The sequence below is a fragment of the Thermodesulfobacterium geofontis OPF15 genome (assembly GCF_000215975.1).
In the GTDB taxonomy this organism is placed as follows: domain Bacteria; phylum Desulfobacterota; class Thermodesulfobacteria; order Thermodesulfobacteriales; family Thermodesulfobacteriaceae; genus Thermodesulfobacterium; species Thermodesulfobacterium geofontis.
Window position 1 is genome coordinate 1201918 of the sequence record NC_015682.1, and the last position, 115343, is coordinate 1317260.

104 protein-coding genes, 1 tRNA gene, 2 pseudogenes and 1 CRISPR repeat array (2 of these 108 only partly in view) are annotated in these 115343 nt (G+C 30.7%); of the genes and pseudogenes, 63 read left to right on the top strand and 44 right to left on the bottom strand.

Annotated features, from left to right (window positions below; all coding sequences use genetic code 11):
- Positions 1-1147, bottom strand: the 5' portion of a protein-coding gene (locus TOPB45_RS06245) for a hypothetical protein (RefSeq protein WP_041430357.1). It extends 293 nt beyond the left edge of the window; only the first 1147 of its 1440 coding nucleotides appear in the window; the start codon lies at positions 1145-1147; its stop codon lies beyond the left edge, outside the window.
- A gap of 255 nt (positions 1148-1402) precedes the next feature.
- On the opposite strand from TOPB45_RS06245, the gene TOPB45_RS06250 reads away from it, so the two are divergent.
- From TOPB45_RS06250 to trmFO, 5 genes are read left to right on the top strand one after another with little or no spacing between them, the layout of a single operon-like run.
- Complete coding sequence (locus tag TOPB45_RS06250; RefSeq protein ID WP_013909994.1) at positions 1403-1942, top strand: PilN domain-containing protein; 540 nt, start codon at positions 1403-1405, stop codon at positions 1940-1942.
- Positions 1943-1944: 2 nt separating this feature from the next.
- Positions 1945-2583 (top strand): type IV pilus inner membrane component PilO, encoded by a 639-nt coding sequence (locus TOPB45_RS06255; RefSeq protein ID WP_013909995.1) that lies wholly within the window; start codon positions 1945-1947, stop codon positions 2581-2583.
- A complete protein-coding gene (locus TOPB45_RS06260) occupies positions 2584-3051 on the top strand; it encodes a hypothetical protein (RefSeq protein WP_013909996.1) in 468 nt (155 codons plus the stop codon).
- Entirely contained in the window at positions 3048-5009 is a 1962-nt protein-coding gene (pilQ, locus tag TOPB45_RS06265) for a type IV pilus secretin PilQ (RefSeq protein WP_013909997.1), read from the top strand. Before TOPB45_RS06260 ends, pilQ begins: the two co-directional genes overlap by 4 nt.
- Complete coding sequence (trmFO, locus tag TOPB45_RS06270; RefSeq protein WP_013909998.1) at positions 5010-6323, top strand: methylenetetrahydrofolate--tRNA-(uracil(54)-C(5))-methyltransferase (FADH(2)-oxidizing) TrmFO; 1314 nt, start codon at positions 5010-5012, stop codon at positions 6321-6323.
- Here trmFO and yajC read toward each other — a convergent pair.
- From yajC to TOPB45_RS06300, 6 genes are all read right to left on the bottom strand, one after another.
- Positions 6313-6660, bottom strand: coding sequence for a preprotein translocase subunit YajC (yajC, locus tag TOPB45_RS06275; protein ID WP_013909999.1), 348 nt, complete (start codon positions 6658-6660; stop codon positions 6313-6315). The two genes, trmFO and yajC, sit on opposite strands and share 11 nt — an antisense overlap.
- An 11-nt stretch (positions 6661-6671) precedes the next feature.
- The gene (tgt, locus tag TOPB45_RS06280) at positions 6672-7811 is read right to left on the bottom strand and encodes a tRNA guanosine(34) transglycosylase Tgt (protein ID WP_144011495.1); all 1140 of its coding nucleotides are present in this window, start codon (positions 7809-7811) and stop codon (positions 6672-6674) included.
- On the bottom strand, positions 7798-8985 hold the full coding sequence (locus TOPB45_RS06285) for a pyridoxal phosphate-dependent aminotransferase (protein WP_013910001.1): 1188 nt from the start codon (positions 8983-8985) through the stop codon (positions 7798-7800). Before TOPB45_RS06285 ends, tgt begins: the two co-directional genes overlap by 14 nt.
- A gap of 24 nt (positions 8986-9009) precedes the next feature.
- Positions 9010-9327, bottom strand: coding sequence for a hypothetical protein (locus TOPB45_RS06290; RefSeq protein ID WP_144011496.1), 318 nt, complete (start codon positions 9325-9327; stop codon positions 9010-9012).
- Between the two features lie 244 nt (positions 9328-9571).
- Entirely contained in the window at positions 9572-10567 is a 996-nt protein-coding gene (locus TOPB45_RS06295; protein WP_013910003.1) for a M20/M25/M40 family metallo-hydrolase, read from the bottom strand.
- On the bottom strand, positions 10534-10995 hold the full coding sequence (locus TOPB45_RS06300; RefSeq protein ID WP_013910004.1) for a GNAT family N-acetyltransferase: 462 nt from the start codon (positions 10993-10995) through the stop codon (positions 10534-10536). Before TOPB45_RS06300 ends, TOPB45_RS06295 begins: the two co-directional genes overlap by 34 nt.
- 156 nt (positions 10996-11151) lie before the next feature.
- On the opposite strand from TOPB45_RS06300, the gene cas6 reads away from it, so the two are divergent.
- From cas6 to TOPB45_RS08635, 10 genes and pseudogenes are all read left to right on the top strand, one after another.
- Positions 11152-11883 carry a CRISPR-associated endoribonuclease Cas6 gene (gene cas6, locus TOPB45_RS06305; protein WP_013910005.1) on the top strand — a complete coding sequence of 244 codons (732 nt, stop codon included), beginning with the start codon at positions 11152-11154 and terminating at the stop codon, positions 11881-11883.
- A 2-nt stretch (positions 11884-11885) separates the two neighbouring features.
- Positions 11886-12956 (top strand): hypothetical protein, encoded by a 1071-nt coding sequence (locus TOPB45_RS06310; RefSeq protein ID WP_041430358.1) that lies wholly within the window; start codon positions 11886-11888, stop codon positions 12954-12956.
- A 2-nt stretch (positions 12957-12958) separates the two neighbouring features.
- The gene (locus tag TOPB45_RS06315; RefSeq protein ID WP_041430359.1) at positions 12959-13327 is read left to right on the top strand and encodes a hypothetical protein; all 369 of its coding nucleotides are present in this window, start codon (positions 12959-12961) and stop codon (positions 13325-13327) included.
- A gap of 17 nt (positions 13328-13344) precedes the next feature.
- A pseudogene (cas7i, locus tag TOPB45_RS06320) lies at positions 13345-14415 on the top strand (type I-B CRISPR-associated protein Cas7/Cst2/DevR).
- A complete protein-coding gene (cas5b, locus tag TOPB45_RS06325; protein WP_013910006.1) occupies positions 14402-15235 on the top strand; it encodes a type I-B CRISPR-associated protein Cas5b in 834 nt (277 codons plus the stop codon). The pseudogene cas7i and the gene cas5b overlap by 14 nt, the downstream one beginning before the upstream one ends.
- Before the next feature lies 1 nt (position 15236).
- On the top strand, positions 15237-17765 hold the full coding sequence (locus TOPB45_RS06330) for a CRISPR-associated helicase/endonuclease Cas3 (protein ID WP_013910007.1): 2529 nt from the start codon (positions 15237-15239) through the stop codon (positions 17763-17765).
- Positions 17758-18267: a CRISPR-associated protein Cas4 gene (gene cas4 / locus TOPB45_RS06335; RefSeq protein ID WP_013910008.1), complete on the top strand. Its 510-nt coding sequence runs from the start codon at positions 17758-17760 to the stop codon at positions 18265-18267. Before TOPB45_RS06330 ends, cas4 begins: the two co-directional genes overlap by 8 nt.
- The gene (gene cas1b / locus TOPB45_RS06340; RefSeq protein ID WP_013910009.1) at positions 18264-19238 is read left to right on the top strand and encodes a type I-B CRISPR-associated endonuclease Cas1b; all 975 of its coding nucleotides are present in this window, start codon (positions 18264-18266) and stop codon (positions 19236-19238) included. The genes cas4 and cas1b overlap by 4 nt, the downstream gene beginning before the upstream one ends.
- Before the next feature lies 1 nt (position 19239).
- Complete coding sequence (cas2, locus tag TOPB45_RS06345; protein ID WP_013910010.1) at positions 19240-19521, top strand: CRISPR-associated endonuclease Cas2; 282 nt, start codon at positions 19240-19242, stop codon at positions 19519-19521.
- A gap of 133 nt (positions 19522-19654) precedes the next feature.
- Positions 19655-23211: direct repeats of the CRISPR family, unit length 29 nt; unit sequence GTTTCAATCCACCAAAGAGGAATTTAAAC.
- 234 nt (positions 23212-23445) lie between these two features.
- Complete coding sequence (locus TOPB45_RS08635) at positions 23446-23796, top strand: hypothetical protein (protein ID WP_013910011.1); 351 nt, start codon at positions 23446-23448, stop codon at positions 23794-23796.
- Positions 23797-23990: 194 nt separating this feature from the next.
- Here the strand turns inward: TOPB45_RS08635 and TOPB45_RS09290 are convergent.
- The 5 genes and pseudogenes from TOPB45_RS09290 to TOPB45_RS06385 form a co-directional block, all read right to left on the bottom strand.
- Positions 23991-24919, bottom strand: a pseudogene (locus TOPB45_RS09290) (transposase).
- Positions 24920-25268: 349 nt separating this feature from the next.
- Complete coding sequence (locus TOPB45_RS06370; protein ID WP_013910012.1) at positions 25269-25679, bottom strand: HEPN domain-containing protein; 411 nt, start codon at positions 25677-25679, stop codon at positions 25269-25271.
- The gene (locus tag TOPB45_RS06375; RefSeq protein ID WP_013910013.1) at positions 25676-25993 is read right to left on the bottom strand and encodes a nucleotidyltransferase domain-containing protein; all 318 of its coding nucleotides are present in this window, start codon (positions 25991-25993) and stop codon (positions 25676-25678) included. The genes TOPB45_RS06370 and TOPB45_RS06375 overlap by 4 nt, the downstream gene beginning before the upstream one ends.
- 51 nt (positions 25994-26044) lie before the next feature.
- Entirely contained in the window at positions 26045-27190 is a 1146-nt protein-coding gene (gene chrA, locus TOPB45_RS06380; RefSeq protein ID WP_013910014.1) for a chromate efflux transporter, read from the bottom strand.
- 82 nt (positions 27191-27272) lie between these two features.
- Complete coding sequence (locus TOPB45_RS06385; RefSeq protein WP_013910015.1) at positions 27273-28646, bottom strand: ArnT family glycosyltransferase; 1374 nt, start codon at positions 28644-28646, stop codon at positions 27273-27275.
- A 63-nt stretch (positions 28647-28709) separates the two neighbouring features.
- Between TOPB45_RS06385 and TOPB45_RS06390 the strand changes: the two genes are divergently transcribed.
- Both TOPB45_RS06390 and TOPB45_RS06395 read left to right on the top strand, forming a co-directional pair.
- Positions 28710-29783, top strand: coding sequence for a Gfo/Idh/MocA family protein (locus TOPB45_RS06390; protein ID WP_013910016.1), 1074 nt, complete (start codon positions 28710-28712; stop codon positions 29781-29783).
- A gap of 25 nt (positions 29784-29808) precedes the next feature.
- Complete coding sequence (locus TOPB45_RS06395) at positions 29809-30933, top strand: DegT/DnrJ/EryC1/StrS family aminotransferase (protein WP_013910017.1); 1125 nt, start codon at positions 29809-29811, stop codon at positions 30931-30933.
- On the opposite strand, the gene TOPB45_RS06400 is transcribed toward TOPB45_RS06395, so the two are convergent.
- The 9 genes from TOPB45_RS06400 to TOPB45_RS06440 all read right to left on the bottom strand — a co-directional run bounded on the left by TOPB45_RS06400 (position 30930) and on the right by TOPB45_RS06440 (position 37145).
- Positions 30930-31784: an NAD(P)H-hydrate dehydratase gene (locus TOPB45_RS06400; protein WP_013910018.1), complete on the bottom strand. Its 855-nt coding sequence runs from the start codon at positions 31782-31784 to the stop codon at positions 30930-30932. The two genes, TOPB45_RS06395 and TOPB45_RS06400, sit on opposite strands and share 4 nt — an antisense overlap.
- Entirely contained in the window at positions 31772-32326 is a 555-nt protein-coding gene (locus TOPB45_RS06405) for a DUF3343 domain-containing protein (RefSeq protein WP_013910019.1), read from the bottom strand. The genes TOPB45_RS06400 and TOPB45_RS06405 overlap by 13 nt, the downstream gene beginning before the upstream one ends.
- Complete coding sequence (locus tag TOPB45_RS06410) at positions 32323-32541, bottom strand: sulfurtransferase TusA family protein (RefSeq protein ID WP_013910020.1); 219 nt, start codon at positions 32539-32541, stop codon at positions 32323-32325. Before TOPB45_RS06410 ends, TOPB45_RS06405 begins: the two co-directional genes overlap by 4 nt.
- Before the next feature lie 21 nt (positions 32542-32562).
- A complete protein-coding gene (yedE, locus tag TOPB45_RS06415; protein ID WP_013910021.1) occupies positions 32563-33660 on the bottom strand; it encodes a YedE family putative selenium transporter in 1098 nt (365 codons plus the stop codon).
- Between the two features lie 143 nt (positions 33661-33803).
- Complete coding sequence (locus TOPB45_RS06420; protein ID WP_013910022.1) at positions 33804-34655, bottom strand: universal stress protein; 852 nt, start codon at positions 34653-34655, stop codon at positions 33804-33806.
- Positions 34656-34788: 133 nt separating this feature from the next.
- Positions 34789-35913, bottom strand: coding sequence for a sulfite exporter TauE/SafE family protein (locus TOPB45_RS06425; protein ID WP_013910023.1), 1125 nt, complete (start codon positions 35911-35913; stop codon positions 34789-34791).
- Positions 35914-35915: 2 nt separating this feature from the next.
- Entirely contained in the window at positions 35916-36161 is a 246-nt protein-coding gene (locus TOPB45_RS06430) for a hypothetical protein (RefSeq protein WP_013910024.1), read from the bottom strand.
- A 22-nt stretch (positions 36162-36183) separates the two neighbouring features.
- Positions 36184-36816 (bottom strand): hypothetical protein, encoded by a 633-nt coding sequence (locus TOPB45_RS06435; RefSeq protein ID WP_013910025.1) that lies wholly within the window; start codon positions 36814-36816, stop codon positions 36184-36186.
- Positions 36817-36899: 83 nt separating this feature from the next.
- Complete coding sequence (locus tag TOPB45_RS06440) at positions 36900-37145, bottom strand: hypothetical protein (RefSeq protein WP_013910026.1); 246 nt, start codon at positions 37143-37145, stop codon at positions 36900-36902.
- A gap of 233 nt (positions 37146-37378) precedes the next feature.
- On the opposite strand from TOPB45_RS06440, the gene TOPB45_RS06445 reads away from it, so the two are divergent.
- From TOPB45_RS06445 to TOPB45_RS06465, 5 genes are all read left to right on the top strand, one after another.
- Positions 37379-38785: a sensor histidine kinase gene (locus TOPB45_RS06445; protein WP_013910027.1), complete on the top strand. Its 1407-nt coding sequence runs from the start codon at positions 37379-37381 to the stop codon at positions 38783-38785.
- Positions 38786-38788: 3 nt separating this feature from the next.
- Positions 38789-40153 (top strand): sigma-54-dependent transcriptional regulator, encoded by a 1365-nt coding sequence (locus TOPB45_RS06450; RefSeq protein ID WP_013910028.1) that lies wholly within the window; start codon positions 38789-38791, stop codon positions 40151-40153.
- Between the two features lie 192 nt (positions 40154-40345).
- Complete coding sequence (tsaA, locus tag TOPB45_RS06455) at positions 40346-40771, top strand: tRNA (N6-threonylcarbamoyladenosine(37)-N6)-methyltransferase TrmO (protein WP_013910029.1); 426 nt, start codon at positions 40346-40348, stop codon at positions 40769-40771.
- Complete coding sequence (locus TOPB45_RS06460) at positions 40752-41111, top strand: DUF169 domain-containing protein (RefSeq protein ID WP_201763793.1); 360 nt, start codon at positions 40752-40754, stop codon at positions 41109-41111. Before tsaA ends, TOPB45_RS06460 begins: the two co-directional genes overlap by 20 nt.
- Positions 41112-41202: 91 nt before the next feature.
- Positions 41203-42570 carry a TrpB-like pyridoxal phosphate-dependent enzyme gene (locus TOPB45_RS06465; protein ID WP_013910030.1) on the top strand — a complete coding sequence of 456 codons (1368 nt, stop codon included), beginning with the start codon at positions 41203-41205 and terminating at the stop codon, positions 42568-42570.
- Between the two features lie 6 nt (positions 42571-42576).
- On the opposite strand, the gene TOPB45_RS06470 is transcribed toward TOPB45_RS06465, so the two are convergent.
- The gene (locus TOPB45_RS06470; RefSeq protein WP_013910031.1) at positions 42577-43380 is read right to left on the bottom strand and encodes a ZIP family metal transporter; all 804 of its coding nucleotides are present in this window, start codon (positions 43378-43380) and stop codon (positions 42577-42579) included.
- A 180-nt stretch (positions 43381-43560) separates the two neighbouring features.
- On the opposite strand from TOPB45_RS06470, the gene TOPB45_RS06475 reads away from it, so the two are divergent.
- Complete coding sequence (locus TOPB45_RS06475; protein WP_013910032.1) at positions 43561-43914, top strand: 4Fe-4S cluster-binding domain-containing protein; 354 nt, start codon at positions 43561-43563, stop codon at positions 43912-43914.
- A gap of 186 nt (positions 43915-44100) precedes the next feature.
- Here the strand turns inward: TOPB45_RS06475 and TOPB45_RS06480 are convergent, their stop codons facing one another.
- The 3 genes from TOPB45_RS06480 to TOPB45_RS06490 form a co-directional block, all read right to left on the bottom strand.
- Positions 44101-44376, bottom strand: coding sequence for a ketopantoate reductase family protein (locus TOPB45_RS06480; protein WP_013910033.1), 276 nt, complete (start codon positions 44374-44376; stop codon positions 44101-44103).
- A gap of 207 nt (positions 44377-44583) precedes the next feature.
- A complete protein-coding gene (gene gltB / locus TOPB45_RS06485; protein WP_013910034.1) occupies positions 44584-48984 on the bottom strand; it encodes a glutamate synthase large subunit in 4401 nt (1466 codons plus the stop codon).
- 84 nt (positions 48985-49068) lie between these two features.
- The gene (locus tag TOPB45_RS06490) at positions 49069-49833 is read right to left on the bottom strand and encodes an NAD+ synthase (protein ID WP_013910035.1); all 765 of its coding nucleotides are present in this window, start codon (positions 49831-49833) and stop codon (positions 49069-49071) included.
- Between the two features lie 319 nt (positions 49834-50152).
- Here TOPB45_RS06490 and TOPB45_RS06495 point away from each other — a divergent pair, with 319 nt between their 5' ends.
- Positions 50153-51490, top strand: a complete 1338-nt coding sequence (locus tag TOPB45_RS06495; RefSeq protein ID WP_013910036.1) for a glutamine synthetase family protein — start codon at positions 50153-50155, stop codon at positions 51488-51490.
- Positions 51491-51567: 77 nt separating this feature from the next.
- Positions 51568-53121 (top strand): nif-specific transcriptional activator NifA, encoded by a 1554-nt coding sequence (gene nifA / locus TOPB45_RS06500; protein ID WP_013910037.1) that lies wholly within the window; start codon positions 51568-51570, stop codon positions 53119-53121.
- Here the strand turns inward: nifA and TOPB45_RS06505 are convergent.
- Together TOPB45_RS06505 and TOPB45_RS06510 are read right to left on the bottom strand one after the other, a co-directional pair.
- Positions 53114-53782 (bottom strand): type 1 glutamine amidotransferase, encoded by a 669-nt coding sequence (locus TOPB45_RS06505; RefSeq protein WP_013910038.1) that lies wholly within the window; start codon positions 53780-53782, stop codon positions 53114-53116. The genes nifA and TOPB45_RS06505 overlap by 8 nt on opposite strands.
- Positions 53783-53834: 52 nt before the next feature.
- The gene (locus TOPB45_RS06510; protein ID WP_013910039.1) at positions 53835-54176 is read right to left on the bottom strand and encodes a P-II family nitrogen regulator; all 342 of its coding nucleotides are present in this window, start codon (positions 54174-54176) and stop codon (positions 53835-53837) included.
- 241 nt (positions 54177-54417) lie between these two features.
- On the opposite strand from TOPB45_RS06510, the gene TOPB45_RS06515 reads away from it, so the two are divergent.
- The 3 genes from TOPB45_RS06515 (at position 54418) to TOPB45_RS06525 (ending at position 58792) form a co-directional block, all read left to right on the top strand.
- Complete coding sequence (locus TOPB45_RS06515) at positions 54418-55614, top strand: IS110 family RNA-guided transposase (protein WP_013910040.1); 1197 nt, start codon at positions 54418-54420, stop codon at positions 55612-55614.
- A gap of 316 nt (positions 55615-55930) precedes the next feature.
- Positions 55931-57241 (top strand): OmpP1/FadL family transporter, encoded by a 1311-nt coding sequence (locus TOPB45_RS06520; RefSeq protein WP_013910041.1) that lies wholly within the window; start codon positions 55931-55933, stop codon positions 57239-57241.
- A gap of 24 nt (positions 57242-57265) precedes the next feature.
- Positions 57266-58792: an AMP-binding protein gene (locus TOPB45_RS06525; RefSeq protein WP_013910042.1), complete on the top strand. Its 1527-nt coding sequence runs from the start codon at positions 57266-57268 to the stop codon at positions 58790-58792.
- 5 nt (positions 58793-58797) lie between these two features.
- Here the strand turns inward: TOPB45_RS06525 and TOPB45_RS06530 are convergent, their stop codons facing one another.
- The 3 genes from TOPB45_RS06530 to TOPB45_RS06540 form a co-directional block, all read right to left on the bottom strand.
- Positions 58798-58995: a ferredoxin gene (locus tag TOPB45_RS06530; protein ID WP_013910043.1), complete on the bottom strand. Its 198-nt coding sequence runs from the start codon at positions 58993-58995 to the stop codon at positions 58798-58800.
- Positions 58996-59079: 84 nt separating this feature from the next.
- The gene (locus tag TOPB45_RS06535) at positions 59080-59505 is read right to left on the bottom strand and encodes a hypothetical protein (protein WP_013910044.1); all 426 of its coding nucleotides are present in this window, start codon (positions 59503-59505) and stop codon (positions 59080-59082) included.
- Between the two features lie 17 nt (positions 59506-59522).
- The gene (locus TOPB45_RS06540; RefSeq protein WP_013910045.1) at positions 59523-60689 is read right to left on the bottom strand and encodes a P-loop NTPase; all 1167 of its coding nucleotides are present in this window, start codon (positions 60687-60689) and stop codon (positions 59523-59525) included.
- A 179-nt stretch (positions 60690-60868) separates the two neighbouring features.
- Here TOPB45_RS06540 and TOPB45_RS06545 point away from each other — a divergent pair, with 179 nt between their 5' ends.
- The 9 genes from TOPB45_RS06545 (at position 60869) to TOPB45_RS06585 (ending at position 69799) form a co-directional block, all read left to right on the top strand.
- Positions 60869-61858, top strand: coding sequence for a PhoH family protein (locus tag TOPB45_RS06545; RefSeq protein WP_013910046.1), 990 nt, complete (start codon positions 60869-60871; stop codon positions 61856-61858).
- Positions 61859-61861: 3 nt separating this feature from the next.
- Positions 61862-62143: a YggT family protein gene (locus TOPB45_RS06550; protein ID WP_013910047.1), complete on the top strand. Its 282-nt coding sequence runs from the start codon at positions 61862-61864 to the stop codon at positions 62141-62143.
- Positions 62144-62419 carry a DUF167 domain-containing protein gene (locus tag TOPB45_RS06555; RefSeq protein WP_013910048.1) on the top strand — a complete coding sequence of 92 codons (276 nt, stop codon included), beginning with the start codon at positions 62144-62146 and terminating at the stop codon, positions 62417-62419.
- Entirely contained in the window at positions 62419-63369 is a 951-nt protein-coding gene (locus tag TOPB45_RS06560; RefSeq protein WP_013910049.1) for an NOL1/NOP2/sun family putative RNA methylase, read from the top strand. Before TOPB45_RS06555 ends, TOPB45_RS06560 begins: the two co-directional genes overlap by 1 nt.
- A gap of 64 nt (positions 63370-63433) precedes the next feature.
- Positions 63434-64726 (top strand): adenylosuccinate synthase, encoded by a 1293-nt coding sequence (locus tag TOPB45_RS06565; RefSeq protein ID WP_013910050.1) that lies wholly within the window; start codon positions 63434-63436, stop codon positions 64724-64726.
- A gap of 4 nt (positions 64727-64730) precedes the next feature.
- Positions 64731-66122: a biotin carboxylase N-terminal domain-containing protein gene (locus TOPB45_RS06570; RefSeq protein ID WP_013910051.1), complete on the top strand. Its 1392-nt coding sequence runs from the start codon at positions 64731-64733 to the stop codon at positions 66120-66122.
- A 6-nt stretch (positions 66123-66128) separates the two neighbouring features.
- The gene (locus tag TOPB45_RS06575; RefSeq protein WP_013910052.1) at positions 66129-68345 is read left to right on the top strand and encodes an acetyl-CoA carboxylase carboxyl transferase subunit alpha/beta; all 2217 of its coding nucleotides are present in this window, start codon (positions 66129-66131) and stop codon (positions 68343-68345) included.
- A gap of 6 nt (positions 68346-68351) precedes the next feature.
- Complete coding sequence (locus TOPB45_RS06580) at positions 68352-69014, top strand: hypothetical protein (RefSeq protein WP_013910053.1); 663 nt, start codon at positions 68352-68354, stop codon at positions 69012-69014.
- 2 nt (positions 69015-69016) lie between these two features.
- Positions 69017-69799 carry a biotin--[acetyl-CoA-carboxylase] ligase gene (locus tag TOPB45_RS06585; protein ID WP_013910054.1) on the top strand — a complete coding sequence of 261 codons (783 nt, stop codon included), beginning with the start codon at positions 69017-69019 and terminating at the stop codon, positions 69797-69799.
- Here TOPB45_RS06585 and carB read toward each other — a convergent pair.
- Both carB and TOPB45_RS06595 read right to left on the bottom strand, forming a co-directional pair.
- Positions 69787-73050 (bottom strand): carbamoyl-phosphate synthase large subunit, encoded by a 3264-nt coding sequence (gene carB / locus TOPB45_RS06590; protein ID WP_013910055.1) that lies wholly within the window; start codon positions 73048-73050, stop codon positions 69787-69789. The genes TOPB45_RS06585 and carB overlap by 13 nt on opposite strands.
- Before the next feature lie 55 nt (positions 73051-73105).
- A complete protein-coding gene (locus tag TOPB45_RS06595; RefSeq protein WP_013910056.1) occupies positions 73106-74926 on the bottom strand; it encodes a SurA N-terminal domain-containing protein in 1821 nt (606 codons plus the stop codon).
- A 95-nt stretch (positions 74927-75021) separates the two neighbouring features.
- Here TOPB45_RS06595 and TOPB45_RS06600 point away from each other — a divergent pair, with 95 nt between their 5' ends.
- Genes TOPB45_RS06600 through TOPB45_RS06610 form a run of 3 tightly spaced genes read left to right on the top strand, consistent with a single transcriptional unit; the run spans position 75022 to position 77240 of the window.
- Positions 75022-75687 (top strand): cell division ATP-binding protein FtsE, encoded by a 666-nt coding sequence (locus TOPB45_RS06600; protein ID WP_013910057.1) that lies wholly within the window; start codon positions 75022-75024, stop codon positions 75685-75687.
- Positions 75680-76546, top strand: a complete 867-nt coding sequence (locus TOPB45_RS06605; RefSeq protein WP_013910058.1) for a hypothetical protein — start codon at positions 75680-75682, stop codon at positions 76544-76546. The genes TOPB45_RS06600 and TOPB45_RS06605 overlap by 8 nt, the downstream gene beginning before the upstream one ends.
- Positions 76536-77240 (top strand): M23 family metallopeptidase, encoded by a 705-nt coding sequence (locus TOPB45_RS06610; RefSeq protein ID WP_041430370.1) that lies wholly within the window; start codon positions 76536-76538, stop codon positions 77238-77240. Before TOPB45_RS06605 ends, TOPB45_RS06610 begins: the two co-directional genes overlap by 11 nt.
- 6 nt (positions 77241-77246) lie before the next feature.
- Here the strand turns inward: TOPB45_RS06610 and TOPB45_RS06615 are convergent, their stop codons facing one another.
- The gene (locus tag TOPB45_RS06615; protein ID WP_013910060.1) at positions 77247-77708 is read right to left on the bottom strand and encodes a hypothetical protein; all 462 of its coding nucleotides are present in this window, start codon (positions 77706-77708) and stop codon (positions 77247-77249) included.
- A gap of 98 nt (positions 77709-77806) precedes the next feature.
- Between TOPB45_RS06615 and purM the strand changes: the two genes are divergently transcribed.
- Genes purM through selB form a run of 4 tightly spaced genes read left to right on the top strand, consistent with a single transcriptional unit; the run spans position 77807 to position 83709 of the window.
- A complete protein-coding gene (gene purM / locus TOPB45_RS06620) occupies positions 77807-78862 on the top strand; it encodes a phosphoribosylformylglycinamidine cyclo-ligase (RefSeq protein WP_013910061.1) in 1056 nt (351 codons plus the stop codon).
- Positions 78863-79708, top strand: a complete 846-nt coding sequence (locus tag TOPB45_RS06625; RefSeq protein ID WP_013910062.1) for a glycine--tRNA ligase subunit alpha — start codon at positions 78863-78865, stop codon at positions 79706-79708.
- Positions 79709-81781, top strand: coding sequence for a glycine--tRNA ligase subunit beta (gene glyS / locus TOPB45_RS06630; protein ID WP_013910063.1), 2073 nt, complete (start codon positions 79709-79711; stop codon positions 81779-81781). It begins immediately after the preceding gene.
- Positions 81782-81792: 11 nt separating this feature from the next.
- Complete coding sequence (gene selB / locus TOPB45_RS06635; protein ID WP_013910064.1) at positions 81793-83709, top strand: selenocysteine-specific translation elongation factor; 1917 nt, start codon at positions 81793-81795, stop codon at positions 83707-83709.
- On the opposite strand, the gene TOPB45_RS06640 is transcribed toward selB, so the two are convergent.
- Complete coding sequence (locus tag TOPB45_RS06640; protein ID WP_013910065.1) at positions 83706-86075, bottom strand: Lon protease family protein; 2370 nt, start codon at positions 86073-86075, stop codon at positions 83706-83708. The genes selB and TOPB45_RS06640 overlap by 4 nt on opposite strands.
- 114 nt (positions 86076-86189) lie before the next feature.
- On the opposite strand from TOPB45_RS06640, the gene leuC reads away from it, so the two are divergent.
- Genes leuC through TOPB45_RS06685 form a run of 9 tightly spaced genes read left to right on the top strand, consistent with a single transcriptional unit; the run spans position 86190 to position 93909 of the window.
- On the top strand, positions 86190-87479 hold the full coding sequence (gene leuC / locus TOPB45_RS06645) for a 3-isopropylmalate dehydratase large subunit (protein ID WP_013910066.1): 1290 nt from the start codon (positions 86190-86192) through the stop codon (positions 87477-87479).
- Positions 87480-87481: 2 nt separating this feature from the next.
- Complete coding sequence (gene leuD, locus TOPB45_RS06650) at positions 87482-87979, top strand: 3-isopropylmalate dehydratase small subunit (RefSeq protein ID WP_013910067.1); 498 nt, start codon at positions 87482-87484, stop codon at positions 87977-87979.
- A 5-nt stretch (positions 87980-87984) separates the two neighbouring features.
- Positions 87985-88782: a nucleoside triphosphate pyrophosphohydrolase gene (gene mazG, locus TOPB45_RS06655; RefSeq protein ID WP_013910068.1), complete on the top strand. Its 798-nt coding sequence runs from the start codon at positions 87985-87987 to the stop codon at positions 88780-88782.
- Entirely contained in the window at positions 88763-89494 is a 732-nt protein-coding gene (locus TOPB45_RS06660; RefSeq protein WP_013910069.1) for a metal ABC transporter ATP-binding protein, read from the top strand. Before mazG ends, TOPB45_RS06660 begins: the two co-directional genes overlap by 20 nt.
- A gap of 4 nt (positions 89495-89498) precedes the next feature.
- The gene (locus TOPB45_RS06665) at positions 89499-90308 is read left to right on the top strand and encodes a metal ABC transporter permease (protein WP_013910070.1); all 810 of its coding nucleotides are present in this window, start codon (positions 89499-89501) and stop codon (positions 90306-90308) included.
- A complete protein-coding gene (locus tag TOPB45_RS06670) occupies positions 90305-91081 on the top strand; it encodes a TatD family hydrolase (protein WP_013910071.1) in 777 nt (258 codons plus the stop codon). Before TOPB45_RS06665 ends, TOPB45_RS06670 begins: the two co-directional genes overlap by 4 nt.
- Positions 91082-91100: 19 nt before the next feature.
- Entirely contained in the window at positions 91101-92897 is a 1797-nt protein-coding gene (gene aspS, locus TOPB45_RS06675; RefSeq protein ID WP_013910072.1) for an aspartate--tRNA ligase, read from the top strand.
- A gap of 5 nt (positions 92898-92902) precedes the next feature.
- Complete coding sequence (locus TOPB45_RS06680; protein ID WP_013910073.1) at positions 92903-93355, top strand: Mut7-C RNAse domain-containing protein; 453 nt, start codon at positions 92903-92905, stop codon at positions 93353-93355.
- Positions 93356-93357: 2 nt separating this feature from the next.
- Positions 93358-93909, top strand: a complete 552-nt coding sequence (locus TOPB45_RS06685) for a uracil-DNA glycosylase (protein ID WP_013910074.1) — start codon at positions 93358-93360, stop codon at positions 93907-93909.
- Here the strand turns inward: TOPB45_RS06685 and TOPB45_RS06690 are convergent.
- Genes TOPB45_RS06690 through TOPB45_RS06700 form a run of 3 tightly spaced genes read right to left on the bottom strand, consistent with a single transcriptional unit; the run spans position 93898 to position 96868 of the window.
- Complete coding sequence (locus TOPB45_RS06690) at positions 93898-94905, bottom strand: electron transfer flavoprotein subunit alpha/FixB family protein (protein ID WP_013910075.1); 1008 nt, start codon at positions 94903-94905, stop codon at positions 93898-93900. The genes TOPB45_RS06685 and TOPB45_RS06690 overlap by 12 nt on opposite strands.
- Positions 94906-94914: 9 nt before the next feature.
- Positions 94915-95709 (bottom strand): electron transfer flavoprotein subunit beta/FixA family protein, encoded by a 795-nt coding sequence (locus TOPB45_RS06695; protein WP_013910076.1) that lies wholly within the window; start codon positions 95707-95709, stop codon positions 94915-94917.
- A gap of 10 nt (positions 95710-95719) precedes the next feature.
- A complete protein-coding gene (locus TOPB45_RS06700) occupies positions 95720-96868 on the bottom strand; it encodes an acyl-CoA dehydrogenase family protein (RefSeq protein WP_041430708.1) in 1149 nt (382 codons plus the stop codon).
- A 102-nt stretch (positions 96869-96970) separates the two neighbouring features.
- Between TOPB45_RS06700 and TOPB45_RS06705 the strand changes: the two genes are divergently transcribed.
- The 8 genes from TOPB45_RS06705 (at position 96971) to TOPB45_RS06740 (ending at position 110158) form a co-directional block, all read left to right on the top strand.
- Positions 96971-98227, top strand: coding sequence for a beta-ketoacyl-[acyl-carrier-protein] synthase family protein (locus TOPB45_RS06705; protein WP_172632671.1), 1257 nt, complete (start codon positions 96971-96973; stop codon positions 98225-98227).
- Positions 98227-99864, top strand: coding sequence for a class I adenylate-forming enzyme family protein (locus TOPB45_RS06710; RefSeq protein ID WP_013910079.1), 1638 nt, complete (start codon positions 98227-98229; stop codon positions 99862-99864). The genes TOPB45_RS06705 and TOPB45_RS06710 overlap by 1 nt, the downstream gene beginning before the upstream one ends.
- A gap of 21 nt (positions 99865-99885) precedes the next feature.
- A complete protein-coding gene (locus TOPB45_RS06715; protein WP_013910080.1) occupies positions 99886-101337 on the top strand; it encodes an alginate export family protein in 1452 nt (483 codons plus the stop codon).
- Positions 101338-101386: 49 nt separating this feature from the next.
- Complete coding sequence (locus tag TOPB45_RS06720) at positions 101387-102649, top strand: class II fructose-bisphosphate aldolase (protein WP_013910081.1); 1263 nt, start codon at positions 101387-101389, stop codon at positions 102647-102649.
- An 80-nt stretch (positions 102650-102729) separates the two neighbouring features.
- Positions 102730-105798: an AIR synthase-related protein gene (locus TOPB45_RS06725; RefSeq protein ID WP_013910082.1), complete on the top strand. Its 3069-nt coding sequence runs from the start codon at positions 102730-102732 to the stop codon at positions 105796-105798.
- A 14-nt stretch (positions 105799-105812) separates the two neighbouring features.
- On the top strand, positions 105813-107111 hold the full coding sequence (gene hisD / locus TOPB45_RS06730; RefSeq protein WP_013910083.1) for a histidinol dehydrogenase: 1299 nt from the start codon (positions 105813-105815) through the stop codon (positions 107109-107111).
- 8 nt (positions 107112-107119) lie between these two features.
- Positions 107120-108466, top strand: a complete 1347-nt coding sequence (locus TOPB45_RS06735) for an ATP-dependent 6-phosphofructokinase (protein ID WP_013910084.1) — start codon at positions 107120-107122, stop codon at positions 108464-108466.
- A 24-nt stretch (positions 108467-108490) separates the two neighbouring features.
- Positions 108491-110158 carry a hypothetical protein gene (locus TOPB45_RS06740; RefSeq protein WP_013910085.1) on the top strand — a complete coding sequence of 556 codons (1668 nt, stop codon included), beginning with the start codon at positions 108491-108493 and terminating at the stop codon, positions 110156-110158.
- A gap of 2 nt (positions 110159-110160) precedes the next feature.
- Here the strand turns inward: TOPB45_RS06740 and queF are convergent, their stop codons facing one another.
- Complete coding sequence (gene queF, locus TOPB45_RS06745; protein WP_013910086.1) at positions 110161-110529, bottom strand: preQ(1) synthase; 369 nt, start codon at positions 110527-110529, stop codon at positions 110161-110163.
- 401 nt (positions 110530-110930) lie between these two features.
- Between queF and TOPB45_RS06750 the strand changes: the two genes are divergently transcribed.
- Positions 110931-111446: a ferritin gene (locus tag TOPB45_RS06750; protein WP_013910088.1), complete on the top strand. Its 516-nt coding sequence runs from the start codon at positions 110931-110933 to the stop codon at positions 111444-111446.
- Positions 111447-111449: 3 nt separating this feature from the next.
- Here TOPB45_RS06750 and TOPB45_RS06755 read toward each other — a convergent pair whose 3' ends face one another.
- The 6 genes from TOPB45_RS06755 to TOPB45_RS06780 form a co-directional block, all read right to left on the bottom strand.
- The gene (locus TOPB45_RS06755; protein WP_013910089.1) at positions 111450-112112 is read right to left on the bottom strand and encodes an energy-coupling factor ABC transporter ATP-binding protein; all 663 of its coding nucleotides are present in this window, start codon (positions 112110-112112) and stop codon (positions 111450-111452) included.
- Between the two features lie 3 nt (positions 112113-112115).
- Positions 112116-112868, bottom strand: coding sequence for a cobalt ECF transporter T component CbiQ (cbiQ, locus tag TOPB45_RS06760; RefSeq protein WP_013910090.1), 753 nt, complete (start codon positions 112866-112868; stop codon positions 112116-112118).
- A gap of 16 nt (positions 112869-112884) precedes the next feature.
- A complete protein-coding gene (locus tag TOPB45_RS06765; RefSeq protein ID WP_144011498.1) occupies positions 112885-113424 on the bottom strand; it encodes a hypothetical protein in 540 nt (179 codons plus the stop codon).
- A 50-nt stretch (positions 113425-113474) separates the two neighbouring features.
- Positions 113475-114071 (bottom strand): cobalt transporter CbiM, encoded by a 597-nt coding sequence (gene cbiM / locus TOPB45_RS06770; protein ID WP_013910092.1) that lies wholly within the window; start codon positions 114069-114071, stop codon positions 113475-113477.
- Between the two features lie 4 nt (positions 114072-114075).
- Positions 114076-114870 (bottom strand): DUF4198 domain-containing protein, encoded by a 795-nt coding sequence (locus tag TOPB45_RS06775; RefSeq protein WP_013910093.1) that lies wholly within the window; start codon positions 114868-114870, stop codon positions 114076-114078.
- A 134-nt stretch (positions 114871-115004) separates the two neighbouring features.
- A tRNA-Arg gene (locus TOPB45_RS06780) sits at positions 115005-115078 on the bottom strand.
- A 124-nt stretch (positions 115079-115202) separates the two neighbouring features.
- On the opposite strand from TOPB45_RS06780, the gene TOPB45_RS06785 reads away from it, so the two are divergent.
- Positions 115203-115343: the 5' end (the start) of a uroporphyrinogen decarboxylase/cobalamine-independent methonine synthase family protein gene (locus tag TOPB45_RS06785; protein ID WP_013910094.1), read on the top strand. It continues 912 nt past the right edge of the window; the window shows 141 of its 1053 coding nt (coding positions 1-141); it begins with the start codon at positions 115203-115205; its stop codon lies off the right edge, out of view.

Here is a 115343-nt window from a genome sequence, read left to right on the forward strand (position 1 = left end):
GTAAAATTGCTGGAAAATAATAAAATTGGGTGTCAGACTCAGTTTTATATTCATATCCATAGACTAAAGGCCAAATACGATATTCTTTTTGCAAAGGTTGATTAGTCTCTTTAGTATATCTGTATTTAGAAAAGATAAGAAATTTATATTCTCTTTCTTCGAATTCATAACTTTTGTGAGTAATGTGATCCTCTTTATAAAAATATAAAGGCCAAATAATAAAATAGTCTAAGCTATCTTTTCTTTTTATATACCCATAAAAAGGCCAATATCTCAAACCTTTTACATTTTCACCTTCTATTTTTTGATAAAAGGGCCATGGTGCATCAATTTGTTTATAATAATATTCCTTTGCATAAACCTTCTGGAAAAAGGGCCAAAGAATAATTTTTTTATTATAACTTTCCGTATCTTCCTTTATATAAAAAGGAAACACTATTAATTTATCCGAATAACCTTCTTCAGGGTCTTCGAAATGGGTTCTTATATAAAATGGCCAAAGGACAAACTTTCTTTCTGTATTAGCCTCTTTAAAATGTCCAAACAAAGGCCATATCTTAAATCCAGAATACTCTGGAGGTTGAGTTCGTTCTTTTTCTTTTATAGTTCTTATGAAAGGCCAAAGATAATTATAAGCTGTGTATTTTTCATATTCGATTTTACTATAAATGGGCCAGAGAACGAAAATTATTTCTTTTTTTCCGAATCTGTTTTTAAATTTTCCATAAATAGGAAAGAAACCTCCATATGTTTCATTTTGTGAGGTTTGACCCCAAAACACAGGAAAGAAATCAAAATGCCTTTCTTCTTGTCTTTCTTCAGGAGTTTTGACCCAGGTTTTATTTATTAAAGGAACAAATTTTAAAGATTCAGTTTCATTATCAGATTTATAAACTCCTAAAGGAGAAATAAAATAAATCCTTTTTTCTTTTGGATTTTTTACAGAAGAATAAATTGGTCTAACAGAAGTGCCATTTTCATCAGGAAAAGAATACTTATAAATAAATGGGCCAGCAATTTCTAAACGTTTAGATTTACTGATTTTGTTTTCACTATAAACTACTAAGGGCCAAAGATTTAAGCGTTTTTCTGAACTGTCTTCATAGGAATAGGCTATTTGAAAACTAAAAACTAAGAAAAAAAACATCAAAAAAAATAAAAGAAAAGAACTTTTAATGAGGTTGTACATTGGACTAAATTATATTTTATTATTTTTTTAAAGTCAATATTTAAAGCTTAATTAATTTAAAATTAAAAACTTCACAAATAGTAAAAATTCAAGGATTGGAATTTTATTTAATAATTTTGCAAAATAGACCGATAATATTTTTAAAATAATTTTTAAAAAAAATTTAAAAAAAATCCTTGACTTGTTCTGATTTATAAGTATAAATAAAATTTTATGATAATAAAGTTCAATTTACTTCCTAAAAAAGAACTTATAAGGGTTGAAGAAGAGAAAGAGAGGTTTGTATTTTTAAAAACTTTTCTGATTATTTTTATAGCTGTAATTTTAACTATTTTTGCAGAAGGCTTTCGTTTGCAATACACTTTGAAAACTTTAAAAAATGAAAAAGTAGAAAAAGAAAAAAGATTAGTAGAGTATAAAAAAATTGCAGAAAAGTTAAAAGGATTAGAAAAGGAAAATGAAGAACTAAAAAAACGAATTTCAACTATTATCACCCTTAAAGAAAATCAAGGTAAAGGGCTTCAAAGGATAGAGACTTTAATAGGAAATATAGGTAAAAATAGAATTGTTTTTACAGAACTTTTAGTAAGTATTTCCAATGCTACTATGAATGGTACCAGTTCAGATTTAAGAGATATAGCTGAATATTTAAAAAATTTGGAAAATGTTAAAGAAATAGTTAAAGAGGTCACTTTAAACAAAACCGAAAAAAAAGAGGGTTATATAGAATTTAGAGCAGAGGTTTTATTTTAATTATGAAAGCTCTATGGGAAAAACTTAAAGATTGGGAAAAAACAGCTACTAATAGAGAAAAATTTTTAATTATTTTTGTCTCTATTTTAGCTCCTTTGTTTTTATTCTACAAATTTTATTATGTCCCCACAAAAGAAAAAATAAATATTTTAGAAGAAGAAGTTAAAAAATTGGATTTAGAAATTCAAAAATATGAAAATATGGCAAAAAAAACGGCAATTTTAGAAGCTCAGATGAGGCAAAGACAAGAATTTTTAGAAAAAGTTAAAGAAATTCTTCCTTCTGCAAAAGAAATTCCAAATATTTTAAAACAAATTTCCGACCTCGCTAAAATGAATAATTTAGAAGTTATAACTTTTGAACCAGAAAAAGAAATTCCTCAAGACTATTATAATATAATACCTATAAAAATGGTAATCCAAGGTAGATTTAGTAACGTTATGAATTTCTTAAATTCTATAGAAGATTTACAACGTTTAATAGCATTAAATAGTATAAGATTTCAGGTTAAAAAAAATCAATTAAATGCTGAAGTGATTTTTCATACTTACAAATATACAGGGGCTCCTTTAGAGAAAAAAGAGGAAAAGAAAAAAGAAGAAAAAGCTAAAGAAGAAGTAAAAAAGGAGAAGGAAGTATAAATGAAGTATTTAGTAATATTTTTATCTATTATAATTTTAGTTAGCTGTTCTCATAAGGAAGAAAAAAAAGAAACCGTTCCTAAAGCTTTACCTGAAAAAACCGAAATAGAAGATATAGAATTAAAAAATTGGGCAAAATCATTGGAAGAAAAACCCTATAAAATTAATATAAGTAAACTTAAAAATCCATTTATAGCCCCGGAAGTTCTAAAATCAACTATAGAAAAAAGAGGGAAAATACCCTTGGATTTGGTAGGTATTTTAGAAAAAAGAGGAGAAAGAATAGCTTTATTACAAGATAATAACAAAAAAGGATACATAGTGAAAGTAGGTACTAAGGTGGGAAATATTAAGGTATTAGAAATAGGAAAAGATTATGTAATAATTGAAGAGGAAGAAACTAATATTTATGGAGAAAAAGAAAGAAATAAAAGAATATTACCTTTGAAAAAGGAGAAAACGTCATGAAGATAAAGAGGATAGGTATATTTATTTTTTTTATGATTTCATTTTTATTATTAAGTCTAAATTGTTTTGCTACTGAAAAAATATACTTAGAAGATGTACTATTTTTAAGAGAACCTGTAGATAGACTGGTTTTTGAATTTAGTAATAAACCTAAGTATGAAATTTCTAAAGAAGAAAATAAAATAAAATTAACCCTTTATAATGTAGTTCCTAAAACCTCTAATTGGATGAAAAATCTTCCTAAGGAGATATTTAAAGAAATTAATGCCTCTTATGAAAAAGAAAAACTTTATTTAGAATTTCTTTTAAGTGAACCTTTTAATTTTCAAATAGTTCCTTTTGCAAATAAAGTAATAGTAGATCTTATATGGGAAAAACCTGAAAAACCTGTAAGTGTAGTTATTAAAAAAGAAAAAATTGAATATTTAGAGAGAAAACCAGCAAAACCTTTTGAATCCTTAGTTCCTAAAGTATCAGAATTTCCTGAATATGAGATCTATTTAGGTGAATATAGAATGAAGATGCCTTTAACAGCCAAAGAATATAAAGGCTTACCTGTTACTGTAGATTTTCAAGAAGCAGATATACATGCGGTTTTAAGATTTTTAGCAGAGGTAGGAGAAATTAATATTATTGCCAGCGAACAAGTAAAAGGTCTTGTAACTTTAAGGGCAAAACAGGTTCCTTGGGATTTGTTATTAGATGTAGTTCTTGCTAATAAGGGGTTAGCTAAAATTACTATTGGTAATATAACAAGAGTTGGGACTTTAGAAGAAATTAAAAAGGAAGCAGAACTTTATAGAGATTATATGAGAGCCCTTGGTGAAAGTACAGAAGGAATTAGAAGAGAAATAGAAAACCAAAGAGATATTCTAAGAGCTATTCAAGAAACAGAAGAGATGACAAATAGACTTATTACTAAAACTTTTGAACTTAAGCATATTAGAGCAAGCAAAGTAGTAGATTTAATGAAAAATCAGAGAATTTCAGAAAAACTTTCAGAAATTCTTAAAGATCCTAATAAAATCACCTTTGACCCTTTTACTAATATTCTTATTGTGAAAGCAACTCCCAAAGTGCTTGAAGAAATAGAAGAAATAATAAAAAGAATAGATAAACCAAGACCTCAGTTTTTAATTGAAGCAAGGATTGCAGAAATAAGTGATACCTATGTGCATGAACTTGGAGTAAAATGGGGAGGTGCTACTTGGAGAGCAACTGAGCATAGTATTTGGGGTATTTCTCCTCGTCCATCTTCTTCTACAGGTAGTATAACTTATACCTATCCCGGAGGCGGTGGACCACCTACTACCAATGCTACCATTTCACTTCCTACCCCAACTATTGTAGATTTAGGTGCAACTCCTACTCAAAGAACTTCACCTAGTGCCTTGGGAATAGTTTTAGGCTACTTTGGCAAAAATGCAGCCTTACTTGATTTTCAGTTATCTGCACTTGAAGAAAAAGGTGTTGCAAGGATTCTTTCTAAACCGAGTATACTTACCTTAAATAGAGAGCCAGCAACTATTAAACAAGGCTATAGAATTCCATATTTAAGATGGGTACCAGAGGTTCCGGTTCCCACAGTAGAATTTATTGATGCAGGAGTTAAATTTGATGTAATTCCTTCCCTTACACCTGAAGGTAAAATCCTTTTAGACATTACTATAGAAAAATCTACACCAGATTGGTCTCATACTGTTCAAGGAGGAGTTCCTGCCTTATTTACTAATTCTATTCAAACAAGTGCACTTGTTGATAATGGAGAAACATTAGTTATAGGAGGAATTAAAATAAGTGACATTAGTGAAACATTGGATCAAGTACCTGGATTAGGGAACATTCCTGGTGTTGGAGAAGCCTTTAAAAGAAGAGGTAAACAATTAACCAAAACCGAACTTATAGTCTTTATAACACCCAAAATTGCCTACATTCCTATTGCAGGAATTGATTATTAAGTGTTTGAAGTTGTTGTCATAGGCGCTGGACTTGCTGGTTCAGAAGCCTCTTGGCAAATTGCTCAAAGAGGAGTTAAGGTTATTCTCTACGAAATGAGACCATTTAAAATGACCCCAGCCCATAAAACTGATAAATTCGCTGAATTGGTTTGTTCAAATTCTTTACGTTCAAAAGAACTTCATAAAGCAGTAGGATTATTAAAAGAAGAATTAAAAATGCTTAAATCTCTCATAATGGAATCTGCCATAAATTGTGAAATAGAAGGTGGAAAAGCTCTCGTAGTAGATAGAGAATGTTTTGCTAATTACATTACCCAAGAAATATTTAATCATCCCTTAATTAAAATAAAGAGAGAAGAGGTTACAGAAATTCCTAAGGATAAAATAGTAATTGTAGCTACAGGTCCCCTTACATCAGAAAGTTTAGCTAAAAATCTTTCTGAGCTTATAGAAATTCCTTATTTGCATTTTTATGATGCTATCTCTCCTATTGTTTATGCTGATTCTATAAATTGGGAGAAAGTCTTTGTTGCTGATAGATATGGGGAAGGAGAGGGAAGTTATGTAAATTGTCCTTTAACTAAAGAGGAATATGAAAAATTTGTTGAAGAGTTACTCAAAGCTGAAAAAGTTCCTCTTCATCCTTTTGAGGATCCTAAATATTTCGAAGGATGTTTACCTATTGAAGTTATGGCTGAAAGAGGAAAAGATACCTTACGTTATGGTCCTATGAAACCTACCGGTCTCATAGATCCAAAAACAGGTAAAGAACCTTATGCAGTAGTTCAGCTTCGCCCAGAAAATAAAGAAAAAACACTTTATAACATGGTTGGATTTCAAACTAAATTGAAATATCAAGAACAAATAAGAATTTTTAGAATGATACCTGGATTAGAAAAAGCTGAGTTTGCAAGATTAGGCTCAATTCATAGAAATACTTTCGTGAACGCACCTTTAGTTTTAGAACCAACTCTTCAACTTAAAAAATTTCCCAATATTTTTCTTGCAGGACAAATTACAGGTGTTGAAGGTTATGTAGAATCGACAGCTATGGGACTAATTGCAGGTATTAATGCAGAAAGATTAGCAAAAGGAAAGCCTCTTGTTATTCCACCTAAAGAAACTGCTATAGGAGCCCTGATTAATTATTTACAAACTGCAAATCCTAAATATTTTCAACCTATGAATATAAATTGGGGACTTTTCCCTCCTTTGGAAGAAAAAATTCCTAAAAAATTAAGGTATTTTAAATTAGCAGAACGAGCTTTAAAAGCTTTACAGAATTGGATTAAAGAAAACTCAATTATTGAGTAAAAGGTCCGCTTATATATCCTTTTATTACAGGAATATTTATATCTTTATCAACTTCTAACCATACTATATTATCTTCGATCTTAATTATTCTTCCTACTATTCCTCCTACAGTAAAAACTTTTTGTCCCACTCTTAATTCTGAAATAAATTTTTGATGTTCTTTCATTTTTTTCTGCTGGGGTCTAATTAAAAGAAGGTAGAAAATAATAAAAATCAGTATCAAAGGAAGTAAAGTAAAGAGAAAACCGATCAGTCCCCCTCCTTGAGGAGCTTGCCCTTGTTGAGGAGGGGTTCCCATAGCAAAGACGAAATTTACAAAAGGGTTTAATAGATCCATAAAAAAACCTCCTATTTAGAGTCGTTAAAATTCTTTAAATAATATTGAGCTACTTCCTCTCTTAGATTTTCTAAAGTCTCAGTTTTAATAGCATTTTTAATATGTTTCATTAGTTTAGCATAATAAAATAAATTGTGAAGTGTTAAAAGAAAATAAACTAATAATTCTTTCGCATGAAAAAGGTGTCTTAAATATCCGCGAGAAAAATTTCTACAAGTATAACATTCACATTCTGGATCTAAAGGTAAAGAATCACTTTTAAAAGAGGCATTTTTAATAGATAAAAAACCTTTAGAAGTAAATACAGTTCCTCTCCTTGCGTTTCTTGTAGGCAAAACGCAATCAAACATATCTATACCTCTAATAACTGCATCTATTATATCTAAAGGAGTTCCGATTCCCATTACATATCTTGGCTTGTGATAGGGCATATATTCTAAACTTGTTTCTATCATTTGGTTTCTTGTTTCTAAGGGTTCTCCAACTGAAAGCCCTCCTATAGCGTATCCATCAAATTCCAATGAAGTAATAAATTTGGCACTATATCTTCTTAGATCTTCATACATTCCTCCTTGGATTATACCAAAAACTGCCTGTTTTTCATTTTTATGTCTTTGCCAATATTCAAAAGATTCAACAGCCCACTTATGAGTAAGTTCTGTAAGATTTTTTGTTTCTTCATAGGATAAGGGATAGGGAATGCAAGTATCAAGAACCATCAAAATGTCAGAACCAAGTTTTTTCTGAATTTCCAATACCATAATAGGAGAAAAAAAATGCTCGGTTCCATTTATATGAGATTTGAAAAGTATTCCTTCTTCAGTAATTTTTCTAAATTGGGAAAGGCTATATACTTGGAAACCTCCACTATCTGTAAGTATAAGTTTTTTCCAATTCATAAATTTGTGAATCCCTCCAAGTTCTTGAATAATATCTGGCCCAGGTCTTAAATAAAGATGATACGTATTAGAAAGAATAATATTATAACCTAAAGAACTAACAATTTCAGGAGGCATAGTTTTAATAGTTCCTTGAGTTCCAACTGGCATAAAAACTGGAGTTTCAATAACACCTCTATGAGTTATAATTGCTCCTATCCGAGCTTGGTTTTTTCGGCTTTGATATAGAATTTGAAATTTAAACATATTTATAAATTTTTTTACATGCTTCTATAAATTTAGGTTTCATATTTAATAAAGTGTCTTCAGAAACGCAAAAAGAAAGTCTCACATGATTTGAACTTCCAAATGCTCTTCCTGGAACTGCAAGAATAAGCTCCTTTTTTAATAGTTCGCAAAATTTTAAATCCTCTATAGGAACCTTAGGAAAAATAAAAAATCCGCCTTTAGGTTTAATAAAAGAAAGGCCGGATTCTTCTAAAATTTTACAAATTATATCTCTTCTTTTTTGATAAATTTTTACATCAACCTTTGAAAAAGCACAATTAGCAACAATTCTCTGAGCTAAAGCTGGAGCATTAACAAAACCAAGAATACGATTACATATAATTAATCCATCAAGAAGCATTTTTTTGTTTTCAATTTCTGGATGTACTGCTATAAAACCTATCCTTTCTCCTGCTAAAGAGAGTTCCTTAGAAAAACTATAGGCAATAATGCTATTTGAATAGTATTGAAAAATCGAAGGAACTTTTTCATTATCAAAGACTAAGTTTCTATATGGTTCATCAGATACAAGATAGATAGGTCTACCAATGTTTCGGCTTTTTTTATCAAGAAGTTCGCAAAGTTCTTCAATTTCCTTTTCTGAATAAATTTGACCTGTAGGATTATTAGGAGAATTTATCAAAAAAATTTTAGTTTTTTCAGAAATTGAGGCTTCAATTTTTTCCATATCTAAGCTAAAATCTTCTTTTGTAGGAACTGCTTTAGGAACTCCTTGATGATTTTCTATATAAAAAAAATATTCTACAAAATAAGGAGAAGGAAAAAGAACCTCTTCTCCTGGATTTAATAAAGTTTTAAAAATTACATTTAACGCACCTGCTGCTCCACAAGTCATTATGATTTCTTCAAAGTTCACTTTAATCCCCTGCTCTTTAGTAATTTTTTTTGCCATCGCTTCTCTAACAAAAGGGAATCCTGCATTAGGCATATAGCGATGATAAGAGGGATCATAATTTTCTAAGATCTTTTCAAGTGCCTCTTTTACTTCTGGAGGCGCAGGTAAATCAGGATTACCTAAACTCAAATCAAAAACTTTGTCTTCTCCATATTCCTTTTTAAGTTTTAAGCCTTCTTCAAACATTTTTCTTATCCAAGAACTTCTTTCTATATAATTTTCTACCTGTTTTGACATATACATTGCTTATACCTCCTCTTATAAAAATTATTCGCATTCAATTTCTTTTGTTATAATCCAAACATAAGGATTTGAACAAATAACCTTTCCATCTTTAATCACATTCCAACTCCATAAATAATATCCAAAAGAACCATATTTTTTCATTTTTTGAGTTAAAGAGGTAGAATAAGGTTTATAGTATTTTAGCTGAATTAAATCCTTTCCTATAGTGAAAATAAAAAGTAAAGTTAAAAATGCCCCAATAAATATTCCTAATAAAAAAGTCAGGATTAATCTAAAATCAGGTTGATAACCTTTTACATTTTTTATGGAAAATCTCTGAAACACCTTCTTAATTATCAAGGCTTATACGCACCCCCCCTTATTACTAATAAATACTAAATATTATTAGGTTGTTTGTTATTGTCAATCACAACTTTAAAACAAGAAATAGATTTATAAAAAGTTGGAAAATTTTTCATTTTGGTTTAAATTTTAAATTAAAAAAGGGAAGAATATGAAAAAGAAAAAATTATTACCAATTTTAGCCCTTGGTTCTTTTGCATCTGCTATATTTTTAAGGATTTTAATAAAAACTCCTTTATATTTATCTTGGTTTGTTTTTAGAAGAAAAAAGAAAGTTTAGAGAAGCTAAAACCTCTATAGCTTTTTTAATCTCCTCTATTTTTACTTTTTCTTCTTTAGTATGACAAAATTCTAAATTCCCTGGTCCCCAGACTACTACATCAAATCTTTCTTTTAGATTTAAAGCATCTGTCCAGGACTTCATTTCAGTATAAGAAATGGGTAATTTAGCTAATTTAATAGCTTCTTCAAGATATTTTACTACTTCACCACTTATATACCCTTCATAAACATGGTCAATTTCATATTTGCCAAAATTTTCTACAAATTTAATTTTTTCTAAATAGTCAGAAATCTTTTCTTTGGGTTTAAGAAAAATTTCAAACTTTATTTCACAAATATCTGGTATTATGTATTTTTCAGACCCTCCGTTAATTCTTAAGGGATTAAGTTTTAGATTTAGTTTTTTAAGTTTTTTATAAAGTTCAAAAGTTTTTTCTATAGCATTAATTCCCTTTTCAGGGAAAGCTCCATGTGCTTCCTTACCTTCAACCTTTATTATAAGTTCAAAACTTCCCCAATGTTTGGAAGCTATTTCTAAATTAGTAGGTTCCATTACTATAGCAAATTTCCCATTTTCCCAAGTTTTTACAAATTCTTTAGAGCCAAGACCATCTTCTTCTTCATCACAAAAAAAAGCAAGAGTATAGTTTAATTTATTTTCAGCTGCGACAAGCATAGCTGTAATACTTGCTTTAGCATCACATACCCCTGTTCCATAGGCATAAATTCCATCATAAAAAAATTTGTAATCTAAAGGAAGAGTGTCTAAATGGGTAGCTACTATTAGATCTGAAGTAGTTTTAGTAGCTATATAATTTTCGCTCTCAAAAACTTCATATCCTAAATTTTTCAAATAATTTTTCACAAATTCTTTAATTTGGTCTTCCTTTTTACTTGGAGATTCAATTTCTACTAAAGTTTTTAAGAGGTTAATGATTTTGTCATTCTCAACCATTTCCCCCATTCTCCAGCTTCTTTAAAACCAAATTTTTTGTAAAAATTTATGGCTTTGTAATTAGTTTTTCCAACCCAAAGTTCAGCAAGTTTTCTATCTTTTTTAATTCCATAAGATAAAAGATGTTTCAAAAGCTGAGAGCCTATACCCCTTTTTCTAAATTCTGGGAGAACAAAAATTTCATGAATTTCTAAAACCTTTTCTCCCTCAAAATTTATCCAATTAGTATCTCCTCCTGCAAATCCTACAGATTTGCCATTTTCTTCTGCCACTATAAAGCCCTCTTTATCTCTATTATAAAGCCATTTAAAATAGTTCTTAATTTCTTTCCTTGTTCTATATTTATAATTTTCTAATTCTTCATAAGCCTTAATATAAGTTTCTATAAAATCATTTATATCATTTGGTTTTACTTGTCTTATTCTCATAACAAAGATTACAAATTTTTATTATCAAGAAAATTCCCCAAAGTCAAGTTTCCTGTAATTAATTAAAATTTTAACTGCTCTAATATACTGAAGTTAATCTATTTGAATTACAAGTTATTGCATAAATTTAAAATTTTGAATATAATATTCGATATTATGAAGATAAAAATAATATTTGAAAGCAAAGAAAAATTAAGTTTAGATAAAGATTATCGATGCCATTTTATTTCATTTTTAAAAAAGGTTTTTGAAAAAGCTAATTTAGAGAGGATTTACCAAAGAAAAGAATATAGACCATATACATTTTCAGTATGGCTTGGAGAAACTTTTAAGATTGATGAAAAACTCCATACCGATACGAAAATTTCTTTTTTATTTTCAAGTGGTGATCCAGTAGTTATCACAAATTTCTATAACGGTGTGCTTAAACTAAAAAATGAGAGATTTAAAATAATTGGTGAAAATTTTGAAATAAAAGATATAAATTTACTTCCATACAAAAAAATTAAAACTAATAAAGCAATTTTTAAAACTATTGGGGTCTGTGTTTTAAACAACCCTCAAGTTCAGAAGAAGGATTTTAAGAGTTGGTATATTACGCCTTACGACGATTTAGATAAGTTTAACGAAATTCTTTATCAAAGAACAAACGATAGGTTTAAGTATTTAACGGGAAGGAAGGATGCACATCCTATTAGACTTAATTTGCTTGAAAATTATCCAATCAAAGAGGTTATGGTTAAGCATTATAATGGGTATGTCCGAGGGTTTAAGGGAGTTTTCGAACTTTCTGGCTCTCCTGAAATTCTTCAGTTTGTATATGATTACGGATTTGGGATAAGAACAGGGCAGGGGTTTGGATTGTTAGAGCTGGTTAAGGAGTTATAAAAATGGAAGACAAGATAATTCTATATCCTTCAAACTGGCTTTATAATGCTGGGGTTGTTGGATTTCTAAAGGTCTTGCAATATAATGGGATAAATTTTGAAATAGATGGGAAATTAATTATAGATCGATTTGCCATAAAGGAAAGTTATAAAGGAATTTTTAGGTATCATGAAGATGTTTTGAACGAAAGGTTTTCAATTTGGGGTAAAAACAAAAGGTATCCAAATTATATTCAATCTAGTCAGAAAGAATTTTTTGAAAATTATTATGTAAAAGCATTACAAAGAATAGAAAGAAACAAACATAAAACATGTAGTTGGTGCGAGGGTTATTTTATTCCTCAAATTTTGATAGATGACATAAAAAGTAAATTTAAGAGAAATTTTTCGTCCTTTTTAGAACAAAGAGAAAAGTTTCAAGGAATACATTTTGCTGGTTTAGGGGCAGCAATAACTGAAGTCCCTAATTCTTTTTGGAATTTAAATTTTTCGACACCAATTTGTCATCTATGTTCATATTTAATAATTTTTCACCATCTTGCTTTTATTAAAACTCCTGAAGGTGAAATTTTCATAAATGCTCCTGATTTTTACCTAATTTGGGACCTAAACAACTTTGCTGAAAAGATTTTAGCGAAATCAAAAGAATATGAAGTAAGAAAAATTCTTGGCTCCTCGCTTTTGCAATGGGCAATAAAGAGAAGGACATTACTTGGTGCTTGGACGATGATGAATATTGAAGTGATTGTGAAAAAAGGAAGTATTATTGATTACTTTGACCTTCCACCGAATATAACTAAAATTTTACTTGATTATGATATAGCCAATTTAATTGAAGAAATAAATGAGGAAAAGATATTCGATTTAATATTAGCAGGAAAATTTTCAGAGCTTGAAAAAGCAAACTACTTTGTGCTGAAGACGATTTTGAAGTTGAAAAAGAACGATGAAATAAGCAAAAATGATCCAATAACAAAATACTTTACTAAGTATAATGATTTACAGTATCTTAGAAGGGTTTCACAAATTTTGCCTAAACTTTACGGGAAAATTTTAGAAAAAATAGGGAGGTAAGTATGGAAAGAAAAATTGACTTTTTAATAGAAATTGACTCTTTAATAAAGAAATTACAGCAAAAAGGGCAGAGCATTAGTTATAGTAATAATTTAAAAAACCTTGCAAAAGCCATAAATGACTTAGGTTTTAGACTTCTTGAGCAAACTCGTCTTGGAAACAAAGATAATGTCTATTACATGCTTTTAAGATGCTTCCATGCTAATAAACAAGAGTTTCCAACTGAGCTTGTAGAAGCTTTTAAACCAGAAAACGAAAAGTATTTCAAAACCCTTATCTTCTCTTTTTTAGCCCCAATTTTAGGTAGAGAAGATAAAGAAGCCCAAAAATCACAGGAAACAGAAGCAGAAACTGAAGGAGGTGAAGCATGAAGAACATAACCTTAACCATGATTTTTGAAGGGTCAGCCCTAAACAGGGATGAAAAAATAGGAGGAAACATCCTCTCCATCAAAAAGCTTCAGGTAGGAGGTAGAACGGTTAGTTTTATCGGAAAAACTGCCTTAAGACATTATTTGTTTACTACGCTTCACCGGGCATTTAGATGGAAAGAAACAAAGGTGACAGCAGGAGGAGAAGTTGTTCAGTTTGATATTACCCAAGAAGACATTTTGACTTCTCCGGAACTTGATGCCTTTGGATATATGTATACTATCGGAAACCAGATGTCAATTACAAGAAAAGCTCCTGTAGGAATTACAAAAGCGGTTGCCTTAACAGAGTGAAATGGAGACATGGCTTTTTATTGCAACCACGATTTAGTAAATAGAGCAATAAACCAGGGGGAAAATGCTTTTCCTAATCCTTTTAGCAAAGAAGAGCATTTATCTCTTTATAAGGTAAGTCTTACGATTGATGCTGAAAGATTGGGAAAGGACGAGTGGATATTTCCTAAAAAAGTTGAAAAGAACAGAAAAATCTATGTAAGAGAACTTGTTGAATATGGTAATAAAATTGAAGTAAAGGAAAAATCATCAGATAGTCGAGAAGAAAAAATCATATTTGAACATACTTTTCCAGAAAATATTTCTGACCTAAAGAGTAAAGGGAAATTAGTTATTGTGAACGATGAAAAGAAAATAGAGTTTGAGTTTATCCTTCCTTTAGAGGAGAAAAGAAAAAGAATAAAAGACCTTTTAACAGCTATTAAAGACGGTTTATACGCTCAATCTTCGGGCGAAGCAAACACGATAGTTCCTTTATTCATGATAGCAGCTCCTGTTAAGGTTCCCTCGCCAATTTTTCACCCTTTTATTCAATTAGAAGAAATAGAAAAAGGAAAAATTTTTAGAGTTTTAGGAATTTCTGATTGTCTTAAAAACAGTTGGCTTGATGGAAAAGTGTTTATAATGGAAAGTGAAAGAATAAAATGTGAAATCAAAGAAGACCAAAAATCAAACGTAACTAACGATTGGGATGAATTTCTTAAGGAGTGTTGGATAAATAATGAAAGTTCTTAAATTAAAAATCTATCAACCTACAGCTCATTATAGGATACTCTTTACCTTTGCAAGAAGACATACTTATCCTATTCCACCATATTCAACAGTTATCGGTTTTATTTGCAATGTATTAGGAATAAGAGACCAATGGGACGAGAACTTTGAAAAGCTAAAAGAAGGGTTATCTCTTGCCATCTATGGCAATTACGAATATCTAAACAGGGAATATGTGTGGTTTAGAACTTTAGATAAAGATTCTCACATTGGTAGATTTGGGTGGCAAGAAAACAGATTTATCGACCAATTGCCAGAACACCCTGGAGGGCAAATTCCAACAAGAGTAGATGTTTTAGAAAATGTAAAATTAGTGATTTACATAAGACATGAGGACGAAAATTTTATTGAGATATTAAAAAACGCTTTTGAAAATCCTTCAAACAGGATTTATCCCATCCATCTGGGAAGGGCAGAAGACTTAGTTGTGTTTGAAGAGATAAAAACTCTAAACATTAAAGAAGAAAAGAAACCATTATACGGAAGTCTTAAGGAATACAATTTTACTTGGCTTGTCGACCCAGGAAGAGGTGAAAAATATTTAGACTTTAAATTTTATCCTGAAAATTATAGCGAATTTTTTAACAAAATCCAAGGAAGCTATCATTTAATCACCTCTTTTTATAGAATTGTGGAAGGATTTAGGGTTTTCGAGCAAATACCTGTTAAGCTATTTGAAGGTGGTTCTTTTCCGCTTTCTTTTGGAAAACCATTTAGATTTATTTTTGATGAAGAAGAAAATCTCCCTTTATTTTTCACCAAAATGATTTATCCAGAGGAGTAAAATGATAGAAATATGGGCAAAAAGACCCAAAGATGGAAGCATAATAACCTTAAGAGAACATACGAAGGACCTATTAGACAATCTTGGGAAATTATACGAAAAATTGCCCGAGAGATTAGGAAATATATCTAAAAACGACTTATTCAGGCTACTAAAATATGCCTGTTTTTTTCATGACCTTGGGAAGGTCTCACCAATCTTTCAAAAAACTTTAGGAAATGTCGATTACTATAATGAGTATAATAAACAGTTATCAACAGAAATAAGGCATAACATTCTTTCTTTGTTCTTTATTAACAAAGAAAAAGTAAAAGAAATCTGTAAATCTGATGAAGCTTTATATTCAACATTACTTTCAGCTGTAGCCTTTCATCATTGGAGGGAAGATGAAAAGGAGTATTTGTTAGGTTTAAATGAAGATTTAAAAACTACTTGTGAAAAATTACTTAAGGATAGCAATGGCATAAAATTAGAAGTAATCTTAAAAGAACATTTCGATGGTTTTTCGATAGAAGGTTTTGATGCCAAAGATTTAATAGCTTTTGATAAAGACCTTGCTGAACATATTAAAAAAGCTGGAAATCTAATTAGTGCAGGTATTATCCCTCCCTACACTCTTTATTTTCTTCCAGAAAGACTAAGATTAGAAAGAGCATTAGAAATTGATTTAAATCTGTGGATATTTCTTTCTGGTTTTCTTATGAGGATTGATCACTTTTCTTCATTTTGTGAGAAAGAAGCTGAAATTTTTGAGATAGAAAAGGAATATCCTAAATTAGACTTAGAAGCTAAATTTAATGAAAAGTTTAAAGAAAGCTTCTGGCAAAAAGAAGTAATGAAAGCTATAGATGATTTTAAAAACAAAAATGTTGTCTTAATAGCACCAACAGGGCTTGGTAAAACAGAATTTGCTTTTTTATGGGCAGAAGGTGAAAAATTCTTCTATACATTACCTTTAAGGGTTGCTACCAATCAGATATTTGAAAGGGCTTGTAGTTATTTTAACATAACCATTCATACTGATGACGACCCGTTTATTAATGGAAATGTAGGGCTTTTGCACTCAGACGCTGATCTATATATTGTTGATAAATGGGAAACCTCAAGATATACAAACTGGGATGGGGAAACGCCCAAAATTATTGAAATTTCAAAACATTTTTCCTTACCAGTAAATATATCAACAGGAGACCAAATTTTCCCTTCTGCTTTAAAATATCCAGGTTATGAAAAAATTTATGCAACCTTAGGATATTCAAAACTGATAATTGATGAGGTTCAGGCATACGACCCAAGAGCTTGTGCGATCATTGTTAAAATGATAGAAGATATTGTTTCCCTTGGTGGAAAATTTCTACTTATGACCGCTACTTTACCAAATTTTGTAAGAAGTGAATTAGAAAATAAGGGAATAGAGTTTACAGAAATTAATCTATACGAAGGAGAAATAAAAGAGTGTGAAGAAAAAAGAGGAACTTGCAAAATAGAAGACATAACAAGACACAAGCTTGAGCTAATAGAAAAGGATATAGAAGAAGATATTGATGAGATAATTGAATTAGCATGTAAGGGGAAAAGGGTTCTTATTGTTTTAAACACTGTAAAAAAAGCAATTAGTGTTCATGGAAAGATTGAGAATAGCAAGTATGACGGATTTTTGGGATTACTGCATTCTGAAATGACTTTAAATGAAAGGAAGCGAAGAGAAAAAGAATTAGAGAAAGAGTTTAGTAATCCTAAACCAGAAGATGAGAAGGAGCCAAAAATCCTTGTTGCGACGCAAGTCGTAGAAGCATCACTTGATATTGATGCCGACTATTTATTTACGGAAATTGCCCCTATTGACTCATTAATCCAAAGAATGGGAAGGGTAATGAGAAGGGTTGATTTGATGAATGGGAGAATAAAGGGGAGTAATAAAGAGTTTAGTTATGAGGATTTTTATGAAAAAGAGGAGGCGAATGTTATAGTGTATTATCAAAAAGATAAGAATAAAATTGTAGAGTCAAGTAAAGGTAAAGTTTATGAAAGTGAATTAATTCAAAAAGCCTATAAAGTTTTAAAAGATAAAAAAGAGATTAAAGAAAAGGAAAAACAAAATTTGGTTGTTGAATTTTATGAAAATGTTGAAGATGAAAAAAATTCGAAATATCTAAAAAAATTTTATGAAACAGTGAGAATTCTTAATTCAGGTTATGTTTCCGAAAACAAAAATGATGCACACGAATTATTTAGAGAAATCTATACGATTTCTATAGTGGAGGAAGATAAAATTGAGGAGATAATTCGAAAAATCAATGAAGCGCCTAAGATAACTTGGCTTTGGTTTAAAAAGGAAATAATAGCTGAATATGTGATTAATGTAAATATCTGGAAATATAAAGACTATCCGCCTAAACCTCTATGGAATGAAGAAGTTGAAAAAAAGTTTGAAGATGAGACTACAAGAGAGAGGTTAAAGAGATATTTTTCTGGAATATATGTAGTTCCTAAAGCCTCTCCAGTAAACAAGGGAAACATAATTGATTGACGAAGAGTTAACCATAAAAGGGATTGAGGTATCTTATTACATTGTTTGTAAAAGAAAATTATGGCTATTTTCTCATGGAATTGATTTTGAAAGATTTTCGGATGATGTCGAGGTTGGCAAAATTATAAGTGAATCTTTTTTTAAAAAAGAAAAACTAAAAGAAGTAGAAATAGGTAGCGCTAAAATTGATTTTATTAAGGTGAAAGATGAAATTATCGTAAATGAAATAAAAAAGTCCAAGAAACTTGAAGAAGCCCATATTTGGCAAACAAAATTTTATATTTATACTTTAGAAAAATTAGGAATTCACGCCAAAAGAGGAATAATTCACTACCCGAAACTGTTAAAAAAGGTTGAAGTGGAACTATTTGAAGATGATAAAATAAAGCTGAAAGAAGCTTTTTTAAAAATAGAAGAAATAAAGCATCTTGAGAAACCACCCGCTGTTCAAGAAAAACCATATTGTAGAAATTGTGCTTATTATGAATTCTGCTTTTCATGATGGGAAGAAATTATTACATATTTAAAGAAGGAAGAATTAAAAGAAGTCAAAATACGATCTTTATAGAAACAAAAGATGGTAAAAGACCTTTACCAATTCATGATATAGATCAAATATTTGTATTTGGAGAGATGGATTTAAATACTTCTTTTTTAAATTTCATAGGCAAAAATAAAATTGTTATCCACTTTTTTAATTACTATGGATACTACACAGGAAGTTTCATACCAAGAGAGGGAAATATTTCAGGAATCCTTACTGTTAAGCAAGTAGAACACTATTTAGACCACAACCGAAGAATTTATCTTGCTAAAAAATTTGTAGAGTCGGCTTTTCATAATATAAAGAGAAATTTCGAAAAAAGAGAAAGATTTGATGAAGAAATTGAAAAAATGAAGGAATTAGCAAAGGATATTTCTAATTGTACTACTATAAATGAATTGATGAGTTTAGAAGCACATATTAAAAAGATTAATTATAAATGCATAGAAAAAGATACAAATTGGGAATTTGAAAGAAGAAGCATCAGACCTCCGCATAATCCTCTTAACGCTATGATTTCATTTGGGAACTCTTTAGTTTATGCTCATATTTTAAAAGAAATATATGAGACACCGCTTAACCCTACAATCAGTTATTTACATGAACCTTTTGAAAGAAGATATTCCCTTGCCCTTGATATAGCAGAAATTTTTAAGCCTATTTTATGCGACAGGTTAGTTTTGAAACTTATTAACTTAAATATTATAAAAGAAGAACATTTTGAAAGATCGCTTAACTTTGTTTATTTAAAAGAGGAAGGAAGAAAGATATTTGTAAAACATTTTGACGATCTTTTAGAAGAAAGAATTCTGCATAGAAAACTAAAAAGAAAAATAAGATATAAAAGTCTAATAAAATTAGAACTTTATAAACTTGTAAAACATTTCTTAGGTGAAAAACATTATAATCCGTTAAAGGTTTGGTGGTAGTATGAAAATCATATTGATCTATGATATATCTTTGATAGAAAAGGAAGATCAAAAAAGATTAATAAAGGTAATGAAAATAGCAAGAAAATATCTTCATCATATTCAAAAATCAGTTTTTGAAGGTGACTTGACTTATGGCAAGCTAAAAAGACTTGAAAATGAAATACTTAATGTGGTGGACAAAAAAAGAGACAGTGTAATAATTTATACATTTCCTGACGGAGTTAATTTTGAAAGGCATATTTTAACCGATGTCGAAGACCTAACAGCTAATATTTTATAGATCTTTGAAAAGTGAATATTGGCGGGTAACTTTACAAATAGGGTTTTTGAACTTATTTAAAAGGTTGAGCTTTGACGCAAAATTTTGATAGGTTCATTTAGAAAATGCTTGATATTTCTTATAATCAAATGCGGTTTCAATCCACCAAAGAGGAATTTAAACACAAACAGGTCCTGCATAATAACTACTTTCAACCCAGTTTCAATCCACCAAAGAGGAATTTAAACTTTGATAGAAAACAAAACAAAAAAGAGGTAAATGGGTTTCAATCCACCAAAGAGGAATTTAAACGCAAAAAGGGTGAAGGTGATACCGAAAAGTAAAAGTGTTTCAATCCACCAAAGAGGAATTTAAACTTAAAACTTGAACCTTTAAAAGAACTTTCACAGGAAGTTTCAATCCACCAAAGAGGAATTTAAACATGTTTTTGGGGGACTGTGTTGTTATTTATGGATGAGTTTCAATCCACCAAAGAGGAATTTAAACCCACCTGCAAAAACAACACTTCCTACATCTCTAAAATCGTTTCAATCCACCAAAGAGGAATTTAAACTCTTCATTTTCAAGAACATATATAATAGGCATACTGTTTCAATCCACCAAAGAGGAATTTAAACCTGAAGATTTTTATAATAATACACCATTCTAAGCAAGTTTCAATCCACCAAAGAGGAATTTAAACGTGCTGGCAGTTCTAATGTATATGTGAATGGGAGGCGTTTCAATCCACCAAAGAGGAATTTAAACCGTTGTTTTATCTGCAGGTGAGGAATTGAAGCTTGATACGTTTCAATCCACCAAAGAGGAATTTAAACATTATTTAATGACCCAGCATTTTTTATTCTATACCTTCGTTTCAATCCACCAAAGAGGAATTTAAACCTATTCCTTGCTCAAATTCAACCGTCTTACTTTCAGTGTTTCAATCCACCAAAGAGGAATTTAAACGATTTTGATATGGATTATTTTTGGACTTTTGTTGGGTTTCAATCCACCAAAGAGGAATTTAAACTTTATATCATCAACTATCCTTCCTACATCTCCTACCGTTTCAATCCACCAAAGAGGAATTTAAACTCTCCCTCATCTCCTGAAATACACCAAGCCCCAACCAGTTTCAATCCACCAAAGAGGAATTTAAACGCCTTAGATCTTCAACAAAATTCATTAATTGACTGGAGTTTCAATCCACCAAAGAGGAATTTAAACTTGTATTTGCTTATAAAATTTTTCAAATGAGGATATTTGTTTCAATCCACCAAAGAGGAATTTAAACCTCGTGAAATTTCTCACATTCTCACATCACCCATCCGTTTCAATCCACCAAAGAGGAATTTAAACAATAGATACAGAAACTATACGTTAATCATGAGAGACGTTTCAATCCACCAAAGAGGAATTTAAACAGACGTAGCCGCTATCATTCTTGCAGTATCTTCCGAAGTTTCAATCCACCAAAGAGGAATTTAAACTTTGCAGATTTTTGTAGTAATATATCATTCGAAGCAGTTTCAATCCACCAAAGAGGAATTTAAACACTTCTTCTCAACTTTCTGTTTCTATTGTTGATGCTGTTTCAATCCACCAAAGAGGAATTTAAACATCTCCTTTCTTTTTTTTCTTTTTTCTGTTCATGTGGTTTCAATCCACCAAAGAGGAATTTAAACATCTCACTCACACCTTCAAATCCTACGCCAAATAGGTTTCAATCCACCAAAGAGGAATTTAAACGTGCTGGCAGTTCTAATGTATATGTGAATGGGAGGCGTTTCAATCCACCAAAGAGGAATTTAAACATCAAACGGCACAAATACCTCGTCCAAAATAAGCAAGTTTCAATCCACCAAAGAGGAATTTAAACAGGGCGTGGGATGTTATAAATGCTCTTTCGTATCTTGTTTCAATCCACCAAAGAGGAATTTAAACGTAGTGCAATTTTTTCTTGTTATATCTTCTTAACTCGTTTCAATCCACCAAAGAGGAATTTAAACGAAGGGGTTAAGAGTTATGATGAAGAGAAGAAATTTGTTTCAATCCACCAAAGAGGAATTTAAACGAGGAAGTAAAGAAAGAGTATAGGAGGAGGGCAAAGGTTTCAATCCACCAAAGAGGAATTTAAACTATAGTGCACAGCATTTTGAGGCGTTTGCGTATTATGGTTTCAATCCACCAAAGAGGAATTTAAACCCTGCCACTCAGGAGTTCTCACAATCGCCTCCTCCAGTTTCAATCCACCAAAGAGGAATTTAAACGTGGTTCTGTCTGTGTCTGTTCTTTTTTCTGTTCAAGTTTCAATCCACCAAAGAGGAATTTAAACCTCCAGTATCGTGGCATTTCAAAAAAACGATTTAAAGGTTTCAATCCACCAAAGAGGAATTTAAACAAATACTAGCTCCACTACCGGCTGAAGTTTGACATTGTTTCAATCCACCAAAGAGGAATTTAAACCTACTTCTAAATTAAACCAGACAGGAAACTGAACTGGTTTCAATCCACCAAAGAGGAATTTAAACTCAGGTAATCTCTTTTTCAAAAAGAAATGTAACCCCGTTTCAATCCACCAAAGAGGAATTTAAACCCGAGGAGATAAGTGAAAACGAACTAGCTCTTCTCACGTTTCAATCCACCAAAGAGGAATTTAAACAATGATTGCTTTAACAGAAAACGGGGATTTTGTTTTTGTTTCAATCCACCAAAGAGGAATTTAAACCTTCATAGCCTTCTTAAAATCAACCAAATTCTTGCCCCGTTTCAATCCACCAAAGAGGAATTTAAACTTCTTTTATATCATTTCTATTCCGTGCACTACTAACGTGTTTCAATCCACCAAAGAGGAATTTAAACATTTCCCCGAGTTATAGCAACTTTTAGAGACAAAAGTTTCAATCCACCAAAGAGGAATTTAAACATATATAGCAAAACATTCTAAAAACTCTTCTAAAAAGTTTCAATCCACCAAAGAGGAATTTAAACTACAATTTCCTTCTCTTATAAGGGAGAGAGTTCCACGTTTCAATCCACCAAAGAGGAATTTAAACCAAGACTTTTTGCCTCTTTTTACTCCGCTTTCAGTTCGTTTCAATCCACCAAAGAGGAATTTAAACTTAACCAGACCTCAAAAAATCTTGTAAACATAGATTGTTTCAATCCACCAAAGAGGAATTTAAACCTTATACAACTTCCATCCTTTATCTCTTACCTCCACTGTTTCAATCCACCAAAGAGGAATTTAAACTTCTTAGAAGAGTGGATAAGGAGTGATGGGTGTATTGTTTCAATCCACCAAAGAGGAATTTAAACTCTATTTTCATTTGTCAATTTTTTGACTGTGTTTTTGTTTCAATCCACCAAAGAGGAATTTAAACATCTACATCTACTTCTATCACCTTACCCTCAGCTACGTTTCAATCCACCAAAGAGGAATTTAAACTTTTTTTCAGAGTAAGCACACCAGTGAGAATTAAAAGTTTCAATCCACCAAAGAGGAATTTAAACACTTTAGAGTTTGCTTTAGCTAGCTAATAGTTAATTTGTTTCAATCCACCAAAGAGGAATTTAAACAGTGATCACAATATTAGAAGAAGAGTCATAATAAGTGTTTCAATCCACCAAAGAGGAATTTAAACGTGTTAAAACTTTTTAGGTTCAGCTATTCAAGAAGGTTTCAATCTACCAAAGAGGAAATTTAAACTTTAAAACACGGGCATGAATTTGGTTTTAAAACCCCTAAAGAATATTATCACTCAGCCTATGAGGTGATAAAAAAGCCGGATGAAGTATACATTGAAAGGGTTAAAGATAAAACCTTTTACATTTTTCGAAAAGGTGATAAAGTAGTAATATCAAGTGATGATGATCTTGCAATAAAAACTTATTTTAAGTTGAATAAGCCATTTGAAACCTTTTTAAAAGAGAGGAAAAGAGATGGACTTATCAAGGTTCTCTGATGAAGAATTAATTGAAGAATGGGCATTTAGTTTAGCATCTCAAGAAGCTATAGAAACTTTTTTTGATGATTATTCAGCAGAAGCAACCTTACCCTATCGCACTGAAATTCATAAAAGAGGTCTTGACAACCACCCAAAAGTTATAGAAGCAGATAAAAAGCTAATTCAATATGCTTTAAAAGAAAAGCCTTATCCTCCTGTTATAACCGATGATTATGAGCCACCTTTAGAATACTGGTGGTGGCACATAGATAAAATTGGAGAAAGAACCTATCCAGCCGAGCTTCTTCCTGAACACTTAAGAGAACTTTATTTACAAGGGTTTTAAATAGCCTTTTATTTTGGCTTTAAAGCCCCTCTTTTTAGGGGGTAAGTATTAAACCCTTACCCCTTTCATTTACAAGCGTTTACACATTATTTACATAGCGCTTACTGGCATCAGTTCTTATCTATAAGGAATTAATGTAAACAAATACCCGTTTACTTTGTTTATTTCTTGTTTACGAGCACATAGTGTCTCTTTTATTGTGTAAAAATTTCTCCGGGAAGGGCATGGTAGTTCTCCAATTCAATCTCGTTAAACCCCCTTAACCTCTTTGAGTTTAACCTCTCATTCATCTCTATAATCTTTCAGCTGATACTTCATCTTAAAATACTTCTATTACCTTTATCCTCCTTTTTATCTCCTTTGCTAATCTTTTAAGCTGATTAGTTGTATAAATAAACTGCCTTAGGGGATACTTTACCCCATCTTTCCTTTAATCTTAATATCCCCTCCTTAGCTTTTTCTTCTGTTTCTGCTCTGTATATCCTTTTTAAATCTTCTGCAAATAAACTTCTATCTTTTACCCGCACCTTATTTAAAGAATTCCTTACAGTATGTAATACACAAAGTTGCCATTCTGAAGACGGATAAACCATCTTTATGGCATTTTCTATCTCAGGTAAATCATTCCCCTTCAGACCCAAATAACCCAAAATCCAAGTATTTCCCTTCTTCCATCAAGCTTTATCCCCAAAGCTAAATAAACTGGTTCCTTTGCTACCTCATTTCGACGAATAGGTAAATAAGTTCCATCTAAAAATATTGCCAAATATTCCTCTGAAAGTGCTCTTTCTTTCCAACTCCTTACTTCATCTTCAGTCACCTTTATTAACCGAGAAATCTTTGAGGTAAATACATAAAGGGTAATAACAGCAGATGTAAGATCTAATTCAGCCCTCCTTCTTTCAGGAAGTATAGCAGGACGAAAACCACCATTCCTGACCCGAGGCACTTTTAAATTTTGAACCTTCCCATACTTTGTAAGTAAATCTCTGGTATAAAAACCGTTTGCATAATCTTCTATCTCTTCTAAATAAATTCTTCTTTCTTCAAGCATAAGCTTTTCTAAAAGGTTTTTAATAAGATTATTGACTTCCTGCTGAAAAAAGTTTAAAATTTCTTCCATAGGTTGTTTGTTAAAGTTTTAGTTTTTTCTTTCATGGTAGCTTCCCCTCTTTTCTGGTAGTTTTGAGTTATTAAGCATTGGGGAAGCTACCATGCCCATTTTACTTTTCAAGTTTTTACCAATTAATGAGACACTACCGACGGATGAAAGTAGGCCTATACCTTATTGAATATACTTTTTACTTTATAATTTTGTTGAAACCTGCCCTAGATCAAAAGGGATTGCGACTACTTATTTTTAAATAAAGGGGAATTTGAATGAAGGGGAAAGTTCAAGTAGAAGACCATGTTTTAGAGTATGGCAGTTTTGAGGGTGTTATTCCTGAAGGACAATACGGAGCAGGGGAGGGTTATTTTAAATCCTTTTCGTTTATTTTTAACTTTTTTAAGACGAATTCTTTTACTTTTGTTGCTGCATCAAAAGCTTCTTTAGCTTCTTCTATAGATGGAATATAAAATTCCTCAGGATATCTTACATCTACAGCATATTCTGTTAGACCTTCAGTAATTTCGTATAATCTTTCAAAATCTTTATCAATTTTACTACAAAGTTTAATCAAATATTCAATGGAATGGGTTCTACCAAATTCAATATCATGATTAATTAAAAAGGCTTTTAACATTTTTTCTACTGCTTGTTGACAGTGAAAGCATGCGGTATCAGTAATTATTTCTTCCTCAGGTTGAGATAAAAGTTTTTGAGCACTTTTATAATCATTTATAGCCTTAATTAACCATTTTTTAGCCTCTTCATTTATCATAATATTACTCCCTCTTTTACTGCACTTTTTATTATACTTCCGATTACATCTTTTCTTTTTTGAATTTCTTCTTCAGATTTAATTATAATATCCCCATCAATAAAATATTCTGCAAGTTCTTTTCTAATTAAATGAGCTAATTTCTGTCTCTCTTTTCTTGAAAGTCCCTTTTTAGTAACAATTAATAAATCCCAATCACTATATTTTTTATAATCTCCTCTTGCTCTTGAACCAAAAAGAATCAGTTTATCAATTTCAACACCAGCGGATTTTAAAACCCTTTCTATAACCTCTTTTATAATCTTCCTCTCCATTTCTTTTCTCAAAAAGAATAAATTTTAATTTTAATTATATATTAAAAATAGTTATTTAAAAATAATAGCCGAAATAAGTGCACCAACGAGGACTACATGAAGAATATTTATTTTTTTATAAAGAGCTAAAAAACTTGTTAAAGCTATTGTTAGTTTTAAAAAATCCCATTCTACTGAAGTAGCAAACTTAAAAGTTGCAAAAAGAAGTAAACCTGAAAAAGAGGCTAAAAGACCCTTTTTTGCTCTTAAAAAGATTTGTGAATTTCTTATTTTCTCAGAAATTTCAGAAGCAAAAGCCATTATTATAAAAGAGGGTGTGAAGACTGAGATTGTTGCTAAAGTAGCGCCTAAAAGACCTTTTAATAAATATCCTACGAAGGTTGCTGTTATTACAATCGGTCCTGGGGTTATCTGCCCAAGGGCAATTCCATTCATAAAAGTTTTACTATCAAGCCAATGTAGTCTATCTACAATTTCATGTAACATCAGAGGTACAGAGGCATATCCTCCTCCAAAGGCAAAAAGATCTATTTTCATCATGATCAAAGAAAGTTTGAAAAGAATTTTGTCCCAGAAATAAAGAAAAATTAAACCTGTAAATAGAATTAAAATAAGAATTAAAATACCTACAAAATTAAAATTTTTTGAGTTTTGGACTTTATGGTCAGAGGTACCTTTAAAAATTATTTGGGAAATAAGAAAGCAAGCTATAATTATCAAGAAAGGGCTAATTTTAAAAAGAAAAAGCAAAAAAGAAAAAATAGCTATAACTATCTCACCTACTGATTTAATTATAGGTTTTGCAAAACTTAAAAAAGCATTAGCAACAATGGCAACAACTATTACTTGTAGACCAGCAAAAATAGATATAGCCTCAGGAAGGTTATGAGTTTTGGCATAAATATATGATAAAAAAAGCATAAGCAGAAAAGCGGGAAGTCCAAAGGCTATAAAGCTAACAAGCCCACCTATAATTCCTTTGGTTTTAAATCCAACATAAGCTACAACTTGCATAACAGTTGCACCTGGAATTGCCTGAGCAAGTGCAATACCTTCCTGAAAGGTTTTATTATCAAGCCATTTTCTTTTTTCAACAACAAGTTCTCTAACATAGGCAACCATTGCTGGACCACCAAAAGCAGTAAGCCCAAGTTTTAAAAAGGAAAAGAACAGGGTTCTAATTTTAATAGATTTCATTTTAAAACTCCAGCTTTATCTATTGTATAGATAAATATAAATGAAAATTGAAGCAATCTAAAATTTTATTAAAACTAACCTGTTACCAAGAAGAATATACATACCAAGTTACTTTTTTATAGGGATCTAAAAAACTCTTGTTCAATCTACCTTTATTTAATCTTTCCTCAGAAATAATCTTATATCCCTGATTTAAAAAGATCAAAAGTTCTTCCTCCTTCGTTAAAACTTTAATGGGAGTTGGAGCATAAAAGACAATTATAGGGTTTTCTTTTTGCCAAAAAACTAAATGATCGCTTATTATTTCTTTTTTAATATTTTGAAGCTTATCAGAAAAGGTGGTTGAGTTTTTATAAGCTATCACCCCAAAAATTATTAAATTTGCCAAAAAGGGAATTAAAAAAAGCCTTCCTAAAAGGGGTGATGTAGGAAAATTTTTGATTAATATTTTAGAAATAAGTATAGCAAAGAATGGATAAATCCAAAGCAAATATTTATCATATTTTTTCCCAGTAAAGCTTAGCAAGATTATAGGAGCAAGAGAAATAGTTAGTAAAAATAGAAGCTCTTTATCTTCTCTAAGTTTAGAAAAAAGATTGAGAACTCGTTCTTTTAAATAAATTTTTTCTTTCCAAAAAAGATAAAAAAGAATAAGGAAGCAAAACCAGAAATTAAGCAAAAAGTGGTTAAAATAAAAATACCAAGGATCCTTAGCCTCTGAAACCAAACGAGCTTTGATATCTATGTTAAAAAACTCTTGAAAGACCCCTTTTCCAAAAGCAAAATATCCATAACCATACCAACTAAGACATATTACTATAAAAATAGACCAACCTAAAGGATTTAAGATTAGTTTAAGACCCCGTTTATTTTTGGTAAAAAGGCTATAGATCAAAAGTCCAGGAAGATAAAAAAGATTTAAAGGACCCCTAATAAAGATTCCTGCAGTCAAAAAAAGATAAAAAAGGTATTGGTAAAGTCTTTTTGGAGATTTAAATAAATAAAGATAAGAAAACCAAAACATCAAGAAAGAAAAAAGTACAAACAAAGGCTCTAAATCTATCCTATTAATAAAAGAAAAAAACCGAAAATTAGTAAGTAAAACTATTATAGAAAAAAAAGCACCTTGCCAATCTTTTTGATGAAACTCAATAAGGCTTAAAAAAAGCAAAGTATAACAAAGGATTGAAAAAACTCTTAAAGGAAATATTATACCTTCAGGATCAGAAGAGAAGGGTTTAACAAAAATAGAAGCTAACCAGGTATAAAGAGGTGGTTTAGTAAAATAGGGTTCTCCATTGTAAGTTTGAAAAAACTTAAAATTTTCTATATTTTCCTTTACTAATATAGCCCTTCTTAATTCTTGATAGGAAGAAGGGGGTTCAAAAAAAGAAAAAATTAAAGTAGCTAAAATGAGTAAACTTAGTACTAAAAAAATCCAAATTTTAAAATTCATAACACCTTTACAAGAAATTTTTTAGGTATATTTTAGTATAGGTTTAAACATTTTAAAAGAGTGATGAGTACTGCGAAGCTTAAAATAGCTATAATTGGCTGTGGTAAAGCAGCTGAAAGACATAAAAAAATTTATCAGGCTCTAAAAGATGAAGTAGAGGTAGTTTGTGTTTCTGATTTAGAAGAGGAAAAGGCTCAAAAATTTGCAGAAGCTCTTTCTGCAAAGTCATACACTGATTATAAAGAGATGCTTACTAAAGAAGATGTAGAAGTAGTTGATCTTTGCCTTCCCTCAGGACTACATGCCGAGGTAGGAGAAATAATACTTAAAGATTTTAAAAGACATCTTCTTGTAGAAAAGCCTCTTGCTCTTACTTTAAAAGAAGCTAAAAACTTGGTAATCCTTGCACAAAAATATCAGTTAAAGTTAGTTACTGTTTTTCAAAATAGAGCTAATCCTCCTGTAATAAAACTAAAAGAGGCCTTATCTCAAAATCTTTTAGGAAATCCAATTTTATTTTCAGCAAAATTTTATTGGAGTAGAGATCAAAAGTATTATAATTCAGCTTCTTGGAGGGGAACTTGGGCTTTAGATGGAGGTGCCTTAGCACAGCAAGGATGTCATTTTGTCGATATGCTTTATTATTTAGGTGGACCTGTTGAGAGCGTCTTTGCTAAAATGGGCACATATCTTGCGAACATAGAAGCAGAAGACCTCTTGGTTGGTATATTAAAGTTTAAAAACGGGGCTTTAGGAACAATAGAAGCTACAACGTGTTCCCGCCCTAAAGATTTAAAAGCTGAACTTGTAGTGTTGGGAGAAAAGGGATCTGCTATTCTTGGTGGTTTTGCAATGAATAAATTAGACTATTTAGCCATAGAAGGAATTGAAAATATAAATGAATTTATCTCTGGATTTGAAAAAAATCCTGATCATCCCTTAGGATATTCTCATTATACCTATCTAAGATCTGCAATAAAATATTTTAAAACTTCAGAGAAAGATCCGTGGCTTGTGGTTGGAGAAGAAGCTATCCCCTCTTTAGAGATTATTATAGGACTTTATGAGTCAGCAGAGACAGGAAAAGAAATAAAATTTCCCTTTAAGCCAAAAGCCTGTAGATTAGGTAAAAGATAAAATTTCTTAGGAAAGGAGCTCAAAAATGAAAAAAATTCCGCTTTTAGATCTAAAAAGATCTTGGGAAGAAATTAAAGAGGAGGTATATAAAGGTTGGGAAGAAGTATTTAGCACCATGAAGGTTTTAAACGGAAAATATCTACAGGAGTTTGAAAAAAATTGGGCTGAATATTTAGGGGTTAAATATGCTTTTGGTTGTAGTTGTGGAACAAGTGCTTTACTTATGGCACTTATAGCTTGCGGAATAGAGAAGGGGGATGAAGTATTACTTCAAACTAATGCTTTTATTGCTGATTTAGAAGCGATTCATTGGGTAGGAGCAACTCCCGTATTAGTAGAAGTAGATCCTAATACCTTTGGACCCCACTTAGAGGATCTTTATCAAAAAGTAACTCCTAAAACTAAAGCCCTTTTGCTTGTTCATATGTATGGACATCCTGCAGAAATGGATGAAATAATTAAATTTTGCGAAAAATACGGAATTATTCTTATAGAAGATGCTTCTCATGCTCACGGAGCAACTTATAAAGGTAAAAAGGTAGGAAGTTTTGGAAAAGTAGGTTGTTTTAGTTGCGGACCTGTAAAAAATCTTAATTGTATAGGAGATGGAGGAGTGGTAGTAACGGATGATGATGAAGTTGCTTTTAAGATAAAATTCTTAAGAGTACATGGACAGGTAGAAAAAAATCATTTTCATTTTTTCGGATTTAACTCAAGGCTTGATGAACTTCAAGCAGTTATTCTTAATGTAAGATTAAAAACCTTAGATCAAAAAAATGAAAAGAGAAGAAAAATAGCTAAAAAATATTATGAGGGACTTTCTGATATAAAAAACTTAACCTTACCTCCCCTTGATCCTGATTACAAACAAAGCGTTTATCATAGATATGTAATAAGAACTCCTTATAGAGATGAATTAGTTACCTTTTTAAAGGAGCGTGGAATAGGAACAGGTTATTATTATCCTATTCCTTTACATTTACAAAAAAGTTATCTAACTTTTTATAAAAATTCTATAAGTTTTCCTGTTGCAGAAAAACTTGCTAAGGAATCAGTTGCCATACCCATGTATCCTGAGCTTACTGATGAAGAAATAGAATACATTATTACTTGCATAAGAGATTTTTATAAATTTAAGATATTAATTTAGGGTATCAGAATTTTAATTGCTTCTGGAATAAAGTTAATAATTTCTGAGATCTGGGTTGCAGGAGTAGGGTAGGCTAAGGCGCCTGCTAATCTATTTGCTTTAGCTGAAAGAATACAAGCTTCTTCTGGTGAGTATCCAGCATAAATTAAAGCTGAAACTATACCGGTTAAGGTATCACCCGTGCCACCTATAGCTTCAAGTTCCGGAACAAAAGGCTTTTCTACAGTTGCTAAAACTTTTTGATTAAATACAATTCTATCTTTTTCACCCTTAACAAGAAGATAAGGAGGGGCATTTTTATGTTCATAAGCCCTTATTATTAAAGTTTCCACATCTTTTTCTTCAGCTAAAAGAAACCCTCTGGTATAAAAAGGATGAGGTGCCTTTTCATCTGCTAAAAAGGCTAATTCTCCTATATCAGGAGTAAAAAGGTCAAAAAAATTGGCATAACTTGCCATTTTGACAGCATACATAAACCCTGCATCAGCTATTAAAAAAGGTTTTCTAAGAAGTTTTTCTATAGCTAAAATCACCTTTAAACAACCATCTACCTCTGGAAGAATGTAATGAAAAGTAAGCACTTTAAAATTATATTTATGGATATTTTCAGCTAAAAACTTATAAAGTTCTTTACTTCCCTTTCCTTTCCCTATATCTCCTACAAGAAAGACAAATGGATTTGGTTTATTTAATACCTCGAGAGTTTTTATAGCAGAGGCAATAAGGGCTGTTGTGCCACGCTCTACAGGAATTTTCCATTTTTCTATGTTTAAGAATTTTTCTTCTAAAACCGGAGTTCCATAAATTAAGGGAATTTTTTCATCTGGCACGATACCTACTATTCCGAGCATAATAATTCTTTTGCTTTTTCAAAGGCTAAATGTAGGGCATAGCCACAGAGTGTATGAGCTAATTCTTTAGGAGAAAAAGAGTTCTTTAAACTTACTCCTAATAAAATTGAAGCTAAATAAGGAACATCCGGACATCCACCACCAGAAATATTAACAATAACTAAGTTTTTTTTATTTACTGTTATTTTCATATTAGCAGCTCTAACCATAAGATAATCTCCAAAATCCTTTACCTGGAAGAGATCTACAGGTTTTAAAATTTCATTTTCAGAAAGGGGGATAAAATCTAAAGGTTCTATTCCTTGAGTTTTTAAAAGGTTTAAAATTCCGGTTATTTCTATAATTGGTACTTCTATAGCAAGATCACATCCTTTTCTCACTTCAGGAGGAGGACCAACTACTTTTACTTTATAACCTTCTTTTTGTAAAACCTTTTCAGCCTTTATAACTTCAGAGGTGTTTTCAAAAAGCAAAAGCCCTGATTTTAATCTTTCAGATGGTTTACCTTTTTTAGATGAAAATAATTTATTTATCCATTTCATGATTTTCTAATAACCACTTTAAAACTATCAGGAAGTTCTTTAATTTCAGCTACTTCCCAGCCTAAGGATTTTGCAGCTCTAATTACATTTTCCCTTGCAGTTGGGTTGTCAACCCATATTTCTAACTCACCCTTCCCCAAAGCTTTAATAGCTTCTAAGGTGCGTAGCACTGGTTCTGGGCAGGAAAGTCCTCTGGCATCAACTACTTCTACCATAAACTTACCTCCTCTTTAATTTTAAGCTTTTTTAGTTCTCATAGTTAATCCTATAGCCAAGCATATTATAAAACCTAAGATTATAGCTTCTGGAGTATGAGGTCCGATACCTTTAGGTGAAGCAGCTAAACCAAAGTTATGAGCTACAGCTGCTCCTATTATCATGCCAGTAGCAAAGATAGCAGCATCTCCATCTCCTTCTCCAGAGAGAAAAAGCTGTCTTCCTGGGCATCCTCCTGCTAAGGCAAAGCAAAGTCCTGCTAAACTCATGCCTAAAAAATTCCATAATTGCATAGTGTGAGCAATAGGTTGATTTTCAAATCCAAGGTTAAATTGTCCTAAAATAAGATTAGTAACTAAAGCAAATAGGAAAAAGGAAGCTACCCCTGAGAAGAGATGAAAATCTTTAAAAAGGATTACATCTCTAAAAGCTCCCATAGTGCAAAATCTACTTCTTTGGGCAAGGACTCCAATAAAAAGTCCGACTAAAAGGGAAATAAATATAGGTGCATGCTGAGAGCCAGGACCTTTAATACTAAAAAACAAAAATTCACCCTTGTTAGTTCCAGGATAAGGTGTATCTATTAGAAGTAGCACCAAACAGATTAGCATCAAAAGAGGAAAGCCCAAGCCAGCAGCTTTATAAGGAAAGCCTTGAGACCTTCCAAGAGAATATCCCATTCTAAAAAAGATGGTTCCTATAAAAACTCCAAAAATTAATCCTAATAGCCCAAAAATAGCATTTAAGTCTCCACCTGCAAGTCTAAGAATAGTTCTCCAAGGACAACCTAAGAAAGTTAATGCACCTATCATAGCAAACATTCCTAAGATAAATCTGATAAATGGAGCAGATCCCCCTCTTGGACGATATTCTTTAAATAAAAGGGCACTTAAAAAAGATCCTAAAACAAAACCTATTATTTCTGGTCTCATATACTGAACTACGTCCACTCTGTGAAAACCAAGAGCTCCAGCTATATCTCTTTCCATACAGGCTACACAAATTCCCATATTAGGTGGATTCCCCAATTTTTGAAGAAGAGGAGCTAAAACTCCAATAAAAGCACCTACTAAAATAATACCCCATCTGGTAGCAAAAAGGTTCTTCAGATAATTCATACCCACCTCCCTTTTTGCAAAAAATTTAAAATTTTTAAATAAAAATATGGGGAGTTTATTTTAAGTCAAATAGAAAAAATAAATTAATTGATGAACTATTTATTGAAAAATTTTATAATAGAAGTTTTAGCTTGATTAACTTTTTATTTTACTACTAATACTGGTAAAGCTCCGATTGAAAGAACCCTTTCAGTTACACCACCCATGAGTAATCTTTTAATTCCTGTTCTTCCATAAGTTCCCATTATTAAAAGTTCTGCTTCTATTTCTTTAGCTACCTCTATTATTTTTTCATCTGCTAATCCTTGTCTTAAAAATCCTTCAGCTTTTACTTCTTCTTCATTAGCTTTTTTAACAAGAGTTTCAATATATGTCTTTCTTTTTTCTAAAGCCTTTTCTCCTATTTCAGGAGCAACTGCGTATATTTCCATGGGTATGTCTACTACAGAGATAATAAATAACTTACTTTGATGTTCTTTAGCCAAAGCTAAAGCTTTAGAAAATGCCTTTTCAGCAAAAGGTGAACCATCAACAGCTACCAAAATCTTTTTAAAACCTACGTTTTTAGGATAAGGTATAACTAACACATCTACAGGGCTATAACCTATTACTCTTGCTGTAGTATTTCCTAAGAAAAAAGTTTTTAGTTTACTACCACTGCGCCCCATTATTATTAAATCGCAATTAAAGGCATAAGCTGCATCTACAATTTTTTCAAAAGGTTCATCTCCTTCTTCTAATACACATTTTGCAGTTATATTTTTTTCGTTTAAAACCTCTTGCACCTTTTTCATTAGTTTTTCATAAGGAGCATAGATTTTATCATATACATCATCTATAATGGTTAATCCTAAATCACCTAAATAAACCGGGGCAACGGTTACTACAACTGCCCAAGTACCTTTTTCTTGTACTAACTTAAGTGCCTCAAGAAAAACATGCCAGGATTGTTCTGAAGTATCTAAAGCTATTAAAATTTTCTTATAAAGTTTCATTTAGTTCCTCCTTGAATTAAATTAGTTGTAATATAAATAGAAAAAAAGAAGTTTCAATAGGCAAGGGAGGAAAAAATAGAGAGTGAGGAGGGAGGGAGAGAGATGATTTCCTCCCTTGCCTACCTATTTTCCTTTATCCCTTTAACCTTTCTTCTTTCAAAGCTAAAGCTTCGGCAGCTCTTAAGCGTTTTTCTTCATAAATTCCTGTAATTAAAGCCTTAAAGATAATGAAAGCGCCGGTAAATAAGCCTAATAGATTAATAGCAAAACTTATATTTTTAAAAATTGTTACCATTTGAGGAGAAAGTGTTGGAATCCATCCTAACTGAGAAAGATAAACTGGCATAGCCACAGCACGGCTTACTAAAATAATTAACATAATCACACCCATTACCAATTTTATCATGTAACCTTTAACATAAGTAGTACCTATAGCTCCTAATTGGACTCCAAATAAAGATCCAAGAAGTATTAACATAGCTAATCTTATATCCACAAATCCATGCCAGGCATATTTAAAAGTTCCTATAGCACCCATACAAAAAGCAATAACTAATTCAGTGCCTGAAGCAATAAGACTGGGGACACCTAAAAGATAAATCATAGAAGGAACTCCTATAAAACCACCTACAGCAATAGTTGCAGCAAGAAAACCTGTAGCAAAACCAAGAGGAATAGTAATTAAGAATGAAATTCTCTCACCAATACTTTTAAAATAAATCATTGTGCCTGGAATATGAATTTTGCGTAAAATTAAGGCAATTTTAGTGGGTTTTTCTTCATCATCTGCATTTATATTGCCCTGGTTTAACTTTTCCAAAGCCATAGATTTAAAAGCATCTTTTAATACATAAGATCCAACTGTAGCAAGGACAATAATAAAGGCTGTACTTACATATAAACTGGAACCAGCATCACCTAAGGTTTGTTTAATATACTGCTGAACCGTAGCTCCTACTAAAACCCCTGCCTCTGCTGAAAGACCCATAATAATACCTAACTTTACATCTACATGTCCAAATTTAGCCCTTTTTATAGCACCAACCAAAGCTTTAGGAAATTTGTGACACATATTAGAAGCTACCGCTACAATTCCGGGAACACCCATACTCATCATTGATGGAGTAAGCACAAAAGCTCCACCACTTCCTATAAAACCACTTACTAAGCCACCTACAAAACCTACAAATACAAGGTAAATAATGTGCCATAATTGAAGATCAATAAATTGGCTTGCTTGATTTAATACTTCGTGCATGGCTATTTCACCTCCCTTCTTTTTTTAGGTTCAATGCCTAAGACTTTCCAGAAATAATCCGTAAATGTGCCATGAACAAAAGAAAAAATAAAAGCTGTAAGGATAATTAAAAAAGCATAAACACCACCCTTAGTAAAATAAGGAGTATACAAATTTTGTTTAGTTAAAAGTAAATAATAAAGGATAGCAGATAAAAAACCATAAACTAAGGCTTTAAAAACCGGCTTTTTTTTAACTACTTCTACCACGGCACCCTCCTTTAGTAGGTTTTTATATTGCCATTCTTTCTCTAATCAAAATAAAAGGAATTCCCATCTTTTGCCAAAGTGTTTTAACTAAACGTTCCTCGTTGAGCTTTGTAGATTTAAAAGAGGGTTTTACAACCAGAAATTCTACCAATTCTACTTCAGAATGGTATTTAATATATTCAGTGATAGCTTTCCCCCACAACTCTTTTTCCTTTACTTGAGTAATCCTTAAAAGCAAACCCTCTTTTTGAAAAAGTTCTAAATAAGTTGATAATCCTTCAATTGGTTTTTCTGCTAATAAAAATACCTCTATTGGCAGATTTAAAGTTTTACTTAGATTTTTTATATAATCAAAAAGTTCCTGCCTTAAAGGATATCCCTCTTCTAAAACAAAAAGAATACGAGATTTTGACCTTAAAAACCAGCGTGCTGTTTCAAAATCACCTTCTTCAGCAAAAGTAATTGCAGTAAAAATATCTTCCCAGTTCCAGCTGGTTTTATGTTTTTTCTTTTTGCCAGAAATAGCCTGAGCTTCTTCTGCCTCCTTAGCCTCTTTCTTACCTAAAATGGCTCGGGCTGTTTCTGCCTCATTAGCCTCTGCAAATGTTATGGCAGTAAAAAGATCATCCCAGGTCTTTTTAAATTTACTTGACATTTTTAAATCCCCCCTTTTAACTTTCAAAACTTTTAAAAATTATTCTTATAAAAATTATTCTCAAAAAACGTCTAATTAACCAATTATTTCATCTTATGAAGAAAAGTTAAGAAAACTGTTTTAACAAAAATAATCAAATTAATAATTGGAACAAGAAGCGGACTAAGACAATGTAAAAAAGCTGGTTTGCCAGAAATAGCCTGAGCTTCTTCTGCCTCCTTAGCCTCTTTCTTACCTAAAATGGCTCGGGCTGTTTCTGCCTCATTAGCCTCTGCAAATGTTATGGCAGTAAAAAGATCATCCCAGGTCTTTTTAAATTTACTTGACATTTTTAAATCCCCCCTTTTAATTTTTTTATAAAAAATATTTCAAAATATGTGCCAAATTTAATCAATTATCTAAATCTATGAAATTACGTTAAAAATTTTATTTTAACAAAAATCTATTTTTGTTGAATTTTGCAATACATAAAACAGAGTTTTTTTAAAGATTTTGAAAATTTTTGAATTTAAGAAGACAAATTAATATTGAAAATTTCAACGGTAAATGTTATCATTAAACTATGAAAGCCTTACTACCTAAGAGTCTTAAACAGAAAGTTTTTCTTACTATTATTGTTGGTATTTTTTTTATAGGTTTTTTAGTGTTAGGGATTTATGAAACTTTTAAATCTATCAATTTTCTTTTAGTAAATAGTGAAAGAATTTCAGAATTTGTAGATAATATTCTTGAAGCCAGAAGATTTGAAAAAAACTTTTTACTTTATAAAAATATAGAAGATTTAGAAATGCTTTTACATCATGTGTTAAATTGTGAACAAGAACTAAAAACTTATGAATATGAAATTGGAAAGTTTCTGGGAGAGAGTTCTTGTCAAGAACTTAAGACAGTTTTAGAGAAGTATAAAAATATGGTTCTTTTATTAAAAACTAACAAGTGCTCAACAGAAAAATGCTTCGAAGATATCAGAGAAAGAGGAAGGATTTTAACTCAATATGCAGAAAGATTAAACAAATTAAAAAACCTAAAAGTAAAAGAAAGCTTAGATAATCTTAGAAAAATACTTTTAATAGCAGCTATTTTCTTATTGGTTTTAGGTATCTTTTATAGCTATTATTTATATATAAGCATTTCCCAACCATTAAAAAAATTAGATAACTATATACTTGAGATTAGCAAAGGAAAATTTTATACTGTTCCTCCAGTTTCTCAGGATAGAGAAATAATTTTGTTAGTAGAAGCAATAAATACTATGCTTGCAGAAATTGATAAAAGAACAAACTATCTTATTCAAACAGAAAAGTTGGCAACCTTGGGAACTTTCCTTTTTGGTTTAACCCACGAGCTAAATAATCCTCTTAATAATATTTATACTACTTGTCAAGTACTAAAAGAGGAATTAAAAGGAGGGAATTTTTCTCAAGAATTTATGGAAGATTTGCTTACTGAAATGGAAAAAGAAATAGAACGAATTAAAAGATTTGTAAAGGGAATTTTAGATTATTCTAAGCCTGGAGAAAAGAGAGAGATAGAACTAAAAGAATTGGTGGAAGAAACAAAATTTTATTTAAAAGGTGCTATACCTCACCGAATAGAAGTTAAACTTGAAATACCAGAAAATTTAAAAATTTGGGTTGATCCTCAACAGATGAAACAAGTTTTTATTAACCTTTTTAAAAATTCAATTGATGCTATAGAAAATGAGGGTCAAATAAAAATTTCAGCTGAAGAAAAGGAAAATCAAATAGTTATATATTTTTCAGACACTGGTAAAGGGATTCCAGCTGATATACTACCTAAAATTTTTGAACCATTCTTTACTACTAAAAGCGGTGACAGAGGTTATGGGATAGGAATGTTTATTGTTTATCATCTTATTAAAAATCATGGAGGCACTATAGAGGTAGAAAGTGAAGTAAATAAAGGTACTACCTTCATTATAAAGCTCCCCAAAAAGGAAATGGTTTAAGCTATGGAACAACAATTTAAAATTTTAGTAGTAGATGACGAGAAACTTACTTTAAAAAATTTAAAATATATCTTAACTAAAGAAGGATATGAAGTAAAAGCAGTTGATAACGGAATGAGTGCTTTAAATCTTCTAAAAAATGAAGAATTTGATTTAGTGATTACTGATCTTAAAATGGATATGGTTTCAGGTTTGGATATTTTAGAAAAATGTAAAGAATGGTATCCAGATACAGAGGTAATTATGATTACTGCTTATGGATCAATTGATTCTGCAATCCAAGCTATGAAATTGGGAGCCTATCATTATATAACTAAGCCTTTTAGACTGGATGAACTTAAAATATTAGTTAAAGAGGCTTTGGAAAAAGTAAGAATTAAAAAGGAAAATAAAAGATTGAAAGAAGAATTTGAAAGATTAAAAGGTACTGTAGTTCATATAATTACTCAAAATCCAGAAATGAAAAAAATTTTGGAGTTAGCTGAAAAGGTAGCTCCCACTGATTGCCCAGTTTTAATACTTGGAGAAACAGGTACAGGAAAGGAACTTTTAGCTCGTTATATTCATCAACATAGTAGACGAAAAGATAAAGTTTTTTTAGCTATAAACTGTGGAGCCTTTACAGAGGAACTTTTAGCTAATGAACTTTTTGGACATGAAAAGGGAGCCTATACTGGGGCGGTTTCTACTAAAAAAGGTCTTTTAGAGGTAGCTTCTGGGGGAACTTTATTTTTAGATGAAATTACTGAAATGAGTCCTACTATGCAAGTAAAATTTCTAAGAGTACTTCAAGAAAAAGAGTTTATAAGATTAGGAGGTACAGAACCTATAAAGGTTGATGTAAGAATAATTGCTGCTACAAATAGAGATATTAAAAAGGAGATTGAAAAGGGCAGGTTTAGAGAGGATTTGTATTATAGGTTAAATGTGATTTCTTTTAACCTTCCACCTTTATGCCAAAGAAAAGAAGATATTCCACTTTTGTGTTATTACTTTCTAAACAAATATGCTAAAGAAATGAACAAAGAGGTAAAGGAGATTTCAGAAGAGGCTATGGAATTACTTTTAAGTTATGATTATCCAGGTAATGTAAGGGAGCTCGAAAATATTATTGCTCGAGCTGTAGCTTTAACTAACTCTTCAAAAATAGAACTTTCTCATCTACCAGAAGATCTTAAAAAATTTAAAATATTTACATTTCGCAAAAAAAATTTTCCATTACCAACTTTAGAAGAACAAGAAAAGGAATATATTAAAATGGTTCTTAAGGAAGTAGGAGGGAATAAGACTTTAGCTGCCCAGATTTTAGGCATTGACCGTGCAACCCTTTGGAGAAAGCTCAAAAAATACTCCTTAGAAAATGAATAAATAATTTAAATCTTAAGAAATCTTATCAGCTTTTTCCTCTCAATAAGAGACTTTTCAGTAACTCATATCAAATTTTTTAAAATTAAAAAAAGAAAATGTGAAAAAAATACTATTTTAGTAAAAAAGATAGTTTCTACAGGTTTTTAGTTTACAAGCTTACGTTTTTAATTTATAATAAAGCAAATAATAAAAATGAAAAAAGAAGAGTATATTTTTAAACCTATCGGATATGTAAAAACCTCTGCTACTTCCATTCCAAGGCACTGGAGTTGTTCTGATGTAGAAGGAGAAATAATTTTAGATCCTGAATATAAAGAAGGACTTAAAGATATAAAACCAGGAGATAAAATAGTTGTTCTTTTTTGTTTTCATAAATCTCCCTCTTTTACTAAAGATAAATTAATCCAAAAACCTCCTCATAAAGATAAACCTACAGGGGTATTTAATACTTGTTCTCCTATTAGACCAAATCCTATTGGGCTTTCTGTATTAGAGGTTTTAGATATTAAAGATAATATCATAAAAGTTAAAAGGATAGATATGTTTGATGGGACTCCTGTTTTTGATATAAAACCATATAAGGCTTATTCAGAAATTGTTGAGAGGGAAGAAAATTAAAAAGGAGGAGAATGGAACAAGGAAAATTAATCCTCACCAACTTTCAGCTCTTATTGTACTTGCAAATTATGGAAGAGAAAGTTTTAATAATGTGATTATTCCTTGGGCTGCAGGATGTCAAACAATCGGGATATGTGCTTATAAGGAATGTTACTCAAAACCTCAAAAAGCTGTAGTAGGGCTAACGGATCTTTCAGCCAGAAAAAATGTTAGAAAACAGCTTGGAGATAATATTTTTACCTTTGCTATTCCTTTTGAAATGTTTTTGGAAATGGAAGAAAATATAGAAAGTAGCTTCTTATATAGAAACGTATGGAAATATCTTTCTAAGTTTTTATAAAATTTCAAAAAATATTCTTTTACCTCTGTTTTTATTAAAATTTGATGTTAAAATATGACAATTTTGGAAATCTTTTGGAAAGGAGTTAAAAATGGAGGAGAAAAAAATATTGCTTTCAGAGAGGGAATTGCCTACTGAATGGTATAATGTTCTACCTGATTTACCTGAACAATTACCTCCACCTATAAATCCAGCAACAGGAGAACCTATTAAACCAGAAGATTTACTTCCAGTTTTTCCTATCTCTCTTATAAAACAAGAAATATCTCAAAATAGATGGATCCCTATACCTGATGAGGTTTTAGAGGTATATAAATTATGGAGGCCTACTCCTCTTGTTAGAGCCTATGAGCTTGAAAAATATTTAAATACACCTGCAAGAATATATTATAAAAATGAAAGTGTATCTCCTACAGGAAGTCATAAGCCTAATACAGCAGTTGCTCAAGCTTACTTTAATAAAATTGAAGGGGTAAAGAGATTAACTACTGAAACCGGTGCAGGACAATGGGGTTCAGCATTAGCATTTGCATGTAATATCTTCGGTCTTAAATGTAGAGTTTATATGGTAAAAGTTAGTTATTATCAAAAACCTTTTAGAAAGTCATTAATGCATATATGGGGTGCTGAAGTTTTTCCATCCCCTACAAATTTAACTAACGCAGGAAGAAAAATTTTAGCAGAGGATCCTGATTCTCCAGGTTCTTTAGGTATTGCTATTTCTGAAGCAATTGAAGATGCTGTAACCAATGAGGATACTAAATATTCCTTAGGAAGTGTTCTTAATCATGTATTACTTCATCAAACAATTATAGGTCTTGAAACCAAAAAACAATTGGAACTTATTAATGAAAAGCCTGATATTTTAATAGGATGTGTAGGTGGGGGAAGTAATTTTGGAGGATTTATTTTGCCCTTCGTTCCTGAAAAACTCAAAGGTAAAAGCGAGGTTAAATTTTTAGCAGTTGAGCCTACTGCCTGTCCTACCCTTACAAAGGGTTTATATCTTTATGATTTTGGAGATACTGTAGGACTTACTCCCCTTCTTAAAATGTATACCTTAGGACATAATTTTGTGCCTCCTAAAATTCATGCAGGTGGATTAAGATATCATGGAGATGCACCAATTCTTTGTTATCTTGTTTATAAAAATTTAGTTGAAGCAGTTGCATATACACAAAAAGCTGTATTTGAGGCAGCAATTATTTTTGCTAAAACTGAGGGTATATTACCAGCCCCTGAGACTGCACATGCTATAAAGGCTGTCATTGATGAAGCTATAAAATGTAAAGAAACTAAAGAGGAAAAATGTATAGTATTTAATTTCAGTGGTCATGGGTATTTTGATATAAATGCTTATGATCAATATTTAGAAAGTAAACTTGAAGATGTTGATTATGCAGATGAAATGATAAAGAAGACCTTAGAAGAAATTAAAAAATTACCAGGTAATGTTTAATAATTTTTATATAGAATCAAGATAAAGCATTATATAGAACCCTAAGAAAAATCCTGCAGTAATTAATAGTTCATTATCTTCACCTTTGTATATTTCTGGAATTAGTTCTTTTATTGTAACATAAAGCATAGCTCCCCCTGCTAAACTCAATCCATAGGGAAGAAGGAAGAAAAATTCTTTAAAAAATAAAGCACCTATAATTACTGTAATAAATTCTGCAACCCCACTTAATATCCCCAGAAAAATGGGCATAAATCTTTTTTGTTGGAGACTTGCTAAAGGTAAAGCTACCACTGCTCCTTCAGGGGCATCTTGTATACCTATAGCTATAGTTGTAATAAGACCATCCTTTGTATCAAAAGCTAAACTGGTTCCTACAGCTAATCCCTCTGGAAGATTGTGTACAATCATAGCAAATATAAGAAGCCAAGCTAATTTAAATTTATCTTTTAGTTCTTGAGGACCTTCATATCCTTTAATTAAATGTTCATGAGGAATTAGTCTGTCAATTATTAAAATTAACATAATTCCTAAAAACATCCCTATTGCTGTGGGGAAAAAACTATTTGTTATTTTTATGGAAGGTAAGATTAAACTTGTAAAGCTTGCAGTAAGCATTATTCCTGCAGCAAAGGAAAGATTTAGATTTATACCCCAAGAAGGGATTTTCTTAGAGAAAATAGCTATTAAAGCACCTAAAGAAGTCATAAGAGTTAGAAATAAACCTGCAATAAGCATGATAATTATTAAGTTATTATTAGATATAATTAGAAACCAATTAATTAAGAACCTGAGAAATTCTTCTGGCATAATCTTTATCCTCTTTTTTAAATTTCAGTTTTTTAAATTTTTTATAATAAAAATTAGAAATAAATCAATTCTATATGTAAATTTTAATACTAAATTAAAAATATTAATAATAATTACTATTTTAAAAATTTTAATAAGAAATACTTGATTTTTCTTTAAAGTTTTTAAAAATTATAATATATGAAAATAAATTTTGAACAAGAGAAGATTTTTGAAGAACCAATTATTTTTCACTTAGTTGTAACTGCCAAATGTCAAGGTAAATGTAAAGGTTGTATTAATACTTTTTATGTTGCCTTTTATGGTGGAGAACCCTTATTAGAGTTGGATAAGATTTTAAAAGTAAAAAAGATTTTAGATAGTTATTATAATTTTAAATACATTATTTACACTAATGGTTTATTATTAAGAAATTTTATAAAATTTAAAGAGGAAGTTCTTGATTTTAAGTTTATAATCGTTTCAATTGATGGGAAAGAAAAACAACATAATATGGTAAGACCAAAAATTGATTATAAAAAAAATTTATCATAATTTAAAGTACTTTAAGCAAAAATTTAATAAAAATTCTATAATAATGCGGTCAACCTTTATATTCATTATCTTAGGGTAGGGGAGATAAGATTTGTTTTCCCTGGATATTTTACCGAGGTAGTTCCTTAATTAGATTTATTATTAAAATTGAAATTTAAGTCCTTAATTTTAAGTAATAAATTATTTTTAAGTAATTGTCGAAAAGGTTTTTTTCCAATTGACAATAGCTCCATTTAAAGCATCTATTTCCATTGATTTCCTATTTTTAAGATCGTAATACATGATTTTCCCATCAATTTCTGCTTTTTTATTGCCAAAGAGTCCTGTCATTTTAAGAGTTTTACCTTTAAGTAAGGATAAATGTTTTTCTTTAACAAAGGCATTTACTTGATGTCCTGCACTCTTTAGAGCTACAGCAAATACTGTACCAAGAGCTCCTAAACCAAAAATAAGAACTTTCATAATTTTATTTAATCTCTTGTTAAGATTTTCATTAATTATAACATTTTTTCTAAAACAACGAAGTTTAAAATAACTTCCGATAATATATATTATGTAAAATAACTCGAAATAAAAAACTGAAAATCTTTTAATTATTTTTAAAAATTTAAAAATTTAACGCTCAGACTTTTACAGAATTAATAAAGATAGAAGCCGAAGAAGAAAAATTTAACCTTCTCCTCCAGCTTCTTTAATTTCTAATACATGTTTATGATATTGTTCTAATGGAATGATTTTGAAAAATTTATTTAAATAGATATCAAAATTATCAAGAATATGTTTTGCCCATAAACTTTGAGTATAGTTATAATGTCTTGTTATAAGTTCTTTTAGTTCTTTTACTTCAGCTTCTATTAAAAGTTCCCTTAAAGTTACATAAGAATAATTGAGTCTATTTTCTAACTTACCATCAAGATTTAATACATAGGCATATCCTCCGGTCATACCAGCTCCAAAATTAAAACCTACATTCCCAAGAACTACCACTATTCCTCCAGTCATATATTCACAACAATGAAGACCGGCTCCCTCTATTACTGCTATAGCCCCACTATTTCTAATAGCAAATCTTTCTCCCGCTTTTCCAGCTGCATAAAGTTCACCACCTGTAGCACCATAAAGACAAGTATTTCCCATTATTACGTGATTTTGTGAATCCTCAATCCCTACAGGTTTTATAATAATTTTTCCTCCATACATACCCTTTCCTACATAATCGTTAGCTTCTCCAATTAAGGTTAAAGTCAATCCCCTATGATTAAAAGCTCCAAAACTTTGTCCAGCTGTTCCAAAAAAAGTCAAGTTAATAGTATCCTCTGGTAGACCTTTATCTTTATATTTCACAGCTATATAATAGTTAAGTCTTGTAGGAATACTTCTGTCTACATTTCTTATAGGATATTCTTTAAAAACTTTCTCTTCTCTTTCTATATAAGGAACTATTTCTTCTTCAAGTTTTTTAGCAAGCTCTGATCTTCTTGGATTATCATTTCTTTTTACTAAACACCTTAAGGGTTTGTCTTTAGGATAATCATCTATAAGGAATTTTTTTAGTTTAATTCGTTTAGACCCAGGATATTCCTCAAAAGTTTTTATTTCTAAAAGGTCTCTTCTTCCAATAATTTCATCTAAACTTTTGACTCCTATTTCGGAAAGAATTTCTCTAACTTCTTGAGCTACAGCTCTAAAATAAGCCATCACTTCTTCTACTTTGCCTTTAAATTTTTTTCTATGTTCACTATCTTGAGTTGCAATTCCTGTAGGACATTTATTAGTATGACAACTACGGCACATAATACATCCAAGAGCAACCATTGCAGCTGTTCCAAAACCAAATTCTTCTGCTCCAAAAAGCGCAGCTATAACTATATCTTTTCCTGTTCTAATAGCTCCATCAGTTTTGATAATTACTTTATCTCTAAGGTCGTTTTCCATTAAAATTTTTTGCGTCTCTGCAAGTCCGATTTCCCAATAATTTCCAGCATACTTGATAGAAGAATAAGGACTGGCACCTGTTCCCCCTTCTCCTCCACTAATTTGAACCAAATCAGCATATCCTTTAGCTACCCCAGCTGCAATTGTTCCTACTCCTGTTTCTGCAACCAATTTTACACATACTTTAGCTTTTGGATTAGCTTCTTTTAAATCATTAATTAACTGAGCAAGGTCTTCAATTGAATATATATCATGATGTGGAGGGGGAGAAATTAAGGTAACTCCTGGTTGAGAATGTCTTAATCTTGCTACGTAATCATTAACTTTATGTCCGGGGAGTTGCCCTCCTTCTCCTGGTTTTGCTCCTTGAGCTATTTTTATTTCTATTTCTTCAGCCGAAGCTAAATAAGTAGGAGTTACACCAAATCTACCAGAAGCAACTTGTTTAATAGCAGAATTTTTAATAGTCCAATATCTTTTAGGATCTTCTCCTCCCTCTCCTGAATTACTTCTCATACCTAATCTATTAGCAGCTTCAGCTAAAGTTTCATGAGCTTCGGGAGAAAGGGCTCCTAAGGACATAGCGCTTATCACGAATCTTTTTAAAATATTTTCAATAGGTTCAACCTCTTCTATTGGTAAAGGTTTTTCTGCTTTTTTATAAGTTAAAAGATCTCTTATGAATACAGGACGGGTATTATTTGCAATTTTGGAAAATTCTTTATAATCTTCATATTTTTTTGTTTTTAAAAATTTATGTAATGCCTTTATTAAATAAGGGGACCAAGCATGCCATTCTCCTCCCTTTTTAAATCGCATCTCTCCCCCAATAGGGATTTCGGGTTTTTCATGTTCAAAAGCCCATTTATGTCTTTTTCTTACACTTTCTTCAATTTCTTGAATTCCATCAGCTTCTAAAGTTACTGGAGTATCAGGAAAATACTTCTCAACAAAGTCTTTATTTAGACAAACTGTTTCAAAAATTTTCCCTCCGTGATAAGAATTTAAAGTTGAAATACCCATTTTGGAGAGAATTTTTAAAATCCCAGCTTCTAAAGCTTTTTTATAATTTAAGATAGCTGTCTCAACTTCATTTTTGATTTCTCCTTTTTCACAAAGCTCACGAATAATTTCATAAGCTAAATAAGGATACACAGCACAAGCTCCATAACCTATAAGACAACAAATTTGATGAGTGTCTCTTGCTTCTCCTGTTTCAATTATTATGGAGACTTTTGTAACCAAATTTTTTTTCCACAAATAATGAAAAATTCCTGAAACAGCAAGCAAGCTCGGGACAGCTATTTTATCAGAAGAAATGTCTTTGTCCGAAAGTACAAGTATTTCGGTACCTTCTTTTACTAATTTTTCAGCTTCTTTAAAAAGTTCCTCTAATCCCTCCTCTAAAGTTTTATCCTTAGAAAAAAGAATAGGAAGTTTATTAACTTTAAATTGTTTTTGTTCTAATATAGCTAAAAATTCTGAAGGAAGCAAAATTGGACTATCTATTTGGAGTTTTTTAGCATGAAAAGCGGTTTCCTTTAAAAAATTACCTTTACGACCTAATGCCATATATAAAGACATTATCTTTTTTTCTCTAATGGGATCTATAGGAGGATTGGTAACCTGAGCAAATTTTTGTCTAAAATATTTAAAGAGTAAAACTGGGTTTTCAGAAAGAGGAGGAATAGGTGTGTCGTTACCTGCAGAGAAGGTAAGTTCACTTCCATTTTCAGCCATGTATTTAATAACTTCATTTATATCTTCTTTAGTATAACCAAAAGCTACAAGCTTTTCCAAAAATTTGTTCTCTTTTTTAGTAAAGAAAATTTTATTTTTAGGAACAAGTTTAGAAAGTCTTACAAGGTTTTTTTCAATCCAATCTCTATAAGGTTTAGAAGAAGCAAGTTCTTCCAAAATTTCTTCAGTCTTTTTAATAATTCCTTTTTTTAAATCTACTAAAATACTATCTCCAGGACCTAACCTACCCTTTTCTTTAATCTTTTTATTTTCCAAATCAATCATTCCCACTTCGGAACCTAATATTACAACTCCATCTTCAGTTATAATGTATCTACAAGGACGTAATCCATTTCTATCCAAGTGTGCTCCAATAGTTTCTCCATCAGTAAAAGCTATTGCTGCAGGTCCATCCCAAGGTTGCATCATAAAAGATTGGAATTCAAAAAATAAACGGACCTTTTCTGAAATATCAGGAACGTTTTCCCAAGCAGGAGGAATTAACATATTTATAGCATGGATAGGAGAATATCCAGCTAAACAAAGCAATTCAAAAACTCTGTCTAAGGATGCAGAATCGCTTTCTTCAAGAGATACAAGAGGATCTATTAATTTTATATTTTCTCCAAAAAATTCATGCTCCAATTCATTTTGTAAAGCTAAAATCCAATTTCTATTTCCTTGCAAAGTATTTATTTCTCCATTATGAGCTAAATATCTCAAAGGTTGAGCAAGTTTCCAATTAGGTAAAGTATTTGTAGAATAGCGCTGATGAAATAGGCATAAACTGGATTCTATAGATTCATCTTTAAGTTCAGGATAAAATTTGTCCAATTGAGGGGCTACAAACATTCCTTTGTATACTAATGTTTTAGAAGAAAGAGAAGCTATATATACGTCATCCATTAACTCTGGATCTTTTTCAATTTTTCTTCTTAAAATATAAAGTTCTATTTCAATTTTATTTTTTTCAAGTTTTTCGACATCAAGTAATAAATGATAAATTTTAGGCATAGTTTTTAAAGCTGCTTCACCTACTGCTGAGGTATCAACTGGAACTTCTCTCCAAGCAATAAACTTGATAGGTGTATTCTCAATATACTTTTCAATTTTTCTTTTTAAATCTTCCTTATATAGAAAAACTACACCTACAGCTAAATTATTTATATGAGAAATTTGAAGTTTATTTTTTTCTAAATATTTTGAAAAAAATCTACGTGGAATTTTTATAAGAATTCCTGCTCCGTCACCTGTTTTCCCATCTCCCCCGATAGCCCCACGATGTGTCAAATTTTTAACTGCTTCTAATCCCCATTTTACAATTTGATGACTTTCCCTATTTTTAATATCACATACAAAACCTACTCCACAGGAAGAATGGTCTAAAATTTTCACCTTATATCATCCTCCAATAACCTTTATTAGAAAAATATTGAAATTATAAAATTAAATTTTAAGAAAACAATATTCCTCATAAATTTAAATTTTGGGAAATGATGGCAAATTACGCTTGTGTTTGCTTCTTTTTATTAGGTTTTCTACATATATAATTCTTTCTAAGGGGATATTTAAATCCTTAGCTATATCCTTCTTTTTCATTTTTAAATCTATTAATCTATAAAGAATTTTATCAAGAAGATCATATTCTATTCCCAATTCATCTTCATCTGTTTGTCCTTCCCATAAACCTGCGGTAGGTTTTTTTGAAATAATTTTTTCGGAAACTCCCAATATTTTAGCTATCTCTTTTACTTCAGTTTTATATAAATCCAAAAGGGGAGCTATATCACTTGCTCCATCACCCCATTTAGTAAAATATCCTACTAAAAATTCAGTTTTATTTGAGGTACCTAAAACTAAATATTTTTTTGCATTAGCAATTCCATAAAGAATAACCATTCTACTCCTTACCATTAGATTACCCTTAGTTATTTTATCTATTTCAAATCCTAAAGCTTCTTCAAATTTATTAACTATCTCTTTTATACTTATTATTTTATAATCAATGTCTAAATTTTTACATACAAAAATTGCATCTTCAAATTCTTGATTTTGATAATAAGGCATTATTACTCCTAAAACTTTTTCTTTGCCTAAGGATTTAACAGCAAGATAAGAAGCTGTTGCACTATCAATTCCACCACTTACCCCTAACACAACGCCTTTAGCTTTACTTTCTTTTACTTTTTTTCTTATAAAATTAACAATTTTTTCAATTACAAAATAATAATCAAGATTCCGCATAAATATTTTCCCCAAAATATCTGGCTTCTCAAAATCTTATTACAAAATTTATACCTGTCAAATTAATATTCCGATTTTTTTTCTAAAACTTTTTTATAAAATAAGCTATTTTTGTTAAACAATTTTGTAGTAAAATTTGAGAAGAAAATCAAATAAAACTAAATAGAAAAAGGTGTTGTTACAAAATTGTTACTTTTAACAATTTTGTAATAATGATTAAGACTGAAAAAATTTGAAATATCTAATAAGAATTTATAGGCATAGATTTTGATATTTAAGAAAATTTAGAAATTCTTAAAATTAAAAGAGGAGGGTTTATATGTTTCAAGAAAAGCCAAGGGATAAAAAAGATGTGATGGAATTGGTGAAACAGTATGATGTTAAATTTGTAAGATTGTGGTTTACAGATGTTCTTGGACAATTAAAGAGTTTTGCTGTACCTGTAGAGGAATTAGAAATGGCTTTTGAAGAGGGTATGGGATTTGATGGTTCATCTATTAGAGGATTTGCAAGGATTGAGGAATCGGATATGATTGCTCGACCTGATCCTACTACTTTTGCTATACTTCCATGGAGACCCAAAGAGAAAGCTGTAGCCAGAATGTTTTGCGATATTTACAATCCCGATGGAACACCTTATGAAGGGGATCCGAGATATGTTTTGAAAAAGAATTTAGAGAAAATGAAAAAAATGGGATTTACCCATTTTTATATTGGTCCTGAACTTGAATTTTTTTATTTTAAAAGTGATAAAGCTCCAGAAATTTTAGATAAAGGTGGTTATTTTGATTATCCTATGGATGCAGCTGAAGACCTAAGAAGAGAAACTATTTTTTGTTTAGAGCAAATGGGAATCAGAGTTGAATATTCTCATCATGAGGTAGCTCCATCTCAACACGAGATAGATTTAAGATATGCTGAAGCTTTAGAAATGGCAGATATTGTAATGACTTATAGAGTAGTGGTAAAGGAAGTTGCTAAAAAATATGGAGTTTATGCTACCTTTATGCCTAAACCAATTTTTGGAGTAAACGGAAGCGGAATGCATACTCATCAATCTTTATTTATAGGAGATAAAAACGCCTTTTTTGATCCTAATGATCCTTTTCATCTTTCTGATGTAGCCAAAAAATACATTGCAGGGTTATTAACCCATATTAAAGAAATAACCTTAGTGTTAAATCAATGGGTAAATTCTTATAAAAGACTTGTTCCTGGTTATGAAGCTCCAGTTTATATTGCCTGGGCAAGAAGAAATCGTTCAGCTCTTATAAGAGTTCCTATGTATAAACCTGGTAAAGAAAAGGCAACACGTATTGAGTTAAGAAGTCCTGATCCAGCTTGTAATCCCTATTTAGCTTTTGCCTGTATGCTTGCTGCAGGACTTGAAGGTATTAAAAAAGGATATAGATTACCTGATCCCATTGAAAAAGATATTTATCATTTAAGTGAAGAAGAAAGAAAAGCTTTAGGAATAGATAATCTTCCTGGAAGTCTTGGTGAAGCTATAGAATATGCTGAAAAAAGTGAATTATTAAAAGAAACTTTAGGAGAACATGTTTTTAAAGAACTTTTAAATAATAAAAAGCTTGAATGGGATGAATATAGAATTCAAGTTTTTCCTTATGAAATAGAAAAATATTTACCCATTTTATAAAATGCATATTCACAAAAACTATGACTGTATGAAAAAGAAAGAAATAAAAGCAAAGTATTTAGTGAGTGAAAAAAATTATGAATGCTCTTGAAAGAAAGAATGCGGAATTAACAGCTCTTCTTGAAATAAGTAAAATTTTGAGTTCATCCTTTGAACTTGAAGAAAATATCTACAGAGCACTTAAAGTTCTTTCTGATTCTCTTCATATGACAAGAGGTACTGTAACTCTTCTTGATCCAGAAACATCAGAATTGAGAATAGCTGTAGCTTATGGTCTAACAAGAGAACAAATAGCAAGAGGAAAATATAAAATAGGAGAGGGTATCGTTGGAAAGGTTGTTGAAACAGGTTCACCCATTGTTGTCCCTGATATCGGGAAAGAGCCTTTATTTTTAAATAGAACAAGAGCAAGAATTAATAAAGATAACATATCCTTTCTTTGTGTACCCATAAAGATAAATGAAGAAATTCTTGGTGTCCTCTCTGTAGATAAAATTTTTGATAAAAGTATAGATTTTGAAGAGGACTTAAGGGTGCTAAATATTGTAGCTACCCTTATTGGACAGGCAATTAAACTTTATCGGAGGTTTTCAGAAGAAAAACTTAAAAGAGAGGAGCTTACCTTAGAGCTTAGGAATCGCTTTAGCATTCAAAATATTATTACTGTTTCTGATAGGATGCATGAAGTTATAAAGACTGTAATTAAGGTATCAAAAAGCAAGGCAACAGTATTACTCAGGGGAGAAAGTGGAACAGGAAAAGAGCTTATCGCTAAGGCAATTCATTTTGAAAGTCCCAGAGCAAAGGGACCTTTTATTGCTGTTAATTGTGCTGCTATTCCTGAAACCCTCCTTGAAGCAGAATTATTTGGATATGAAAGAGGAGCTTTTACAGGTGCAGTAACAGCAAAACCAGGTAAATTTGAACTTGCCAATGGGGGAACCCTCTTTCTTGATGAGATTGGAGAAACGAGCCCTGCCCTTCAAGCAAAACTTTTGAGAGTGATTCAAGAATATACCTTTGAAAGACTTGGTGGTACAAAATCAATAAATGTTGATGTTAGAATAATTGCAGCAACAAACAAAGATTTAGAGGATATGGTAAAGAAAGGACTCTTTAGGGAAGACCTTTACTGGAGATTAAATGTAGTTTCCATATTTCTTCCACCTTTAAGAGAAAGAAAGGAAGATATACCCCTACTTATAGAACACTTTCTAAAGAGATTTAATAAGGAATATGGAAGAAGAATATCTATTTCTTCTCAGGCGATGGAGAAACTAATAAGATATTCATGGCCTGGTAATGTTAGAGAACTTGAAAATACTATTGAAAGACTCGTTATCCTTGCTGAGAAAGAAGAAATTACTGTTGAAGATCTTCCCATTCATATCAGGTCCGAAATGTTAAAAACTCTTAATCCTAGTAATACCTATTCTTTAAAAAAAGAAATTGAGGAATTAGAGAAGAGAAGAATAGAGGAGGCTCTAAAAAAGTGTGATTATAATCAAGCTCGTGCTGCTCGCTTGCTTGGTATTACCCAAAGACAAATTGGGTATAAAATAAAAAAATATAAAATTTTAATTCCTTCATTTCGAGCTTTTGCCTCTCTTCAAGTAGGAAACATTAAGTAAAAAAGGTCTCGTAAAACAGATCCGCTCTTAGACGGTATCTTGGATAAAATTTTTCTGTATTTTTTAATATTTCTTGTAAGTCTTCTCTATCCTGAAACCATTCCTTTATGATATCAGGCGTAACCTCTATATGGAACTGAAGAGCATAGGAATTATTATACTTAAAAGCCTGATTAGGATAATTCTTTGAACTTGCAAGCTTAACTGCACCTGATGGAATATCAAAAGTATCTCCATGCCATTGTAAAACCATAGTATAACCAATTGGCTCAATAAGTTGTCCAAAGATCTTATCTCTTACTCCATTAATAGTTGGTTCAATTGGTAACCAACCAATCTCCTCCTTATGTCCTCGATATACTTTTGCACCAAGAACATAAGCTATTAATTGAGCACCAAGGCATATGCCAAGGACTTTTTTATTCATCTTAAGAGCCTTTTCTATTGTACTGGCTACATCTTTAAGGAAAGGATATTGCTCCATTTCATAAACAGCCATAGGGCCACCCATTATGACAATTGATGAGAAAGTATTCAGGGAAGGAATTGGCTCACCAAGGCTTGCCTCTACAACTCTAAAAGAAATATTATTGTTTTTCAAAAAATCGAGAATTGTTCCTGGTCCTTCCGAAACAACATTTTTTATAATTAAGACTTTCATAATAAACCTCAATTTAGTATCTTTTCAAAATATTGCTAGCTTTTATCTTGGGTCAGAGAGCCTCTTTACCTCTCTGTCCCGTTCTTATTCTAATAGCATCTTCAAGATTAAATATAAAAATTTTACCATCTCCTACCTCTCCTGTCTTTGCCTTTTCAATTATTACACTAATCGCCTTTTCTACAAGCTCGTCGTTCAACACTATCTCTATCTTAATCTTGGGTATAAATCTTATTTCATACTCTCTTCCTCTGTATATTTCCACAAATCCTTTTTGTCTTCCAAATCCCTTTACTTCTGTAATGGTCATACCACAAGTTATTCCTGCTTCAGAAAGTCCCTGAACAACCTCATCAAATTTAGTAGGTCTTATTATTGCTTCTATTTTTTTCATCTTAAAACCTCCTGCAATTTTTATGTTAAGTTTTGCTTAATACCTTTTGGGTTATATTATAAAGTTGTAGCTTGCAAAATAGAGAGGGACAGGGACTCCATTTTTTGTAGGCCTTTGAGCCTCCAAAGGAGTATGTCCCTCTGTCCCTCAACACCCGATAAGTTGGTTGGGCTAAAAAAGCCCCAGCTACTCGGGAGGATGGTGTGAGGGACTTCAAAAATCTTAAATCGGAGGTAGCAAAATGCAATACTACGTAGGTATTGATATCTCTAAAGATTCTTTTCATTTCTGCATCCTTAATAACTCTGCTCAAACCATTGCTTCCGGCAACCTCCCTATGTCCCTTGAAGGCTTTAAATCCCTCCTTAACACCCTTAAGTCTCTCCCAGAGCCAGTTGTTGTCATGGAATCCTCTGGTAGATTCCATATCCCACTTTATCTTTTCCTCACCGAAAATAACATCCAAACTTTCATCCTTAACCCTAAGATCGTACGCAGATTCTTTGAGTTTATCTCTGCTAACAATCCCTCTAAACAAGATAAAAAAGATGCCAAAATCCTTGCTCTCTTTGCTCTTAGTAACCCCCAATTCCTTAAATCCTATCCTAAAAACTCTGAACTCCGTACCCTTTCCCGTCTCATCCAAAAACTTAAACATGATTGCTCCCGCAAAAACCTAAATCAAATACGCTCTTTCCTGATCTCCCCAGAAGCTGAAAAACACTTCAATATCTACTCCCACTCCTTCCTTAACATCCTCCTTGAATACCCTTCTGCAAAAGCTATCAAAAAAGCTAAACCCTCCGAAATCTCCGAAATCATTAAATCCTCTATACAAAAGGGTAAATCCCCATCTTTCACCCCTGAAGAACTTATCTCCCTTGCTAAATGCTCCATAGGTGTCGATGACCCCTATCTTTCTCAAACCCTCGTATTCTACATCGAAAAACTCTTCTTCCTTGAACCAAGAATTAAAAAGCTTGAAAACATGCTTATAGAAAAATTGGATGAAAACCAACAAGAACAAATTAAATTCATTTCCTCTATAAAAGGTATTTCTCCAAAACTTGCAAGCCTCTTTTTGGTTGAAATCGGAGATATAAAAAGATTTTCCAATGCAAAAAAGCTTATAAAGTATGCTGGCACAGATCCAGTAATAAAACAATCTGGTAAGTATAAAGTCAAGATGAGTATATCTAAGCAAGGTTCGAGCTTCCTCAGAAATGTTCTTTTCCAAATGGCTGTAGGTGTAGTAAAATGGAATTTTTACTTCAGGTCTTACTTTTTGCGTAAGAAGAAAAATTTTGGCAGTTATAAGAAAGCAATGATAGCAGTTGTAAACAAACTCGTAAGAGTCATTTATGCAATTTGTACAAAAGGAACCTTCTTTAACCCTTCTTTTTCTAATTTCCCTTCTCAGGAGGTCTCTCATGTTTAATTCCTATTTCCTGATAGTTGACTCCTTTTCTTAATTTCAATTAAAGATACAAAATCTATGCCTATTTGTAAGTAATTGTTTTTTAGATAGTTTTTATAAAAGGACAGATTACAAAATTGTGTTTAATTACAAATTTGTCTGAAATTAATCATTTCAGTAAAAATATATCAAAATTTTGAAAAAAATAAAATTATTTTCCTAAAAATTTCTAAATTCTATTTATTTTTTAAATAATTTATTCTTGATTTATAAATAAAGTTTTGTTAAAATTCTGAAAATTTTTTATTACCACTAAACCTTAAAAGTGAGGTGGATTATGTTTTTAAACATACTTTTAGTCATTTTATGTTTTATTTCCTGTTTGGTAGTAAAAGCTTATGGAGCTGGTATTGCTATCTATGAGCAAGGAGTAAGTGGAATTGGGAATGCCTATGCAGGAGCTGCAGCTTCTGCTGAAGACGGAAGCACCATTTTCTATAATCCTGCAGGCTTAACCAAACTCACTAAACCAGATGTTTCTCTTGGAGCCCATGTGATTATACCTAACGCTCATTTTAAAAATACAGGCTCTATAGGATATAACCCTATTACCAGATCTACCTACCCTCTTACTGGAAATAATGGGGGCAATGCAGGAGTAACAGTGGTAGTGCCTAATTTTTATTTTTCGGCTCCAGTAAGTGAACGTTTAGTGTTAGGTTTAGGAGTTAATTCTCCTTTTGGGCTTCAGACTGAGTATGATAAAAACTGGGTAGGTCGTTATCATGCCATAAAATCTAAATTTATAACTATAAACCTTAATCCAACTATTGCTTATAAAGTAACTCCCAAATTTAGTTTAGGCTTAGGAATAAACTTTCAGTGGGCAGAGGCAGAATTAACTAATGCTTTAAACCCTATTGCTTTTTTAAGATTTGGAGACATAACTACTCAAGATGGTTTTGCTAAATTAGAAGGGGATGATTGGTCCTTTAATTGGAATGCAGGGCTTCTTTATGATCTTTCGGAGAAAACCAGAATTGGTCTTTCTTACCGAGCTAAACTAACCCATGTTTTTAGAGGCGAGGTTAATTTTTCAAACATTCCTTCAAATTCAACAAATGTCTTTAAAAAAGATGATGCTAAGGCAAGACTTAACCTTCCTCCAATGATTTCTTTTAGCGGGTTACATAAAATAAATAAAAACTGGACTATCCTTGCAGATGTTACCTGGACTGGCTGGAGTAGGTTTGAAGAACTAAGGATTAAGTATGAGACCCTCATTACAGGTGATACAGTTATTACTACTAAATGGGAAGATTGTTTTCGTTACTCCCTTGGACTCACTTATCAACCTAATTCCAAATGGACTTTTCGCACAGGAATAGCCTATGATGAAACTCCTATATCTTCTGATAAATACAGAACCCCGAGAATACCAGATACTGATAGATTTTGGTTAGCCTTTGGGTTAGGTTATAACCTTTCTGAAAATGCAAAGTTTGATTTAGGCTATGTGCACATTTTTTTTAAAAAATCTCATATAGACAAAGACCCGGTGAGAGAAGATCTTTTAAGGGGTGGATTAAAGGGTTATTACCGTGGGCATGTTGACATAATAAGCGTACAGCTACGTTATAATTTTTAAAACTTTAGAATAAGGTTAAGAAAGATGCAACTTCATGAAAAATTTATTTATACTGCTAAAACCTATTCTAATAAAATAGCTATTGTAGATAAGCTGATTGAAAAAAGATTTACCTACCAGCAAACTTTAATTGCAAGCCTTATTTTTTCTCGAAAAATAAAAAGGTTTAGAGAGCGGTTAATAGGGATTATGCTTCCAAACTCTGCTGTGGCTATTTTTACCGTTATAGGAACTCTTATGGCAGAAAAAATTCCTGTGATGCTTAACTATTCTACTGGAGCTGAATATAACCTAAAATATGCCAGAGAAAAGTGCAATTTTCGTACTGTGATTACTTCTCAAAAATTGCTTGAAAGGGTAAATTGCCCAATATTAGAAAACATGGAATTTGTAGAAAATTGGATAGAAGAGATAGACCTAAAAGAGAAAGTTATAGCTTCTTTTATCTCAAAACTCCCCTTAAAGTTTTTGATGAGCTATTGTGGTGTTGATGGAGATCCTGAAAAAACAGCAGTTATTTTGTTTACCAGTGGAACTGAGAAGGATCCTAAAGCAGTAGAATTAAGTCATAAAAACATTCTTAGCAATATAGAAGGCTTTAGCCAAATGGCTAAACTTACTGAAAAAGATGTCATCATGTCTATTTTACCTTATTTTCATGTGTTTGGACTTACAGTAAATCTCTGGACCCCTCTTTATCATGGTATGACCTTAATTACCTATCCAACACCGCTTGATTACCAAAAAATATGTCAGATTGTCAAAGGAGAAAAACCTACACTTATGGCAGCTACTCCCAGTTTTTGGTGGGGATACCTTAAAAAATCAGAACCAGGTACCTTTGACAGCTTAAGGCTTATGATAAGTGGTGCAGATAAATGTCCTCAACCCCTTAGAGATACCTTTTGGGAAAAACATAAAAAACTTCTTTTAGAAGGTTATGGAACTACAGAAACTTCTCCTGTCATTTCCGTTAATATGCCCGATGCTTACAAACCTGGAAGTGTAGGAAAACCACTTCCCAATCTTGAAGTAATGATAGAAAACTATGAAACAGGAGAAAAATGTGGTCCTAATGAGATAGGAAGGATATTAGTAAGGGGTCCCAATGTTATGAAAGGTTATTTTAACGACTTAGAAGAAACATCTATGAGGATAAGACACGGATGGTATGATACAGGAGATATGGGATATTTAGACGAAGATGGGTATTTATGGCATGTAGGAAGACTTAAGAGGTTTGTCAAAATAGGTGGAGAGATGATTTCTTTAGTAAAGGTGGAAGACGAGTTAGAAAAGGTTTTGCCTAAGAATGTAGAATGTTGCGTAGTGGAAATACCTGACGAAGTAAAAGGAGCTAAAATTGTTGCTGTAGTAAGCCAAAAAATAGATGAAAAAGCAATTTTAAAACAACTTGCTAAGGTTCTTCCTAATTTAGCTATTCCAAAACACTTTGTAGTAATGGAAGACCTTCCTAAAATGGGGAGCGGAAAGATAGACTTTCGAAAGGTTCAAGAACTGATAATGGAAAAATTAGGTCTTAAAGTCTAAAATTTTTATTCTTCCTTCCAAGAGATTGCTCCTACAGGACAACTATTTATAGCTTCTTCACAATTACATTGAGAACAGGCATCTTGATTTTTTACTTGTGCTTTCTCAATTGATTCATTAAGCTCAAAAACTTCAGGACATATTTCTACACAAGTTCCACATCCTATACAAAGTTCCTCATCAATAGTTAAAATTTTAGCCATTTCAAACCTCCTAAGTGTTTTTAAATTAAAAATAAATCATAAATTTTAAAAATCAATAACTTTACTAAATAAATTTTAAAAGTATTAAATTTTAATTTCTTTATAAAATCCTGAATCCCAAAGTTTTTTCTTAATAAAGATTATTTTAATTTCTTGAGCTATTTTTGAGGTAATTTTATAATATAACCAATAATAAAATTTTTCTCCCCAGCCCCTATAACTTATTATCATAACAAGGGTTTTAAAATGCTTATTTTTAAGCTTTTTTAGAAAATAGGTTACAGGTGGGCAATTAAAAGTCCATTTAGGAAAGCAAAGAATTATCGTATCACTTGAAGGAGGTTCAAATTTTGCTTTGAAAGGTAAATAAGGGATAAAAGAAAGGATAAGCCAAATAAAATAAGGTAATTTATAGGTTTTTATTTCTCTTGGTTTTATTTTAAATTTCTTGCCTAAATGATCTGCTATCTCTTTTGAAGTCCCTGTATAGGTAAAATAATAAATCTCCAATTTTAAGTACTTTTTAATTAATGAAGTTGTTTTTCTTTTAAATACTCTTCAATTAAGCTATCTGGGGTTTCAGTTGAAGTATCTGTAACCAAAACTTTTATTTCATTTTGAGAGAGATAATCTGCTAATTCCTTTGGAGGATCAAAAAGAAGGACATGGGTAACTACCTGTTCTTTTAAAAAATCAATTAGTCCTTGATTTTCTGCTTTTTTTACTACATCCTTTACTAAAATTTTATTATTTTCTACATCATAAAGGGCAAAAAGTTCAAATTTTTCTGGATCAGTTTCAATTTTAGAGGGTGTGCTTATAGGAATAGCTATCCTCATAAATTTTTCTTCTAAAATATCTTTTTTCATCTCTTCCGTAGCAACAATTATATTTCTAACCAATTCTTCAAAAGCTTTAGCAGTTACACTTTCCGGATAAGCTGCTATTAATGGTTTACCCGCATCTCCAGTATCTACTATACGTGGGTCTACAGGAATTCTACCTAAAAATCTAATTCCTAATTCATCAGCTAATTTTTGTCCCCCACCCTTTTTAAAAATATCAACTGGTTTCCCGCAATGAGGGCAAATAAAACCACTCATATTTTCAACTATACCGAGAATTCTTAATTTTATTTTTTGACAAAATCTTATTGCTTTTTTAACATCTATTAAAGATACTTCTTGAGGGGTTGTTACTATAAGAGCATAGGCATCAGGTATAGTTTTTGCGACTGTTAAAGGTTCATCACCTGTTCCAGGAGGTGAATCAATTACTAAATAATCCAGTTCTCCCCAGTCTATATCTCCTATAAACTGCCTTATAGCAGAATGCTTAATAGGTCCTCTCCAGATAATAGCTGTATCTTCAGAAGGTAACAAAGGCTCAATAGAAAGAAACTTTAAATTAGGAGAATATTTAATTGCACCTAATCTTCCATCAGGTCTTCTTGAAAGTTTCAAATCTCTTGCACCAAGCATTTTAGGAACATTAGGACCGTGTAAATCCACATCTAAAAGTCCTACCATAAAATCCTGTAAAGACAAACCTACTGCTATATTTACTGCTACAGTGCTTTTCCCTACCCCACCTTTCCCAGACATAACAAGTATTTTATGTTTTATTTTGGAAAGCTGTTCTCTTAATTTTTTATCTTGTTGTTCCATAATGAAACTTTTTTCTTTTTTAATCATTTTATTTCACCTCCAAAGATTGATTATCAGATTTAGCTTGAGTATTTTAATACCCAAGTTATCTTTTGTCAAATTTTTAAAATAGAAGAAATTAAAGAATCTCTTGAAATTATTCTAAATTCAATTATTATTTAAATAACTCTAAAATTAAATAATTTAGTAAAGAGGTGAAGCTTTAGATGAATTTAGAAAACGTAAAAGAGGAAGTTATTACTAAAGAACTTGTATTTGAAGAATACCCTATTTTGCGCTCTCTTTATGGAGAAAGAGGGGCTCATTTTAAAATATTGGAAAATATTTTTAGAGTCCAACTCACCTTAAAGGGGAATCATGTTTTCATTACAGGAGAACCTATAGATTCTGAACTTGCAGAGAAAACTATAGAGGAATTATATTTTCTCATTAAATCAGGTTATAATCTTTATCCTTCAGATGTAGAATATGCATCAAAAATTATTTTAGAAAACCCTAAGGCTAATTTAAAAGATATATTTTTGGATACAATATTTGTAACCTCAGGAAGAAAAGTAATAACTCCTAAGGGAGTAACTCAAAAAAAATATATAGAAGCTATAAGAAAATCTGAGATAGTTTTTGGAATAGGACCTGCCGGAACAGGAAAGACTTATCTTGCTGTAGCTATGGCTGTTTCATTTCTTATGAAAGGTGAGATAAACAGAATAATTTTAGTAAGACCTGCTGTTGAAGCTGGAGAAAAATTAGGATTCTTACCAGGAGATATTACAGAAAAAGTAAATCCCTATTTAAGACCCCTTTATGATGCGCTCTATGATATGCTTTCTTTTGATAAAGTAGTTAGACTTTTCCAAAAGGGTGCTATAGAAATAGCTCCTCTTGCCTTTATGAGGGGAAGAACTTTAAATGAAGCTTTTATTATTCTTGATGAAGCTCAGAATACAACTTCAGAACAGATGAAAATGTTTCTTACCCGTTTAGGACAAAATTCAAAAGCTGTAATTACAGGAGATATAACTCAGATAGATCTTCCAGATCCTAAAAAATCAGGACTTCTTGAAGCTATAGAAATATTGGAAGGTATACCAGGAATTACTTTTGTCTACTTCACTAAAAATGATGTAGTAAGGCATCCTATAGTACAAAAAATTATTGAAGCTTACGAAAATAAGGGAAAATCTTTTAATACTTAAAAAATGAAAATTCTTCTAAGTTCATTTATTCAATTAATAGACTTATTATTATCCATTTATATATGGATAATAATAGCGCGAGCTATAATTTCTTGGATAACCCCTTATCCTTACCATCCTTTGGTTAGATTTCTTTATAAGGTTACAGAACCAGTTTTAGCTCCTATACGCAAAATAATTCCTCCAATCGGAGGAATTGATATAAGCCCTGTTATTGTTATTTTTATTATATTTATTGTTCAAAATCTTTTACACCGTCTTTTAATAAATTTAATGATATTTTAAATGCTTTTAGAAATAAAAGTAAAACCAGGATCATCAAAAGATAAACTTCTTCAATTTAAAGAACCCAATTTTTTAGAAATTTCTTTAAAGGCGCAACCAGAAAAGAACAAAGCTAATGAAAGTTTATGTGAGTTTTTGGGTAATATTTTTAAAATCCCTAAAAAGGAGATTAAAATTTTAAAAGGAAAAACTTCCAGAAATAAAATTGTAAAAATTGAAGGAATTATAGAAGAAAAAGCTATAAAAATAATTAAAGAAATATTAAATTTAAAGTAGTGAACCTCAAAAAAAGGACTTTTAATTATGAAGAATATTTTAGTAAATACGAAAATTTAATCCCTAATTATGAAAATTTTCTTTTTTCTTTAAAATTCCCTATTCCTCAATATTTTAGAATAAATACTCTTAAAGTTCCAACTAAAGAGGATCAGGAGTATTTGTTAGAGATACTTAGAAAGAAGGGGGTTAATTTTGAAAAAATAGAAGAAATTCCCTATTTTTATAGAGTTCTAAATAATGAAGAAATATCTTTAGGAAATTTAGAAGAATATAGCTTAGGACTTATTCATTCTATGACTCTCTCAAGCAGTTTACCTGTAATTGCTCTTGATCCTAAACCAGGAGATTTAATTTTAGATATGTGTGCAGCCCCTGGAGGTAAAACAGGTCTTATAGCTATGATGACAGAAGATAAGGCAATTGTTGTTTCTAATGATAAAAGGATTGATAGATTAACAGCTCTTGTAGCAAATATAAAAAGGCTGGGAATAACCTGCACTATTACTACAAGATACAGAGGGGAACATTTTCCTTTTGGTATACCTTTTAATAAAATTTTAGTTGATGCCCCTTGTACAGGGGAAGGAAGATATAGAGTGGGGTTAGAAGGAGAAATTTTATATCAAAAAGGAAGTGGCAAAGCAAATTTACCCTCTATTCAAAAGGGGTTACTTGTTAGAGCTTTTGATTTAGTTGAACCTGGAGGAATAATAGTTTATAGTACTTGTACTATTAATCCTAAAGAAAATGAAGAAGTGGTTGATTATTTACTTAGAAAAAGGCAGGCAGAACTACTTGATTGGGAATCTCCCCTACCCTTTCATCCGGGTATCACTGAATGGGAAGGGAAACCCTATCATCCTTCATTAAAATTATCTAAACGTTATTATACTCATGAAATTCAAGCAGTAGGATTTTTTGTAGCAAAAATAAAAAGGATTAATTAAATATCTTTGTAATCTTAAAACTTGTGTTATAATACCACTCTGGAGCTGTAGGAGGTTTTTGAGAATGTCTGCATTAGTTATTGTGGGCACACAATGGGGAGACGAAGGAAAAGGTAAAATAATAGATGTTCTTACAGAAAGAGCAGATTTAGTGGTACGTTTCCAAGGTGGAAATAATGCTGGACATACTATAGTTATAAATCAAAAAAAATATATTTTCCATTTAATTCCCTCAGGAATTTTGTGGCCTCAGACTACTTGTGTAATAGGAAATGGCGTGGTAGTTGATCCAGAAGTTTTAATTCAAGAAATAGAAAAGCTCGAAAAAGAGGGATTTAAAATAGGTCCTGGCAAACTTCTTATAAGTGAAAAAGCTCATACTATAATGCCCTATCATAAAGCTCTTGATTTAGCAAGAGAAAAAAAAGCCAAAAAGAATAAAATAGGAACTACTGGTAGAGGAATAGGCCCCTGTTATGAAGATAAGGTTGCAAGAAAGGGTTTTAGGCTAATAGACCTAACTTATCCAGAATTTTTTAAAGAAAAATTAAAAACTATTTTAGAAGAAAAAAACTTTATTTTAAAATACTTCGACGTTGAACCTATAAATTTTGAAGAAGTATATGAAAAATATATAAAATATGGAGAATATTTAAAACCCTACCTTACAGATGTTTCTAAAGTCCTTTGGGAAGCAAAAAGAGAAAATAAAAAAATTTTGTTTGAGGGAGCCCAGGGTACATTTTTAGATATAGATCACGGAACTTATCCTTATGTAACTTCTTCAAATACCTTAGCTGGAAATGCATGTTGTGGAGCCGGGATCGGTCCATTAGAAATAGATATGGTTTTAGGGGTAGTAAAGGCTTATACTACCAGAGTTGGAGAAGGACCCTTCCCAACAGAATTAAAAGATGAATTAGGAGAACGTTTAAGAAACAGAGGATTTGAATTTGGTTCTACTACCGGAAGACCGAGAAGATGTGGATGGTTAGACCTTGTTTTAGTAAAAACAGCAATAAGATTAAATAGTATCAAAGCCCTTGCTCTCACTAAACTTGACGTGTTATCAGAATTTGAGAAATTAAAAATATGTATAGCCTATGAATATGAAGGGGAAATAATTGACTATTTACCTTCAAGTTTAATAGAAATAGCTAAACTAAAACCTATATATGAAGAATTACCTGGGTGGAAAAAAGATATCAAAAATATCAAAAAATTTGAAGATCTCCCCAAAGAAACAAAAAACTATATAAAAACTATAGAAGAATATTTAGGAATACCCTTCTATCTAATTTCTACTGGTCCAGAAAGAGAAAATTGTCTTATTTTAAAAAATCCATTTGAAAATTAATTTTATGAAAGAAAGAGTCCTTATAGCAAATAGAGGTGAAATTGCATTAAGAATAATGGAAGCTTGTAAAGACTTAGGTATAGATTATGTAGCAGTTTATACTAAAGAAGATCAAGATTCTCTTCATGTTAGATTCGCAGATAAAAAATATAGAATTTCAGATTACAGAGATATGAATGATCTTTTAGCGGTAGCTGACGAAGCTAAATGTACAGCAATTCATCCTGGATATGGTTTTCTTTCTGAAAACTATAGATTTGCAAGAAGGGTAGTTAAAAGAGAGCGTCCTTTAATTTTTATAGGTCCTTCTTGGGAGGCTATAAAAGATCTTGGAAACAAGCTTTTTTTAAAAAAAGTAGCCAAAAATTTAGGTATACCCGTTATTCCTGGAACTACAGAGCCTATTTATAACGAATTTGAAGCAGAATTAAAAGCTGAAGAACTTTATGAGAGTTTGAATTCTGAGGGAATTTATAATTTAGCCTTTTTAATTAAAGCTGCTGCTGGCGGTGGTGGGATGGGAATTGCAGAGGTAAAGGATTTGGAAGAATTACGCCCTACTTTTAGAAAAATAAGAGCTTACGCTAAAAGATTTTTTGGAGACGAAGGAATTATCATAGAAGTAAAAATTCCATCCATACAACATGTAGAAGTCCAAATCCTTGGAAGTAAACACGGAGAATATGTTCATTTTGGGACAAGAAATTGTACCATTCAAAGCATTCACAAGCAAAAGAGAATAGAAATTGCTCCAGGTTTTAATGAGAATGCTTCTTATGCTTTTGATTATAAAGAAGTAGAAAAGAAAATAATTAAGTATTCCTTAGAATTAGCTAAATATTTTAATTACGATAGTGTAGGAACTTGGGAATGGTTAATCACTCCAGAAGGAAATTACTATCTTATGGAAGTAAATACAAGAATTCAAGTAGAGAATGAAATTTCTGCTAAAATTTCCTTTGTTAAAAATAAGCAAATAAATTTAATAAAAGAACAAATAAGAGTTGCTTTTGGAGAAAAATTAGGATACTCTCAAGAGGATATTCATTTTAAAGGTGTAAGTATTGAATTAAGATTAATTGCCGAAGATGTAAAAAGAGGATTTTTACCTCTTAGTGGAACTATTACTAAATTTTCTTGGACTCCAAAACCTTGGCTTACTGTGAGAACACATGTTCCTCAAGATAAACCTTATACCATTCCTACTCAATTTGATCCTAATTTAGCTTTAGCCATAATTTATGGAGAAACTTTTGAAGAGGCAAAAAAAAGAAGCTTTGAATTTTTAGATGATGTAATAATAGAAGGGTATACCCCAAAGGGAGATAAGCTAATTACTAATATAGAATTTTTGAAAGAAAAATTAGAATTCCTTTATAAATTTTTAGAAACTTAAAAGCTTATGAAAATTGAATGGCACAGAAAAATTAAAGACCTGTTAGACACAGCTATTTATATAAAAGATATAAAAGGTGAAAACTTTTTTAATATTTCTTCTCTGATTGAGGATATATCAAAAGTTTATGAAGATTTTTATCAATATGATGAGAAATTTATAGAAAATTTTATTGTTCAAGTGGAAAATAGGCTCAAATTTATAATTGATGAGGGAGAAAAGACTCTTACTCCATATGAAATTGTTAAAATTGCAAGGCATCCTCAAAGATTTACTCTTCAAGATATTTTGGAAAATGTTTACGATTCTTATATAGAATTGGGAGGAGAAGGGGAATTAAATATAGATCCTGCTGTAGTATGTGCCAAAGCAACTATAGTTAGAAAGGTAGGAAATGAACTTTATTTTCATCAAGTAATGGTTATTGGGCATGAGAAAGGACATGGAGAAGATTTTCGTCAAGGTGGTAGTGCAAAGCCCTGGGGGAATGAAAAAGCTCTTCGTTATATGAAAATGGCAGAAACAGAAGGGATACCAATACATTTTTTTATTTTTACTCCCGGAGCTTATCCTATTGAAGATTATCCTGGTTCAGCTCAACAGATTGCAAGAAACTTATATTATATGGCAAAACTTAGAGTCCCTACTGTAGCTTTTATTTCTGAGGGTGGTTCAGGAGGTGCAGAAGCTATAGGACTTGCTGATAAAAGATTAATGGCTGAAAAGGGATATTATTCAGTTATTAGTCCTGAAGGAGCTGCAGCTATTGAAGCTAAAATAAAAGATGGTAGACCACCAAGGGAATTGGTAGAAAAATGTGCCAAAGCTTTAAAATTAACTGCTAAAGATAATTTAGAATTTGGAGTCATAGATAAAATTATTCCTGAACCTCCACTTGGAGCAAGAAGGAAAGATTATGAATTTTTTAAAAAACTGAGATTTGAATTAATAAAGGCGACTGACGAAGTTATTTTACAAACAAGAAGTTTAAAAATTTTGAGAAAATATGCTCTTTCAAAACAAGATACAGAAGAATTTAAGTTTTTTGTTAATTGGGATTTAGATGAAGATGAAATAGAGATTTTGATAGAAAATAGATATAAAAAATATAGAAAAATGAGTCAATGGGCAGTTTGTGAACCAAAAAGTGTATTTAAAACTTTTTTTGATTTAGGACACACTTTTAGCTTAAAATTTAAAAACGAAATTAAATACAGAATTCTTAAACCTAGTCATAAAACTTTCAAAAAATTCTTTGATGAATTAAGCAGTGAATCTTCTTTACTTTTAAAGCCAGTTTCAGATCCTGTAAAAACAGTTTACAATCTTATAGTAGGTAAGAAAATTAAAACTAAATTGCCTACGCCTATTTTAATTGAAGAAGAAATTACTCCTTATACAAGTCCTTTGGCTTTAGAGGATAAAACTGTAACTTGTCCGGAAGCTGAGAAATACGGATGTCCTGATTTGTGGGTCCCTGATCTGTATGGAGAATTTTGTGGAGTCTGCCCTAATTGTGGATATCATTTTCCATTAGAATATAAATGGTACCTAAATAATATTTTTGATAAAAATAGTGTAAAAACTTTTAATGATGATATAGCTTCAGGGAATCCTTTAGGATATGAAGGTTATGCAGAAAAATTGAAAGAAGCAAGAGAAAAAACAAATTTAAAATCTGCCCTTTTATCTTTTGAAGCAAAAATTGGAGGGATTTCTTTAGTTGCAGTTATGTTAATAGGAGATTTTAGACAAGGTACTGTGGGAGTTGCTGAAGGAGAAAAGTTTATAAGAGCTATCGAACTTGCTAAAATAACACGTCGTCCTTTTTTAGCTCTTGTTCACACCACAGGTGGAATAAGGATACATGAAGGAACTCTGGGATTAATTCAAATGCCAAGATGTACAATGGCTGTAAGAGATTATGTTGATGCAGGTGGTTTATATATAGTGATATACGATAATAATTCCTATGCCGGACCAGTAGCAAGTTTCTTAGGTTCAGCACCTTATCAATTTGCTCTTAAATCTACCAGATTAGGCTTTGCAGGACCAAGGGTAATAAGAGAAACAACAGGTCAAGACGTTGCTCCTGATTATCATAGTGCAGAAAATGCTTTAAAAAGGGGACATATTCAAGGAATTTGGGATAGAAGAGAACTTAGGAAAAATTTATTTAAAGCTTTATTAACTATGGGAGGGAAAAATCTTTATTATAGGTAAAAAATTATGGAAATAGAGCATCAAAAATTAAACTTAATGTTACAAAAGTTTAAAGTTAATCCATATAAAATTTATCCAGTATTAACTCCTCATACAGGATATATAAGAGAATTTAAAGTTAAAGAAGGGGATTTAGTTAAGGGACCTTCTGGTAAATGGCTTGAAAAACCAGGTACTCCACTTTTTATTTTAGAAAGAGAAAGAAATCAAAAAATTATTAGGGCTAAAATAAGTGGAGTGGTTCAAAAATTAAGAATAGATCTTTTAGATAAATTTGTAGAAGCTGAAGAAGTAGTTTTAGAAATAAAACATCCTCTTTCTCAAGAAGAAATTATTTCAGAAATTTTACTCTCAACCCTTTATATTATAAAAGCTCCTGAAACAGCAAGATATATTTTAAGCCCTTCCCTTGCTTCAAAACTTGAAAAACAGGGATTAGGAAAAGTTAAAGTTAAAAAGGGAGAAGAAATTTTAACTATGGCTTTCATGAAAAGAGAAACTCCTATTTATTTTCCAGAAGAGGGGAATTTTGTATTATATCACATTTATTTCACACCTTTCCAATTAGTGGAAAGGGATCAACCTTTAATTGGTTTTTGTTTAGAAGAAAACCTTCCATATTTGCAAAAAATTATAGAAAGAATAAAAGAAGAATGGCCTAATTCTTAAAATTGGATTACTCTATATACTTTCCAGAAATAGGTCAAGAAATTTGGCATTTTAAAAGTCTCCCCAGAGCAATGGAATTTGCTAAAGAGTTAATTTATTTTTTACCAGAAAAAGCTAACGGAAGAATTGTTAAAGCCGATTTTTTATCCGAAGCTAAAGGTAGATTTGATAGAAAATGGTTTGCTCCAAAAGGTGGGCTCTGGATGGCAATTAGCATTTATGATGAATTTTTAATAGAGCACTCATCTCTTATTTCTCTGATTTTCGGTTTGGCTATGTGTAGGTGTGCAAATTATTTTGGTATAAATGAAGCTAAAATTAAATGGATTAATGATCTTCACTTTAATGGGAAAAAAATTGGAGGAGTATTAATTGAAAAATTTGACCATTGGTATATTGCTGGTATAGGACTTAATGTTAATAATGCCTTACCATCAAATCTTCCTGCAATAAGTTTTAAAGAAATATTAGGCAAAGAAATATCCATTTTTCAAGTTTTAGAAAATATTCTTTATTGGTTAAGATATTACTTTGGCTTTTTAAGGTTTTATGAAAGAAAAAAACTTGAAGAAGAAAATTTAACTAATCTAATAGTAGAAGATTTTAAATTATTTTCAGATACAATAGGAAGATGTATAATTTACACCCATGATCTCGATGAAGAAGAAATTTTAGCCATAGGAAAAGCTTTTGATATTACAGAAAAAGGCACCCTTTTAATAAGAGATACTTCTTCAGAAGAAATTTTAGAAATTTTTTCTGGAGAAATTTTTTATATTTTATAGAATTTATAGAATTTATAATCCAAATAGGTATAATATTTTTGTAGGGGAGTGAAAGAAAAGGATTTTACTTTTAATGTTTTAATACTTTCTACCATAGCTTTTGCACAAGAAAGAGTAGTAGCATATGGTATATCCAATTCCATAGTATATCTTCTTATAAGATAGGCATCATCTTTGCTTTCTTTACCTTTAGCAGTATTAATAGCTAAGGCTATTTCTTTATTTTTTAATAAATCTAATATATTAGGTCTTATATGTTCAGAAATTTTAGGAACCTCTGTTACTTCTATTCCAAAAGATTTTAAAAACTGAGCAGTCCCTTTAGTAGCAATTAATTTAAAACCAAGGTCTTCTAAAGTTTTAGCAATAGGAACTACTAAAGGTTTATCTTCGTCTTTAATAGAAATAAAGACCTTTCCCTCGGTTGGTAATTTCATTCCTGCAGCTAATTGAGCCTTAGCATAGGCCAAAGCAGGGTCCCAATCTATACCCATTACCTCACCCGTAGATTTCATTTCGGGTCCTAACATTACATCAACTTGAGGAAATCTCTTAAAAGGGAAAACCACTTCTTTTACTGAATAATAAGGTGGTATAACTTCTTTTGTAAATCCTATATCTTTCAACCTTTCTCCTATCATTATCCAGGTAGCAAGCTTTGCAAGAGGAACCCCTATAGCTTTAGAAACAAAGGGGATAGTTCTTGAGGCTCTTGGATTTACTTCTAAAACATAAAGTTCATTATTTTTTATAGCATATTGTACATTAATAAGTCCTTTAACTTCCAATTCTTTAGCTAAAAGTGTAGTTGCTTCTTTTATTTCATCTATTAATTTAGGAGGAATATGTAAGGGAGGTAAAATACATGCTGAATCTCCCGAATGAATTCCTGCTTCTTCAATATGTTCCATTATACCTGCTACTACAACTATTTCTCCATCTGATATAGCATCAACATCAATTTCTATAGCATCTTCTAAAAACTTATCTATTAAAATTGGATATTCAGGATTAACTTTAACTGCAGTTTCTATAAAGCTTTTAAGTTCTTCTTCTGTATAAACAATTCTCATTGCTCTACCACCAAGTACATAAGAGGGACGAACAAGTAATGGATAACCTATTTTTTGCGCTACCTTGATAGCTTCATCAACACTATAAGCGGTCCCTGCTTTTGGTCTTTTAAGTCCAAGTTTTTCTAAAAGTTTGTCAAATTTTTCTCTATCTTCAGCTCTATCTATATTTTCAGGAGAAGTCCCGAGAATCTTTACTCCAGCTTTATAAAGAGGGACAGCTAAATTTAAAGGAGTTTGCCCTCCAAATTGAACTATTACTCCCTCAGGATTTTCTTCTTCACAAATGTTTAGTATATGTTCTAAAGTTAAGGGTTCAAAATAAAGTCTTGTTGAAATGTCATAATCAGTTGAGACAGTTTCAGGATTTGAATTTACCATAATAGACTCTATACCACGTTCTTTTAATGCTAAAGAAGCATGCACACAGCAATAATCAAATTCAATCCCCTGCCCTATTCTATTTGGTCCTCCACCAATTATCAAAATTTTTCTATTTTTTGAAACCCTTGATTCATTTTCTACTTCCCAAGAAGAATAATAATAAGGTGTATATGCCTCAAATTCTGCAGCACAAGTATCTATTAATTTAAAAGTAGGCTTTATTCCTAAGGATTTTCTATATTCCCTAACTTCAAATTCGGTTGTTCCTGTTAAAAAAGCTATTTGATAATCAGAAAAACCCATTTGTTTTAGTTCCCTCATTTCCTCTTCACTAATTTCTTTTAAAGATTTACCCTTTAAAGCTTCACTTTTATCAAAAATTTCTTTTAAATGATATAAAAACCAAGGATCAATGTAAGTTAAGTTATAAATTTCTTCAATAGTAAATCCTGCTTTAAAAGCTTCTTTTATATAAAATAACCTTTGACTATTGGGACGCACAAGTTTTTCTCTAATCAAATCCTTTGGTAAAATAATTCCTTGATCTGAAGGAGACTTGCCATCAGCTCCAAATCCAAATCTACCAATTTCTAATCCTCTAATAGCTTTCTGTAAAGCTTCTTTAAAAGTTCTACCTATAGCCATTGTTTCACCAACTGATCTCATAGAAGTAGTTATTTCATCTGGACACTCTGGAAATTTTTCAAAAGTAAATCTGGGAATTTTTACTACTACATAATCTATAGTTGGTTCAAAGGCTGCTTTAGTCTCTTTAGTAATATCATTTGGCAATTCATCTAAGGTATAACCTACAGCTAATTTAGCTGCTATTTTAGCAATAGGATAACCAGTAGCTTTACTTGCAAGAGCAGAAGAACGAGAAACTCTTGGATTCATTTCTATAACTACCATATCTCCATTTTTAGGATTAATTGCAAATTGAATATTTGATCCTCCTGTTTCAACACCAATCTCTCTAATTATAGCTTGTGCAGCGGTTCTCATTCTTTGATATTCTTTATCTGAAAGGGTTTGGGCAGGTGCAACTGTAATAGAATCTCCTGTATGAACTCCCATAGGATCAAAATTTTCAATAGAGCAAATAATTACTACATTATCCTTAAAATCTCTCATTACCTCAAGTTCAAATTCTTTCCATCCAATAACTGATTCTTCAAGCATTACTTGATGTATTAAAGACATTTCAAGACCCATCTCTACAATATCTCTTAATTCTTCAATATTATAAGCTACTCCTCCCCCTGTTCCACCAAGGGTAAAACTTGGCCTAATTATTACAGGAAATCCAATTTCTTTAACAACTTTTTCTGCTTGAGAAACTGAATGTACAATTGCACTTTTAGGTACCTTTAAACCTATATTTTCCATAGCTTTTTTGAAAAGCTCTCTACTTTCTGCTTTTTCAATAGCTTCGGCTTTAGCTCCTATAAGTTCCACTTTATATTTTTCAAGAACACCTTTTTTAGCTAAGGCAAATGCTATATTAAGCCCTGTCTGGCCACCTAAGGTTGGAAGCAAGGCATCGGGACGTTCTTCCTTTATTATATACTCTAAAGTCTCAGGAGTTAGAGGTTCTATATAAGTTCTATCTGCCATTTCTGGATCAGTCATTATAGTTGCAGGATTAGAATTAACTAAAACAATTTCATATCCTTCTTCTTTAAGAGCCTTACAAGCTTGACTACCAGAATAATCAAATTCACAAGCTTGTCCAATTATTATAGGACCAGAACCAATGATCAAAATTCTTTTTATATCCGTTCTTTTAGGCATATTTATTTTATAATTTCTCCTTTGAATAAAAATTTAAATTTAAATTAGAAATAGATTAAAGTTTTTCAAAAATTGGATAAATTTTAATTTTGGCTCTTTCTCTCAAAAGTTGATACCAAGTCTTAAACCATGTTTCTCTTTTTTCTCTTAAAAGATCTAAAAAGGCTTCTGAAAGCTCATTTTCTTTAATTTCTCCCTCAAAAGGTAGAATCTTTTGTATAAAAAATATCTTTAAATCATCCTTTTCCCAAAAAGTTTTTTCTATAAGCCCGCTCTTTCCCACATTACTTAGTTCTTGAGAAATTAAAGGAGAAAAGATTTCTTTTAATTGATATCTATTTATTCTAAATTCTTTAGTATTAAAATCTTTAAGAATTGGATCATTTGGAGTTATTTTATCTTTGCTTTTTAAGTCTGAAATTAGAAGTTGGGCTTTATTTTCGCATAATTCTTTACCTTTATCATTTAAAAAATCCTTTTTAACTTTTTCTTTTGCTTCCTCAAAAGACAGGATTCTTTCAGGTTTTTTATCCTTTATTTCAATTAATAATATCCCTTGTGGTGTATCTACAGGAGCAAAAAATTCTCCTTTAGGAGAATTAAATACCTTCTGGGCTAATTTAAAATTATTAAATTTCTCACCCAATTCTTTTTGGGTAATCCAATCAGTTTCTTTTAAGCTAACGTTATTTTCTTTAGCCCAAAGAGTTAAGCTATTTGCTTTAACTATTTCAGAATAAATTTTGTTTGCTTTTTCCTTAGCTTCATTCATTATCTTTTCTTTTTCTAAGAACTTACGAATTTCTGACTCTACTTCAGAAAGTTTTAAAATCTTTTGAGGTTGTATTTCTTCAATTCCTAAAATTAAATATCCAGAAGGAGTTTTAATAGGTCCAATAATATCTTTAGGATGGGAAGCTTTAACAATTTCCTTAATAGTATCTGGGAGAGCAGATTCTTCAAACCATTCACTTTTAATTTCTCCAAATTTTGAAAAGTCAGAAAGTGATTTTAATTCAGATCTAATAGTTTTGGCTTTTTCAAAAGCATTAGGTTGATCAGCAGAAATAAAAATTCTTTTTAATTTAACTCTTAAAGGAGCTCTGAATTTTTCTATATTTTCTTCATAATATTTTCTAATTTCATCTTCTGTAACCTTTGCCTTAGCTTCATAAGGTATTAGAAGATAAGTTAGTTTAACCTTTTCATTTTCCTTATAAAGACCTCTATGAGCAAGATAATAATTTTCAAGATCTTTTTCAGTAAAAGCTACTTTTTGGATACATGTTTTTATAGGGAGGTCAATTTCTAAAATTTCTAAGGTTTGCTTATTATATTTCAGATATTCTTTTATTTCACTTTCTGAAACCATAATAGGTGCAGTAAGAAGAAATTTTAGCCTCTGATAAATCAAATCAGATTTAATTAATTTTTCAAAAAACTCAGGAGAGATTCCAAGTTCTCTTAAAATATATTGGTATTTTGTAGGACTAAACTTTCCATTTTCTTGAAAAGAAGGTATTTGAGAAATAGCATAGGTAACTTCTACAGGTGTTATTCTTATTTTCAATTTTTCAGCTTGATCTTCAAGAAGTTTTAATTTTATAAGCTCTTCCAGAACCTGTTCCTTTAATTTTAAATTAGCTAAATCTTTGCTTGAAATTTCTCCAAAGGTTTGCTTTAATCTTGAAATTTGGAAATTATAATATTCTTGAAATTCTTTTAAAGTAATAGGAATTCCATTAACCTTAGCTACTAAATTTTTCCTTTCTGAGGTAAAGCTACCTATTCCCCAAAATATAAAAACAATAACAATGATTATAAAAAAAAGCTTGACATATAAAGAGGTGGCACCCTTTCTTAAGAATCTTAGCATAAAAATTTGCCTTTAAAATTTTTCTAAGTATAACAAAAAGAATTAAATTGTCAAAAGATTTGTTAAAATAAAATTTTTAATTATAATAATTTGCAATGGCCTTAATAACTTTACAAAATGTAAGCAAAATTTATCCTCCCTTTTTTAAAGCTCTTATAAACATTAGTTTAGAAATCTATAAGGGAGATTTTATAGTTCTTACAGGTCCTACAGGAGCAGGTAAAACAACTTTACTCAAACTTATTTATAGAGAAGAAAGACCCACCTCAGGTGAAATATTTTATGAAAATATCCCCTATTCCAAACTTAAATCAAAAGAACTAAGTCTTCTTAGACAAAATTTAGGAATTATTTTCCAAGATTATAAACTTTTTCCAGAATTAACAGTTTATGAAAATATTAAGATTTCTTTGGTTCTCTCTAAAAAAATTATTAAAGATACAAAATTTCTTATTTATGAATATTTGGAAAGATTCAATCTTTCTCAAAAAGCTCAAAAAAAAGTAAAAGAGCTTTCCGGAGGAGAGCAACAAAAAGTAAGCATTATTAGAGCTATTATAAGAGACCCAGAGGTTCTAATTGCTGATGAACCAACTGGAAATTTAGATCCAATAAGTATAAATGAAATACTGGAAATTTTCAAGGATTTTAATAAAGAAGGAAAAACTATTATTCTTGCTACTCATGATCCTGTTATTTTAAATCAAAATTTAGGAAAAATTGTTAGACTTAATAGAGGTGAATTAGTAGAAAATGTTTAGGTATTTAAGTAAAATTGAGTTAAAACAAAGTATTTTTTACTATTTTTTCCTTTTTATTTTTTTCTTTTTTTGGAATTTTTTCTCTTTATTTATTGTTTTCTTTTATTTAAATATTCAAAATCTTTTGCAAACCTATGAAGACAAATTACCCATAAATTTACTTATTTTTTCTGAAACTAATCCATTGAATATTTTAAATTTATCTTCAGAGATAAAAAAATTTCCTTACGTAAAAAATATAGTAGTAATTCCTCCAGAGGAATTATTAGAAAAATCAAAAAAAGATCTCCCTCCTGAAATATTAAAAATTTTTTCTAAAGAGGAGTTGAAATCTCAATTCCCATATATTCTTAAAATTTATCCCTCCTCTATAAAAGATTATCCCGCATTAAAAACTCAACTTAACCTTTTAACCAAAACAAATCCCAATATAGAAATTTCAGAACTTGGATTTTTCAAATTAATATATTTTGCTTATTTTTTTAAACTGGGTTTTTTAGTTCTTGCTATTACATGGGCTTTATTTTATTTAATTTTTCTTTATTTTTTAAATACTTTGATAAACTCCTATTTAAAGAGTCAAACCCAGATATTTCTTCTTTTAGGAGGAACTCTTAAAAAATTTAAATTATTAAGATTCATTTTTGTTGGGTCAATTTTAACTATGGCCTTTGTATATTCAGCCTTTATATATTTTTACATTTCAGATAGCATATCTTCTATAATTCCATTTTTTAAAATTTATCCCAATTTTTCCCAAAAATATCATCTTTTATATTTCGGGATTTATATATTTTTAACTGTATTTTTCTTTCCCTGGTTAACTATAATATTAAGTTATAAAAAGTATGAAATTTAAACTATATTTTTTAATATTTATAATTTTTATTTTTTTTTATATGAGTATTTTACAAGCTTTTAAAAAAGATACAAGTCAAAAGATTGAATATAAAAAAAACCAATTAGTTGAACTTGAAAAAAAGAAAGAAATATTAAAAAAAGATAAAGAAAAATTTCTTAAATTATATATAACTTTTTATGTAAAAAAACTTTATAGTAAAGATTCTTCTGAGTTTTTTAAAAATCCAGATTATTTAACCTTCCTAAACGAAGAAGAAAGGTTTAAATTTATAGAAAAAGCTCTAATAAGAAAAATACTTAGTATTGAAAAAGAAGAAAATACTATAACATTTGCGTATAATAAAATTTTAAAAAATATAGAAAAAGAAAAAGCAAAAGTCCAAAAAGCTCAAAAAGTTTACGCAGTAAATCCCTTAGATGGGAAACCTATAGAACTTGGAAATCATATTTTAAAAACTAAAGGACCTCTTTCTATTTTAGCACCAATTGCTGGTATTATTAAAGGTATAGGTTACAAACAAAATAATATTCATATAGTTATAGAAAATGAGCAATGTAAAGCTACAATTTTAGGACTTGATGAAGTTATTGTTAATGTAGGAGATAAAGTATTAAGAAATCAAATAATTGGAAATGTAAAGGGTGAAAAAAATTTATCTTTTTCTGTAAAATGTGAAAAACCTGTTTCTTAAAGGTTTTTATAAATTTTTTAAAACTTTAGGTTCTAAGTAAGAGAAAAGCTTACCAGGTAAATAAAGCCCACATCCAAGTATCCAGTGTTTATCTTTTAAAATCACATACCCGGGCTCTAAATCAAGTTCTATTTCTACTTTATTTCTCTCTTTAAGAATTAAAATGACCTCTTCTGGAAGGGTAATTATATTTTTTTTAGCTAAATAACCAAATCTTTGAAGGAAGGCTGAGGTAGGTTTTAAATATTTAGAAACTTGTCTCAAAAATAAAAGTCCTACTGTTTGAACTTGAAGATTTTTAAGTTTTTCTAAATAAAAAGTTTTCGGAAAAAGCCAAAAATTAGAAACTCCTCTTAAAATTTCGTATTTTTCAAAATAAAAGGGTTCTATACCAAACCTATCTTCTAAATATTTTAAAATCTCTTCTCTTTCCTTTTCTGAAACCTTTTGAGGAAATCTACCTTCCATAGTTATTTTATATTTTATCTAAAAATCTTGTTTTTGACAAAATGTATTATAAAATTTAGGCATTTAAAGATTATATAATTATATAAAGAGGGGAATTTATGAGTATAGCAGAAAAATATAAATCTGCTGGTGTTGATTTAGAAAAGGCAGTTCTTTTGGTAGAAATTGTAAAAAAATTTACTGCCAATCTTCCCCAAAAAGGGATTATATCAGAGATTGGCGGTTTTTCCGGTCTTTTTTCTTTAGATATTTCTTCTTATAAAAATCCTGTACTTACAGCCTCAACAGACGGAGTAGGTACAAAAATTAAGGTAGCAATTAAAGCGAATAAACATAAAGGAATTGGAATAGACCTTGTTGCTATGTGTGTAAATGATATCATTACTTCTGGGGCAAAGCCTTTATTTTTTTTAGATTATTTAGCCTTTGGTAAATTCAATGAAAAGGTCTTTTCAGAGTTAATAGAAGGAATTGTTGAAGGATGTAAAATTTCTGAATGTGCACTTTTAGGCGGTGAAACTGCTGAAATGCCAGGATTGTATGCCGAAGAAGATTACGATTGTGCTGGCTTTGTTGTAGGTATTGTAGAAAGGGATAAAATTATAGATGGTTCTAATATTTCTATTGGAGACATACTTTTAGGAATTCCCTCAAGCGGGCTTCATAGCAATGGTTTTTCTTTAGTAAGAAAGATTCTATTTGAGGAAAACAAATTTAGTTTAGATTATATTCCTGAAGAATTGGAAAAACCTCTTGGAGAGGAAATTTTAACTCCCACTAAAATTTATGTTCCTTTTATTAAAACTATTCTTAGTAAAAATCTTCCTATAAAAGGATGTGTTCATGTTACAGGTGGGGGCTTTATTGATAATATACCAAGAATATTACCTAAAAACTGTAAAGCAGTTATTGAAAAAGGTTCCTGGGAAATCTTACCTATTTTTGATTTTATTCAAAAATTAGGAAATATTTCTGAGGAAGAAATGTTTAGAGTTTTTAATTGTGGAATAGGTTTTATTTTAATAATAAGTGAAGATATATTAGAAGAAATTAAGAACCTCATTTTGGCTCTTGGTGAAAAATGTTATGTTATTGGTTATATTGATAAAAGAGATGAAAAAGAAAATCAAGTAATTTTTGTTGAGAAAAGATAAATGTATTTTCAAGAAGTAATAGCAACTCTTAATAAATTTTGGGCAGAAAAGGGATGTGTCATTTTACAGCCATACGATATGGAAGTTGGAGCTGGAACTTTTCATCCTGCTACATTTTTAAGAGCTCTTGGTCCTAAACCTTTTTCAGCAGCCTATGTAGAACCTTGTAGAAGACCAACAGATGGAAGATATGGAGAAAACCCAAATAGACTCCAACACTATTATCAGTATCAAGTTATTATAAAACCCTCTCCAGATGGCATTCAAGATATTTATTTGGAAAGCTTAAAAGCTCTTGGTATAGACCCAAAAGAACATGATATAAGATTTGTAGAAGATGACTGGGAATCTCCTACACTTGGAGCTTGGGGTCTGGGATGGGAAGTTTGGCTTGATGGAATGGAAATTACCCAGTTTACCTATTTTCAACAAATCGGAGGATTTGATTGTAATCCAGTTACTGTAGAAATCACTTATGGACTTGAAAGAATTACTATGTATCTTCAAGGAGTAGAAAATGTATTTGATATAAAGTGGAATAAAAATATAACCTATAGAGATATTCATTTTAGAGGAGAAGTAGAATATTCCATCTACAATTTTGAAGAAGCAGATGTTTCTCTCCTAAAAGATCTTTTTAACAAATTTGAGAAGGAAGCTAATAGACTTTTAGATCGTGGACTTGTTTTACCAGGATATGATTATGTTATAAAATGTTCACATATCTTTAATCTTCTTGATGCAAGAGGAGTTCTTTCTCCTATAGAAAGAGCTAATTATATAGGTAGAGTTAGAGGAATAGCTAAAAAAACAGCTGAAAAATGGCTTGAGACTGAGGAATATTAAATGGGTAAAAATTTACTTTGGGAGATAGGAACCGAAGAATTACCTGCAAGATTTATTATTCCAGCTTTAGAAAGTTTAAAAATTTTGACAGAAAAAAAATTAAAGGAAAGTCTTTTAAACTTTGAAGAAATAAAAACTGCAGGAACGTTAAGAAGGCTTACTCTCTTTGTTAAAAATTTATCCGAAAAACAAGAAGAAATAGAAGAAGAAATTCTTGGTCCTTCAGTAAAAATAGGAATTGATGAAAAGGGAAATTATACTAAACAAGCCTTAGGATTTGCTAAAAAATACGGATTAACTCCTGAAAATTTAACTATAAAAAGAACAGAAAAAGGAGAATACCTTTGTTTAAAAAGAAAAATTCCAGGTAAAAAAACTATAGAAATTCTTCCACAAATTCTTTTAAATATCCTCCAAAATATTTATTTTCCAAAATCTATGAGATGGGGTAATTATGAAATAAAATTCGCAAGACCCATAAGATGGGTATTATGTCTATACGGAAAAGAAGTAGTTCCCTTAAAAGTAGCTAATATTGAAGCATCTTCATTTACCTTTGGACATAGATTCCTATCAGAAAAACCTATCCAAATTTCTGAAGCAGATTGGGAAACTTATGAAGTACTTTTAGAAAAAAATTATGTAATTGTAGATCCAGAAAAAAGAATTCTTAAAACTAAAGAAGAAATTTTAAAAGTTTCTAAAAATATAGGCATTCCAGAAATGGAAAAAGATTTATTAGAAGAAAATGCCCATTTAGTTGAATATCCTTTTCCTATAGTTGGAGAATTTCCTAAGGAATTTTTAAGACTCCCCGAACCACTTGTCATTACAGCCTTAAAAGAACACCAAAGATATATATGCTTAAAAAATAAAAAGGGGAAACTTATAAACTATTTTATAGCAGTAAATAATAATTTTCCTAAAAATTTAGAGGTACTTAAAAAAGGGCATGAAAGGGTTACCAAAGCAAGGCTTGAGGATGCTAAGTTTTATTTTGAAAAAGATTTAAAGGAATCCTTAGAAAAAAAAGTAGAGAAATTAAAAGGAATAGTTTATCATATAAAATGTGGAACTTTATGGGATAAGACTCAAAGACTTATTGAGCTCGGAATTTATTTAGCTCAAAAAATAAACTCTCATATAGATTTAGAAAAAGTTAAAAAGGTTTGCTTTTATGCTAAGGCTGATCACGCCTCTGAAGTAGTTAAAGAATTTACTTCTCTTCAAGGAATAATGGGAAGCATATATGCAGATTATTTTGGAGAAAAGGAAATAGCCTCAGCCTTATATGAACAATACCTTCCTTCTCCACAAAATGAAAGTTTACCTCAGACTTGGGAAGGAACGATTCTTTCTTTAGTAGATAAGATCGATCACCTTGTTTCTCTTTTCGGAAGTGGTGAAAAACCTACAGGGGAGGCAGATCCTTATGGACTAAGAAGAGCAGCTTATGGAATTATAAAAATACTTATTGGAAAAAATATTTTTCTTGATTTAGACAATATTTTTAATTATGCTTTAAAAGTCCTTGAAAAACAAAGTTTTTTAAGAGAAAAAGAAGCTTTAACTGAAATTTTAGAATTTTTCAGAAAAAGATTAGAAGGTGAATTTTTAAATTTAGGTTTTAATAAATTACTCATTAGTGTGATCATAAAACTTCCTCTTAATCCCTTTGATCAATTTTTAAGAATAAAAGCTTTAAAAAATTTTCAAGATAGAAAAGATTTTATTGATCTTATTACGGGATTTAAGAGGGTTTCTCAAATACTAAAAGGAATTGAAATAGAAAAACTTCCAAATTTAGACCCTACCCTTTTTAAAGAAAAAGAAGAAAATGAGCTTTATTTTAAAATGTTAGAATTACAACCAAAGTTAGAAGATTTTTTAAATAAAAAAGAATACATAAAATATTTGGAAACACTTCTTGAATTTAAGGAATTAATTGATCGGTTCTTCGACAATGTATTTGTTATGGTTGAGGATAAAAAAATAAGAGAAAATAGACTCAAACTTTTAGCAGAAATTTCAATTCATTTCAATTCTTTTGGAGATTTTACATATCTTATGTAAATTTTTTAAAAATGCGTAGAGTTATAATAGGAACTGCTGGTCATATAGATCATGGAAAAACTTCTTTAGTAAAAGCTCTCACAGGAATTGATACAGATCGTCTCAAGGAGGAAAAGGAAAGAGGTATTACTATTGATTTAGGTTTTGCTAACCTTTTACTTCCTTCAGGAACACTTGCTGGAATTGTTGATGTTCCTGGGCATGAAAGATTCATAAGAAATATGGTTGCTGGAGCAACTGGTATAGATTTAGTTATTTTAGTTATAGCTGCGGATGAAGGGGTTATGCCTCAAACTAAAGAACATCTTGAAATCTGTGAACTTTTGGGAATAAAAGACGGGGTTGTAGTTATTACTAAAATAGATTTAGTTGATAAAGAATGGTTAGAAATGGTAAAAGAAGAAGTAGAAAAATTTTTAAAGGACACTTTTTTAAAAAATGCACCTATAATTTATTTTTCTGCTGTTACAGGAGAGGGAAAAGAAGAACTTTTAAAAATATTAGATGAAAAAGCTTCCCAAATAATTATGAAGCCTGAAGATCAACCATTTAGACTACCTATTGACGGGGTTTTTACTATTAAAGGGTTTGGAACTGTAGTAAGAGGAACAGCTATCTCTGGAAAAATAAGTATAAATCAAATAGTTAAAATATATCCTAAGGAACTGGAAAGTAAAATAAGAAATATACAGGTTCATGGAAAAAATGTAGAAACAGCTTATGCTGGTATGAGAGTAGCTTTAAACCTTCAAGGGATAGAAAAGGAAGAGTTAGAAAGAGGTGATGTAGTTGCTGAACCAGATGTCTTAAAACCTTCACAATGGTTAGATATAAAAGTTACCTCATTAAAAAATATAAAACCCTTTATAAGAAACTTTGAAAATCTTCTTTTTTATGTTGGTACTTCAGAAGTTCTGGGTAAAATTATTCTCTTTGGAAAGGATGATTTAAAACCAGGAGAAACTGATATTGCTCAAATATTTCTTCAAAAACCAGTTACTGTATGGAGAGGTGATAGATTTATTTTAAGAAGAGCATCCACTAATACTACTGTTGGTGGAGGAGAAATAATAAATCCAGTTTCTTATAGAAGAAAAAGGACTAAACCTTGGGAAAGAAAAGAACTCGAATTTATTTCTCAAGCTGAAACCCCAGAGCTTATCAAATATTATGTAGAAAAAAAGGGATTCCTGGGTATAGAAGAAAGGGATTTACAACTTGCTGTTTCTGTTTTTGGTGAAAAATTCAAAGAGTTAATAGATCACCTTTCTCAAGAAATAGTTAAATTAAAAGAAAAAGAAAAAGTTTTGTATTTCTCAAAAAATGCTAAAGAAAAACTTCAAAATAAAATAATTGATACTTTAAAAGAATATCATAAAAATAACCCTTTTAGTCCTGGATTGACTAAAGAACTTTTAAAAATGAGAATTTCTTCTTTTATTCCTGATGTATTTTTAAATTATGTAATAGACGAACTTATACAAAAGGGAATTTTAAACAAAGAAAAAGAAATACTATTTCTTTCTGAATTTAAGATGATTGATTCTACAGAAAAAGAGGAGCTTAAAAAACAAATTGAAGAAAAAATATTAAAAGAGGGGCTAACTCCAAGAGATTTTGATGAAATTCTTTTAGATTTTAAAGATAAATATAAAGCTGCAAAAGAACTCTCACAAACTCTCTTAAAAGAAGAAATTTTGGTTAAGGTTTCTGAAAAATTAGTTTATCATAAAAATATTCTTCAAGAAATTGAGAAAAAAGTAATAGATTTTTTAACCAAAAATAAAGAAATGACTTTATCTGACTTTAGAAAAATATTGGGTTCTGAGATAAGCAGAAAATACTTAATCCCCTTAGCAGAGTATCTTGACAAAAAGAAAATAACTTTAAGAATTGGAGATAAAAGAATTTTAAGAAAAAAACTCTAACTTTTTAATTTTTTAGAAGTTTTTGTTTTCTTTTTAGTCTTTTTTTCTTTTTCTTTACTTAATTGATAAAGTTTTTTTAATCCTTTAGCTACCTCTTTATGAAATTTTTCAGGTTTGTATCCTGTAAGAATTTCTATAACATCATCAATAGTTTCTACTGTATATATATGAAATTTACCGTTTTTAATATCTTCTAATACATCGTCATCAAGAAGAATGTTATCAAAATTTTTTGCAGGAACAATTACTCCTTGCTCACCTGTAAAATTAGTAAGTTTGCACACTCTATAAAACCCTTCTATCTTTTCCTTTATTCCCCCTACCGGTTGTATATTACCAAACTGATCAATAGAACCTGTTACTGCTATATCCTGTCTTATAGGAATTTTAGAAATAGCTGAAAGTATAACCATAAGTTCTGCAGCCGACGCACTATCTCCTTCTACAGGTTCATAAGCTTGTTCAAAAGTAAGGGTACAAGATAATTGAAGAGGAAAATCTGTGCTATATTTGTTATATAAATAAGAAGAAAGAATAAGGACCCCTTTTGAATGGATGGGGCCACTCATATCTATTTCTCTTTCAATATTAATAACTCCTTTTGTTCCAGGAAAAACATTGGCTGTAATTCTTGAGGGTTTACCAAAACTATGATCTCCTAAAACATAAACACTTAACCCATTAATTTGCCCTGTCTTTTTCCCCTCTATATCTATAATTATTTTACCTTCCTTTATAAGTTCTCTTATTTTTTCTTCTAACAAATTAACTCTAAATATTTTCTCTCTAAGGGCTTGTTTTATTTCTTTTTGAGTAATAATTTCATTTTTAGAAAGGATATCTGCTTCTCTAAGCAGGTCTATAATATTTTTCAAAACAACATTTATTTTTTTTCTATCTCCCGCTTGATAAATGGCATATTTAAGAACTTCGGAAAGTCCAGAGGCATCAACTTCTTTTAAATTTTCTTCTTTAATGATTTTTTTAATAATTTTGGGAAAGCTCTCTATTACTTTATTATTTATTTCTATTATTGGATTAAATTCTGCTTTTATCTTAAATAATTCAATAAATTCTGGATCGTAAAAACTTAAAAGATAATAAAGAAAAGAATCTCCTATTAAAAATACTTTAGCAGAAAAAGGTACTGGTTCTGGAAGAAGTCCTACATGAGGAACAGGAATTTCTTCTATCATTCCTCCCATAAGATATAGTTTTTTATGAAGAAGGGTCCTTTTAAGTAAAATCCAAACATAGGGATTTTTAAGAACCTCCCAGAGATCTAAAACAAGATAACCTCCGTTAACTTTGTGAAGTGTCCCAGGAGCAAGACTTAAATGATCAGCATAAAGTATTCCCATTTCAGCCCTATAATTAATCTGCCCAAAAAGACCTTTTAAAGTAGGCACTTTTTCATATATTACAGGAGCTCCTTCAGTTTTTGTATTATCTACTAAAACATTTACTCTAAAAACATTAAGAGCCCTATTAATACTATTTTGAATAACCACATTACCTTTAGCTTTTTCCCATTCAATAAAAAGATGAATATTTTTAACTAATTCTTCTTTTACTTCAGAAATAAATTCTTTTACCTCTTCTATATCTTTAAATTCTGCTTCCAACTTTTCAAAAGCTTTATTTACAATATTAGTAGCTATTTTTTTTCTCAAATTGACTAAATTTTCCCCTAAGGCACTATCAAGTTCACGAAGTTTTCTCATATATTGTCTGAAAGTAGGTTCAAAGGCATTTAAATTTCTTTGATATTCTTCCCTAAATTGTGGACTCTCCAATAATTGTTCTTGGGCTACAGGAGTTTCAATTTTAAAAATAGGAAGAAGTCTTACTCCTTCTGGACCAAAAAGAACCATTAAATTATATTTTTTAGCTTCTTCTATTAATTCATTTATAACCTTTTCTTTTTGAGAATCTATTTCTTTAGTAAGGGCACTTAGTTCCTCTTCATATTCTTTTCCTTCAAAAGCTTTAAAAGTCTCCCTTTTTAAAAATTCCAAAACTTCTTCAATATAATCTGCTAATTTCCTTCCGTAACCTGCCGGTAATACTATAGCTTTTGGACGATAAAAATCTTTGAAATTGTTTACATAACAAATATCCGAAGGTTTTGCTTTAGTCGGAGTTATTTCTTGAAGCCTCTTTAAGGTATATCTACTTCTTCCTATTCCATTTGGACCACATACATAAACATTATAACCTTCCTTATCAAGTTGTAGGGCTAAATCAAAAGCCCTCTCCACCCTTTCTTGTTGAATAAAAATTTCTTCTTCTTGATATTCTGAAGTTCCAGAAGAATAACTAAAATCAATTATTAAATTTTCAAAATTTAGTCTTTTCCAAGCCATTATGTTTTAAAATTTTAAAAAAATATTTATAAAATACAAGGCTTTCTGTTGCAATTTTTTATAATAAAAGTAAAATTTTCTTTCTGTTAGCTTTCAAAGAGAGAGGTTAAACTTATGAAAAAACGTCCTATGACCTTAGCAGAAAAAATTTTAGCAACCAAATTAAAAAGAGATTATGTAGAACCTGGAGAATTAGTAGAAGTTCCAGTAGATTTAACATTGGCAAATGATATTACAGCCCCTTTAGCTATTAAAATTTTTGAGTCTACAAACATTGGAAAAGTTTTTGATCCAGAAAAAATAGTTCTCGTAATGGATCATTTTACTCCTAATAAAGATATTAAAAGTGCAGAACAAGTAAGACTTTGTAGAGAGTTTGCCAGAAAATATAAGATTTCACACTATTATGAAGGAGGAAACTGTGGTATTGAACATGCTTTACTTCCAGAACTGGGTTTAGTAGGACCAGGGGATATCGTAATCGGAGCTGATAGCCATACTTGTACTTATGGAGCTTTAGGAGCTTTTGCTACAGGAGTTGGTTCAACAGATCTTGCAGCTGCTTGGATTACCGGTAAAACATGGTTTAAAGTTCCAGAAACTATTAAATTTGTTTACTATGGAAGACCTAAACCTTGGATTACTGGAAAAGATCTTATTCTTTATACTATAGGAGATATAGGAGTTGACGGAGCACTTTATAAAGCAATGGAATTTACAGGAGAAACAATAAAAAAACTTTCTATGGCTGAAAGATTTACTATGGCAAACATGGCTATTGAGGCAGGAGGGAAGGTAGGTTTAATAGAACCTGATAAAATAACCTTGGCTTATATAAAAAATCGTTTTAAAAGGGAACCGGTTATTTTAAAAGCTGACAAAAATGCTAAGTACATAGAAATTAGAGAATATGATGTTTCTAAAATAGATCTTCTTGTTGCCCTACCTCATCTTCCTTCTAATGTAAAACCAGTTAAAGATCTGCCTGATAAAATTTATATTGATCAGGTAGTAATTGGATCTTGTACCAATGGAAGAATTGAAGATTTAGCAATTGCTGCAAAAATTTTAAAAAATCGTAAGGTAAATCCTAATGTAAGATGTATTATTATACCAGCAACGCCCAAAATTTACTATGAAGCATTGAAGAGAGGTTATATTAGAGTATTTATAGAAGCTGGGGCTATTGTATCACCTCCCACCTGTGGCCCCTGTCTTGGTGGACATATGGGAATTTTAGCAAAAGGAGAAAAGGCTGTGGCAACCACTAATAGAAATTTTGTGGGAAGAATGGGACATCCTGAGAGTGAGGTATATCTTTCTGGACCTGCTGTTGCAGCTGCAAGTGCAGTACTTGGATATATAGGAACTCCGGAAGAATTGGGACTTAGAGAGGAGGATTAAAAATGGATAAAATTAAAGGAAAAGCTTGGAAATTTGGAGACAATATAGATACAGATGTAATAATTCCTGCAAGATATTTAAATACTACTGATCCGGAAGAATTAGCTAAACACTGCATGGAGGATGCGGATCCAGAATTTCCAAAAAAAGTTAATAAGGGTGATATTATTGTAGCAGGAAAAAATTTTGGATGTGGCTCCTCCCGTGAACATGCACCTATTGCCATAAAAGCCTGTGGAATAGCCTGTGTTATAGCTGAAAGTTTTGCAAGAATTTTTTACAGAAACGCCTTTAACACCGGGCTTTTGATTTTGGAATGTCCTGAAGCAGTTAAAGAAATAGACACCGGAGATGAATTAGAAATTTATCCTGAGGAAGGAAAAATAATTAATCTAACCAAAAATAAAGTATTTTTTACTAAACCTTTACCTCCTTTCATGAAAGAAATACTTGATGACGGTGGCTTAATTCCCCACATTATGAAAAAATTTAAAAATTAACAATCATGAAGATAGAAAAAGAAAAGGCTGATTTTTATACACTTTGGGATATTATAAAAGCTTTAAGAAGTGAAAATGGGTGTCCTTGGGATAAAAAACAAACCCCCCAAAGTTTAAAAAAATATCTTATAGAAGAGGTTTATGAAGTTTTAGAAGCTATAGATAAAAGCAATCCAGAAGAAATAAGAGAAGAGTTGGGGGATCTTTTATTTCTTCTTCTTTTTATTATATACCTTTATGAAGAAGAAAAGCTTTTTACTTTAAAAGATCTTCTCTATTTAACAGCCCAAAAAATGATACGAAGACACCCACATGTTTTTGGAGAAGAAGTGGCTAAAAGTGCTGAAGAAGTAATTAAGCGCTGGCAAAAAATTAAAAAAGAAGAGGGAAAAGAGCCTTCAATACTTGGAAATATTCCAAAAAGTTTACCAGCTTTACAAAGAGCTTTTAGATTAGGAGAAAGAGCTGGTAGAGTCGGATTTGATTGGGAAAAAGGAGAAGAGGTTCTTGAGAAAATAAAGGAGGAAATAGAAGAAATTAAAGAATCTTTAAATAATCTTCCTAAGGAAAAATTGAAAGAAGAAATAGGAGATCTTTTATTTAGCATAGCTAATTTTTCAAGAAAACTTGAAATTAATCCTGAAGAAGCTTTAAAACTTGCTTTAAATAAATTTGAAAACCGTTTTAAATTACTTGAAAAAGAAATAGAAAAAAGAGGACTCTCTTGGGAAAAATTAAATATTAAAGAGCTTGATCAAATATGGGAAGAAATAAAGAATCATTATGAGCCAAACAATTATTGAAGTACAAAATCTCTATTTTTCTTATGAAGATCACCTTATTCTTGAAAATATTAATTTAAAAGTAGAAAAGGGGGATTTTTTAGCTTTAATCGGACCAAATGGAGGAGGAAAAACCACCCTTGCAAGATGTATTCTTGGATTTTTAACTCCCACTAAAGGAAAGATATTTCTTTGGGGAGAAGAAATCAGAAATTTTAAAAATTGGCATAAAATAGGCTATGTACCTCAAAGAGCAGGAGACTTAATAGATTCCTTAACACCTCTTTCTGTTAAAGAGTTCCTTTTGCTTCCCTTTAAATGGTATAAAGTTTCTCTAAAACCTTCTTTATTAGATAAATTAACAGAAAAGTTTGGTATGAAAAATCTTCTTAATAAAAAAATCGGTGAACTATCCTATGGACAACTTCAAAGATCCTATATAGTAAGAGCACTTATTTTAGACCCGGAAATTTTGATACTCGATGAACCCTCTGTAGGATTAGATTTTTTTACTCAGGAGGTTTTTTACGAAACCTTAGGAGAATTTCATAAAAGGGGACTTACCATTATCCTAATAACTCACGAAACTTGGCTTTTAACTAAATGGGTTAATAAAGTAGCTTGTATTAATCAAAAACTTTATTTCCATGGAGATCACGAAAGCTTTTGTATTATGGCTAAAAAATTAGAATTCTTCCCAGAACATCATAAAATTGAACATACCCATTGGTAAGAATATGGAATTTTTTCTTGATTCTATAAATTTAATAAAATGGGGACTTTTATCAGGAATGTTATTAGGACTATCTATTTCCTTTACTTCCCCCTTTCTTATTTTAAAAAGAAATGCCCTTTTTCCTCATGCTTTAACTCATATATACTTTTTGGCTGTAATTATCACTTCTTTAATTTTAAATAATTTGCCTTTTTTTCTTTCCTTTCCTTTTATAGTTATTTTTACCCTCCTTTTTACTTCCTTAATCTGGATTTTAAAAAAATACACCAAATTTTATGAAGATACTGCTACTTCTATTATTGCACATTTAGCTTTAGGATTAGCCTTGATAGTAGCTGCAAAAACTTACCAATATGATGCAAGAATCCTTTCTTATCTTTTTGGAAGTTTACTTGGCATCACTTATAAAGATTTTTTTGAAAGCTTAATAGTTCTTTTCTTTACTTTATTCTTGTTTTATAGATTTTATCCTTTATGGATAGCACAAATCACTGATAAAGAACTTCCAGGGCTTAATTTCAAATTAGCTAATTTTTCATTTTTAATCTTAATCACTTTGCAAATTATAATTGGAGTAAAATTAATGGGAATTTTATTGGTTTCGGTTTTATTCGTATTTTCAACTACTTTTGTTTTACAATTTATAAAAAGTTTTAAATTTTTAATAATAGTTATTTGTTTTTTGAATATTATTGGAATTTTAGGAGGAGCTTTAATATCTATTTTTTTTGATATTCCATTTTCTGGGGCAGTAGTTATATTTATGAGCTTATATATTTTAATTTCTTTAATCAGAGGCTTTTTGAGATGAAACTTATTGATACCCACGCCCATTTAAATTTTTCAGATTTTTTTAAAAAGGATTTAGAAGAAGTAATAAAAAGGGCAAAAGAAAATGGAGTTATTCATGTTATAGTAGTAGGGATAGATCTTACTACTAACCAAAGAGCTTTGGAATTATCTAAACTTTATCCTGATTTTATAACACCTGCGATTGCCTTTCACCCTCATGAAGTAAAAAAAATTAAAGAGCAAGATTATAAGTTTTTAGAAGAAAATATAGAAAAAGTTTGCGCTATAGGAGAAACTGGTCTTGATTGGGTTAAAGAATATTCACCTAAGGAAGCCCAAATAGAGCATTTTCTGAGACATTTAGAATTGGCTAAAAAATATAATAAACCTGTAATTCTTCATTTAAGAGGAGATGACCTTTTTTGGAAAGAGGCTTTAAAAATTTTGAAGAATTATTCGGATTTAAAACTTCTTTTTCATTGTTATACCTCTCATAAATTTATTGCTTCTAAAATTCTTGATTTAGGTGGTTTTATTTCCGTTCCAGGAGTAGTAACTTTTGAAAAGGCTGAAATTTTAAAAGAAGCTGTTAAATTTATTCCTAAGGATAGACTTATGTTAGAAACAGATAGCCCCTTTTTAGCACCTCATCCCTTTAGAGGAAAAAGAAATGAACCGGCATTTTTAATCTATATAGCTCAAAAGGTTGCAGAAATTAAAAATATGGATTTAGAAGAGATTTCAGAAAAAACTACAGAAAATGCAATCAAATTTTTTAATTTAAAAATTTAAAAGGGGGTTAAAGTAATAGATGAAGTTAAAAAGAACTCACTATATAGGAGAACTTGACAATACTTTTATTGGCAAAGAAATCATAATTTCAGGTTGGGTTTTAAGAAGAAGGGATCACGGAGGAGTAATCTTTTTAGACGTAAGAGATAGAACTGGGCTTTTACAGGTAGTTTTTGAAGAAGGAATTGACCCTGAAATCCATAATTTAGCAGATTCTATAAGAATAGAGTATGTAATAAGTGTTAAGGGTTTAATAAGAAGAAGACCCCCTGGTATGGAAAATCCCAAAATACCTACAGGAGAAATAGAGCTTGTAGCAAAGGAAGTAGAAATTTTAAATATTTCTAAAACCCCTCCCTTTCCCATGGATGAAGATCTTTCTGAAATTTCAGAAGCAATTCGTTTAAAGTATCGATATTTAGAAATGAGAGCCTTAGATGGCTTAAAACCTTTTATTTTTAGACACAAAGTAAATCAAATTATTAGAGAATTTTTAAATAGTAAAGGTTTTTTAGAAATTGAAACTCCTTTCTTAACCAAAAGTACACCTGAGGGAGCAAGAGATTATTTAGTTCCAAGTAGACTTTACCCAGGGAAATTTTATGCCCTTCCCCAATCTCCTCAGCTTTTTAAACAGATTTTAATGGTAGCAGGGGTAGATAAATATTATCAAATAGTAAGATGCTTTAGAGACGAAGATTTAAGAGCAGACAGACAACCAGAATTTACTCAACTTGATATAGAAATGTCTTTTGTAGAAGAAAATGATGTAATGAGTATTGTTGAAGAGTTGTTGGCTTATCTTTTTGAAAAAGCATTAAATATTACCTTAGAAACCCCTTTCCCAAGACTTTCCTATGAAACTGCTTTAAGAGATTATGGAACAGATAGACCAGATATCAGGTTTGATATGAAATTAAAAGACCTTTCTCATCTCTTTAGAGAGACTACTTTTAAAGTTTTTAGAGATGCTTTAGAGTCTGGTGGTATAATAAAGGGCTTAAAAGTTCCTGCTAATTTTTCCAGAAAAGAACTTGATGAGTTGACTAAATTTGCTCAAGAATTAGGTGCTAAAGGACTTGCCTGGATAAAATATAATAAAAATGCAAGCTCCTTTGAAGAAAAATGGAGTTCTCCTATTGTTAAATTTTTTGAAATTTCAATTTTAGAGAAACTTGAAGAAGTCTTTAATCCTTTAGAAGATCTTGCTACTTTCTTTTTTGTAGCAGATAAAGAAGATGTTGTAAATAGTGTATTATCAGAATTAAGAATTCACTTAGCTAAAAAAATAAATCTCGTCCCAGAAAATAAATTTAATTTCGTTTGGATAACAGATTTTCCTCTTTTTGAATGGGACGAAGAGGAAAATCGTTTAGTTTCGGTACACCATCCTTTTACTCATCCTAAGGAAGAAGACATCCCTCTTCTTGATACTGATCCTTTGAAAGTAAAATCAAAAGCCTATGATATTGTCCTCAATGGAGTAGAAATAGGTGGAGGAAGTATCCGTATCCACAAAAGGGAACTCCAAGAAAAAATTTTTAAACTTTTAAATATACCCCTGGAAGAGGCTCAAGAAAAATTCGGGTTTTTACTTACTGCTTTAGAATATGGTGCTCCACCTCATGGAGGTATTGCTTTTGGACTTGATCGTTTAATTATGCTTATGCTTGGTAAAAAGAGTATAAGAGAAGTTATTCCCTTCCCAAAGACCCAAAGAGCTCAGTGTTTGCTTACAGGAGCTCCCTCAGAAGTAAAAATTGAACAAATTTTAGAATTGCATCTATTACCTGGTTGGAAAAAAGATAAAACTTAAGTAGAATGGAATTTTTTCTTGAAGCAGGACTTAAAGGTTTAAATAAATGGCTAAGATTTTTTGGTTACAAAACTCAAGTTTGTGAAAATAAAATTGATAAAGAAATAATACTCAAACATAAAGACAAAATTTTTCTTATAACCAGTCCTTCTACCGCAAAATTACTGGAAAAAGCAGGAATTAAATATTTATTATTACCAAGAGAAAGCTTAAAAGCCCAATTAACTGTTCTTGTTCATAAATTAAATTTAAACACAGAACTAAAACTTAACTTATGCAGTATCTGTGGAGAAGAATTAATATCAGTTAAAAAAGAGGACTTTAAAGAGCTTATTCCACTTAAGGTTTACCAGTTTTATAATGAATTTAATTATTGTCCCAAATGTAAAAAACTTTATTGGGAAGGTGATCACATTAAAAGATTGAAAGAAAGATTGAAAAATCTTATTAAAGATTGAAAATGAATGAGGATTTGGAAAAATTAAATGAAGAAATCAAAAATTGTAAAAAATGTGATCTTTGGAAATTAAGAAATAATGCGGTCCCGGGAGAAGGTCCATCTTCTGCAAAAATTATAATTATAGGTCAAGCTCCTGGTGTTCAGGAAGATAAAACTGGAAGGCCCTTTGTTGGGCCAGCTGGAAAATTTTTAAATTATCTTTTAGAGCTTGCTGGCCTAAAAAGAGAAGAAGTTTTTATAACCTCTCCCTTAAAATGTTTACCTCAACCCCCAATTAATAGAAAACCTAAAAAGAAAGAAATTGAAAGCTGTCTTCCTTGGTTAAAAAAACAAATAGAAATTATTAACCCCCAAAAAATTATTTTATTAGGTGAAGTAGCTTTTTCTGTATTTTTCCCAGATAAAAATTTAAAAGATTTTAGAGGAAAAAAGATAAAAAAAGAGGGTAAAGAATTTTTTATTACTTATCATCCAGCAGCAGGCTTAAGATTTCCAAAAATTAGGAAAATTTTAGAAGAGGATTTTAAAAAATTTAAGAACCTACTTACTTAGTTTTTTTAATAATAAATCTAAAATTTTTTCTGCATCACCTATAAGAGCTAAATTTGCCATTTTAACCAAAGGGGCTTCTTTATCAGTATTTATAGCAATTATATATTCTGAATTTTCCATTCCTACAGTATGTTGAAGAGCTCCTGAAATACCAAATCCAATATAAACTTTTGGTCTAACAATTACTCCACTAATCCCTATCATTCTTTCCTCTTCTACCCAACCTTCATAACATACCGGACGTGTTGCTCCAACTTCAGCACCCAAAATTTCTGCAAGTTCAAAAAGTTTTTGAAAATTTTCTTTATTTTTTAAACCTCTACCTCCTGCAACTATTACTTTTGCTGTAGAAAGTTTAGTAGGTTTCTTCTTAAAAGGTGTAAAATTTCTTATTTTTAGTTTACTTTTCCAAACAAAATCTTTAGGAAAAACTATTTCTTTCATTAAAGGTTCTTCTATTCCATATTTAATACTAAAAGCTCCTAAGGATATAGTTGCCATAACAGGAGTACTTTTAGAAATAAGTTTAGCTATAATATTTTCTCCGTAAGTTGGTCTTGCCATTACAATTTGATTATCCTTCACCTCTAAACTATTTACATGAGCACAAAGACCTATATTTAAAGCACCTGCAATCCTTGGTGCTAAAGACATTCCTATTTTAGTTGCCGGAAAGAAAAATCCATAAGGTTGAGAAGATTCTATTATTTTAACAAGAACTTCGGCATAAAGATCTTCCCTAAAATCTTTTAATTCTTCATTTATTACAAACCATACTTCATCTGCTAAAGATTTTCTAATTTCCTCTAAATTTTTAATATCTTTTAAGGAATCTATTAAACAAACCAAGACAAGCTTTTTATTTAAAGTTTTCCCAATTTCTTTTAAAGGAGAAAGTATCTCTAAGCTTGAGGTATTTAATTCTCCTCTATAGATTTCTCCGTAAGCTACAATATTTCCTTTGGATAAATTTTCTAATTCCACTTTCTCGAGCATTTTTTAACCTCAAAGCCTGATTAATCCTTTTTCTTTAAAAATTTCTAACAATTTCTCTGCAAGTTCTTCAGGATTCCCTTCTAAAATAATTCCCTTAGCTTCTATTTTCTTTTCAGAAACTTCAACTACTTGGGTTGGCGAACCTTGAAGCCCCAATTTTTGGGGATCTAAATCTAAATCTTTTGCTTGCCAAACTAAAGGTTCTTTACTTTTAACTTCTATTAACTTTTTTAAAGAAGGAGGTCTTATGTAATCAAAAGCTGTAGGAGAAATAGATACAACCAAAGGTGGCTCAACTTCAACCTCCTCTTCTCCGTAATCAATTTCTCTAATAGCTATCCATTTATTATTTTCCAAAAAAAGATTTTTAACATTAGTAAGAGAGGGTATACCAAGCAAACTTGCTGTTTCTGGAGGAACTTGAGCTGTCTCTCCATCTATTGATTTAAGTCCCATTAAAACAAGAGAAAAAGGAGAAAGTTTTTTAATGGCTTTTGCTAAAACATAGCTTGTTGCAAGTGTATCCGATCCTGCAAAGGCTTTATCAGAAAGAAGTATCATCTGATCAGCACTTAGGGCGTAGGCATGTTTTAAAAGGGGAACTACATTGGGAGGACCCATGGAAATAACTATTACTTCAGTATTATAAGTATTTTTTAATCTTCCTGCCATCTCTAAAGCTACTCTATCATTGGGATTTAAAATAAGTTCCAAACTTTCTCTTTTTAAAGTACGCGTTTCAGGATCAACTTTTATAGTTCCTGGTTTAGGAACACCTTTTATACATACTATTATCTTTTCCATTTTTAGAGCCTTATTTGTAATATTTGATAAGCTCTCTTGCTATTATATTTCTTTGTATTTCATTTGTTCCTTCGTAAATTTGGAGGCATTTTGCATCTCTAAAATATTTTTGGACAGGATAGTCTCTCATATATCCGAAACCACCCATCATTTGGATAGCCCTTTCGGTGATCCACATAGCAACGTCACTGGTAAAGCATTTTACTATAGAGGATATCCCTGTAATATCTTTAGCACCACTATCGATATATTTTGTGGCATTATAAACTAAAGCTCGTGCTGCTTCTAATTTAATAGCCATTTCAGCAAATGTATGACTTACTGCCTGAAAATTATAAATGGGCTGTCCAAATTGTATTCTTGAATTAGCATGTTTTAAAGAAATTTCCATAGCAGCTTGAGCTATTCCAAGAGCTTGAGCCCCTACTCCACATCTTCCAAAATCTAAGGTTCTTAAAGCAACTATAAATCCCATCCCTTCCTTCCCAAGAAGTCTATCTTTAGGAATTTTACAATCATTGAAAAAAAGTTCAGTAGTAACAGAAGCTCTTAATCCTAATTTTTTTTCTTTTTTCCCTACAGAAAAACCGGGATCGTTTTTTTCTACAATAAAGGCACTTGCACCTCTTGCCCCTTTTGCAGGATCAGTCATTGCAACCACAATATATATATCTGCAATGCCTCCATTTGTGATAAAATGTTTCATTCCGTTAAGTATATAAAAATCACCTTCTTTTTTTGCTATAGTTTTTATAGCAAAGGCATCACTTCCTGCTTGAGGTTCTGTTAAGGCAAAAGCACATATCATCTTTCCTCTTGCTATTTCAGGAAGATATTTTTTCTTTTGCTCCTCATTTCCAAAAAGAATTATGGGATAACTTCCAAGAAAAGTTGCCGCATAAGTGGTAGTAACTCCTGCACAATAATAAGAAAGTTTTTCCACTGCAAGACACATTTCAAAACTTCCCCAACCTAACCCACCATATTCTTTGGGAATAATTATTCCAAAAAGATCTGCATCTGCTAAAGCTCTGATAGGTTTTTCATCAAAAACTTCTTCTTCATCCCATTTTAATGCATAAGGTTTTATATATTCTTCTCCAATCTGAGTAACTAAATCAACTAAAATTTTTTGTTCTTCAGAAAGAGAATATTTAATCATACCCTTTACTTTTTTAAATTTTTAAATATTTAAGTTAATTTAAGTTAAAAAAGATTTAAAAAATTTTACTAAAAATTTTTAATAAAACAAGTCATGAATGTGAAAAGAGTTGTAGTTACAGGAATGGAAGTTATTACTCCTCTTGGGATAGGATTAAAAAGTTGTTGGGATAATTTAAAAAATGGTGTTTCTGGAATTAAGAAAATTAGTTTTTTTGACCCAAAAAACCATAAATGCCAAATTGCTGGTGAATGTAGAGATTTTAAAGCTGAAGATTTTTTAGATCCCAAGTTTATTAGAAGATATGATAGAATGTTTCATCTCTTCGTTTCTGTAACACTTCTTACAGCTGAAAATTGGAATTTTAAAAAAGATTTGGTAAAAAATCCTTTTAGATTTTCAGTAATCGGGGCAAGTGCTTTGGGGGCTCCTTCAACCTTTGAAGAAATAATCTTACAATATTTAAATTTTGGTCCCAAAAAAGTTTCACCTATGGCTGTTATTAATTTATCAGCAAATACTGCAGCAGGAGAAGTAGCAAGAATTTTTAATGCTAAAGGTCCTCAATATTTTTTACAAGAAGCTTGTTCTGCTGGAACAAAAGCTTTAGGATTAGCTTATGAATTAATAAAAAATGATGTGATTGATATTGCTTTTGTTATAGGAGCTGATTCAGGGATTAGACCTGCTGTAATGGCAAGTTTAGAAAATTTAGGAGCTATTGTAGATGCGAAATGGAATGAAACTCCAGAAAAAGCGAGTAGGCCATTTGATAAATTACGAAGCGGATTTGTACCAGCAGAAGGTTCAGGTTGTGTTATTTTAGAATCTTTAGAAAATGCTTTGAATAATGGAAGAACTCCACTTGCTGAAATAATAGGATTTGGAGCAACCTGTGATGCTTATCATCCCACTGCTCCTGAACCCTCAACTCAAAGTATAATAGAATGTATAAAAATGGCTTTAAAATCTGCCAAAATTAAACCAGAAGCTATAGATTATATAAATGCTCATGGAACAGGGACTCTTTTAAATGATGTTGCAGAAACAAAAGCCATAAAAGAAGTTTTTGGAGAATATGCTTATAAGATCCCTATTTCAGCTAATAAATCAATGATAGGACATACTTGGGGAGCAGCAGGAATCATTGAAACTATTTTTTCTATAAAAACTATCTTAGAAGAAACTATTCCACCAACCATAAATTTAGAATACCCTGATCCAGAATGTGATCTTTATTATGTTCCTCAAAAGGCAATTAAGAAAAAAGTTAAAACTGTTTTAAAAAATTCCTTTGGTTTTGGAGGAATAAATGCGTGCTTAATATTAAAAGCTTGGGAAGGAGGTGAAAAATAATGTACACCTATGATGTTGAATATTTTAAGAGACTTTTCGAAAAGAACTTCCTTTATATCAGAACTTTTATGAGAAATGTAGAAAGATATAAAAATAGAATTGCTCTAATTGATGCAGAAAAAGATAAAAAATGGAGTTATGAAGCTTTAAATTCTGAGGTTAACAAACTTGCCTATGCTTTAATTGAAAGTGGAATAAAACCTGGTGATGTGATAGTTTATCAATTAATGAATTTACCTGAATTTGCCTTTATTTATTTAGCTTCCCAAAAAATAGGAGCTATAAATTGTCCCATAAATTATAGACTTTCTCCAGGAGAGACTGCTTATATTTTAGACGATTCAAAACCTTATGTATTTATTTTTCAAGCTTCCTTAGGTGAAAAAGTTAAAAATGCCTTAGAAATAGCTCAACATAAACCGAAAGTATTAATATATGTAGAAGATGGAAAATGTGATTTGGGAATTTCTTACACTGAGTTTATTAAAGATAAGCCCTTATCTGAACCACCTGAGCCTTCTTATGATGCATGGGCTGAAGTTACAAGACTTTACACCTCAGGAACAACAGGAAGACCTAAAGGAATCCCATTTAATAATGTTAATGAAGTATTAAGTTGTTTGGATGTAATTATTTATTTAGGATTAAATAAAGAAGATATTCTTTTCAATCTTTCTCCTTGGTTTCATAGAGGTGGCATCCATTTAGGTGGACCTGGTCCAGGTTTATTCTTAGGAGCTGCAATTGTAGCTATGAAAACCTTTTCTCCTAAAAGGGCTTTAGAAGTCATAGAAAAATATAAAGTTACTTTTACTGTAGGAGTCCCAAGTATGTATAAACTATTAATAGAAGAACAAAAGAAATTTTCTTATAATATAAAATCTCTTAGGGGCGCCTTAAGTATGGGAGCTCCTCTTGATAAAAGTCTTTGTATAGAGATGAAAGAAATTTTAACACCTAATATTTTTAATGGCTACGGAACCTCAGAAACCTTTTTAAATACTTTACTTATACCAGAGGATTTACCTGAAAAAGCAGGAACTGCAGGAAGAAATATAACCTTTTTTGCTGATGTAAGAGTAGTAAAAGTTTATCCAGATAAATTCGCAGAACCTGAAGAATTAGTAGAAAGAAACAATCAGGAAGTAGGAGAAGTAATTATGAGAAGTTTAACAGGACCTTATGATTACTATAATAAACCTCAAGAAAGAGCAAAAAGAGTTTATAAAGATTGGTTTTATTGTGGTGATCTGGCTACTTGGGATGAAGAGGGATACCTTACCATAGTTTCAAGAAAAGATGATATGATAATTGTGGGAGGTGAAAATATATATCCTGTACAAATTGAAGAAGCTATTCAAGAACATCCTAAGGTACTTCAGTGTGCTGTTGTAGGTGTGCCTGATGAATTGAGAGGACAAGCTATAGTTGCTTATGTGGTCAAAAAAGACGAATCTCTAACTTTAGAGGAACTTAAAGAATTTATTAGTAAACATCCTATGATTCCACCTCATAAAAGACCTCGCTATTGGGCATTTGTTGATGAACTTCCAATGACTGCAACAGGAAAAAAACAACATTATAAACTTAGAGAAAAGGTTTTAGAAGATCTTAAAAAGGGTCTTTTAATGCGCTAAAAAATTAAAAAGGGGTGGCAAATGAAAAGATTAATACTATTATTTTCAATCCTTTTAATCTCTTTTTTTTATAAAGTTTTTTTTGCCTTTTGTATAGAACATCAACCAGGAATAGGAATTAGATTAAGAGAGGAAACCTTAGATAATTATCTATTTTTAAAAACTGCCCCTTTACTTTCTTTCTGGGATGATTCAAGTGTTTTAAGATTTAAAGTTAGTTTATGGGATAAAATAAAAATAAACAATAGCACTTCAATCTACTTAAGATTAGTAACTGAACCAAGATACTATATAGGACCTCATGAGGTAACCCTTGACCATGCTCACAATATTAAAAATTTTGATCAGGATGAAATTTTAATAGATAATTTTTATTTAGAAGTCAAAAAACCCTTTAATCTTCCTTTAGATTTAAAGATAGGAAGACAAGATTTTCTTGGAGAAGATATGTATGGAGAAGGCTTTTTAATTTTTGATGGAACCCCTGGAGATGGATCAAGGACCTTCTTTTTTAATGCTATAAGAGCAAGATGGTTTATACAAAAAAATCATACCTTAGATTTTGTATTTATTTCAAATCCCAAAACAGAAAGATATTTTCCTATTATTCATCCATCTTATAAAGATTTTACTTCCGAATATTTTATGCTTTATTACCATGGCAAAAAAAGACTCATTGCAACTGATGAAAAGGGACTTATGATTTATGGAAAAAGTAAGCTCTTTAAAAATTTAACCTTAGAACCTTACTATATTTTTAAGGAAGAAGAAAGTTGGGGATTTAATCCCAATTTACATTTACATACCTTTGGCATAAGAGGAGTTTTAAATTGGAAAGAATGGGGATTAAGAGGTGAAATTGCTACTCAAAATGGAAGATATTCAGGCACAAAAGATGTTTCAGGATTAGGAGGATATATTTATCTTAATAGGATTTTTAAAGAAATTCCTTTTTCTCCAAAGTTTGAAATAGGCTATGTTTATCTTTCTGGGGATAATCCTCATACTAAAAAAGATGAAGGTTGGAATCCTTTGTTTTCAAAGGGTGCATTTATAAATGAGCTATATAGTTATGTAATTTTAGTTGAAAACATTTTTAAAAACGGTCCCATGCCAGCATATTGGAGTAATTTAAGAAGTTTAGTTTTCAATCTTTATTTATCTCCCTACAAAGACCTTAAATTAAGACTTTCCTATCAAAAAATGTGGGCTGTAAGAACACCTTACTTTCCTTTAACTGCGGAGCAAATGGCAATAGATCATGAAGCAGCACTTCTAAGATTTTTTTGGGGGGCAATGATTTCAGGAGAAGATAAAGATAGAGGACAGGGTTTTACCATTGAAGGAAGCTATAAGTTTAAACCTAATATCACAGGTCTTTTAAAATATGAACACTTTGACCCAGGAAATTTTTATACTTCAAAGACAAGGGATGCTAAATTTTTAAGAATACAATTAGAGATGAAATTTTAATTTTTTAATTTAAAGTTACTTAAAATTATTTAAAAACTTGGGGTGAAAAATGGAAAAAAAAGAAATTTCAAATTTATTAAGAGAAAATCCTAAGGAAATAGATAGGTTAATTTATAGAGCTGTTTTTGAGGACTCACAACTACTTAAAACCCTTCAAGAAGTTTTAAAAGATTTCAATTATAAAGGATTTTCTATTTATCCTCTTTATCAAGAATTTTCCAAAAAATTTTTAGGTTTTACAGTTCCTGCAATCAATATAAGAGGAATGACCTATGACGTTGCAAGGACAGTCTTTAAGGTAGCAAAAAGATTAAAAGTAGGGGCTTTTATTTTTGAAATCGCCAAATCTGAAATGGGTTATACTAAACAATCACCTTTAGAATATGCTACAGTCATTCTTTCAGCTGGTTTTAGGGAAAATTTTGACGGACCCATTTTTATTCAAGGAGACCACTTTCAATTTAATAGAAAATCCTATTTTACAGATCCGGAAAGAGAAAAAAATAACATTAAAAATCTTATAAATGAAGCTATCCTTTCTCAATTTTATAACATTGACATTGATGCTTCAACTCTTGTTATTCTTGAAAAAGAAGATCTTAATGCACAACAAAGGCATAATTATGAAGTTACTGCTGAAATTGCTGAATTTATTAGAAGTATAGAACCAGAAGGAATAACTGTAAATCTCGGTGGAGAAATAGGAGAAATAGGAGGACATAATAGTACTCCTGAAGAACTACGAGCATTTATGCAAGGATTTAATAAAGTTTTTAAAGGAAAAATTGGAATTTCAAAAATAAGTGTTCAAACTGGAACTTCCCATGGAGGTATAGTTTTACCTGATGGAAAAATTGCTACTGTTAATCTTGATTTTAATACTTTAAAAACTTTATCTAAAATTGCCAGAGAGGAATTTGGACTTGCAGGAGCTGTTCAACATGGAGCATCTACTCTTCCAGAAGAATATTTTAGTCTCTTCCCAGAATCAGAATGTGTAGAAGTGCATCTGGCAACAGGTTTTCAAAATTTCCTTTATGATCACCCTGCCCTACCCTCTGAATTTAGAGAAAAAATATATAATTATCTTAAAAATCAATTTAAAAATGAATGGAAAGAAGATATGACAGAAGCTCAATTTATATATAAAACAAGAAAAAAGGGATTTGGCGCCTTTAAAAAAGATTGGTGGGATTTACCTTCCGAAGTAAAAGAAAAAATTTTATCTGACATGGAAAGCCTTTTTGAAAAAATATTTAAAGCTTTAAATGTAGTTAATACTTTAGAGATTGTAAAATCTAAAATATTTTAATTTTCTTTAAGAGTTCTATAAAAAGTTTAAGCTCTCTTAAATGTTGAATTTTTAAATATTAAATGATATATTTCAATCTTATGAATGTTTTCAGGATAGAGGTTTCTTCTAAACCTTTCTTTAAAGATGCAATAGGAGCTAAGATAAAAAGAAAAATTAAACATCATTTAAATATTTCTTTAGAAGACCTTTATTTTATAAAAGTATATTTAGTTGAAGGAAATTTTTCTGAAGAAATTATTAGAATTTTTGCAGAATCTGCTCTTTGTGATCCTGTAATCCAAACTTATAGTATTAATGAGTACGTATCTTTAAAGCTAAATTTTTCTTTTGATTGGGTTTTAGAGATTGGTTATCGCCCAGGAGTTACTGATAATGAAGGTAAAACTGCTGAAGAAGCTCTCAGCTACATTTTAGAAAGACCTTTAGATACTAATAAAGAAGGAGTTTATTTTGCACGTCAATTCTTGATAAAAGGAAATATTTCTAAAGATGATGTTGAAAGAATAGCAAGAGATCTTCTTGCCAATGAATTAATAGAAAGGTGGTTCATTCTTCATAGAGATGAGTTTTTAAAAAACGGACTTTCCTATTCTCTCCCAAGAGTAACAGAGTATTTTCCTCCAATAGTAGAAAAATTTTTACTCAGTAATTTTTCTGATGAGGAACTTATAAAATTATCCCAAGAAAGATTGCTTGCCCTTAATCTTAAAGAAATGAAAACTATACAAAAATTTTTTTCTGATCCTAAGTTTATAGAGATTAGAAAAAGTTATGGACTTGATTCTGCTATTACTGATGTAGAACTTGAAAGCATAGCTCAAACTTGGTCTGAACATTGTAAACATAAAATATTTAATGCCAAGATCTTTTATAAAGATTTAGACACTGGAGAAGAATTAGTTATAGATAGTTTATTTAAAACCTATATCAAAAAAGCTACTGAAGAAATTAGGAAAGAAAAGGGAGAAAAAGATTTTTGTCTTTCTGTTTTTGTTGATAATGCAGGTGTTATAAAACTTGATGAAAAATGGGCTTTAGCTTTTAAAGTAGAAACTCATAATAGTCCTTCTGCACTTGATCCCTATGGAGGTGCTTTAACAGGGATAGTAGGTGTAAATAGAGATCCCTTAGGAACTGGGAAGGGAGCAAAGCTTATTTTTAATACTGATGTATTTTGTTTTGCACCTCCTGATTGGGATAAAAAACTTCCTCCAAGAATTTTACATCCAAAAAGAATTTTTGAAGGAGTAAGAGAAGGAGTTGAACACGGAGGTAATCAAAGTGGTATTCCTACTATTAATGGTTCAATTGTTTTTGATCCAAGATATCTTGGCAAACCTTTAGTTTATTGTGGAACAGGAGGTCTTTTACCTCTATACATAAATGATGAACCCTCTTGGAAAAAAGGAGCTAAACCAGGAGATTTAGTAGTAATGATTGGTGGAAAAATTGGAAAAGATGGGATACATGGTGCTACTTTTTCTTCTGAAGCTTTACATGAAGGCTCCCCTGCAACAGCAGTACAAATCGGAGACCCTATAACACAGAAAAAAATGGTTGATTTTTTAATGAAAGCAAGAGATGAAGGTTTATATAATTCTATTACTGATAATGGTGCAGGAGGGCTTTCTTCTTCTGTTGGAGAAATGGCAAAGGAATCAGGAGGAGCTGAAATAGACTTGTCTAAAGCACCTTTGAAATACCCTGGTCTTCGTCCTTGGGAAATTCTTCTTTCAGAAAGTCAAGAAAGAATGACTCTCGCAGTTCCTCCAGATAAAATAGAAAGATTTCTAAGCTTAGCAAAAAAAATGGATGTTTTAGCAACTGTTTTAGGAAAATTTACAAACTCTGGATATTTTCATATTTTATATGAAGGAAAAACAGTAGGACTAATACCTTTAGATTTTCTTCATGAAGGAGTTCCTCAGCTTGAATTATATGCTGAATGGAAGACACCATCTTATCCTACAAAACCGAATGTAGAAATTCCTGAAGATTATGGAGAAATTCTAAAAAAAGTTTTAAAAGCCTATAATGTTTGTTCAAAAGAATATGTAGTAACTCAATACGATCATGAAGTTCAGGGTGGAAGTGTAATTAAGCCCCTTACAGGAATAAACAATGATGGTCCAAGTGATGCGGCAGTTTTGAGATATGACCTTGAAAGTGAAAGTGGAATTGTGATTGCCCATGGTATTTGTCCTAAATTTTCAGATTATGATACCTATTGGATGGCTGCAAATGCCATTGATGAAGGAATAAGAAATGCAGTTTGTGTAGGTGGAGACATTGAATATATGGCGGGTCTTGATAATTTCTGCTGGTGCGATCCTATCGAAAGTGAAAAAAATCCAGATGGAAAATATAAATTAGCCCAATTAGTAAGAGCTAATCAAGCTCTTTATGAATTTACTAAAATTTATGGAGTTCCTTGCATTTCAGGAAAAGATTCTATGAAAAATGATTATCTTATGTATTTAGGACTTAATCCCGAAAATGAAAATCCTTTTGGAATAGGGAATATTCTTCCTGATGGAAGTTTAAAAATTTCTGTACCCCCTACTCTTCTTTTCTCTGTAGTTGCTAAAATTCCTAAATATTATCTTGCCCAAACTATGGATGTTAAAAGAGCGGGAGATTTAGTATATATTCTTGGAATAACTAAAGATGAATTGGCAGGTTCAGAATATTTTAATCTTTTAGGAATAAAGGGTGGAAAAGTGCCTAAACCTGACCCATATCTCAATAAAAAAATCTATTTAAGATTAAGGGATGCTATTTATAGCGGTCTTATTGAATCTGCTCATGATGTTTCTGATGGTGGTTTAGGAGTTACATTAGCTGAAAAAGCCTTTTCTGGAGGATATGGAATAATAGCTGATCTTTCTGCTATTTACTATGAAGGAGAATCTTTAAGGGATGACTTTATTCTTTTTTCTGAAAGTGCAGGAAGAATAGTTGTAACCGTAAGGAAAGAAAAAAGAGAAGATTTTGAAGCTCTTATGAAAGATATTCCTTTCTCTTTGATAGGAGAAGTAATTGCAGATCCCTTTTTAATAATAAAAGGCCTTAATGGAAAGGTTATAATAAGAGAAAATATAAAGGAGTTAAAAAGGATCTGGAAAGAACCTTTTAGTAATTGGTAAAAAGGAGAGAAGTTATGAAAATAAGAATTTTTCAATATCCCTCAAAAAAAGCCGAAAGATATTTACAAAAAATTGTAAATAGAGTTGAAGAATTTCCTAAGAAAATAGAAAAGGAAGTAAAAAAAATAGGGGATAGAGTTAAAAGAGCGGGTGATAAAGCTTTAATTGAGTATACCTATAAATTTGATGGAGTTCTTTTAAATAAAGAAGATTTCAAGATAAGTAAAGAAGAAATTGAAAGAGCTTATAAAGAGATTTCACCTGAGCTTTTTTCAGCCATAAAATTAGCTATAGAAAAGGTTAAAAAATTTCATTCCCAAAACCTTCCTCAATCTTGGTTTATAGAGGATAAAGGTATTTTTTTAGGACAAATGGTAAAACCTGTAGAAAAAGCTGGTCTTTATATTCCCGGAGGAAAAGGAGGAGAGACTCCCCTCATTTCTACAGTGATTATGACTGCAGTCCCTGCTAAAATAGCAGGTGTAGAAAAAATTGTTATGGTCTCGCCACCAAGAAAGGATAAAACTTTACATCCAGCTTTATTAGTTGCTGCTAATGAAGCAGGTGTTGATGAAATATATAAAGTAGGAGGTCCTTGGTCTATTTTTGCTTTAGCCTATGGAACTGAAACCTTGCCTAAGGTTGATATTATTTGTGGTCCAGGAAATATATATGTAACCACCGCCAAAAAAATTGTTTCCTCTTTTGTAGGAATAGACATAATTGCTGGCCCCAGTGAAGTATTAATTATTGCAGATAATACAGCAAATCCAGAATTTATCACCTATGATCTTCTTGCTCAAGCTGAACATGATCCTATGAGTCTTTCAATTCTTATAACTACTTCAAAAAAAATTGCTAAAGAAGTTAAAAATTTAATTCCTCAGGCTTTAGAAACGGGAATTAGAGGAGAAATAGCTAAATCTGCACTTTCAAAAAGGGGAAGTATAATAATAGTAAAGGATATAGAAACTGCTTTTTTATTAGCAAATCTCATTGCTCCTGAACACTTAGAAATTATGGTTAAAGACCCCTTAGATTATCTACCTTTAGTTAAAAATGCAGGTGCTGTTTTTCTTGGGACTTTTACTCCCGAGGCAATAGGAGATTATTTAGCAGGACCTAATCATGTATTACCAACCATGGGATTTGCAAGATTTACTTCCTCTCTATCTGCTGAAAAATTTCTTAAAAAGATAAATTTTCTTAAATATTCTCCCTCAGCTTTAAAAAACGAAGCTAAAGAGGTTATTTTACTTGCTGAAACAGAAAATCTTCCCTTTCATGCTGAAGCAGTTAAAATAAGGCTATAGGGGGTAAAATGAAAGAATTTTGCAATTATTTGGAATTTACAGAAGAAATTATAGAAGATATTGATACTTCAGTTGAAAACTTAGGCCCCTGTAAAATTTCTTCACCTTTAAAACTAAAACCTCAATGTTTTGTTACAGATGATGCAAGAGTTACTTTAAGGGTAAATTATAATTACTTAAAAGAACAATTTTCAAAAAATAAAGAAATCCCTTCCTTAGAACTTGCAGGACCAAGACCTTTTATATATTTTGATCCCTCTAAGGTAAAAGTAGGAATTGTAACTTGCGGAGGGCTTTGTCCCGGGATTAATGATGTAATTCGTTCTATAGTAATGACCTTTTATTATTCTTATGGAGTAAATAAAATAATAGGCTTTAAATATGGATTGCAAGGATTTATTCCTAAATATGGACATGAGATAATTGAGTTAAATCCCGAGGTAGTGAAAGATATTCATACTATGGGAGGAACTTTTCTTGGCACTTCTCGTGGACATCAGTCAATTGAAGAAATCGTGGACACTCTTGAAAGAATGAATATTCAAATACTTATTATGATAGGAGGAGATGGGACTTTTAGAGCAGCTTATAAAATAAAAGAAGAAATATCAAAAAGAAATCTTAAAATTGCTGTAGTAGCTGTTCCTAAAACTATAGATAATGATATTTGGCTCGTTTCAAAAACTTTTGGTTTTGATACAGCTGTTGAACTTGCTTGTTATGCTATTAGATGCGCCCATACAGAGGCTATTGCAGTTCCTAACGGAATAGGTTTAGTAAAACTGATGGGAAGACATTCAGGTTTTATCGCTGCTGCTGCAACACTTGCAACTAAGGAAGTAAATTTTTGCTTAATTCCTGAAATGGATTTTGATTTAGAAGGAGAAAAAGGATTACTTGCCGAATTAGAAAGAAGACTAGATAAAAGAAAACACGCTGTTATTGTAGTTGCAGAAGGAGCAGGACAAAAATATGTCCAAAAAGATCCTCCAGAATATGATGCTTCAGGAAATATAAAACTGGGAGATATTGGTAAATTTTTGAAAGATAAAATTACAGAATATTTTAAAAACAAAAATATAGATGTAGTGATAAGATATATTGATCCAAGTTATATTATAAGAAGTGTTCCTGCTAATGTTGAAGACAGAATTTATTGTGGATTTTTAGGACAATATGCGGTTCATGCTGCTATGGCTGGGAAAACAGGAATAATGATAAGTTATCTTAATGATCAGTTTGTTCATATTCCTATTAAAGAGGCCATAAAAAGAAGAAAACAAATTAACCTTAATAGCAGATTCTGGCTTTCTGTATTAGAATCAACTGGGCAAGGTTCATTAAAAAACGATTAAATTTTAAAAGGAGGATCTACTTTTATGAAAATTAAAAAATTTTTAATTTTCCTTGGATGGGGATTAGTTTTTCTTTTACTTAGTCCCAATTTTTCTTTTTCTCTAATATCACCTGAAACCTATGAAGAAATTAAAAAAGATTTTACTCCTCTTTCTGCATTAATTATTGGTATAGAAGATAATAAAATAATTATAGACAAGGGGAAAGTTCAAGGTGTTAGGCCTAAAGATATATTTACAGTATATAAAAGAGGGAAAAAGATTGTTCATCCTGAAACTGAAAAAACCTTAGGTTTTCTTAAAGAGATAATCGGAAAAATTGAAATTACAGATGTAGAAGAAAATTTTGCCATAGGAAGAGTTATTTTTCAAAAAGAACCTTTCCCAGTTCCCACACCTATTGAAAGATTTACCGATTTAAAAATACTTATAATCTCTGAAACCCAAACCCCTGATGAAAATTTATTTTTAATCCTTAAAAATACTTTACCTGAATCAGCAGTTACTTTTAATCCCAATTTAAAATTAAAAGATCTAACTCCTCAATACCTTTTGTCTCAACAATATGATATAGTTTTTGTTGTGGAAGAGGATATAGTAAAAATATTTAATTACAATTTAGATTTGATAAGGTATTATGGAACCTTAAGCTATAAAAAAACTATAGCCCCTTCAACAGTTACAACTACTCAGAAAGCTTATAAACCCTCTACAGGAGTTTTTTCTATAAATCCTCCAACTATTTTAGGAAAAATGAAAGGAGAAGTATTTCAAGTAGAGTTTGCAGATATAGATAATGATGGTAGTCCTGAAATGATTTATTTTAACTCTCAAGGGCTTTTTATAGTAAGAATAAAAGGGGCTCTTTTGGCAAGTTATACTCCTAAGACTGGTAAAATTGTAAATTTCTCTTTAGGACCATCTGGTTGGATAGCTTTAAACATATTTGATGAAAGCGTAGGTATGAGAAGCGAAATTTTAAGATATACTGAACAGGGATTAACTCCAGTAATTACTAATGTAAATTTAATTTTAAACTTTGTAGATTATACAGCAAGAGGTGTAAAGGATACTTTAATTGGACAAACTTTTGATTCAGAAAACTTTTTTGGAAAAGAAGTATATATTTTAAAAAGGGAAAATAATCAATTAATATATGCAACTCAACTAAAAGTTCCTCCAGATTATAAAAATATTGGAAGTGCTTTTGTTGATTTAGATGGAGACGGGAGCCCAGAAATAATCAATTATACTTCAGATGGAAAATTAGCAGTTTATAAAGATTCTAATATAGTTTGGATCTCTCCTTATCCTGTAGCTAATCATTTTTATGAGATAAAACTTATTAAGGGTAAAAAAGGACAAGAAGTGGTTAAGAAAATCGTTTATCCTCTTATAACACCGGTTATAGCTGACATAAATAAGGATGGCAAATTAGAAGTTCTTTTTGTTTCTGCTAATTTTCCTTTGGAAACAGTGAAAGGTGATTTAAAATATGTTCCTTTAAATAGCGCCACTTCTCAAATTTTTGTGCTTGGTTTTGAAGGCACCTATTTTTTTAGAAATTTATGGGCTTCTCAAACGGGATTTATTACAGGTTTAGGAGTATTTGAAAATGGAATTTACTATACCTTAGTTAAAGGAAATTATCCAGGAAATGTAGAAAGCGAGCTTTACTTTAGTATTTTTTAAATTTAAGGTTTCTCCACAGTAACAACGGTATGAACATTTCCTCTTGGATGAAAATCTGCAACCACTTTAAGTTTTTTAGGTTGAAGTAAATTCCAAAGAGCATCAAAAATCTCATTAGTTGCTGCTTCATGAGAAATATAGCGATTTCTAAATTTATTTAACCAGAGTTTTAAGGATTTTAACTCCACAATTTTATTCTTGGGAATATAAGAAATTTTTATTATTGCAAAGTCTGGATATCCAGATCTTGGACAAAGACAAGTAAATTCAGGAAAGGTAATTTCAATCAAATAGTCTCTATCTGGATAGGGATTATCCCATGCCTCAAGTTGAGCCTCTTCTATAGCAATTTCTCCATACTTTTTCTCCATAAAATTTATTTTAACCAATTCTTTTTAATTTGACAATTTCAAAATAATAACCCTATCAAAATTTGACCCTTGACAAATTAAAAGCTTTACATATTTTAATTTTTTTTTAAAAATTATAATCTAAATTAAATATTCTTGAGGAGGCTGGGATGAAATTACTTTTTATTATTACCACTGATGACCCAGAAACAATATATAATGCTATGAGACTTGCCAATGTTGCTGTAAAACTCACCTACATGTCCTATTGGGTGGATGGATGACCTTTATGAACTTGCAAAAGAGGCTGACAAAATTTTTACCTTTTAATTATATTTAAATATTTGTGCTAAAAACTTGACCAATATAAAAAATTGGTTTATACTTTTTTAAATTAAAAATTTTTAAAAAGAGGATAAATTATGCATAACGAGATGGAAAATGCTCTTAATGAACAGCTTAAATGGGAATTATATTCAGCCTATTTATATCTCTCTATGTCTGCTTATTTTGATAATATGGGCTTAGATGGATTTGCTCACTGGATGAAGGCACAAGCGGCCGAAGAAATTATGCATGCTATGAAGTTTTATAAATTTATCTTTGAAAGAGATGGAAGAGTTATTTTGCAAGAAATACCAGCTCCTCCAAAAAATTGGGAAAACCCTGAAGATGCCATTGCTTATGCTTACAAACATGAAAAGGAAGTCACTAACAAAATAAATAATCTTATGAATTTGGCAAAAAAACTTCAAGACTATGCTGCTGAAAATTTTCTTCAGTGGTTTATAGAAGAACAAGTTGAAGAAGAGGATTCATTTAAAAATTTATTAAATAAACTTAAGCTTATTAAAAATGCCCCTCAAGCACTTTTTTATTTAGATAATGAATTGCGTCAGAGACCTCTTGACCTTAACTTGCTTATGACTCAGGTGTAAAGCTTAAAAATCTTGGTAAAAAGAAATTTGTCCCTTTTTTAAAAGATAAATTTTATCCACTGTTTCTTTTAAAAAGGTTTGATCATGAGAAACAATTAAATAAGTTTTAACATGGTTCTTAAGAAAATATATTAATTTTTCTTTAGTTTCTTCGTCAAGCCCAGAGGAAGGCTCATCAAGAAGATAACAAATTGGATTCATAGCAAATACTGTTGCTAAAGCTACAATTTTCTTTTCTCCAGTTGAAAGTTTATATACAGGACGTTCAAGTAAATGTTCAATATTAAATAATTTGGCTATGTCTTTAACAATTTCTTTAACCTCATTTCTATCTTTACCTAAATTTAGAGGACCAAAGGCTATATCCTCCTTAACAGTAGGACAAAAAAGTTGAGAATCAGAGTCTTGAAATAGCAAACCTAACTTTTGCCTAACCTCTAAAAAATCTTTCTCCCCTTTTCTCTCTTTTCCAAAAATAAAGACTCTTCCTGAATTAGGTTTCAAAAAACCCATTATAATATAAAGAAGAGTTGTTTTCCCAGCTCCATTAGGACCTATAAGCCCTACCTTTTCTCCTAATCTTAATTCAAAATTTATATCAGTTAAAACTGAATAAGAATCATAACTAAAACTAATATTTTCGAGTTTAATAATGGATTTTTCCATATTTTATCTACACAAACCCCAAATATAAATAAAAATGATAACTAAACCTATACCTATACCAAAAGCTAAATCTATTTTTCTAAGCTTAAAATGTTCAAATAAAGGGAAAAAGCCTTTAAACCCCCTTGCAAGCATAGCTTTATAAATTTCTTCAGACCTTTCAAAACTTTTTATTAATAAGGCAGAAACTATATAAGCATAAGTTTTATAAGTATGTAAATCTGTTTTTGGTCTAAATCCACGAGCTAAAACTGCTCTTTTGATTTTTGTATATTCTTCATGTACTACACTAATATACCTATAAAAGAGAAAAAATATAGTGACCAATTTAGAAGGTAATCTTAGATGTAACATTGCATGAGCAATAGAAAAAATAGTTGAAGTAGATAAAAGTGCAATAGTTGCTAAAATTATTGCATTACATTTTATAGTAATAGAAAGGGCATATTTTATTCCTTCATAACTTATTTTAAAAGATCCAAATTCAATATAAGGATTACTTTTGTAGCTTAAAGGAATAAATATCCATATAAAAAGGATGAAAAAATTTGCTCCTACTAAACGATTTAAAAGGTTTTTAAAATTAAGCTTAGCTATAAGAATAAAAAAAAGAGAAAGCGTAAAATAAAGAGAAGGAATTAGGATTCCTTTTGAAATAGCACATAGTATAGCAAAAGTTAAAAAGACTAATATCTTTATTCTGGGATCAAGTTTATGTAAAAAAGAATCTCCTTCTGCAAATACTTCAAGATGCATTTATATTAAAAAAACCCTATTTTTTTCTAAATTTTAAAATTGTAACCATTCCCCATATACCAAAAATATAACCTATTCCACCAATAATATCATGAAGTTTTGCTCTATCCATATCTTTTTTAACTTCCATCAGTAAATTTTTTATTCCTTCAGTTTCAGGCTTTATGGTTTCTTTTAAAGCCTCACTTACAGCCTCTTTTATAGCTATTTTCATTTCCTCATTAGTCAATTTTAGATGGTGGGGGTTTTCTTCAGTTTTTGGTGTTTCAATTTTAGATTCTAATGATTTAGATGCTTGAGGATTTTTTAATCCCTCTACTTTACATTCAGCAAGATGTCCTTCTCCAGCGATTACTTTAATTCTAATAGACCCTTTTTCTTTTGTAGTAAAACTAAATTTTCCCTTTTCATCAGTTGTCATATCTAAAATTTTTACACCTTTATCACTATAAACTTCTACTTTACATTTTATACAGGGAGAACCATCTGCAAAATAGGCTTCACCTATTATTTGGTCTCCTTCTCTGTAGGCAAAAGTATTTATTTTGTGCGTCAACCCCATTTTAGTAAAAAAAACCAAAAAGAACGTTAATAAAATTAAGATTCTCATAGAACTACCTCCGGTTTAACTTTTAATAAATAAACTACAATAAAACTTGTAATAAATCCTTCTATAATAGCAATAGGAAAATGAGCTCCTAATAAAGTAATAATAACAGGAATAAAACTTTTCTCAGTAAAATAAAGTGCCAAACCAATTAAAATTGCTGAAAAAATAATAGATAAAGACCCTACAAGAAAACTTGCTACAAAAGTAAAAAAAGCTTTATCTTTCTGAAGGAACTTTCTGAATATATATCCAAGTATTACAGGAGGAAAAGCCATAGCAAAAGTATTTACTCCTAAGGTCGTAAGTCCTCCAAACTGAAAAAGTAGTGCCTGAAGCAAAAGTCCTAAAAATATAGCAGGAAAGGTTGCCCATCCAAGAAGTAGCCCTATTATACCATTGAGAACAAGATGGGCAGAGGTAGGACCTATAGGAATATGAATTAAAGAGGCAACAAAAAAAGCGCTTGAGAGAACTGCAATTTCAGGAATCTTTTCAGTTTTTAAATTTTTTAATCCTAAAATAAGACCAGAAAGTGAAAGAAGGCTTCCTGCTAAAAGAACAGGAGGAGAAAGAACTCCTTCAGAAATATGCATTAGTTTATTTAACCTCCTTTGGTTTAGGATAAGCTTTTACCCAAATAACTGCGTCAAGTTCAAGAGGATATTCTTTTCCATCAGCACCTTTAATTTTACCTCCCTCACCAATAGCAGAAAAACCCCACCATCCAGCCCAGGGGATGGTATATTCAAAATATCCATTTTCGTCAGTTTTAACAACTTGAGTAATAAAAGATTCATAAGGAGCTTTCAAATTTTTAGTATTTAAATATTCTACTTCTACTTCTATATTACTTGCAGGTTCTCCATTAATTAAAACTTTTCCTTTAAAGGTATTACCTTCCCAAAGAGCAAAAGGCTTAATTAAAGGAATAATCTCAGCTTTAAGCCCTATTGGTTCATCCCATCCCTCTTCCATTCCTAAAGCTTGTATTATAACTTTAGTGATTTGTTTAATATATTTTTTTTCTGAAGGCTCAAAATAAGGTTCAGGATCTACATATATCTGATAAACCCCAGGCTTAGTAATTTTTAAAGTAGTTTTATACATGGACACTCTATTGGAACTTCCCTTCATAGAGGGAATTAAGACCCTTTCCCAATTAAGATTTATTTTTTCTCCCCTCACTAAAACTCCACTATCTAAAATCTTAAACTCCATATTTGGTCCACCTTCCATAGGATGAGTAAATCTTGCTTCTAATTTTACTTCCCTTTTTGCTCCCTCTATATTATCTGTATCAGGTAAAAGAACTAAAAAATGAGCTTTAGCTAAAGAAATAAAGCTTAATAATATTAAAGGAAATAAAATAATACTTTTTAATAATTTTTTCATAATGATCCTCCTTTTTTAAAATTTTTATTTTGTTTATTTTTAAAAATTCTTCTATAAAGTTTTAAATTTGTCAAGACAATTTTTTATTTTAATGAATTTTTTTATGAAGTGAACAAAATTATTGACGAAAAGAACGCCCCCGGTGGGATTCGAACCCACGACCTCGAGATTAGGAATCTCGCGCTCTATCCTACTGAGCTACAGGGGCTGATTTAAAAAAAATTTTAACTAAAATTCTAATTTTTACAACTATAAAAATTTAAATCTTGTTTACACTTTATTTTTGAATTAAAATTTAAAATATTTTAAGATTTTTTTATAGGGTAAAACTTATGGATTATCCTTGTCTTTCTTTAAAAACAACTCACATTGGAAGTTTACCCTTTGAAGATCCTGAAAAAGCGGTTGATCTTATTTTAGATTTTGTTGATATTCCTGCTTGGCCTCAATTATCTAAATTACAAAACGAAAGC

Coding starts and splice junctions, on each gene's coding strand:
- TOPB45_RS06715 (WP_013910080.1), top strand. CDS start 99,886: ATGAAAAGATTAATACTATTATTTTCAATCCTTTTAATCTCTTTTTTT.
- TOPB45_RS06755 (WP_013910089.1), bottom strand. CDS start 112,112: ATGGAAAAATCCATTATTAAACTCGAAAATATTAGTTTTAGTTATGAT.
- TOPB45_RS06640 (WP_013910065.1), bottom strand. CDS start 86,075: ATGGCTTGGAAAAGACTAAATTTTGAAAATTTAATAATTGATTTTAGT.
- queF (WP_013910086.1), bottom strand. CDS start 110,529: ATGGAGAAAAAGTATGGAGAAATTGCTATAGAAGAGGCTCAACTTGAG.
- leuD (WP_013910067.1), top strand. CDS start 87,482: ATGGATAAAATTAAAGGAAAAGCTTGGAAATTTGGAGACAATATAGAT.
- TOPB45_RS06550 (WP_013910047.1), top strand. CDS start 61,862: ATGAAAATTCTTCTAAGTTCATTTATTCAATTAATAGACTTATTATTA.
- TOPB45_RS06315 (WP_041430359.1), top strand. CDS start 12,959: ATGGAAAGAAAAATTGACTTTTTAATAGAAATTGACTCTTTAATAAAG.
- nifA (WP_013910037.1), top strand. CDS start 51,568: ATGAATGCTCTTGAAAGAAAGAATGCGGAATTAACAGCTCTTCTTGAA.
- TOPB45_RS06310 (WP_041430358.1), top strand. CDS start 11,886: ATGGAAGACAAGATAATTCTATATCCTTCAAACTGGCTTTATAATGCT.
- leuC (WP_013910066.1), top strand. CDS start 86,190: ATGAAAAAACGTCCTATGACCTTAGCAGAAAAAATTTTAGCAACCAAA.
- TOPB45_RS06450 (WP_013910028.1), top strand. CDS start 38,789: ATGGAACAACAATTTAAAATTTTAGTAGTAGATGACGAGAAACTTACT.
- TOPB45_RS06420 (WP_013910022.1), bottom strand. CDS start 34,655: ATGAAACTTTATAAGAAAATTTTAATAGCTTTAGATACTTCAGAACAA.
- TOPB45_RS06580 (WP_013910053.1), top strand. CDS start 68,352: ATGGAAATAGAGCATCAAAAATTAAACTTAATGTTACAAAAGTTTAAA.
- TOPB45_RS06690 (WP_013910075.1), bottom strand. CDS start 94,905: ATGCTCGAGAAAGTGGAATTAGAAAATTTATCCAAAGGAAATATTGTA.
- carB (WP_013910055.1), bottom strand. CDS start 73,050: ATGCCTAAAAGAACGGATATAAAAAGAATTTTGATCATTGGTTCTGGT.
- TOPB45_RS06295 (WP_013910003.1), bottom strand. CDS start 10,567: ATGGTTGAGAATGACAAAATCATTAACCTCTTAAAAACTTTAGTAGAA.
- TOPB45_RS06665 (WP_013910070.1), top strand. CDS start 89,499: ATGGAATTTTTTCTTGATTCTATAAATTTAATAAAATGGGGACTTTTA.
- TOPB45_RS06695 (WP_013910076.1), bottom strand. CDS start 95,709: ATGGAAAAGATAATAGTATGTATAAAAGGTGTTCCTAAACCAGGAACT.
- TOPB45_RS06750 (WP_013910088.1), top strand. CDS start 110,931: ATGCATAACGAGATGGAAAATGCTCTTAATGAACAGCTTAAATGGGAA.
- TOPB45_RS06410 (WP_013910020.1), bottom strand. CDS start 32,541: ATGGTAGAAGTAGTTGATGCCAGAGGACTTTCCTGCCCAGAACCAGTG.
- TOPB45_RS08635 (WP_013910011.1), top strand. CDS start 23,446: ATGGACTTATCAAGGTTCTCTGATGAAGAATTAATTGAAGAATGGGCA.
- cas1b (WP_013910009.1), top strand. CDS start 18,264: ATGATGGGAAGAAATTATTACATATTTAAAGAAGGAAGAATTAAAAGA.
- TOPB45_RS06570 (WP_013910051.1), top strand. CDS start 64,731: ATGAAAGAAAGAGTCCTTATAGCAAATAGAGGTGAAATTGCATTAAGA.
- TOPB45_RS06565 (WP_013910050.1), top strand. CDS start 63,434: ATGTCTGCATTAGTTATTGTGGGCACACAATGGGGAGACGAAGGAAAA.
- yedE (WP_013910021.1), bottom strand. CDS start 33,660: ATGAATTATCTGAAGAACCTTTTTGCTACCAGATGGGGTATTATTTTA.
- TOPB45_RS06390 (WP_013910016.1), top strand. CDS start 28,710: ATGAGTACTGCGAAGCTTAAAATAGCTATAATTGGCTGTGGTAAAGCA.
- aspS (WP_013910072.1), top strand. CDS start 91,101: ATGAAGTTAAAAAGAACTCACTATATAGGAGAACTTGACAATACTTTT.
- pilQ (WP_013909997.1), top strand. CDS start 3,048: ATGAAGATAAAGAGGATAGGTATATTTATTTTTTTTATGATTTCATTT.
- TOPB45_RS06250 (WP_013909994.1), top strand. CDS start 1,403: ATGATAATAAAGTTCAATTTACTTCCTAAAAAAGAACTTATAAGGGTT.
- TOPB45_RS06465 (WP_013910030.1), top strand. CDS start 41,203: ATGGAGGAGAAAAAAATATTGCTTTCAGAGAGGGAATTGCCTACTGAA.
- TOPB45_RS06480 (WP_013910033.1), bottom strand. CDS start 44,376: ATGAAAGTTCTTATTTTTGGTTTAGGAGCTCTTGGTACAGTATTTGCT.
- TOPB45_RS06445 (WP_013910027.1), top strand. CDS start 37,379: ATGAAAGCCTTACTACCTAAGAGTCTTAAACAGAAAGTTTTTCTTACT.
- purM (WP_013910061.1), top strand. CDS start 77,807: ATGAGTATAGCAGAAAAATATAAATCTGCTGGTGTTGATTTAGAAAAG.
- TOPB45_RS06525 (WP_013910042.1), top strand. CDS start 57,266: ATGCAACTTCATGAAAAATTTATTTATACTGCTAAAACCTATTCTAAT.
- cbiM (WP_013910092.1), bottom strand. CDS start 114,071: ATGCATATTTCTGAAGGAGTTCTTTCTCCTCCTGTTCTTTTAGCAGGA.
- TOPB45_RS06470 (WP_013910031.1), bottom strand. CDS start 43,380: ATGCCAGAAGAATTTCTCAGGTTCTTAATTAATTGGTTTCTAATTATA.
- TOPB45_RS06400 (WP_013910018.1), bottom strand. CDS start 31,784: ATGCTCGGAATAGTAGGTATCGTGCCAGATGAAAAAATTCCCTTAATT.
- TOPB45_RS06435 (WP_013910025.1), bottom strand. CDS start 36,816: ATGTCAAGTAAATTTAAAAAGACCTGGGATGATCTTTTTACTGCCATA.
- TOPB45_RS06530 (WP_013910043.1), bottom strand. CDS start 58,995: ATGGCTAAAATTTTAACTATTGATGAGGAACTTTGTATAGGATGTGGA.
- TOPB45_RS06300 (WP_013910004.1), bottom strand. CDS start 10,995: ATGAGAATAAGACAAGTAAAACCAAATGATATAAATGATTTTATAGAA.
- TOPB45_RS06595 (WP_013910056.1), bottom strand. CDS start 74,926: ATGCTAAGATTCTTAAGAAAGGGTGCCACCTCTTTATATGTCAAGCTT.
- TOPB45_RS06615 (WP_013910060.1), bottom strand. CDS start 77,708: ATGGAAGGTAGATTTCCTCAAAAGGTTTCAGAAAAGGAAAGAGAAGAG.
- chrA (WP_013910014.1), bottom strand. CDS start 27,190: ATGAAATCTATTAAAATTAGAACCCTGTTCTTTTCCTTTTTAAAACTT.
- TOPB45_RS06510 (WP_013910039.1), bottom strand. CDS start 54,176: ATGAAAAAAATAGAAGCAATAATAAGACCTACTAAATTTGATGAGGTT.
- TOPB45_RS06520 (WP_013910041.1), top strand. CDS start 55,931: ATGTTTTTAAACATACTTTTAGTCATTTTATGTTTTATTTCCTGTTTG.
- mazG (WP_013910068.1), top strand. CDS start 87,985: ATGAAGATAGAAAAAGAAAAGGCTGATTTTTATACACTTTGGGATATT.
- TOPB45_RS06685 (WP_013910074.1), top strand. CDS start 93,358: ATGAATGAGGATTTGGAAAAATTAAATGAAGAAATCAAAAATTGTAAA.
- TOPB45_RS06285 (WP_013910001.1), bottom strand. CDS start 8,985: ATGTATATGTCAAAACAGGTAGAAAATTATATAGAAAGAAGTTCTTGG.
- TOPB45_RS06505 (WP_013910038.1), bottom strand. CDS start 53,782: ATGAAAGTCTTAATTATAAAAAATGTTGTTTCGGAAGGACCAGGAACA.
- TOPB45_RS06605 (WP_013910058.1), top strand. CDS start 75,680: ATGTTTAGGTATTTAAGTAAAATTGAGTTAAAACAAAGTATTTTTTAC.
- TOPB45_RS06490 (WP_013910035.1), bottom strand. CDS start 49,833: ATGCGGAATCTTGATTATTATTTTGTAATTGAAAAAATTGTTAATTTT.
- glyS (WP_013910063.1), top strand. CDS start 79,709: ATGGGTAAAAATTTACTTTGGGAGATAGGAACCGAAGAATTACCTGCA.
- TOPB45_RS06740 (WP_013910085.1), top strand. CDS start 108,491: ATGAAAATTAAAAAATTTTTAATTTTCCTTGGATGGGGATTAGTTTTT.
- TOPB45_RS06440 (WP_013910026.1), bottom strand. CDS start 37,145: ATGTCAAGTAAATTTAAAAAGACCTGGGATGATCTTTTTACTGCCATA.
- TOPB45_RS06680 (WP_013910073.1), top strand. CDS start 92,903: ATGGAATTTTTTCTTGAAGCAGGACTTAAAGGTTTAAATAAATGGCTA.
- TOPB45_RS06610 (WP_041430370.1), top strand. CDS start 76,536: ATGAAATTTAAACTATATTTTTTAATATTTATAATTTTTATTTTTTTT.
- TOPB45_RS06720 (WP_013910081.1), top strand. CDS start 101,387: ATGGAAAAAAAAGAAATTTCAAATTTATTAAGAGAAAATCCTAAGGAA.
- TOPB45_RS06260 (WP_013909996.1), top strand. CDS start 2,584: ATGAAGTATTTAGTAATATTTTTATCTATTATAATTTTAGTTAGCTGT.
- TOPB45_RS06660 (WP_013910069.1), top strand. CDS start 88,763: ATGAGCCAAACAATTATTGAAGTACAAAATCTCTATTTTTCTTATGAA.
- hisD (WP_013910083.1), top strand. CDS start 105,813: ATGAAAATAAGAATTTTTCAATATCCCTCAAAAAAAGCCGAAAGATAT.
- TOPB45_RS06370 (WP_013910012.1), bottom strand. CDS start 25,679: ATGATAAATGAAGAGGCTAAAAAATGGTTAATTAAGGCTATAAATGAT.
- TOPB45_RS06395 (WP_013910017.1), top strand. CDS start 29,809: ATGAAAAAAATTCCGCTTTTAGATCTAAAAAGATCTTGGGAAGAAATT.
- TOPB45_RS06475 (WP_013910032.1), top strand. CDS start 43,561: ATGAAAATAAATTTTGAACAAGAGAAGATTTTTGAAGAACCAATTATT.
- TOPB45_RS06670 (WP_013910071.1), top strand. CDS start 90,305: ATGAAACTTATTGATACCCACGCCCATTTAAATTTTTCAGATTTTTTT.
- TOPB45_RS06405 (WP_013910019.1), bottom strand. CDS start 32,326: ATGAAATGGATAAATAAATTATTTTCATCTAAAAAAGGTAAACCATCT.
- cas5b (WP_013910006.1), top strand. CDS start 14,402: ATGAAAGTTCTTAAATTAAAAATCTATCAACCTACAGCTCATTATAGG.
- TOPB45_RS06255 (WP_013909995.1), top strand. CDS start 1,945: ATGAAAGCTCTATGGGAAAAACTTAAAGATTGGGAAAAAACAGCTACT.
- TOPB45_RS06385 (WP_013910015.1), bottom strand. CDS start 28,646: ATGAATTTTAAAATTTGGATTTTTTTAGTACTAAGTTTACTCATTTTA.
- TOPB45_RS06575 (WP_013910052.1), top strand. CDS start 66,129: ATGAAAATTGAATGGCACAGAAAAATTAAAGACCTGTTAGACACAGCT.
- cas6 (WP_013910005.1), top strand. CDS start 11,152: ATGAAGATAAAAATAATATTTGAAAGCAAAGAAAAATTAAGTTTAGAT.
- TOPB45_RS06775 (WP_013910093.1), bottom strand. CDS start 114,870: ATGAAAAAATTATTAAAAAGTATTATTTTATTTCCTTTAATATTATTA.
- TOPB45_RS06375 (WP_013910013.1), bottom strand. CDS start 25,993: ATGGAGAGGAAGATTATAAAAGAGGTTATAGAAAGGGTTTTAAAATCC.
- cas2 (WP_013910010.1), top strand. CDS start 19,240: ATGAAAATCATATTGATCTATGATATATCTTTGATAGAAAAGGAAGAT.
- TOPB45_RS06555 (WP_013910048.1), top strand. CDS start 62,144: ATGCTTTTAGAAATAAAAGTAAAACCAGGATCATCAAAAGATAAACTT.
- TOPB45_RS06600 (WP_013910057.1), top strand. CDS start 75,022: ATGGCCTTAATAACTTTACAAAATGTAAGCAAAATTTATCCTCCCTTT.
- TOPB45_RS06725 (WP_013910082.1), top strand. CDS start 102,730: ATGAATGTTTTCAGGATAGAGGTTTCTTCTAAACCTTTCTTTAAAGAT.
- TOPB45_RS06545 (WP_013910046.1), top strand. CDS start 60,869: ATGAATTTAGAAAACGTAAAAGAGGAAGTTATTACTAAAGAACTTGTA.
- TOPB45_RS06710 (WP_013910079.1), top strand. CDS start 98,227: ATGTACACCTATGATGTTGAATATTTTAAGAGACTTTTCGAAAAGAAC.
- TOPB45_RS06735 (WP_013910084.1), top strand. CDS start 107,120: ATGAAAGAATTTTGCAATTATTTGGAATTTACAGAAGAAATTATAGAA.
- TOPB45_RS06330 (WP_013910007.1), top strand. CDS start 15,237: ATGATAGAAATATGGGCAAAAAGACCCAAAGATGGAAGCATAATAACC.
- TOPB45_RS06540 (WP_013910045.1), bottom strand. CDS start 60,689: ATGATTAAAAAAGAAAAAAGTTTCATTATGGAACAACAAGATAAAAAA.
- selB (WP_013910064.1), top strand. CDS start 81,793: ATGCGTAGAGTTATAATAGGAACTGCTGGTCATATAGATCATGGAAAA.
- TOPB45_RS06515 (WP_013910040.1), top strand. CDS start 54,418: ATGCAATACTACGTAGGTATTGATATCTCTAAAGATTCTTTTCATTTC.
- TOPB45_RS06495 (WP_013910036.1), top strand. CDS start 50,153: ATGTTTCAAGAAAAGCCAAGGGATAAAAAAGATGTGATGGAATTGGTG.
- TOPB45_RS06625 (WP_013910062.1), top strand. CDS start 78,863: ATGTATTTTCAAGAAGTAATAGCAACTCTTAATAAATTTTGGGCAGAA.
- yajC (WP_013909999.1), bottom strand. CDS start 6,660: ATGGATCTATTAAACCCTTTTGTAAATTTCGTCTTTGCTATGGGAACC.
- cbiQ (WP_013910090.1), bottom strand. CDS start 112,868: ATGCATCTTGAAGTATTTGCAGAAGGAGATTCTTTTTTACATAAACTT.
- tsaA (WP_013910029.1), top strand. CDS start 40,346: ATGAAAAAAGAAGAGTATATTTTTAAACCTATCGGATATGTAAAAACC.
- TOPB45_RS06425 (WP_013910023.1), bottom strand. CDS start 35,913: ATGCACGAAGTATTAAATCAAGCAAGCCAATTTATTGATCTTCAATTA.